At 67.6% G+C, this 114,980-nt stretch carries 98 protein-coding genes and 2 tRNA genes (2 of these 100 only partly in view); 38 read left to right on the top strand and 62 right to left on the bottom strand.

Going from position 1 to position 114,980, the window contains the following annotated elements; all coding sequences use genetic code 11:
* The 4 genes from hemL to recC all read right to left on the bottom strand — a co-directional run.
* Nucleotides 1-643 carry the 5' portion of a glutamate-1-semialdehyde 2,1-aminomutase gene (gene hemL / locus MLG_RS04170; RefSeq protein ID WP_011628555.1) on the bottom strand. It extends 647 nt beyond the left edge of the window, so 643 of the gene's 1,290 nt are visible here — the first part of the coding sequence; its start codon is at nt 641-643; its stop codon lies beyond the left edge, outside the window.
* Between the two features lie 113 nt (nt 644-756).
* Nucleotides 757-2,868: an exodeoxyribonuclease V subunit alpha gene (gene recD / locus MLG_RS04165; protein WP_011628554.1), complete on the bottom strand. Its 2,112-nt coding sequence runs from the start codon at nt 2,866-2,868 to the stop codon at nt 757-759.
* Nucleotides 2,861-6,589, bottom strand: coding sequence for an exodeoxyribonuclease V subunit beta (recB, locus tag MLG_RS04160; RefSeq protein WP_011628553.1), 3,729 nt, complete (start codon nt 6,587-6,589; stop codon nt 2,861-2,863). The genes recD and recB overlap by 8 nt, the downstream gene beginning before the upstream one ends.
* On the bottom strand, nt 6,586-10,110 hold the full coding sequence (gene recC, locus MLG_RS04155) for an exodeoxyribonuclease V subunit gamma (RefSeq protein ID WP_041718271.1): 3,525 nt from the start codon (nt 10,108-10,110) through the stop codon (nt 6,586-6,588). The genes recB and recC overlap by 4 nt, the downstream gene beginning before the upstream one ends.
* Before the next feature lie 279 nt (nt 10,111-10,389).
* On the opposite strand from recC, the gene MLG_RS04150 reads away from it, so the two are divergent.
* On the top strand, nt 10,390-12,420 hold the full coding sequence (locus MLG_RS04150; RefSeq protein WP_011628551.1) for a polysaccharide biosynthesis protein: 2,031 nt from the start codon (nt 10,390-10,392) through the stop codon (nt 12,418-12,420).
* Between the two features lie 603 nt (nt 12,421-13,023).
* Entirely contained in the window at nt 13,024-15,030 is a 2,007-nt protein-coding gene (locus MLG_RS04145) for a nucleoside-diphosphate sugar epimerase/dehydratase (protein ID WP_011628550.1), read from the top strand.
* On the opposite strand, the gene MLG_RS04140 is transcribed toward MLG_RS04145, so the two are convergent.
* The 5 genes from MLG_RS04140 to tviB form a co-directional block, all read right to left on the bottom strand.
* Nucleotides 14,954-17,119 (bottom strand): polysaccharide biosynthesis tyrosine autokinase, encoded by a 2,166-nt coding sequence (locus MLG_RS04140; RefSeq protein ID WP_011628549.1) that lies wholly within the window; start codon nt 17,117-17,119, stop codon nt 14,954-14,956. The genes MLG_RS04145 and MLG_RS04140 overlap by 77 nt on opposite strands.
* Before the next feature lie 27 nt (nt 17,120-17,146).
* Entirely contained in the window at nt 17,147-18,328 is a 1,182-nt protein-coding gene (locus MLG_RS04135) for a polysaccharide biosynthesis/export family protein (protein ID WP_011628548.1), read from the bottom strand.
* Nucleotides 18,329-18,402: 74 nt separating this feature from the next.
* Complete coding sequence (locus MLG_RS04130; protein WP_011628547.1) at nt 18,403-18,855, bottom strand: low molecular weight protein-tyrosine-phosphatase; 453 nt, start codon at nt 18,853-18,855, stop codon at nt 18,403-18,405.
* A 69-nt stretch (nt 18,856-18,924) separates the two neighbouring features.
* Entirely contained in the window at nt 18,925-20,406 is a 1,482-nt protein-coding gene (locus MLG_RS04125) for a capsule assembly Wzi family protein (protein WP_011628546.1), read from the bottom strand.
* Between the two features lie 39 nt (nt 20,407-20,445).
* Entirely contained in the window at nt 20,446-21,744 is a 1,299-nt protein-coding gene (tviB, locus tag MLG_RS04120; protein WP_408626108.1) for a Vi polysaccharide biosynthesis UDP-N-acetylglucosamine C-6 dehydrogenase TviB, read from the bottom strand.
* Between the two features lie 727 nt (nt 21,745-22,471).
* Here tviB and MLG_RS04115 point away from each other — a divergent pair.
* A tRNA-Val gene (locus MLG_RS04115) sits at nt 22,472-22,548 on the top strand.
* A gap of 512 nt (nt 22,549-23,060) precedes the next feature.
* On the opposite strand, the gene MLG_RS04105 is transcribed toward MLG_RS04115, so the two are convergent.
* The 10 genes from MLG_RS04105 to MLG_RS04060 all read right to left on the bottom strand — a co-directional run bounded on the left by MLG_RS04105 (nt 23,061) and on the right by MLG_RS04060 (nt 31,357).
* Nucleotides 23,061-24,200: a phage major capsid protein gene (locus tag MLG_RS04105; RefSeq protein ID WP_011628544.1), complete on the bottom strand. Its 1,140-nt coding sequence runs from the start codon at nt 24,198-24,200 to the stop codon at nt 23,061-23,063.
* 41 nt (nt 24,201-24,241) lie between these two features.
* Nucleotides 24,242-25,771, bottom strand: a complete 1,530-nt coding sequence (locus MLG_RS04100) for a hypothetical protein (RefSeq protein ID WP_011628543.1) — start codon at nt 25,769-25,771, stop codon at nt 24,242-24,244.
* Nucleotides 25,768-26,004, bottom strand: coding sequence for a hypothetical protein (locus tag MLG_RS04095; protein WP_011628542.1), 237 nt, complete (start codon nt 26,002-26,004; stop codon nt 25,768-25,770). The genes MLG_RS04100 and MLG_RS04095 overlap by 4 nt, the downstream gene beginning before the upstream one ends.
* The gene (locus MLG_RS04090; RefSeq protein WP_011628541.1) at nt 26,004-26,375 is read right to left on the bottom strand and encodes a hypothetical protein; all 372 of its coding nucleotides are present in this window, start codon (nt 26,373-26,375) and stop codon (nt 26,004-26,006) included. The genes MLG_RS04095 and MLG_RS04090 overlap by 1 nt, the downstream gene beginning before the upstream one ends.
* Before the next feature lie 202 nt (nt 26,376-26,577).
* Entirely contained in the window at nt 26,578-26,772 is a 195-nt protein-coding gene (locus MLG_RS04085) for a hypothetical protein (RefSeq protein WP_041717901.1), read from the bottom strand.
* Nucleotides 26,773-27,055: 283 nt separating this feature from the next.
* Nucleotides 27,056-29,059, bottom strand: a complete 2,004-nt coding sequence (locus MLG_RS04080) for an AAA family ATPase (protein WP_011628540.1) — start codon at nt 29,057-29,059, stop codon at nt 27,056-27,058.
* Nucleotides 29,050-29,244, bottom strand: coding sequence for a hypothetical protein (locus tag MLG_RS04075; protein WP_041717900.1), 195 nt, complete (start codon nt 29,242-29,244; stop codon nt 29,050-29,052). The genes MLG_RS04080 and MLG_RS04075 overlap by 10 nt, the downstream gene beginning before the upstream one ends.
* Entirely contained in the window at nt 29,241-29,429 is a 189-nt protein-coding gene (locus tag MLG_RS04070) for a helix-turn-helix transcriptional regulator (protein ID WP_041717899.1), read from the bottom strand. The genes MLG_RS04075 and MLG_RS04070 overlap by 4 nt, the downstream gene beginning before the upstream one ends.
* Before the next feature lie 78 nt (nt 29,430-29,507).
* A complete protein-coding gene (locus MLG_RS04065; RefSeq protein WP_011628539.1) occupies nt 29,508-30,026 on the bottom strand; it encodes a hypothetical protein in 519 nt (172 codons plus the stop codon).
* Nucleotides 30,023-31,357, bottom strand: coding sequence for a tyrosine-type recombinase/integrase (locus MLG_RS04060; RefSeq protein WP_011628538.1), 1,335 nt, complete (start codon nt 31,355-31,357; stop codon nt 30,023-30,025). Before MLG_RS04060 ends, MLG_RS04065 begins: the two co-directional genes overlap by 4 nt.
* A 517-nt stretch (nt 31,358-31,874) precedes the next feature.
* Here MLG_RS04060 and MLG_RS04055 point away from each other — a divergent pair.
* Nucleotides 31,875-33,761, top strand: coding sequence for a 2-oxoacid:acceptor oxidoreductase subunit alpha (locus MLG_RS04055; protein WP_011628537.1), 1,887 nt, complete (start codon nt 31,875-31,877; stop codon nt 33,759-33,761).
* On the top strand, nt 33,758-34,771 hold the full coding sequence (locus MLG_RS04050; RefSeq protein WP_011628536.1) for a 2-oxoacid:ferredoxin oxidoreductase subunit beta: 1,014 nt from the start codon (nt 33,758-33,760) through the stop codon (nt 34,769-34,771). The genes MLG_RS04055 and MLG_RS04050 overlap by 4 nt, the downstream gene beginning before the upstream one ends.
* A 31-nt stretch (nt 34,772-34,802) precedes the next feature.
* Here MLG_RS04050 and MLG_RS04045 read toward each other — a convergent pair whose 3' ends face one another.
* From MLG_RS04045 to MLG_RS04020, 6 genes are read right to left on the bottom strand one after another with little or no spacing between them, the layout of a single operon-like run.
* Nucleotides 34,803-35,627 carry an acyl-CoA dehydratase activase gene (locus MLG_RS04045; RefSeq protein WP_011628535.1) on the bottom strand — a complete coding sequence of 275 codons (825 nt, stop codon included), beginning with the start codon at nt 35,625-35,627 and terminating at the stop codon, nt 34,803-34,805.
* Nucleotides 35,624-36,886, bottom strand: a complete 1,263-nt coding sequence (locus tag MLG_RS04040; protein WP_011628534.1) for a double-cubane-cluster-containing anaerobic reductase — start codon at nt 36,884-36,886, stop codon at nt 35,624-35,626. The genes MLG_RS04045 and MLG_RS04040 overlap by 4 nt, the downstream gene beginning before the upstream one ends.
* A complete protein-coding gene (locus tag MLG_RS04035) occupies nt 36,883-37,896 on the bottom strand; it encodes a 4Fe-4S binding protein (RefSeq protein ID WP_011628533.1) in 1,014 nt (337 codons plus the stop codon). The genes MLG_RS04040 and MLG_RS04035 overlap by 4 nt, the downstream gene beginning before the upstream one ends.
* On the bottom strand, nt 37,883-38,893 hold the full coding sequence (locus MLG_RS04030; RefSeq protein ID WP_011628532.1) for a polyferredoxin-like protein: 1,011 nt from the start codon (nt 38,891-38,893) through the stop codon (nt 37,883-37,885). Before MLG_RS04030 ends, MLG_RS04035 begins: the two co-directional genes overlap by 14 nt.
* Before the next feature lie 57 nt (nt 38,894-38,950).
* The gene (locus MLG_RS04025; RefSeq protein WP_011628531.1) at nt 38,951-39,628 is read right to left on the bottom strand and encodes an urease accessory protein UreH domain-containing protein; all 678 of its coding nucleotides are present in this window, start codon (nt 39,626-39,628) and stop codon (nt 38,951-38,953) included.
* The gene (locus MLG_RS04020; RefSeq protein ID WP_011628530.1) at nt 39,628-41,901 is read right to left on the bottom strand and encodes a TonB-dependent receptor; all 2,274 of its coding nucleotides are present in this window, start codon (nt 41,899-41,901) and stop codon (nt 39,628-39,630) included. The genes MLG_RS04025 and MLG_RS04020 overlap by 1 nt, the downstream gene beginning before the upstream one ends.
* 428 nt (nt 41,902-42,329) lie before the next feature.
* On the opposite strand from MLG_RS04020, the gene MLG_RS04015 reads away from it, so the two are divergent.
* From MLG_RS04015 to MLG_RS04000, 4 genes are all read left to right on the top strand, one after another.
* Nucleotides 42,330-42,821 carry a Csu type fimbrial protein gene (locus MLG_RS04015; protein WP_011628529.1) on the top strand — a complete coding sequence of 164 codons (492 nt, stop codon included), beginning with the start codon at nt 42,330-42,332 and terminating at the stop codon, nt 42,819-42,821.
* Between the two features lie 23 nt (nt 42,822-42,844).
* A complete protein-coding gene (locus MLG_RS14710) occupies nt 42,845-43,597 on the top strand; it encodes a fimbrial biogenesis chaperone (protein WP_011628528.1) in 753 nt (250 codons plus the stop codon).
* 99 nt (nt 43,598-43,696) lie between these two features.
* Nucleotides 43,697-45,985, top strand: coding sequence for a fimbria/pilus outer membrane usher protein (locus tag MLG_RS04005; protein ID WP_198003239.1), 2,289 nt, complete (start codon nt 43,697-43,699; stop codon nt 45,983-45,985).
* Nucleotides 45,982-46,452 carry a Csu type fimbrial protein gene (locus tag MLG_RS04000; RefSeq protein ID WP_011628526.1) on the top strand — a complete coding sequence of 157 codons (471 nt, stop codon included), beginning with the start codon at nt 45,982-45,984 and terminating at the stop codon, nt 46,450-46,452. Before MLG_RS04005 ends, MLG_RS04000 begins: the two co-directional genes overlap by 4 nt.
* 2 nt (nt 46,453-46,454) lie before the next feature.
* On the opposite strand, the gene MLG_RS03995 is transcribed toward MLG_RS04000, so the two are convergent.
* Nucleotides 46,455-47,255: a transglutaminase domain-containing protein gene (locus MLG_RS03995; RefSeq protein WP_011628525.1), complete on the bottom strand. Its 801-nt coding sequence runs from the start codon at nt 47,253-47,255 to the stop codon at nt 46,455-46,457.
* Between the two features lie 199 nt (nt 47,256-47,454).
* On the opposite strand from MLG_RS03995, the gene MLG_RS03990 reads away from it, so the two are divergent.
* The 3 genes from MLG_RS03990 to MLG_RS03980 are packed head-to-tail and all read left to right on the top strand — an operon-like array spanning nt 47,455 to nt 50,914.
* Complete coding sequence (locus MLG_RS03990) at nt 47,455-48,924, top strand: circularly permuted type 2 ATP-grasp protein (protein WP_011628524.1); 1,470 nt, start codon at nt 47,455-47,457, stop codon at nt 48,922-48,924.
* Nucleotides 48,924-49,859, top strand: coding sequence for an alpha-E domain-containing protein (locus tag MLG_RS03985; protein ID WP_011628523.1), 936 nt, complete (start codon nt 48,924-48,926; stop codon nt 49,857-49,859). Before MLG_RS03990 ends, MLG_RS03985 begins: the two co-directional genes overlap by 1 nt.
* Nucleotides 49,856-50,914 (top strand): zinc-binding metallopeptidase family protein, encoded by a 1,059-nt coding sequence (locus MLG_RS03980; RefSeq protein WP_011628522.1) that lies wholly within the window; start codon nt 49,856-49,858, stop codon nt 50,912-50,914. The genes MLG_RS03985 and MLG_RS03980 overlap by 4 nt, the downstream gene beginning before the upstream one ends.
* A 16-nt stretch (nt 50,915-50,930) precedes the next feature.
* Here the strand turns inward: MLG_RS03980 and MLG_RS03975 are convergent, their stop codons facing one another.
* Entirely contained in the window at nt 50,931-51,656 is a 726-nt protein-coding gene (locus tag MLG_RS03975) for a proteasome-type protease (RefSeq protein WP_011628521.1), read from the bottom strand.
* A gap of 216 nt (nt 51,657-51,872) precedes the next feature.
* On the opposite strand from MLG_RS03975, the gene MLG_RS03970 reads away from it, so the two are divergent.
* The 15 genes from MLG_RS03970 to MLG_RS03900 all read left to right on the top strand — a co-directional run bounded on the left by MLG_RS03970 (nt 51,873) and on the right by MLG_RS03900 (nt 67,944).
* The gene (locus MLG_RS03970) at nt 51,873-52,673 is read left to right on the top strand and encodes an ATP-dependent zinc protease family protein (RefSeq protein WP_011628520.1); all 801 of its coding nucleotides are present in this window, start codon (nt 51,873-51,875) and stop codon (nt 52,671-52,673) included.
* A 10-nt stretch (nt 52,674-52,683) separates the two neighbouring features.
* Nucleotides 52,684-54,204, top strand: coding sequence for an inactive transglutaminase family protein (locus MLG_RS03965; RefSeq protein WP_011628519.1), 1,521 nt, complete (start codon nt 52,684-52,686; stop codon nt 54,202-54,204).
* Nucleotides 54,204-55,196, top strand: coding sequence for an alpha-L-glutamate ligase-like protein (locus MLG_RS03960; RefSeq protein WP_011628518.1), 993 nt, complete (start codon nt 54,204-54,206; stop codon nt 55,194-55,196). Before MLG_RS03965 ends, MLG_RS03960 begins: the two co-directional genes overlap by 1 nt.
* 112 nt (nt 55,197-55,308) lie before the next feature.
* Nucleotides 55,309-57,234, top strand: coding sequence for a threonine--tRNA ligase (gene thrS / locus MLG_RS03955; RefSeq protein ID WP_011628517.1), 1,926 nt, complete (start codon nt 55,309-55,311; stop codon nt 57,232-57,234).
* Nucleotides 57,235-57,237: 3 nt separating this feature from the next.
* Nucleotides 57,238-57,792, top strand: coding sequence for a translation initiation factor IF-3 (gene infC, locus MLG_RS03950; protein ID WP_083761823.1), 555 nt, complete (start codon nt 57,238-57,240; stop codon nt 57,790-57,792).
* 78 nt (nt 57,793-57,870) lie between these two features.
* Entirely contained in the window at nt 57,871-58,068 is a 198-nt protein-coding gene (gene rpmI / locus MLG_RS03945) for a 50S ribosomal protein L35 (RefSeq protein WP_011628515.1), read from the top strand.
* Between the two features lie 30 nt (nt 58,069-58,098).
* The gene (gene rplT, locus MLG_RS03940) at nt 58,099-58,458 is read left to right on the top strand and encodes a 50S ribosomal protein L20 (RefSeq protein ID WP_011628514.1); all 360 of its coding nucleotides are present in this window, start codon (nt 58,099-58,101) and stop codon (nt 58,456-58,458) included.
* Nucleotides 58,459-58,644: 186 nt separating this feature from the next.
* Nucleotides 58,645-59,676, top strand: a complete 1,032-nt coding sequence (gene pheS, locus MLG_RS03935; RefSeq protein ID WP_011628513.1) for a phenylalanine--tRNA ligase subunit alpha — start codon at nt 58,645-58,647, stop codon at nt 59,674-59,676.
* A gap of 54 nt (nt 59,677-59,730) precedes the next feature.
* Nucleotides 59,731-62,124 carry a phenylalanine--tRNA ligase subunit beta gene (gene pheT / locus MLG_RS03930; protein ID WP_011628512.1) on the top strand — a complete coding sequence of 798 codons (2,394 nt, stop codon included), beginning with the start codon at nt 59,731-59,733 and terminating at the stop codon, nt 62,122-62,124.
* A gap of 4 nt (nt 62,125-62,128) precedes the next feature.
* On the top strand, nt 62,129-62,434 hold the full coding sequence (gene ihfA, locus MLG_RS03925) for an integration host factor subunit alpha (RefSeq protein ID WP_011628511.1): 306 nt from the start codon (nt 62,129-62,131) through the stop codon (nt 62,432-62,434).
* Entirely contained in the window at nt 62,409-62,765 is a 357-nt protein-coding gene (locus MLG_RS03920; protein WP_011628510.1) for a MerR family transcriptional regulator, read from the top strand. The genes ihfA and MLG_RS03920 overlap by 26 nt, the downstream gene beginning before the upstream one ends.
* A gap of 55 nt (nt 62,766-62,820) precedes the next feature.
* A tRNA-Pro gene (locus MLG_RS03915) sits at nt 62,821-62,897 on the top strand.
* A 199-nt stretch (nt 62,898-63,096) separates the two neighbouring features.
* Nucleotides 63,097-64,584, top strand: coding sequence for a GGDEF domain-containing protein (locus MLG_RS03910; protein WP_011628509.1), 1,488 nt, complete (start codon nt 63,097-63,099; stop codon nt 64,582-64,584).
* Between the two features lie 119 nt (nt 64,585-64,703).
* Nucleotides 64,704-66,860 carry a diguanylate cyclase domain-containing protein gene (locus MLG_RS03905; protein ID WP_011628508.1) on the top strand — a complete coding sequence of 719 codons (2,157 nt, stop codon included), beginning with the start codon at nt 64,704-64,706 and terminating at the stop codon, nt 66,858-66,860.
* 97 nt (nt 66,861-66,957) lie between these two features.
* On the top strand, nt 66,958-67,944 hold the full coding sequence (locus MLG_RS03900) for a hypothetical protein (protein WP_011628507.1): 987 nt from the start codon (nt 66,958-66,960) through the stop codon (nt 67,942-67,944).
* Here the strand turns inward: MLG_RS03900 and MLG_RS03895 are convergent.
* A complete protein-coding gene (locus MLG_RS03895) occupies nt 67,914-69,323 on the bottom strand; it encodes an FAD-dependent oxidoreductase (RefSeq protein ID WP_011628506.1) in 1,410 nt (469 codons plus the stop codon). The genes MLG_RS03900 and MLG_RS03895 overlap by 31 nt on opposite strands.
* A 257-nt stretch (nt 69,324-69,580) precedes the next feature.
* Here MLG_RS03895 and MLG_RS03890 point away from each other — a divergent pair, with 257 nt between their 5' ends.
* The 7 genes from MLG_RS03890 to arsS all read left to right on the top strand — a co-directional run bounded on the left by MLG_RS03890 (nt 69,581) and on the right by arsS (nt 76,174).
* Complete coding sequence (locus tag MLG_RS03890) at nt 69,581-70,246, top strand: ArsR/SmtB family transcription factor (protein ID WP_011628505.1); 666 nt, start codon at nt 69,581-69,583, stop codon at nt 70,244-70,246.
* Nucleotides 70,247-70,322: 76 nt separating this feature from the next.
* On the top strand, nt 70,323-71,027 hold the full coding sequence (locus MLG_RS03885; RefSeq protein ID WP_011628504.1) for a TIGR04283 family arsenosugar biosynthesis glycosyltransferase: 705 nt from the start codon (nt 70,323-70,325) through the stop codon (nt 71,025-71,027).
* Complete coding sequence (locus tag MLG_RS03880) at nt 71,024-71,644, top strand: TIGR04282 family arsenosugar biosynthesis glycosyltransferase (protein ID WP_011628503.1); 621 nt, start codon at nt 71,024-71,026, stop codon at nt 71,642-71,644. The genes MLG_RS03885 and MLG_RS03880 overlap by 4 nt, the downstream gene beginning before the upstream one ends.
* A 127-nt stretch (nt 71,645-71,771) precedes the next feature.
* Nucleotides 71,772-72,983 carry a TsoY family (seleno)protein gene (locus MLG_RS03875; protein WP_011628502.1) on the top strand — a complete coding sequence of 404 codons (1,212 nt, stop codon included), beginning with the start codon at nt 71,772-71,774 and terminating at the stop codon, nt 72,981-72,983.
* A gap of 93 nt (nt 72,984-73,076) precedes the next feature.
* Nucleotides 73,077-73,766: a TVP38/TMEM64 family protein gene (locus MLG_RS03870; protein ID WP_011628501.1), complete on the top strand. Its 690-nt coding sequence runs from the start codon at nt 73,077-73,079 to the stop codon at nt 73,764-73,766.
* Nucleotides 73,763-75,184, top strand: a complete 1,422-nt coding sequence (locus MLG_RS03865; RefSeq protein WP_011628500.1) for a dihydrolipoyl dehydrogenase family protein — start codon at nt 73,763-73,765, stop codon at nt 75,182-75,184. The genes MLG_RS03870 and MLG_RS03865 overlap by 4 nt, the downstream gene beginning before the upstream one ends.
* A gap of 30 nt (nt 75,185-75,214) precedes the next feature.
* A complete protein-coding gene (gene arsS / locus MLG_RS03860; protein WP_011628499.1) occupies nt 75,215-76,174 on the top strand; it encodes an arsenosugar biosynthesis radical SAM (seleno)protein ArsS in 960 nt (319 codons plus the stop codon).
* 129 nt (nt 76,175-76,303) lie between these two features.
* On the opposite strand, the gene MLG_RS03855 is transcribed toward arsS, so the two are convergent.
* The 13 genes from MLG_RS03855 to hemH all read right to left on the bottom strand — a co-directional run bounded on the left by MLG_RS03855 (nt 76,304) and on the right by hemH (nt 88,468).
* Nucleotides 76,304-77,194, bottom strand: a complete 891-nt coding sequence (locus tag MLG_RS03855) for an NAD-dependent protein deacetylase (RefSeq protein WP_011628498.1) — start codon at nt 77,192-77,194, stop codon at nt 76,304-76,306.
* A 41-nt stretch (nt 77,195-77,235) separates the two neighbouring features.
* The gene (locus MLG_RS03850) at nt 77,236-78,927 is read right to left on the bottom strand and encodes a PHA/PHB synthase family protein (RefSeq protein WP_011628497.1); all 1,692 of its coding nucleotides are present in this window, start codon (nt 78,925-78,927) and stop codon (nt 77,236-77,238) included.
* Nucleotides 78,928-79,024: 97 nt separating this feature from the next.
* A complete protein-coding gene (locus MLG_RS03845) occupies nt 79,025-80,176 on the bottom strand; it encodes an MFS transporter (protein WP_011628496.1) in 1,152 nt (383 codons plus the stop codon).
* A 15-nt stretch (nt 80,177-80,191) separates the two neighbouring features.
* Nucleotides 80,192-81,262, bottom strand: a complete 1,071-nt coding sequence (gene nadA / locus MLG_RS03840) for a quinolinate synthase NadA (RefSeq protein ID WP_011628495.1) — start codon at nt 81,260-81,262, stop codon at nt 80,192-80,194.
* Between the two features lie 30 nt (nt 81,263-81,292).
* Nucleotides 81,293-81,952, bottom strand: coding sequence for an NUDIX hydrolase (locus tag MLG_RS03835; protein WP_011628494.1), 660 nt, complete (start codon nt 81,950-81,952; stop codon nt 81,293-81,295).
* Nucleotides 81,953-82,091: 139 nt separating this feature from the next.
* Entirely contained in the window at nt 82,092-83,585 is a 1,494-nt protein-coding gene (locus MLG_RS03830) for a proton-conducting transporter transmembrane domain-containing protein (RefSeq protein WP_041718253.1), read from the bottom strand.
* Between the two features lie 17 nt (nt 83,586-83,602).
* Complete coding sequence (locus MLG_RS03825; protein ID WP_011628492.1) at nt 83,603-85,030, bottom strand: complex I subunit 5 family protein; 1,428 nt, start codon at nt 85,028-85,030, stop codon at nt 83,603-83,605.
* Nucleotides 85,027-85,338 (bottom strand): sodium:proton antiporter, encoded by a 312-nt coding sequence (locus MLG_RS03820; protein ID WP_011628491.1) that lies wholly within the window; start codon nt 85,336-85,338, stop codon nt 85,027-85,029. Before MLG_RS03820 ends, MLG_RS03825 begins: the two co-directional genes overlap by 4 nt.
* Nucleotides 85,338-86,291 carry a hydrogenase subunit MbhD domain-containing protein gene (locus tag MLG_RS03815; protein ID WP_011628490.1) on the bottom strand — a complete coding sequence of 318 codons (954 nt, stop codon included), beginning with the start codon at nt 86,289-86,291 and terminating at the stop codon, nt 85,338-85,340. Before MLG_RS03815 ends, MLG_RS03820 begins: the two co-directional genes overlap by 1 nt.
* Entirely contained in the window at nt 86,288-86,587 is a 300-nt protein-coding gene (gene mnhG, locus MLG_RS15365) for a monovalent cation/H(+) antiporter subunit G (protein ID WP_011628489.1), read from the bottom strand. The genes MLG_RS03815 and mnhG overlap by 4 nt, the downstream gene beginning before the upstream one ends.
* A 2-nt stretch (nt 86,588-86,589) precedes the next feature.
* On the bottom strand, nt 86,590-86,856 hold the full coding sequence (locus MLG_RS15360; RefSeq protein ID WP_011628488.1) for a monovalent cation/H+ antiporter complex subunit F: 267 nt from the start codon (nt 86,854-86,856) through the stop codon (nt 86,590-86,592).
* A 3-nt stretch (nt 86,857-86,859) separates the two neighbouring features.
* Nucleotides 86,860-87,339 (bottom strand): Na+/H+ antiporter subunit E, encoded by a 480-nt coding sequence (locus MLG_RS03800; protein WP_041717896.1) that lies wholly within the window; start codon nt 87,337-87,339, stop codon nt 86,860-86,862.
* Between the two features lie 7 nt (nt 87,340-87,346).
* A complete protein-coding gene (gene hemH, locus MLG_RS03795) occupies nt 87,347-88,468 on the bottom strand; it encodes a ferrochelatase (protein WP_011628486.1) in 1,122 nt (373 codons plus the stop codon).
* 246 nt (nt 88,469-88,714) lie between these two features.
* On the opposite strand from hemH, the gene MLG_RS03790 reads away from it, so the two are divergent.
* Nucleotides 88,715-89,728: a DUF4382 domain-containing protein gene (locus tag MLG_RS03790; protein WP_011628485.1), complete on the top strand. Its 1,014-nt coding sequence runs from the start codon at nt 88,715-88,717 to the stop codon at nt 89,726-89,728.
* Between the two features lie 309 nt (nt 89,729-90,037).
* Here the strand turns inward: MLG_RS03790 and MLG_RS03785 are convergent, their stop codons facing one another.
* The 12 genes from MLG_RS03785 to MLG_RS03730 form a co-directional block, all read right to left on the bottom strand.
* Entirely contained in the window at nt 90,038-90,469 is a 432-nt protein-coding gene (locus MLG_RS03785; protein WP_011628484.1) for a hypothetical protein, read from the bottom strand.
* 236 nt (nt 90,470-90,705) lie between these two features.
* A complete protein-coding gene (locus MLG_RS03780) occupies nt 90,706-91,554 on the bottom strand; it encodes a glycine betaine ABC transporter substrate-binding protein (protein WP_011628483.1) in 849 nt (282 codons plus the stop codon).
* A 26-nt stretch (nt 91,555-91,580) separates the two neighbouring features.
* The gene (locus tag MLG_RS03775; RefSeq protein ID WP_011628482.1) at nt 91,581-92,429 is read right to left on the bottom strand and encodes an ABC transporter permease; all 849 of its coding nucleotides are present in this window, start codon (nt 92,427-92,429) and stop codon (nt 91,581-91,583) included.
* The gene (locus tag MLG_RS03770) at nt 92,426-93,733 is read right to left on the bottom strand and encodes a quaternary amine ABC transporter ATP-binding protein (protein WP_011628481.1); all 1,308 of its coding nucleotides are present in this window, start codon (nt 93,731-93,733) and stop codon (nt 92,426-92,428) included. The genes MLG_RS03775 and MLG_RS03770 overlap by 4 nt, the downstream gene beginning before the upstream one ends.
* Nucleotides 93,734-93,867: 134 nt before the next feature.
* The gene (locus MLG_RS03765) at nt 93,868-96,909 is read right to left on the bottom strand and encodes an efflux RND transporter permease subunit (RefSeq protein WP_011628480.1); all 3,042 of its coding nucleotides are present in this window, start codon (nt 96,907-96,909) and stop codon (nt 93,868-93,870) included.
* Nucleotides 96,906-98,012, bottom strand: coding sequence for an efflux RND transporter periplasmic adaptor subunit (locus tag MLG_RS03760; protein WP_041717895.1), 1,107 nt, complete (start codon nt 98,010-98,012; stop codon nt 96,906-96,908). The genes MLG_RS03765 and MLG_RS03760 overlap by 4 nt, the downstream gene beginning before the upstream one ends.
* Before the next feature lie 58 nt (nt 98,013-98,070).
* Nucleotides 98,071-98,517, bottom strand: a complete 447-nt coding sequence (sufU, locus tag MLG_RS03755) for a Fe-S cluster assembly sulfur transfer protein SufU (protein WP_041717894.1) — start codon at nt 98,515-98,517, stop codon at nt 98,071-98,073.
* A 167-nt stretch (nt 98,518-98,684) separates the two neighbouring features.
* Nucleotides 98,685-99,950 carry a cysteine desulfurase gene (locus tag MLG_RS03750; protein ID WP_011628477.1) on the bottom strand — a complete coding sequence of 422 codons (1,266 nt, stop codon included), beginning with the start codon at nt 99,948-99,950 and terminating at the stop codon, nt 98,685-98,687.
* Nucleotides 99,947-101,272 carry a Fe-S cluster assembly protein SufD gene (gene sufD / locus MLG_RS03745; RefSeq protein ID WP_011628476.1) on the bottom strand — a complete coding sequence of 442 codons (1,326 nt, stop codon included), beginning with the start codon at nt 101,270-101,272 and terminating at the stop codon, nt 99,947-99,949. The genes MLG_RS03750 and sufD overlap by 4 nt, the downstream gene beginning before the upstream one ends.
* Nucleotides 101,273-101,282: 10 nt before the next feature.
* Nucleotides 101,283-102,032: a Fe-S cluster assembly ATPase SufC gene (gene sufC, locus MLG_RS03740; protein WP_011628475.1), complete on the bottom strand. Its 750-nt coding sequence runs from the start codon at nt 102,030-102,032 to the stop codon at nt 101,283-101,285.
* 57 nt (nt 102,033-102,089) lie between these two features.
* A complete protein-coding gene (sufB, locus tag MLG_RS03735; RefSeq protein ID WP_011628474.1) occupies nt 102,090-103,538 on the bottom strand; it encodes a Fe-S cluster assembly protein SufB in 1,449 nt (482 codons plus the stop codon).
* A gap of 75 nt (nt 103,539-103,613) precedes the next feature.
* A complete protein-coding gene (locus MLG_RS03730; RefSeq protein WP_011628473.1) occupies nt 103,614-104,075 on the bottom strand; it encodes an SUF system Fe-S cluster assembly regulator in 462 nt (153 codons plus the stop codon).
* An 88-nt stretch (nt 104,076-104,163) separates the two neighbouring features.
* Between MLG_RS03730 and MLG_RS03725 the strand changes: the two genes are divergently transcribed.
* On the top strand, nt 104,164-104,391 hold the full coding sequence (locus tag MLG_RS03725; RefSeq protein ID WP_011628472.1) for a hypothetical protein: 228 nt from the start codon (nt 104,164-104,166) through the stop codon (nt 104,389-104,391).
* Nucleotides 104,392-104,965: 574 nt separating this feature from the next.
* On the opposite strand, the gene scpB is transcribed toward MLG_RS03725, so the two are convergent.
* The 4 genes from scpB to MLG_RS03705 all read right to left on the bottom strand — a co-directional run bounded on the left by scpB (nt 104,966) and on the right by MLG_RS03705 (nt 108,526).
* A complete protein-coding gene (gene scpB / locus MLG_RS03720) occupies nt 104,966-105,550 on the bottom strand; it encodes an SMC-Scp complex subunit ScpB (protein ID WP_011628471.1) in 585 nt (194 codons plus the stop codon).
* 3 nt (nt 105,551-105,553) lie between these two features.
* Nucleotides 105,554-106,384 carry a segregation and condensation protein A gene (locus tag MLG_RS03715; RefSeq protein WP_011628470.1) on the bottom strand — a complete coding sequence of 277 codons (831 nt, stop codon included), beginning with the start codon at nt 106,382-106,384 and terminating at the stop codon, nt 105,554-105,556.
* Entirely contained in the window at nt 106,381-107,595 is a 1,215-nt protein-coding gene (locus MLG_RS03710; RefSeq protein ID WP_011628469.1) for a tryptophan--tRNA ligase, read from the bottom strand. Before MLG_RS03710 ends, MLG_RS03715 begins: the two co-directional genes overlap by 4 nt.
* A 307-nt stretch (nt 107,596-107,902) precedes the next feature.
* The gene (locus MLG_RS03705; RefSeq protein ID WP_011628468.1) at nt 107,903-108,526 is read right to left on the bottom strand and encodes an L-threonylcarbamoyladenylate synthase; all 624 of its coding nucleotides are present in this window, start codon (nt 108,524-108,526) and stop codon (nt 107,903-107,905) included.
* Nucleotides 108,527-108,720: 194 nt separating this feature from the next.
* Here MLG_RS03705 and MLG_RS03700 point away from each other — a divergent pair, with 194 nt between their 5' ends.
* Complete coding sequence (locus MLG_RS03700) at nt 108,721-109,020, top strand: YciI family protein (RefSeq protein WP_011628467.1); 300 nt, start codon at nt 108,721-108,723, stop codon at nt 109,018-109,020.
* Nucleotides 109,017-109,295, top strand: coding sequence for a BolA family protein (locus MLG_RS03695; RefSeq protein ID WP_011628466.1), 279 nt, complete (start codon nt 109,017-109,019; stop codon nt 109,293-109,295). The genes MLG_RS03700 and MLG_RS03695 overlap by 4 nt, the downstream gene beginning before the upstream one ends.
* A gap of 54 nt (nt 109,296-109,349) precedes the next feature.
* Here the strand turns inward: MLG_RS03695 and MLG_RS03690 are convergent, their stop codons facing one another.
* From MLG_RS03690 to fliI, 5 genes are all read right to left on the bottom strand, one after another.
* Nucleotides 109,350-110,291: a DMT family transporter gene (locus MLG_RS03690; protein WP_011628465.1), complete on the bottom strand. Its 942-nt coding sequence runs from the start codon at nt 110,289-110,291 to the stop codon at nt 109,350-109,352.
* A gap of 112 nt (nt 110,292-110,403) precedes the next feature.
* Nucleotides 110,404-111,309, bottom strand: a complete 906-nt coding sequence (htpX, locus tag MLG_RS03685) for a protease HtpX (RefSeq protein ID WP_011628464.1) — start codon at nt 111,307-111,309, stop codon at nt 110,404-110,406.
* Nucleotides 111,310-111,673: 364 nt separating this feature from the next.
* Nucleotides 111,674-112,801, bottom strand: a complete 1,128-nt coding sequence (locus MLG_RS14705; protein WP_156774630.1) for a flagellar hook-length control protein FliK — start codon at nt 112,799-112,801, stop codon at nt 111,674-111,676.
* Between the two features lie 584 nt (nt 112,802-113,385).
* A complete protein-coding gene (fliJ, locus tag MLG_RS03675) occupies nt 113,386-113,832 on the bottom strand; it encodes a flagellar export protein FliJ (protein WP_011628462.1) in 447 nt (148 codons plus the stop codon).
* A gap of 61 nt (nt 113,833-113,893) precedes the next feature.
* Nucleotides 113,894-114,980, bottom strand: the 3' portion of a protein-coding gene (fliI, locus tag MLG_RS03670) for a flagellar protein export ATPase FliI (protein ID WP_011628461.1). The gene runs 290 nt beyond the window's last position; the window shows 1,087 of its 1,377 coding nt (coding positions 291-1,377); its start codon lies off the right edge, out of view; it ends in the stop codon at nt 113,894-113,896.

Raw genomic sequence — 114,980 nt, 5'->3', positions numbered from 1 at the left:
GGGGCACGCAGTTCATGTTACCGGCCACCGGCTCGACAATGACCGCGGCGATCTCGTCCCCCATCCGCTGGAAGCACTCGCGCACGGCCTCGGCGTCGTTGTACGGCAGGGTGATTGTCTGCTCCACCACCGCGGCCGGCACCCCGGGGGAGCCGGGTATACCCAGGGTGAGTGCCCCGGAGCCGGCCTGCACCAGCAGGGCATCCACGTGGCCGTGGTAGCAGCCCCGGAACTTGATGATCTTCTCCCGACCGGTGTGGCCGCGCGCCAGGCGCAGCGCGCTCATGGTGGCTTCGGTACCGGAGTTGACCATGCGCACCCGCTCCAGGCTCGGCAGCATGGCCTTCAGCTTCTCGGCCATGCGGATCTCCACCTCAGTGGGGGCGCCGAAGGACAGGCCGTCCGCGGCCGCGGCCTGCACGGCGCGGACCACCTTGGGATGGGCGTGACCGGCCACCATCGGGCCCCAGGAGCAGACGTAGTCCACGTAGCGGTTGCCGTCCTCGTCGTAGAGGTAGGGGCCTTCCGCCCGGGCGATGAAGGGCGGCTCGCCGCCGACGCCGGTGAAGGCGCGCACCGGCGAGTTGACCCCACCGACGATGTGCTGGCGGGCGCGTTCGAAGAGCTCGTGGGAGCGCTGCATGGGGGTCTCCTCAGGTGTTTCCGTGAGTGAATGCGCGGTTTCGACCGATTGTATCAGGGTGTCGGAGCCACGGTAGCACCGCCCCGCTCCGGGCGGCCGCCGCCGCGCGCCGGTCACACCAGCCGCGTGCGCAGCCCGCCGCTGCGCAGGGTGCGCTGGCGGATGGCGCGCACCAGCACCCCGCCCGGCGGCTCCAACAGGCTGAACCAGTCGCTGGCACGGGTGATACCGGTGTACAACAGCTCGCGGGTGAGCACCGGCGCCACCCGGTCCGGCAGCACCAGCGCGGCGTGCCGAAACTCCGAACCCTGGGCCTTGTGCACGGTGAGGGCGTAGGCGGTCTCCACCTGCTCCAGCCGGCTGGGCAGCACCCAGCGGATCCGCCCGCTGCCGTCGCTGGCCAGAAAGGCCACCCGCAGCACCGTCCGCGCACCGTCCCGCCGCCCGGCGTCATCACTTGGTGCGCCCCCGGCCAGCCCCTCCGGTACCGCCAGGGCCACCCCCATATCGCCGTTGATCAGGCCCAGGTCGTAATCGTTGCGGGTGACAATCACCGGACGCCCCGCATACCAGGCCGAGGTGGCGCGGACCAGGCCGGCATCCCGCAGGGCGGCGGCGATCCGCTGGTTCAGGGCCTCCACCCCCCAGGGCCCGCGGCGGACGGCGCCCAGCAACTGGAACGCGCCCTGGGCCTGCAGCACGGACCGGGCCCAGTCGTCCCAGGCGCTGCGCGGGGCATCATCGCGCGGGCGCCCGTCGTGCATGGCCTCGAGGTAGTAGCGATAGCCCCGCGGCCCCTCGCCTGAAGCGCCGGCGGCGAAGTGGTCTGCCCCGCCGGCCACGGCAAGCGCCTCCAGGGCCGGATCCTCCGGCCCCGCGAGGTGGAGGCGTGCGATGTCCGGATGGGAAGCGCCAGCGGCCCAGAGCGCCTCCACCGCCGCCGCGTCACCGCCGTTGACGGCCCGCGCCAGCGCGCCGATGCCGCTGTCGGCGCCGAAACGGTGGCTGTGGCGCAGCATGACGATGTGCTGGTCCAGCGGCCGCCCCGCGGGATCCCGGTAGTCCGCCGGGACGCTCTCACCGCTGACCTCGGAGAGCCAGGCGGTGGTGGCCGGGGTGTAATGCCCCCCGTCGGCCCGATGGCAGAGTTCGCCCATCACGGCGCCGGCCTCCACGGAGGCGAGCTGGTCCTTGTCCCCGAGCAGGATCAAGCGGGCCTCCGGCGGAAGGGCGTCCAGCAGACTGGCCATGAGCTCCAGGTCGATCATGGACGCCTCGTCCACCACTAGCACGTCCAGCGGCAGCGGCTCGCCGGCGCGGTGGCGGAAATGGCGGCTGTCGGGCCGCGCCCCCAGGAGCCGGTGCACGGTGACCACCTCGGTGGGAATCGCCGCTCGCAGGGCCTCGGCATCCGCCACGCCGTCGAGCGGCAGGCGCGCGAGCGCCCCGGCCACCGAGGCGTTCAGCCGGGCGGCGGCCTTGCCGGTGGGGGCGGCCATGCGGATGCGCAACGGCGCATCGGCAGCCGCCTGCTGCAAGGCCTGGAGCAGCACCAGCAGCCGCAGCACGGTGGTGGTCTTGCCGGTCCCGGGGCCGCCGGTGATCACGGTGAAGCCCCGCCCGGCGGCCAAGGCGCAGGCCAGCCGCTGCCAGTCGGTGGCCGCCCCGCCCCCAGCCGGAAACAGTCGCTCCAGCCAGCGCCGGGTGGCCTCGCCATCCAGCCCCTGTTGCCAGTCCGCGGCCGCGGCCATGCGCCGGTGCAGTGCCTGGCCGATCCGCACCTCGCAGTCCCAGTAGCGGCGCAGGTAGAGCCGCTGCTCCTGTCGCACCAGGGGGCTACTGCCCGGCCCGTCCTGCACCAGCTCCGGGCAGTCCAGCGCTGCGGCCAGCGCCGCCTCATCGAGCCCCTGCAGCCAGCGGGAGGGGCGCGCGGCCCCCTCCGCGCCGCCCTCCGGCGGCAGCGAAAGGGTGCCGTCCGGGTCGGCCTGCAGCGCGGGCAGTTCCAGGCAAACGTGGCCGCGGCCGACCTGGTGGCTGGTGAGCGCGGCCAGGAGAAGCAGCAACGGCGGCGCCTGGGGCACGTGCTGGTGCAGGAAGACGGCCAGGGCGCGGTCCAGCGGGCGCAGCCAGCCGCCGTCCACCCACGCCTCGAGCAGGGCCAGGGTCCCGGCCGCACTCTGCAACGGGTCCGGTGCGGATGACGGATGGGTGGCTGTCTCAGGCATCATCACTCCCCGTGGCCTGCACATCGGGCCGGTCGGGGCCCTGCTGCAGCCAGTCGTCCAGTTGTTCGATCAGCGCCCGCGGTGGCCGGCAGTGGAACAGACCCCGACCCGGGGCATCCAGGCCGCGCAGGAAGAGGTACACCGCCCCGCCCACGTGGCGCTCGTAGTCGTAGCCGGGCAGTCGCGCCCGTAGCAGCCGGTGCAGCGCCAGGGTATAGAGCACCAGTTGCAGGTCGTAGCGGCGGGCGAGCACGGCCGCCCGCAGGGCCTCCGGCGCATAGTCCTCCAGCCCCTGGCCCAGCCAGTTGGACTTGTAATCGGCCACGTAGTAGCGCCCGTCCTGCTCGCAGACCAGGTCGATAAAGCCCTTGAGCATCCCGTTCAGCAGCGCCGCCCGGGCCGGTGGCCGCGGCGCCGCGTCCAGGGTCGCGGCGGTCACCGCCCGGTCCAGGCGGGCGGCATTCAACCAGCGGGTCTGGAACAGGAATTCCAGCTCCGGCTGATAGCTGGGCAGGGCCGTGAGGCGCAGCGCCCCACCCTCCGGCAGGGGGTAGTCGGCCTGCAGCAGACGCAGCAGCCAGTCGGCCACCGGCCCGGCCCACTCGGACCAGCCGCGCCGGCGACAGCGGCGGGCCACTTCCCGCTGTAACAGGGCGGGCTGTTCGGCCAGGCCGGCAAACCCCTGGTCCGCGGCCCATTCCAGCAGGCCGTGGAGGAAGGTCCCCGGCCCCGGGCCGCGCGGGAAGCGGTGCAATGCGAGGGCCGCGCTGTCGGGCCCGGCGCTCTCTCCGGCCTCGGCGACCGTCTCGCGGATGATCTCCTGGCCCACGCTCTCCGGCGCCGTCGATGCACTCGCCCGGGCCGGCTCCCCCACCGCCTCACCGGCCGCGGGTTCCGCGTGCAGGGACAGGGCGCTGTAACTGGCGATCCACCAGTGCTCGTAGGCCGGCCGCCGCGGCACCCGGGCCGGACCGAGGGCCGGGCGGTGCTCCGGACCGCGATAGCCCTCGTCGCTGGCCGCCGGCAGCGGGGTGACCGCAATCGCCGACTCCTCGCCGCGCGCCCGCAGCAGGGCGGCCTCCAGCCCCCCGTCCACCACTCCCTCCGGGCCAGCCAGCAGGTAGCCCACCGCGCTCTGGTGCAGTTGGTTGGACTTGCGGGTGCCCCGCTTGACGGGGGCCAGGCCCAGCCAGCAGGCGTGGCGGGCCCGGGTCATGGCCACGTAGAGCAGGCGCAGGTCCTCGGCCAGGCGGGCGCGGTCGGCGCGCGCGCGGGTCTCCTCGTCCATCTCGAACAACCAGCGCGGGGCACCGCCGGTGGTGCGGTCGAGGTAGGGAAGGCGCTTCCCGTCCACCGGTTTGAAGGTGCAGATGAACGGGAGGAAGACCAGCGGGTACTCCAGGCCCTTGGCTTTGTGCACAGTGACCACCTTGACCAGGTCCTCGTCGCTCTCCAGGCGCAGGATCTGCTCATCCCCTCCCTCGCCGTTGCCGCTGCGATGCTCCACCAAGTGGCGGATCAGGGCCTGCTCGCCGTCCAGTTCGGCGGCCGCCTGCTGCAGCAGCTCGCTGAGATGCAGCAGGTTGGTCAGCACCCGTTCGCCGTCCGCTCGCGCCACCAGCCGCGCCGGCACCGCGAAATCGTGCAGCAGCCGGCGCAGCATGGGCAGGACCCCCTGCCCCTGCCAGAGCCGGCGGTATCCGCGGAACTGCTCGACCCGGCGCTCCCAAAGCAGCTCGTCGGCGGTCAGGCGGTGCAGCTCGGCCACCGGCAGGCCCAGGGTGGGCGTGGCCAGGGCGGCCCGTAACAGCCGCTCCACGGTGGGCTCGGCGCAGGCGCGCAGCCAGCGCAGCAGGTCCCCGGCCGCATCGGTGCGGTAGACGGACTCCCGGTCGGACAGGTAAACGCTGCGCACCCGGCGCCGGGCCAGGGCCTGCTGGATGGCGCGCGCCTCGTTGTAGTCGCGCACCAGCACCGCCATGTCCCGGGGCCGCAGCGACACCAACCCTCCATCCGGGTCGCGGAACCCGGCCTGGCGCGCAGCACCGGCGTTCAGCAACGCCACGATGTGGCTGGCACAGGCCGCCGCCTGGCGCGGCAGGTAGTGCTTCCCGGCCACCGGCTCGCCCTCGTCCTCCCACCAGAGAGTGAGGGCCGGCTGGGCGGCGCCGTGCACCTCCAGCGCCTCCGCGCGGCCCTGGGCCGCCACCGGCAGGAAGGGCACGGGGTTTTCCTCCGCCACCCGGAACAGGAAGGCGCCCTCGGGCCAGGCCTGCTCGGCATGCTGGAACAGCCGGTTGACCCCGCGCACCATGGCCCCGGTGGAGCGGAAGTTGCGCGGCAGGGTGTAGTGGCGGCCAGCAGTGGCCCGCCGCGCCTGCAGGTAACTGTGGATGTCGGCGCCGCGGAAGCTGTAGATGGCCTGTTTGGGGTCGCCGATGAGCAGCAGGGCCTGTTCCCGGGGGTTGTCCGCCACCCGGTAGACCCGCTGGAAGATGCGGTACTGCACCGGGTCGGTGTCCTGGAACTCATCGATCAGGGCCACCGGGAACTGCCGGCGCAGGGTGGCGGCCAGACGCTCACCCGCCTCGCCCTGGGTCAGCGCCTGGTCCAGCCGGGTGAGCAGGTCATCGAAGCCCATCTGCGCCCGTCGCCGCTGGGCCTGGTGGAAGCGTTGACCGATCCAGTTGGCCGCGGCATTGAGCAGGTCCGCCTCCGGCAGTTGGCAGAGGTGCTCGTAGTCATCCAACGCCGTGAAGCCGGGGTGCAGGTCCTCCGGCAGCGTCTGTCCCTTCCGGCAACCGGCGGCGAGCCCCCGGGCGCAGAGCCGCCCCAGCACACTGGTGCTGCCCACCGGCTCCGGCTGCAGGGCCGCGGGGTCCTCCGCCCAGGCCCGCATGGCGGCCATCAGGGCCTCGGGCTTTTGGTACTTCCGGCCGTTGAGCACCGCCTTGCGCAGGGCATGGAACTGCGCCTCCAGGGCCTCGAACTGCTCGCGCCAGGGCCGTTTGAGGCGCTCCAGGGCCTGCAACCGGTCGTCGAGCACCCCGGCAAAGCCCTCCGGCGAGTCCAGTCCGGGCGCCACCGGGGCCGCCTGGCCGATCAGCGGCCGGACCTTCTGCCGCTGGGCCTCGGGGTCGTCACCCAGCGCACGGCGCGCCAGGACCAGGGCCTCCGGCGCCAATGGATAGAGGAAGCTGCGCCAGTAATCGCGCACGGCCTCGGCCAGGAGCGCGGTCTGATCTGCCTCCAGGTCCTGGGTGAAGAGGCTACCGCTGTCGAAGGCGTGCTCGCGCAGCATGCGGTAGCACCAGCTGTGGATGGTGGAGACCGCCGACTCGTCCATCCACTCAGCGGCCAACTCCAGTCGGCGCGCCATGGCGGGCCGCTCGTGCTCGTCATATTCAGCGCGCAGTGCCGGCAGCACCGGATCGTCCGGGTACCGGGCCGGATCGCGGAAGGCCGCTGCAGCCTGGCTGAGCCGTTCGCGGATGCGGTCGCGCAACTCCCGGGTGGCCGCCTCGGTAAAGGTGACCACCAGGATCTGCGGTGGCACCAGCGGCCCGCCGCCCGCGCGCTGCTCGCCGTGCCCAAGGACCAGGCGCAGGTAGAGGGCGGCGATGGTGAAGGTCTTACCGGTGCCGGCGCTGGCCTCGATCAGGCGGCTGCCGTGCAGCGGCAGGCGCAGCAACTCCAGCGGTCGGGGCGCACTCTGGCTCATACGCGGCCTCCTGCCTTTTCGGCCTCATCCTGTGCCTTGACCGCTTGCCACAGCGGGCCGTAGAGCCGCTCGGCCCAGTGGGCGAAGGCCGGGTCGGCCAGCAGCCACTCGGCATGCGGGTAGGCGCGGCGCAGGTAGGGATCGTAGCCCACCTCACCGGGCTGGTGGTCGTCACCCGCGTAGGCGGAGCTGGCGATCTCCAGCGGGTCCGATTTGTCCTCGGCCACGGCCTGCAACCAGGCGAAGGCGGTCTGGCAGGCCAAAGGCAGCGGTCGGCGCTGGCCCTCGTCCCAGGCGGCCAGGATCCGCTGCAGGTGGTCGATGGCCCCCGCCCGGTCGATGGGCGGCAGGGTCAACGAGGCGTCGAGCCCAATCCACTCGGTGGTCACGCCGCCCGCGGCGGCGTTCGCGATCAGGTGATCAACCCAGGCCGGCAGCAGCTTGCTGGGGTACCACGCCTTGCCCTTGCTGTCTTTGAGACGGCTGACGGTATAGCCCAACTGCCGGCGTGACCGGCCGTCGCTTCGCAGGCCCTCCACCTGGGCCTCCAGGGTCCAGGTGGCGTGGCTCAGCGGGGCCAGGACGGCGGGAGGAAGGGTCTCGGGGCAGGCCTGGAGGCGTTCATGGTAGCGAGTCAGCAGCCCGGTGGCCTCGCCGACCAACCGCTCACCCTCCAGGGTGCCGGCGGCCCCCACCGGCAACACCCCGCTGCGCTGCAGCCGGGCGGTCTCCGAGGCCATCAGCACGGGCCACTGCTCCGGTCCCTCGGCCCGGGTGAGTCCAGCCTGGACCAGCCGCTCGCGCAGCTGCCAGCGGGTCAGGCCGTCCACGGTGAAGGGTTCCAGGTCCTCGCTGGCCGCCTCGTCCTCGTCGAAGTGGACCGACAGCCGGCGTTCAAAGAAGGCCCGCACCGGCCGCTGGAGAAACCGGGCCAGGGTCCCCGGGGCCAACACCCCGGCCTGGTCCGGATCCGGGGGCGGCAGCGGCTCGTTGTCCGGCCGGTCGATGCCGGGCCGCACCTCGCCCTCCTCGGCGCCGGCCGCCGCGGCCTGCACCGCCCGCCACTCCCGGGCATAGGTGAAGTGCCTTGCACCCGGCCCGCCGGCCACCGGAAAGTGGACGGGGCTGAAGGGCTGCAGGGGGTGCGCCAGGGTCAGGTGCTCGAGCAGCGCCGCCGTCTCCGGCGTCGACGGCTCATCCACCGGCCCTGCCAACCGCCAACCGGCGGCCAGGTGATCACGTAGCTGGCCCACCAGCACGGAGGGCGGTTGGGGTTCGTTATCGCGCACACTGCGCCCCACCCAACTGATATAGAGCTGCTCGCGGGCCGAGAGCAGGGCCTCCAGGAACAGATAGCGGTCATCCTCCCGCCGGGAACGGTCGCCCGGGCGGTAGTCGTCCGCCATCAGGTCAAAGTCCAGCGGTGTGGGGCTGCGCGGGTAGTCACCGTCGTTCATTCCCAGCAGGCAGATCAGGCGGAAGGGAATGGCGCGCATGGGCATCAGGGTGCAGAAGTTGACGGCTCCGGCGAGGAAGCGCTGGCTCAACCCGCCCTCGTCCATGCCGGCCAGCCAGTGCTCGCGCACCACGTTCAGCGGTAGCGGCTCGTCCAGGGCGGCCGCCTCGCAATCCGCCGTCCATTGCTCCAGGGTCTGTTGCAATCGCTCCAGGGTGAGGGCCTCCTCCTCGTTTCCGGGCTCGAAACAGGCCGCCAGCAGCCAACGCAGATGCTCGCCCCAGACCGCCGGGGCATGCGCTTCACGCAGCCGCGCCCAGGCGGCCTCCAGAGTGGCGAGCAACTGCTCCAGCGGTCCCAGCAGGGCGGCGTCCAGGCCGCCCACCTCGTCGTAGGGCTCCACCCCGTGCCAGGCCTCGCCGCTGCCGACGGCGTAGCCGAGCAGCATCCGGCGCAGGCCAAAGCGCCAGGTATGCAGCGTAAGCCCGGCGGGCAGGTCCAGGTGCGCCCGCTGCTCGGCATCCAGGCCCCAGCGCACTCCGGCCCCTTCGGCCCAGCGGTGGAGCCGCTGCAGGTCTCCCTCCTCCAGACCAAAGCGGCGCCGAAGGGCGGGTACGTCCAGCAGGTCCAGCAGCTCGCTGACCGCGCAGCGGCTCTCCGGCAGATGCAGCAGTTGCTCCAGGGCGATAAGAACGGTGTCGCGACCGCGTCGGCCCTGGTCGGAGAGGGTATAGGGGATATGGCGCGGGTCGCCCGGCTCGGTCTGGCCGAAGACCGCCTGAATGTGGGGGGCGTAGCGGTCGATGTCCGGGACCATCACGATGACATCGCGCGGCCGGAGGGTGGGGCGTGAGGCGTCATTGAACCGCCCCAGCAGCCGGTCGTGGAGGATCTCCACCTCGCGCTGGGGGCTGTGGGCGATGTGGAACTGGATCGAGGCGTCATCGGCGGCCACCGGCGGCCAGGCGGCCCGGGTCTCGGCCAGCGGGCGGAGCTCGCGGATATCGTCCTGCAGTTGGTGCAGCAGGCAGTCGCCCCCGTGGGGTCGGAAGAGGTCGATGCGCTGCCAGGAGAGGGATTCAATCAGGTGGCGATAGTGCGCCGGATCATCATGTTCGTCCAGCAGGCGGATGTAGTCCCGGCCCTGCTTGCCCCAGGCCGCCAGCAGCGGTTGAGCGTGATTGTGCAGCTCGCTATCGTCCAGCCGTTCGGGCATGCCCGGCTTGGGCGACTGCCGGCGGCGACGGGCGCGCAGCAGGTCCTTGTCGGCAACGATGTCCGCCCAGTAGTGCTCGCAGGGGTTGTGAACGCAGACCAGGATCTGGGTGAAGTCGGCCAGGGCCTCCAGCGCCTCAAGCACCTGGTGGGGCAATGAAGAGATGCCGAAGACGATGAGCCGGCGCGGGAGTCCCGCCGGCCGCCGGTCCAGTTCGCGCACCGCCTCCCGGTAGCGGGCGTGGATGGCGGCCCGGCTCAACCCCCGCTCCGCCTCGTCCATGTCCGCCAGCAGGGCGCGCCAGAGCCGGGGTTGCCATCGCTCGCGCGCATCCAGGGGGCGCGGCGCCCGGCCCGGGCCGGCGCATTGATCGTGCCCCTGCGCCCAGTCCACCAGCCAGTCGGCCCGGTAGACCTGGTACTGGTCCAGCAGGTCGGCCAGGCGCTCGGCCAGTTGGTGGCGCTTACGCCGGTCATCGTCCCGGGCCAGGAAGCCCCGCAGCGGCTCGAACCCGGGCTCATCGATGAGCTCCGGCAGCAGGCGCATCAGCCGCCAGGTGAGCGGCCGCTTGTCGAAGGGAGACTCCGGGGGCACCGCCTCGTGCCCCAGCACCTCGCGGTAGGCGGTCCAGGTGAAACGGGCCGGGAGCTGCATGGACAGACCGGCGGCGATCCCGCAACCCGGCTCCTCCGACTCCGGGTGAGCCGCGAGGGCATGGCTGAGCCACTGGGCCATGCCGTTGCTCTGCACCAAGACGGTTTCGGTCTCCAACGGTGCCGGTGGATAGGCCTGCATCCACTCCACGATCAGAGCGCGGAGGTCCTCCAGGCGGTTGCCGTGGACCACCATGAAACCGGGCTGCAGCGCTGGGGTCGCCAATTCACCCTCCTAAGGCAACAATAACGTCAAATAATGGATCAGATAGCAGGATACACGCCACCATGCGACAGGTAGTGTCGTGTTGTCGCGACACCACATCCGCCACGCCCCCGCGCCCGGACCCCGCCACCCCTGCCTTTCTGCCGGACAGGGGTTGTCGCGTCTAGGCAAACGCCGGCAATCGGCCTAAGATGGCGGTATTCTGCTGCACTGCACGAATCGCAGCATCATTCCGTCTTTTTATTAATAATGAATAAAGCGTTCCTCATCGATCTGCCACGCCCGGTGAAGCGGTTCGTCATGATCATGGCGGACACGCTCATGCTGCCCGTGGCCCTGTGGGCGGCCTTCAGCCTGCGCCTGGGGACCCCCGTCCCCGGTGTGCTGCTGGACTACGGGTGGCTGCTGCTGCTCGTGCCGGCGGTCAGCCTGCCGGTTTTCGCCCTGTTCGGCCTTTACCGCGCGGTGGTCCGTTACATGGGGCTGCAGGCGATCATTGCGGTGGTGCAGGGGGTGACCCTGTCCGCACTGGTCTTCGGCGCCCTGGTTATGCTGGGCCGGCTGGAGGGTATTCCCCGCTCCGCTCTGCTGATCTACTGGCTGCTGGCGCTGTTCATGGTGGGCGGGTCGCGCCTGGTGGTGCGCGCTTGGTTCCAGGCGGCGATCAAACGCCGGGGGACCGAGAAGCCGGTGGTCATCTACGGCGCGGGGACCGGGGGGATTGGCCTGGCCACCAGCCTGTTCAATGGCCGGCAGTACCGCCCGGTGGCCTTCGTGGATGACAACCCGGCAAAACAGGGCACGGTGATCGCCGGGCTGCCCGTGCGCAAACCGGCCGAGCTGGCAGAACTGATCGACCGCAACCGGCTGGAGTATATCCTGCTGGCCATGCCGCGGCTGTCGCGGACCCGCCGCCGGGAGATCGTCGCCCAGTTGGAGCCGCTGCCCGCCCACATCCTCACCATCCCCAGCCTGGCGGACATCGTGGCCAACCGGGCCAGTCCCGACGAGGTGCGGGAGGTGGAGGTGGAGGACCTGCTCGGGCGTGATGCCGTGGGCCCGCGGCGGGAGCTGCTCGCCCGCTGCATCCGCGGTAAGACGGTCATGGTCACCGGCGCCGGGGGCTCCATCGGCTCCGAGCTTTGCCGGCAGATCCTGCGCGAGCAGCCCACTCAGCTGGTGTTGGTCGAGCGCTCCGAGTTCGCCCTCTACGCCATCGAGCGCGAGCTCCAGGCTCAGTTGCAGGGGGAGGCCCGGCGCCCCGCCGTCCAGGCCGTCCTGGCCAATGTCACCGACCTGGCGCGCATGGAAATGCTGATGCACGCCTTCCGCGTCGACACGGTCTATCACGCCGCTGCCTACAAGCACGTCCCGCTGGTGGAGACCAACGTGCTGGAGGGCATCGATAACAACGTCTTCGGCACCCTGCACACGGCCCTGGCGGCGGTGGAGGCCGGGGTCCGGTACTTCGTGCTAGTGAGCACCGACAAGGCCGTCCGCCCCACCAATGTCATGGGGGCGAGCAAGCGCCTGGCCGAACTGGTGCTGCAGGGGTTGGCCCGTCAGCCCGATATCCGCACCCGCTTCTCCATGGTCCGCTTCGGTAATGTGCTCGGCTCCTCCGGCTCGGTGGTGCCGCTGTTCCGCGAGCAGATCCGCAACGGCGGCCCGATCACGGTCACCCACCCCGAGGTCACCCGCTATTTCATGACCATCCCCGAGGCCGCCTCGCTGGTCCTGCAGGCGGGATCCATGGCCCACGGCGGCGAGGTCTTCGTGCTGGACATGGGCGAGCCGGTGCGCATCGTCGACCTGGCCCGGCGCATGATCCGTCTGTCCGGTCTCGAGGAGCGAAACGCGGAACACCCCGATGGCGACATCGAGATCCATTTCACCGGCCTGCGCCCCGGCGAGAAGTTGTATGAGGAGCTGCTGCTGGGTGAGGCGGTCACCGAGACCAGCCACCCCATGATCATGCGCGCCCGCGAGGGGCACTTGCCCACCGATACCCTGCAAAGCCTGCTAAGCGAGCTGCGCGCGGCCTGCCGGCGCTACAACACCCAGGACGCCCGCAAGCTGATGGCCCAGGTGGTGGAGGGTTACGAGGCCGCCGGACCCAACTGCGACGTGCTCGGGCGGCAGCTGAACGAGTCGGCCGACGCCGTCGCCCGAGGCCTGTTCAGGGACGGCGAAGGCCCCTGCCCCATCCGCCGGGCCTACCAGCGTGGCACCACGCCAATAAGCGCCCCCCAATCAGAAGCCCCATTGGCTAAACGCTGACTCCCCCGTCACGGCGGACGCAGGCCTGCCCCCACCCTCACTGCCAGCGCAGCCCCCCACCCTTATTGCCAGCGCAGCCCCCCACCATCACTGCGAGCGTGGACCCGCCCCCACCGTCACTGCGAGGAGCGAAGCGACGTGGCAGTCTACCGCCCTGGATCGCCACGGGCCTTCGGCCCTCGCGATGACGGTGGGGTGGCCTTCGGCCCTCTTGATGAACATGGCCAGACGCTGCGGGCGCCCCCTACCCTCACTGCGAGCGCGGCCCCGCCCCCACCGTCACTGCGAGGAGGCGAAGCCGACGTGGCAGTCTACCGCCCTGGATCGCCACGGGCCTGCGGCCCTCGCGATGAGGGGGGAGAGGGTTGGCGGCCCTCGTGATTACAGAGGAAGGTTTCAGCTCTGGCGCTGACGGGGAAAGCGTTCGGCCGTCATAATAAAAGCGGCTCACCCTTTCCTTAAGGCTTCCCATTACTGATAACCGAATAGACCTATTTAACTATTGCGGTGCGGCAAGCTGTCAGCTTGACTACATAATAGCGCCCGCCCAGGCCCGAATTACCGGCCTGATTGAAAAATATAAAATGGATTTTTCAGGCTATTATGCACCATTATCTTGCAGGTCTTCCGCGCCCCGTAAAGCAGGGGCTGATGGTCCTGGCCGACGCTGCTGTAGTGGTCCTGGCCCTTTGGGCCGCTCTGGTCCTTCACGCGGGGGTCGGCCCGGCCAGTTTTGATCCCACCCTGTGGGCGTTGTATGCGCTGGTGCCCATCGTGGCCATCCCCCTGTTCGCACTCTTCGGTCTTTATCGCGCCGTGGTCCGATGGATGGGTGCCCACGCCCTGGCCACCATCACCAAGGGGGTGATGGCCTCCACCCTCGCCCTGACCGTAATCATTTCGGTAATGCCGCAATGGACACTCAGCCTTCCGGTTGTCCTCAATTTCGCCCTGCTCAGCCTGTGTGCCGTTGGCGGCCTGCGCATCGTGGTGCGAGGCTGGTTCCGGCGCGCGGCCAACGGAGAGGGAGATCGCCACCGGCAGCCGGTGGTGATCTACGGGGCCGGCAACTGCGGCATCGAGCTGGCGAGCAGCCTGATCGGCAATACCCATTACCGCCCGGTGGCCTTTGTCGACGATGACCCGCGCAAGCAGGGCACCATCATCCAGGGAGTCAGCGTGCATCCTCCGCAACGCCTGCCGGCATTGATCGACCGTGAGCGGGTTGCCTACGTGCTGCTGGCCATGGCCCGACTGGCCCGGCCGGAGCGACGCCGCATCGTCGAGCGGCTGGAGCCCCTCAACGTGCACATCCTCACCATCCCGCCGCTGTCCGATCTGGTCACCCGACGCGCCGGCATGGAGGACGTGCGCGAGGTGGAGGTGGAGGACCTGCTGGGCCGGGATGCGGTGGCCCCGCGGCCGGAACTGCTGCGGCGCTGTATCGCCGGTCATGCAGTCATGGTGACCGGGGCCGGCGGCTCCATTGGCTCTGAGCTCTGCCGGCAGATCCTCCGCCTGCGGCCACGGCGACTGGTCCTGGTGGAGCGCAGTGAGTTCGCGCTCTACGCCATTGAGAAGGAGCTCCGCTACCAGATGGAGGGTCAGGCGCACCAACCGGAGCTGCACCCGGTGCTCGGGGATGTGACCGACGGCGAGCGCATGCAGGCGCTGATGAGCGCCTTCGCCATCCACAGCGTCTACCACGCCGCCGCCTACAAGCACGTACCACTGGTCGAGGCGAACAGCCTGCAGGGCATCCATAACAACGTCTTCGGCACCCTGCGCACGGCGGAGGCCGCGGCCGCCGCCGGCGTCCCCCACTTCGTGCTGATCAGTACCGACAAGGCGGTGCGCCCCACCAATGTCATGGGCGCGAGCAAGCGGATGGCGGAACAGGTGGTTCAGGACCTGGCCCGCCGGCAAGGTGTCCCCACGGTGTTCTCCATGGTCCGCTTCGGCAATGTCCTCGGCTCGTCCGGCTCAGTCGTGCCGCTGTTCCGCGAACAGATTCGCAAGGGCGGTCCGGTCACGGTCACCCATCCCGAGGTCACCCGCTACTTCATGACCATCCCCGAGGCCGCCTCCCTGGTGATCCAGGCCGGCGCCATGGCGCGGGGCGGCGAGGTGTTTGTGCTGGACATGGGCGAGCCGGTCCGGATCGACGACCTCGCCCGGCGGATGATCCGGCTGTCCGGGCTGACGGTGCGCGACGAGGCGCGCCCGGCGGGCGATATCGAGATCCGTTACACCGGCCTGCGCCCGGGCGAGAAGCTCTATGAGGAATTGCTGCTGGGCGAGGCGGTGACCGGCACCGACCACCCCATGATCTGCCGGGCCAGCGAGGCGCGGCTACCCGCGGATGGCCTGCAGCGCCTGCTGGAGGATCTGCGCCGGGCCGCAGCCCGGTTCGATTGTGAGGCCGCCCGCCAGTTGCTGGCCGGGGCGGTGGAGGGCTATGAGGCCCCCGGCCCGTGCAACGACGTGCTGGGCCGGCGATTGGCAGTGGCGGCGGCCAAGCCGTCGCCGGCGATCAGTCCTTGGCCCGCGCCTTGTACTGGTACTGATAATAGTAGTAATCGCTCGAGCGCCCACTCCGTTTCGGGTTGAGGTCGTTGACCACGAGCCCGGTGGTGTCGATCTGGTTCTTCTCCAGCCGCCAGATGGTGCTTTGCACCGCGCGGGTGGTCACATAGCCCGCCCGGGCCACCAGGAACACCGGCCCGGCGTGGGCGGCCGCCAGGACGCCGTCGGTGACCGGCATCACTGGCGCGGTGTCCAGGATCACCAGGTCATAGCGCTGGCGCTGCTCCTCGATCAGCCGGCCGAATCCCTCCTGCATCAGCAGCTCCGAGGGGTTCGGCGGGAAGGTGCCGGCGGGCAGCACGTCGAGATTCTCCCTGATGCGTGAGACCGCCTCCTCCAGTGTGGCCTGCCCGGCCAGCACCCCGGACAGGCCCGGCTCGCGCCGCCGGTTCTGCAGAAAGATATGCAGATGGCCCCGGCGCATGTCGGTATCGATGAGCAGCACCCGCTGGCCGCTCTGGGCCAGGACCGCCGCCAAGTTGACGGACAGGGTGGTCTTGCCCTCCCCCGGGCCGGTACTGGTCAGGGCCAGGACGTTACGGGCGTTGTTAAGCAGAGCGAAGTTCAGGCTGGTGCGCAGACTGCGCAGGCTCTCCACCAGCGGGTCCTGGCTGTTTTTCTCCGCCAGCAGCGGCACCTGGGTCCGCTGTCGACGGCCCTTCTTCTCGAGCTGCAGGGCCGCCGGGCTGTGGGGCGCCACGGCGTAGACCGGGATGCCCACCTCCAGTTCCAGGGCGTCCGGGTCTTCGACCCCGCGACGGAGCATCTCGCGGCCGAACACGGTGCCCACCCCCAGCATGCCGCCCAGGAGCAGGCTCAGCGCCATAATCAGGGTGGTCTGCGGCGCCACTGGATTGAAGCCCACGGCCGCGTCATCCACCACGCGGGCATTGCCAACCGTGCCGGCCTGGGAGATCCGCAACTCCTGGGCGGTGTTGAGCAGGTTGGTGTAGAGCTGGGTGTTCACCTCCACCTCGCGGCGCAGGCGCACCAACTGCTGCTGGCGCTCCGGCAGTTCCCCCAGCTCCTCCTCCAGCTCGGCACGCAGGGTCTCCAGCGATTGGCGCCGTTGGCGCAGCGACTGCATTTGCGGGTGCTCGCGACCAAAGCGCAGGCTCTTCTCGCTCTCCTCCAGGCGCAAGGCCTGGAGTTCGCTCTCCACCTCGACCAACTGGCTGAGCATCACCCGGGTGTTCTCATCCATATCCACCGCCTGGTGCTCGCGGCGGAAGGCGTTGAAGGCATCCTCGGCCTGCTGCAGTCGGTCCTGCAACTGTGGCAGCTGCTCCTCCAGGAACTCCAGGCTGCGGGCCGCCTCCTCGGTCCGACGCTCCACGTTCTGGCGCACGTAGACCATACCCAGGGTGTTGAGGACCTCCTCGATAAGCTGGCGGTCCGGGTGCTCGTAAGTGACCTCCAGGATCCCCGACTCACCGCGCTGACTGACGTTCAAGCCGTTGCGCAGGTTCTGAATGGCGCGCAGCCGCGGCTGGCGCACCAGCTCGAAGGTGTCGCCCGGCTCGCCGGTGAGCACGTGGACAAAGAGCTGAAGCGAGCTGCCGTCCGGGTTGTCCAGCACCAGGGTCTCGTCCACCCGCCCGCGCGCCAGTTCCGCCCCGCCGTCGTCCTCAAGCAGGGCGAACTGCCCCTCGCCCAGCACACGGACGATGAACGTCTGGCCCTCCAGGGCCGGCGAGACCTCGAAGCGGCCCACCTCAATGTGGCGCCGGGGGTTGCTCACACCCAGCACCGCCTCGCGCCAGTCCGTCGGCAAGGGCCGAGCCTGCACGGCCAGGTCCAGTTGGTCCACCACCGAACCCACCACCATGCGCGATCGCAGCAGCTCCACCTCCGCACTGGTGGGCACCTGCTGTTCGCCGCCCAGCATCTCCGACAGCCCCGGTAGCGTCGCCTGCTTACTCTCCACCTGCAGCAGCATGTCGCCGCTGTAGACCGGTGTGCTGGTGTAGGCATAGAACCCGCCCAGGGCCAGCCCCAATGCACTGAGACCGGCAATGATCCATTTGCCGTTCAGCAGGATCTCGACCAGACGGCCGATCTCGATCTCGTCATCACGGTCCGAAGACGTCGGGCGGTGTTCGTATTGGGACATGGCTATTGGCTTATCCGGGCTCAGGCTTTAGTCAGTGATGATCCGTTGGGTCTGCCAGACGGTCTGTACCGTGGGCAGGATTTGGCTGATGACGCGGTTAAAGCGCACCACGCCGGAGCTGGCGGCGTAGACGATGTCGCGCGGTTGCAACTCGAAGCCCTCGGCCAGCACCAGTGCCAGGCCGGAGCGCGCATCCAGATGGTAGGCCTCCGGGCGCACGCCGCGGATCTCACCCTCGTCGTCAAAGACAGGCTGGCCCCGCAGCACGAAGATATTGCTGGTGTCGGCGGTGTTCAGGTCGAGCCCTTCGGCCTCGCTAATGGCCTCGGCCAGGGTCATCCGGCCATTCTCCCGCATGGGAAGGGCCGTCTGCCGGGTGATCTCACCCATGACGAACACCCGGTTGAATTGATTGTCCGGCACGTGGACCACATCGCGGTCCCGGAGCAGCAGATCGCCCTTGCCGCTGGAGTAGAGGGTCTGCAGGTCGATGCTGCGCTGCTCGCCGTCGCGGGTCAGTACCGCCCGGCGCCGGTCCGCCAGTTCGTTAAAGCCACCGGCCTGGTTGATGGCGTCCAGCAGGGTCATGGGCTCGTCGGTGAGCGTCAGCGTCCCGGGCTGGGTGACCTCGCCGGTGACGTACACCTTCTGGCTGCGGTACTCCACCACCCGCACGTCCACCTGCGGGTCGGTGACGTAGGGCTCCAGCAGTTCGGCCAACTGCTCGCGGATCTCGTCCACCGTCTTTCCGGCCACCGGCAGCAGCCCCACGTGGGGGTAGAAGATGGTGCCGTTACGGCTGACCAGCCGCGCCTGCTGCTCGATGTCCTGGGTGAGCCCAAGGGGGTTGCTGAGTTCGGGGTGCCCCCAGACCACGATATTGATCACATCCGAGGCACCGATGCGGTACTCGTAATCCGCCACCAGCTCGGTCCGCGCGGCGTGCTCCACCGCCGCCCTCGCCTCGCGCCGGGCTTGGCGCTGTGCCACCAGCACGTCGGCGTTGATGGCCTTGATCTCGGGGAGAAAATCCGCCTCATCCTCGCCGCTGGGCGTCCACACCGCCGGGTCGGGATCGGTGTCCATATCGATACCGGGTGCGATGGTGCATCCGGCCAGCGCCGCTGTCGCCAACAACGCAAGGAACACACGCACCGGGCCGCGCACCGGGGCCTGGGGTTCAAGGACTTTTGCTTGGGCCAGTGACACGAGGTCTTCTCCTTCCTTTGATCACCCAGATGGGGAAGCGATCGCTTGCTTTATCGGTTGTTGGCGTCAGGCAATCAATGTGACAGCAGACGTTGCGCCCAGGCGTCCGCCGACCGCTCGATCAGGTCCCGGGCCTCCCTGAAGGCCTCCAGGGGCTGGCCGACCGGGTCCACCACCTCGGCATCCAGCCAGTGCCCGAAACGATAGAGCCGACCCCGAAGGACCGGATGGTTCTTTTCTATCCACTCCCGGTGGCCATCGTCCATGACCAGGAGCAAATCGTAGTTACGCGCCAACGCTAGGGTGAGCTGTTGCGCCCGGTGCGCGCTGATATCCAGGCCCTTCTCCTGCATGGCGGTGATGGCGTGGTCGTCGGCCGGATAACCCACCAGGGCACCCGTGCCGGCGGAGCCGATCAGAAACTCCCCGCCCGCGCCCAGCCGATCGCGCAGGTAAGCCTCGCCCATGGGACTGCGGCAGATATTGCCGGTACAGACCACCAAGAAGCGGGTAAAAGGCAACCTCATCGTCCACCATCCTGTCGCAAGCGGGGAAGGATACCCAGTAACCGGTGGCAATTAAACCGGTCCCACCCCCTAGAATTGGTACTCATACTTCAGCCAGGCACGCCCCTCCCAGTCCGCCCCACCCTCACGGGCTTCGTCGATCCGGGCCATCCCCGCGCCCAGGCCCGCCTCGCCGTGACGCAACGGCCAGCGGTAGCCCCCCTCCAAATCCACCAGTCGGAGTTTGTGCGGCGCAATCACGTTGCCTCCGGCACCGGCCCGCTGACTGTCATCGCGGTTCAAAGTGCCCACCTGGAGCTTCACCGTGGCGGCGTGATCGTTCGCTGCCCGATACAGCGCGCCCAGGGTCAACAGGCGGCTGTCGTTGTCGGTGGCGTAGCCCAATGGCCGGTCCCGGTGCCGGTGCCCGCTGGGCAGCCCACCGCTCTCGTAGGCCGAGTTGAACAGCTTGCGGCTGGAATAGAAGCGGGCCGTGGTATCGGCGTACTCCAGGAACACCCGGTAGCTGGCATCATTGGCCAGCGTCCCCCAACTCTCCAGGCCGAACAGACCGATATGCTGGGTGGGCAACCGGCCGGACTCACTGTCGCCGATGTGCTGCAGATACGCGGCCCACGGCCACAGATGCTCAGGAAAGGCCAGACGCAGATCAAGACCGGCCATCTGTTCGGCGGTGGTGCGGCGCTGGGCCCTGTCCCGATCTGCGATGGCCAGGTCCAGAAGCCCGCGGGCAGTGTGGGGCGAGTCCCAGATAGCGGTGCGACTCAACCCCAGCTCCAACCGGGGGCTCGGCTGGAATGCGAACCGTGCGCCCAGGAAGTGGGGCCTGGGCACTGCCCGATCCGACCCCAGCTGCCCCCAGAAGGCATGCAGGGTCCAGGGGCCCAAGCGCTCGAGCACCGGCAACCGGAACGCCTTCGGTTCCGCCCGCTGCACCGTGAGACCCGGCACCGGGCGGGCGGCGTTACCCAGAATCAGGCTGCCAGACCAACCCGGCCCCCAATAGGTGGGCACCGCACCCGCCGACACAATCCAGTTGCCCAGCTGCGCCGCCAGGTAGCTGCCGTCGGCGCGGAACTCGCGGCCATCCGCCGGGTCGTCCACCCAACTGCCGGTCAGGCGGAAACTCAGGCCTTCGCCTTGGTAGGCGGCACTCGCACTGGTCTCACTGCCCTCCGGATTGGCATTGCCGAACCAAGCCAACCCGGCGGGGGGCTCGGCCTCGCCGGCAACGCCCTTCACCCGCAGGTTGCCGTACCAGCCCCGCTCTGCACGCAACAACCGCCGCACGCGGAACCAGGCCGCAACCTCACGCGCATCCAGCGATTCGACCGGCAACGGCCGGTGGAGGATGGGGAGCAGGGCTTCGCGCGGCACGGGCCATGTGCCCATCGCACCGGTGATCACCCCGGCATCCGCCAGGATTTGGATATCGTGGCGCAGGTGGGCGTCATTCTGCGGGAGCCAGTGCGCCGACGTAGTCGCCGGCAGCAGGCCGAAGCCGGCAAGCAACAACAGGAGGCCCCGGATTGTCCGGGACGCCGCCGTCATCGCACCACACCCACTGTCCGCACCAGGGTCACACGCCGCTCAAAGCCGGGCATCGACCGCTTCCCGGGGCAGGGCGCTCTTGAGGTCGTAGAGCACGCCCCCGGACCTCAACCAGCCGCGCAGGATTTCAGCGCCCAGCTCAACGAACTCGCGGTGGGCAACGGCCAGGAGGACGGCGTCGTACTGCGCCGAACCGGGCTCTCCGATCGGCTCGATTGCATACTCGTCCCGGGCCTCACCGCTGTCCACCCAGGGATCGAAGACATCGACCTGTGCCTGGTAGTCCTCAAGGCAGCGCACAATGTCCACCACCCGGGTGTTGCGCAGATCCGGGCAGTTCTCCTTGAACGTCAACCCCAACACCAGAATGCGCGCCCCGGGCACCGGGATATGGCGCTGTGCCATCAGCCGCAGTAACTGATCCGCCACGTAGGCGCCCATTCCGTCGTTGATCCGGCGCCCGGCCAGGATCATCTCCGGATGATGGCCCAGCGCCTGGGCCTTATGGGTGAGGTAATAGGGGTCCACCCCGATGCAGTGTCCCCCCACCAAGCCGGGACGGAACGGCAGGAAGTTCCACTTGGTGCCGGCTGCCCGCAACACCTCCTCGGTATCCAGGCCCATGCGGTTAAACAGCATCGCCAGCTCGTTGATCAGGGCGATGTTGACGTCGCGCTGGGTGTTCTCGATGACCTTGGCGGCCTCCGCCTCGCGGATGCTGCCCGCCTTGTGGGTCCCGGCGGTGATCACGCTGGCGTAGAGCTGATCCAGGTACTCCGCCACCTCGGGGGTGGAGCCGGCGGTCACCTTGACGATATCGCGCACCGTGTGGGCCTTGTCCCCGGGGTTGATCCGCTCCGGGCTGTAGCCGACGTAGAAGTCCTGGTTGAAGCGCAGGCCGGAGGCCCGCTCGAGCACCGGCACGCACTCCTCCTCGGTGGCCCCGGGATAGACCGTGGACTCGTACACCACCACATCACCGCGGCCCAGCACGCGCCCCACGGTCTGGCTGGCGGACCGCAACGGCTGAAGATCGGGCCGGCGGTGGGCATCGATCGGTGTGGGGACGGTCACGATGTAGACATTGCACCCCAGCAATGACTCGATGTCGTCGGAGTAGCTGAGTTGCTCAGCCGCCTGCAGGGCCTCCGGCGCCACCTCGCGGGTATGGTCCTGCCCCTGGCGGAGTTCGATCACCCGCCGGGTATCGATATCGAAGCCCACCACCGGGTAGCGTTCGGCCAGGGCCACCGCCAACGGCAGGCCCACGTAGCCCAAGCCGATCACGGCAATACGTGTCTCATTCAGGGCGGGGAAACTGGGGGTATCGTCCATCATCCTGTTGTTCGCCTTCCTCATACCGGGAAACCCCCGGATGTTTCGTGTTGGTGCCCCGGCGCGCGGCCGCACCACGGGTGCGGCAGTCTACCGCACAAACGGCGTGCGGTCCCACCCTGCTCCGGCCCCGGTGAGCGCCCCTCTGGCCCCGAGCATGACTCGCCGCAACGGAGATGAGCCAATGCGTTACGGACCAACCGGAACCCATAAAAGATGGGCATTTTATTCAACTCAAACGCCGCCCGATAATCATTAAATTATTATGATAATGCCTACAAACAAACCACTAACACCGACTAGCACTAAAACAATATTCCGCAACGAAACAACATACCGTACGCTTTCAGTGCCTGCATAATAATAGATGTGCGGGCCTTTTCCACCCATACGGGAAACAAGGAGTAACGTCATGGAATTGGTCAATGATCTGCTTGGAGTGCTGCTGGGGATCCTGAACCCGGTCTTGGAACTGGTGAACGGCCTGCTGGGCAGCACCGGCCTGCTGGGCGGCCTGCTCTAAGGGCAGGTGAAGCATTCGTTTGCGGGGGCCCGCCTCCGCAAACGGGTTTTCAGAACGGGTCAGGCGCCTGGCCGCGCTGAAAACCACAGCACCGACCCACCCCTCGCAGTTCGACCGCGTTCGTCCCCTCCCGGCCAGCCCCAGCCCAATCCCGCGTCCTTTGACAACCACCGACAACACGGTACAATACCGCTCGTCGAACACGACAGGCGCGTAGCTCAGCTGGTTAGAGCACCACCTTGACATGGTGGGGGTCGGTGGTTCGAGTCCACTCGCGCCTACCAGACAAAGCAAAGAAAAACAGCCGCTTACCGGGTTACCGGGGCGGCTTTTTTCTTGTCTGGTCACACGCTCAGGGCTTCGTGTGACCAATCTGTGACCATCGGGGTAACACAACACCTCCCGCCTCACCGCCACCACCGTGGCCTCGGGGTCATAGCCCGCCAGCTCCGCCAGGCGGCGCAGTATCACGGCATCGCCCTCCAGGTCCGCCAGCGCCTCGCCCTCGTCACCGTAGGCACTGGGCGCACGGGCGTCCTGTACATACCGGGCCAGTGCGGCCACCCATAGACGTTCCTCGGCTGTCAGCATGGTTGCACCTCCATACAAAAAGATGCCCCCGCAGCCTCTCGCTCGGGGGCGTGGGTCCGTCTCTTCGCAGCGGTGGAACCATACCGCCCGCCCTTGTTCTGAGACACGGCCAGGGCGTTGCCGCGTCCACCCTGTCGGCTTGCGCCGCCGCGGTGGCTGCGGGGAACTCTCCCGATATTGCCGCCTCGGGAGCGGGCGGTGTTCATCAGCTCGGCTCGCTGCCGAACACCACGGCCTTCAGGGCTTCGGGGTTGGTCAGCGCCCCGCCGATACGCTTGCGGACGTACCAGCGGACCCAGCCGGGCAGGGTGTAGGGATCACGCAGCACGCTTACCCCGATCCGGTCAACGATGGTGTACGCCTGGCCGAAGTCACCGAACAGGATCGACTCGGAATCCGCCGCCGGGTCCGGCATATCCTCGGCAATCACCACCGGGAACCCCAGCAGGGTATTGGGCCGACCTTCCGCCAGGCTCATCTGGAGCAAGGCACGGTCGTCACCATCCCGCAGCTTCCGAATTTTGTTCATCGTGGCGCGGCTCATCATGAACCGTGCATTGCCCAGGTAATCCGACTTGAGCGCGTCCACAACATCGTAGAGCACGTTATCGGGATTGTTGCTCGGGAAGTCACCCGATTCGCCGGTATAGATCGCCCCGATGGTGTAATCGGCAGGATCAGCGCCCCACTCGAAATCACCATCCGGCACGGTGTCGTAATCCAGAATGCCGCGAGGCTTGCCGTTGCCGTCACCCTTGATAAAGGATTCGGCTTCCTGCCGACCGAAACGGGTGCCGATTTTATCCTGCAACCACTGCTCCAGGTCGAGCCGGCTATCCTCCAGGAATTGCTGGGTTACGCTCGGATACGAGTAGTGCTCATGCACGGCGATCTTATGCCGAGACATGAAACTAGCGGCAGTCGGATCGCGGTCGCCCTTTTCAGCCACCCACGCTGAGTCCGGTTCACCACGGTCAACCAGAACCTCCAATTCGTTGGAATTGGTGGACAGGTTATTAGCCACCTGGCGGACGGGGCTGGATTCGCGAATCTTCTTAAAGATTTGATCCGCCCAATCGCTGCGCACGGTCACGCCTTGGCCGTCATCCTCGATGCTCAGGGCCTTGCGGTCGAAGTCGCCACCACGCAGCCACTCGCGTACCGCCTTGGTCTCCGGCCCCATGCCTGCGCCGCTGTCCACGGTCATGCCCACCTTGCGGGCGGCCAGGGTCTCGGCACGCTTCACGCGCTCGTCCAGGTCGGACAGGGCTTGATCCTGGCGGGACTTAAACCCCTCGAAGTCTCGGGCCACGCCCTCGACCATTTCCTTCACTTGATGCGTCATAACTCGTTACCTCGGTTGAAGTGAAAACCCGCTTTCATCAATCAACCGAAACCGTCTGCATCTCGCAGAAAACTTCGGCGCGTACTCGCCAACCTCCCGCTGGCTTTCTGACCTTGCGCGATTCGATCCAGAACGCTGGAACCAGAATTGGAACCGGAACTGATCGAATCACCCATCCGCCGCACGCGGGGAACGGCTTTGGGTTTTGCTGCCTCAATTATACACCCGGCCACCGCGTTAACCACATCGTCGGTGCCATTTGGCGGGTGGTCTATTGAGTCTTTCCCGGCGCGGCTGGTGCGCCGCTCCAGGCTCGTCAATTCGTTTTGCAATCGGCCATTGTCCGGCAACTCCACGCGCCCAGAATTGAGCAACGGGAGCATGTCGCGATACAGGTCAGACTTAGGCCGATCAGATAGCTTGTAGGCAATGCCCTGTTTTCGGAACAGCTCGCGAGGAAACTCACCGCCGTAACGATCGCCCACCACCTTGCTGATCTTGTATTCCTTCAGCAGACCGGCGAACTCTTTAACCACCGCCTCCGGGCTGAACGGCGGTTTCTGAGCGCGGATAGCGTCCACCACGGTCAGCCCATCAGACTGGTGGGCGATCGCCAGCGTGAACGCATCCTTGGAGCCACCAGACGGGTCCACGAAGGCCGTGTACCGCTCGCCAGCCACCGGCGGTAGCTCAATGCGGCCCGGTGCGGTGCAGGCGTCTACGGCCTCGCGTGTTACAAAACCCTCAACATCAGCACGGAATTGCCCATGCCATTCGGCTTTGGCCGCCTCGGGATCATCCTGCTCCGCCTCCGCGATAACGCGGGGATCAAGGGTGGGGTTGAAGTCCAGTGTTCCGCCCTGCACCACCAGCACATCACCGGGCTTGCCGTAGTGCTTGCGCCACTTGCTGTAGAGCAGCCCCCGGCGGGCGTAGGGGCTGGAGATACCGACAAGCATGCCCCCGGTGGTCGCCAGAGAAGGCACCAGGGCGCGGTAAACCTCTACATCGGGGGTTGCGGTCGCCTCATCCTTGAAGAAGGCGCATTCGTCCAGAATGGCCGCCAACAGAGTGCGCCCACGCACGGCCCGGTGACTGTTGGTGGCCACCTCAATAGATACGCCGTTGCGGAGCAAAACGCCCTCGGTGTTCTCCTTCTCCACCAGGCTGGACATGACCGGGCTATCAGCGAACAGGCCGCGAACGTACCCAAGCGCAACCTTGGCCTGTTGGCGATCCACCGCAAGCAACTGAACCACACCACGCTCGCCAGCGGTCAGGCGGGCCAGGGTGCCGTCCAGCTCCGCCCCGATGGTCGCCAGGTATACGGCAATACCGGCTGCGGTATGGGTCTTATCGCTCCGCCTACCCGCGATTGCCCATAGCTCCCGCGCCTGCCGCTGAGGCGGCTCACGGTCGCCTGACAGCCGCTTAAACAGGGCAAGGCGGTCATCATCCATCGGCAGGGCGAACGCGCCTGACAGGACAGCACGCCAAGCCTCGCGGGTATCCTCGCCAAACGACTGGCCTAGCAACTGCGGGTCGGTGAAGGCTTCGACAATGTTGGTCATCGCCTCACCTCTTCCGCCAGACGGTGGGCATCGCGCAATACCCGCTGGTAACTGGCCGGGGTCAGGTGGCGGCGGGCGAACGTGGCGAGGGAACGGGCTTGCAGCACCGCGAAGCTCAGGCGGTGGCCGGTGAATTTGTCACACTTGCGCGGGTGGTGCGTGGCGTGGCGCTTGGCCTTCGGACACAGTTGGCCGTTGCCGGGGAAGTGCTTACAGGCAGCGCACATGACCATTAGCCCGCCTCCTTGCTGGCCAGGTATTGCGCAAGGTCGGGCACATCTTTCGAGCGGCGCTCCAGGCCCACCGCCTTCAGCAACCCGGTAAGCGTGTTGATGTTGGCAACGTGGCGGGCCTCGTCTACATCCTCACCCTTCGCTAGCGCCACCTCCCGGCTTTCTATCTGCGCCTCCAGCCAGACAATGCGGCGGCAGATACTTTGCTCCTGGTAGCTGAGGGCGTCGGGGCCTCCAAGGTCACGCACCAAATGATGAAGGCGATCATTCACCGCCTTGGCAATCGCCGTGCGCCCGTCCAGGCGCTCCAACCAATCGTTGGAGTATTGCCGGGGTATCTGGCGCGGTTTGCCTTGTGTGGTGGTGCCCATTGCCGTGATAGTTTCCGCTGGTGGTCACATATTGGTCACAGCATACCACGGTGGCGGCATTATTGCATTCACAAACAGGTACTTACAATTCCCTAACCCTACCCCATTAGGGTACGGGTCTTTCGTTCTGTGGGGGTCTAGGGCCTCCCTGCCCCGCCACCGGCGGCTGATTCGAGCGCAAGCGTTACCTTTCGTAACACCTTCACCGCCTCACCAGTGCATCCGCCGTTGCCCGCAGCACCGATGCCACCCGGTCCTCGTCTCCCTTCGCCGTTGTCTCCATCAGCGTGGCGGACAGTGCCCGCGTCACGTCATGGGGGTGAACGCCTGCTAACTGCGCCTGCTCGATCTGCACAAGGATCTGCGCGGCCAGGGTGGTGCCTTCGTCGTTTCGCATGGGGTGTTCCTCATCAGTTGATCCATGAACCACCGGGGGTATTGCGGCGCTTTCAGGCCGCAACCCGTTGGGGCGGGCAATTACTGCCCCGCCCCCGTAGGGGGTTGCCCGTTGCCCGCTGCCCGCCCTTGTGTGGCGCGGGTTTCCCGATAGGCGCGGGCAAAGTAGGGTTTTGCCCGTTGCCCGCTGGAAACCCGCGTGGTTGTGCGCTCTAAGGCGGGCAGGCACTTCCGGCGGGCAATTTGCCCGCTTGCCCGTTGCCCGTTGCTTGCCCGCTGCCCGCTCATTGCCCGGCCCTCTCTAACCAGGCGTCGGGGACACCAATAACCTCCTTGCCCTCGCCGGTGGTCTGCACCACGAGATGCCCCTCGTCTAGCGCCCGGTGGATGGTGTCGCGCACGCGCTTTTGCCCGGCCTTCAAGACGTTGGTTGTCCCGCCCCATTCGTCCTCAATCCGGCGCTTGGGCATCGCCCCCTTGTCCTGCAACAGCTTGGTGATACGGCGCACCACCTCCTGATATTCCGCATCGGCCTTGCGCTCCTTGTTGGCCAGTTTTTGCGGCTTCAGGTGCGTGGCCGCCAACACCCCACCCTTGCGCCGCTCCAGCCACAGACCGGGCCACGGGGCGGAATAGTTGGCTTTCGGGGTGTTGAAGCGCACATAGCGCCCGGCATCGTCCTCGCTGATCCCGTGCTCCTTCGCGTCCTCGTCATTCATCCCGCGCATCAGGCCCACCCACCGGGCACCATCCACCAGGCCCGACGCACCGCGCACGGCCTCCTGTCCGGCGCTGGAATCCTTCATGCTGGACTTGGCGACGTGGTGGGGTAGCAGCACGGTTGCCCGCGTGGCCTTGCGGATATGCTCGGCGGCCTCGATCAAGCGGGTTCCGTCGCTGTTGTCGTTCGGGTCGCCACCATCGAACCGGCTCAGGGGATCAAGCACGATCATCACGGGCGGCTCGGGCATCGCCTCGGCGGTGGCAATCACCCGATTGGCAAACCCCGTGCGCAACGTCTCCCGGTCGATCTTGGCGGTTAGGCGGTTGTCCTCGCCCACCCTGTCCAGAATGAACAGGCGGCGCTCTAGCTGGTCGTGGTACTCGCTGAACGCGTCAACGGCGAACGGGTCGGCATCGTCGGCGTAATGCTCCAGCACCACGGACAGGCGGCGGTGGATTTCGTCGCGGTCATCCTCTGCCGACACCATCAGCACCGCCCCCGGCTCGCTGATCTCCATATCGAACCAAGGCCAGCCGGTGGCGGTGCTCACCGCGAGCTGCAAGGTGGCCATGCTCTTACCCGTACCGCCAGCAGCCGCCAGCAGGGCCACCACGTCCAGCGGCAGGCGCTCATGCACCAGCCAACGGCGGGGCGGCGGTGGCGTGCGTATCAGATCGCCCACACTGGCCGCCACAAGGTCGAACGGCTCAGGGCTGGCCGGTTCATCGCTGTCTGGCGTGAACTCATGCGCCGGATCGTATCGGCCAACGCTTCGGGCAATCTTCTCCACTTGATCGGCGTCTAGCGGCGGCTGGCAACGGTGGGAGTTGATCGCGTGCAACGCGGCCAGCATTTCCGATTCGCTGTAGCCATACCGGCGCAGTCGCCCGGCCTCCCGTGTCAAGGTGCTATCCCGTTGGCCCTCGGGAATCACGGCCCCATCGGCAGCAACAGGAGCGCTGTCACGCTCTGTGCTGCTCCGCACGCCACGCATCAGATCGGCAAGGGCTTCGGGTGCGTCGGATACGTCTGCAAGCTCTCCATGCGCTTCTAGGCCCTTTGCAGGCCACCAGACGATCCACCCGCCTTCCCCGCGCACATCGATACCGGCGCTAATCTTCCCGTTGGAATTGCGCACGCCATCGGTGTGTCGAAACAGGTAATGCTTTCCGCGCTCAGTGTGGTGAATGCGCTGGGCCATCATCAGTGAATCGGAATGCTCGGCGGCCCATTCGTAACCGTCGGGGTCTACGTCCAGGGCATCAATGCCGGATGCCTTCCCAGTCGGAACAGCGGGTATAGCTTTCGGCCAACGCCGCCACCATTGCCGCACCGTTTCGGCGTCTGTTGTGGCGTCGAGATGGCCATGCTTTGTTAACGGGGTCTTTTCCCGTTTCCCGTCTGCATTCGGCTCGGACAGGTTTACCGGGAATACCGGAATACCGTTTTCGGCAAGATGCGCGGCGGTGTCGGTGCTGCTATAATTCCCATTGAGCCGCCCGCTCACATTTGCGCCCTTCGCCGGTTGCCCGCCGGCGGGGGCGTTTTCATTTACTAGTCGCATCCGTCGCACGCCTCCCGGCGTTCGCTCATCATTTTCAATCGAAGCGCTTCCACCTCGGCGCGGCCAATCACCCGCGCACCGCACGCCACCCGAACGGCTATTTCACCGGCCAGAATGGCGGCCTCGATACGCTCCAAGGGGATGCCGTATTCGGACACGGCAGCGTGGGGGGTGATCCAGGTCATTCCGCCTCCTTGGCGGCTAGCCATTCGTCGATGGCTTCCCGGCGCCACCCTACGCAGCGGGTAGAAAATACAATCTTGCGGGGAAACTCGGGGTCACGCTCCGCGATGTTGTACAGGTGGCGGCGCGTAATGCCCAGGTAATCGGCGGCCTGTTGTGGCCGCATAAAGGCGGGTTGTGCTGACATGAATATGGCCCTCGCGTTTGTGAACGTAGGGCCATTGAACTAAGGGGCGGAAAAACGGGCGTCACCGGAAAAAATTATTTATTTGGTCCCCTGGCCGATATAAGCCTTAGCGCCGTTTCCGGTCGGCAGATCGGCGTAATTTCGTGCATTGATCCACAGCACCACGCGCATGAAGGGGGCGGTGGGCTTGGCACTTGGCCAGCGCCCGAACGCAAAGCGCCATACCTGCGCCAGCTCGGCTAGGGTCTGGTGGTCTTTCTTGCTGGCTCCCCGCCGCTCCATCGTGCCCGCCTCGGCTGTGGCCTCCGCCACCTTAGCCACCAGCGCACGCAACTGGTCGGCTTCCTCGTCGGTAAGGTCAGCCGCTTCGGCGTTGAGCGATTCTAGTACCGTGGCTGCCCCCTGGTGCATGCCCTTGGCCTGGCCTGCCAGGTCGGGCATAAACAGCCGCGTTTGGCCGCGCTTCAGCACTGCTCCCACTGCGCGGGCGAACTGCTCCCGCTGCTCCTGCGTGCCCGTGCGCTCGCCAACCTCCGCCACCACTTCGCGGGCCTGCTCATCCGTCCAGTTAAACGGGGTTGCCCATCCTGCCGTCATACCGCCTCCTGCTTCGGTGTCACAGACTTGGAAAACACGGCCAACGCATCAGCCGCTACGGTGGGGCACAGGTCGCCGTAATGTTGTTCGATCATCCCCGCCGATTTGTGGCCCACCAGTTGCGCCACTGTCAGCAGGGGCACGCCAGCGGCCACCAGCTTGGAAATAAAGTTGTGCCGCAAGGTGTAGAAGTCCAGATCGTCGGGCAGCCCACCAAGGCGCTTCACACGTCGCCAGGCTTTCAGGTGGGCTTTCTTGTCCATCCGCAAGCCGGTAACGGGTGAGGGGAACACTAGCCCGGTGTCAGGCTTGCCCTGCTGCGCCCACCAGGCCCGCACCACCTCCAGCAACTCCGGCACTAAATCCATTGTCACGCGGGCGGGGTTGCGGTGGTGACGGGTTTTCTGAGGAATCACGTTCAGCCGCCCGAACGTGGGGTTCAGCTCCGCCCAGGTGAGCGCGTACAAGTCACCCGGTCGCAGTCCGGTATAAAGGGCAACGTGGCAGAAAGGAATAAACCAATGCGGGTAGTCCACCGCGTCCAGGTCGGGCAGATCCGGCTTGCCATGCGCTCGGCTGTTACGGCGCTGGCGGCGCAACTCATCCGCAAAGGCTCGCAAGCCCTCATGCAGCCCGGTCACTTCCTCGTCACTCAGCAGGCGGCGGGCGGTCTGCTCCGCTTTTACCTGCTTGTCCACCTCGTCAAACCGTGGGGCCTCAAGGTGAACATCTCGCAGGGGGTTCGCGTCTAGCAGGTCGTCATGTTTCGCGGCGCGGTTCAGGGCCGTTTTCAGCGCACCATAGGCGCGTTGCAGCGTGGAGTATGCCCGGCCCTCGGCTTCACGCTTGGCCTGCCACGCCTTCACGTCTGCGCTGTCCAACGTGGCCATGTCCCGGTCTAGCCAGTCGGTGAAGTTGTGCCGAATGAGGCGCAGGGTTTCCGCGCCGCTGCGCTTGCGCTCCTGGTACCTAGCGTACGGCCCTTCGAGATAGGCCCGCAGCGTGCGTTGCTCGGCCTTCTGCGCTTCGGTCAAGGCATTGCGGGTGCGTTTGGCCTTTACTGCCAGCGCGTCCACGTTCTCATTGCGCCAGGCTAGTGCCTTCTCGGCGGCCTGCTGCGGTTTCATGGCCGGATAGCGCCCGATGGTGGCCACGCGGCGCTTACCGTCTGCGGTCTGATACCGATACCGCCAACTGCCCCCGGTCTTTACCTTGAGTATGTGAAACCCGGTAATCCGCTCACACCATAAGGTTGCCCGCTCCGGCTCATTCTTCAGGAAGCGCCGGGTGGCGGCATCAGTAATGCTGGTGTCCAGTGTTTTGGCGGGCATGGCGACAGGCTCCCGTGTGACCAATCTGTGACCATCATGGTACCACAATCTTTCACAACAGAACCCTACCATTCCTTGGTAACACGCCTATCTTTCTGTTTTTATTACTGTGACCCGCATGGCACGGGGGTTCTATGAAACCTTGACATGGTGGGGGTCGGTGGTTCGGGTCCACTCGCGCCTACCAGACAAAGCAAAGAAAAACAGCCGCTTACGGGGTTACCGGGGCGGCTTTTTTCTTGTCTGACGCCCGCTCGCAGCGCTCGGCTATCGTTGCTGGTCGGCGTACCCCTGGAGGCCCGGACCTCCACCACCCCGTCACCCGTCCCGTCGGTCATCCGCCTGGGCACCACCGCGGCCGCCCCCAGCCTGCGCCGGGCCCATCCTAACCCGGAGAGATAAAAATACGTCTTTATAGTCTTTGTCGGAGCAAGCCTCTCCGAGTAGGCTGGCCTTCTCGAATCCGGGAGCCTGCATCGGATTCGAGTGAGTCGTCACTATGCCCGGAGGAGATGTCATGCCCCAGCAGGAGCAGGACCACACCAGCGCCACCCTCACCACCGCAGCGTCCACCGACCGCGCGGTGGTGGTGCGATTCGCCGGCGACTCCGGCGATGGCATGCAGCTCACCGGCAGCCAATTCACCCGAACCACGGCCATGGCCGGTCATGATCTCGCCACCCTGCCCAGTTTTCCAGCGGAGATCCGGGCACCGGCGGGGACCCCCTTCGGCGTGTCGTCCTTTCAGATCCAGTTTGGGGCTGATCGCGTGGCCACCCCGGGCGATGCCCCGGAGGTCCTGGTGGCCATGAACCCGGCCGCACTGGCAGTCAATCTGCCGGACTTGGCAGCGGCGGGTACGGTCATTCTGAACAGCGGTGGCTTCTCCAAGCGCAACCTGGCCAAGGCCGGCTACGCACAGGACCCGCGGGATGACGGCACCCTCGATGGCTTCCAGGTGATTGAACTGGATATCGCCCGGTTGACCAAGGAGGCGGTCAAGCCCTTCGGTCTCTCCCAGGCCGAGGCCCTGCGTTGCAAGAACCTCTGGGCACTGGGCCTGACCTATTGGATGTACGGCCACGACCCGGCGGCCACGCTGACCTGGATCGACGAGAAGTTCGCAGCCCGTGACCGCCTGCGCGAGGCCAACCGCGCGGCGCTGCTGGCGGGCCACGCCTACGGCGAGACGGCGGAACTCGGCGCCACGCTGCCCCGGCGAGCGGTGGCACCCCGGCAGCGCGCCCCCGGTCTCTACCGGACCGTGACCGGTGCCGAGGGGCTGACCTGGGGGCTGCTGGCGGGCTCGGCCCGGGCGGACCTGCCCATGGTTTTCGCCTCCTACCCCATCACCCCCGCGTCCAACCTGTTGCATTTGATGGCCGATATCGAATGCGAGGGCTTGCGGACGTTGCAGGCCGAAGATGAGATCGCCGCCGCCTGTGCCGCGATCGGTGCCTCCTACAGCGGTGCCCTGGGGGTCACGGCCAGCTCCGGCCCCGGCATCGCCCTGAAGACCGAGGCCCTCGGGCTGGCGGTCAGCGCCGAGCTGCCGCTGGTCGTGGTCAACTGCCAGCGTGGCGGACCCTCGACCGGCCTGCCCACCAAGACCGAGCAGTCCGACCTCTACCAGGCGCTTTACGGGCGGCACGGCGATGCCCCGCTCGCAGTGCTGGCGGCCGCCACCCCCGGGGACTGCTTTGAGGTGGCGGTGGAGGCCGTGCGCCTGGCGACCCGCTATATGGTCCCGGTCATGGTGCTGGCGGATGGTTATCTGGTCAACGCCGCAGAGCCCTGGCGGGTGCCCGATGTGAACGGCCTGGCGCACTTTCCGGTCCATTTCCGCACCGACGACCCCGAAGGCTTCCAACCCTACCAACGGGACCCGGCCACCGGTGCCCGACCCTGGGTACGGCCCGGAACACCCGACCTCGAGCACCGCATCGGCGGGTTGGAGAAGGCGGAGGGCAGTGGCCACATCGCCTATGAACCGGAAAACCACCAGCGCATGACGGATGCCCGCGCGGCCAAGGTCGCCGGCATCGCCCGGGACATCCCGGCACAGACCGTGGCCGCGGGCGACGGTGACGGTCGCCTCGCCGTGGTGGGCTGGGGCTCCACCTACGGTGCGCTCAACCAGGCCGTTCACCGCGCGCGTGCGCAAGGCAGCGCAGTGGACCATATCCACCTGCGTTACCTGAGCCCCTTCCCGGCCAACCTCGGCGAACTGCTCGGACGCTACGACCACGTCCTGGTCCCGGAGCTGAACAATGGCCAACTGGTCAACGTCCTGCGGGCCCGTTTCGGGATCGACGCCCGCAGCCTGGGGCAGGTCACGGGCCAACCCTTCAAGGTGGGCCGAATCGAAGACGCCATCACATCGATCCTGGAGGCAACCGCATGAGTACGGCCGTCTCAGTCCTGCAGCAACGCAAGCCCGCGGACTTCGCATCGGATCAGCAGGTGCGCTGGTGCCCGGGCTGCGGGGACTACGCCATCCTCAAGGGCATCCAGAAAACGCTGGCCGGGCTGGACGCCCCGCGGGAGCAACAGGTGTTCATATCGGGCATCGGTTGCTCGTCGCGCCTGCCCTACTACCTGGAGACCTACGGCTTCCATACCATTCACGGCCGCGCACCGGCGGTGGCGACGGGGGTGAAACTGGGCAACCCGACGCTGGATGTCTGGGTGGTCACCGGTGACGGCGATGGCCTGAGCATTGGCGGCAACCACTTGCTGCATGCCCTGCGGCGCAATACCGACCTGCAGATCCTGTTGTTCAACAATGAGATCTACGGGCTGACCAAGGGGCAGTCATCGCCCACGTCACGGCCCGGCACCCGCTCGCCCACCAGTGCCGCGGGTTCCACCGACGATCCGGTGGTGCCCGCCCGATTCGCCCTGGGGGCCGGCGCACGGTTCGTCGCACGGGCGGTGGACACGGACCAGAAGACCCTGCCGGAGGTGCTGGAGCGGGCTTACCGGCATCGTGGTGCCTCACTGGTGGAGCTGTATCAGAATTGCATTGTCTACAACGACCGGGTTTTCGCCGAGATCACCGATAAGGACCGCGCCCCCGACAACACCCTGCGGCTGGTCCACGGGGCGCCCATGCGCTACGGCCGCGACGGTGAAAAGGGGCTTCGTCTCAACCCGCGCACCCTGACCCTGGAGGTGGTCCGCGTGGGCACCGACGACGGCGTGCCCGAGGACGAGCTGCTGGTGCACGATGAGCGCAACCCTCTGCTGGCGGGCCTGCTGGCGCAACTGCAGCCGCCGGAGTTCCCGGTCGCGCTGGGTGTCCTCTATTGCGACCCCGAGCCACAGGCGGCGGCGCACGCGGAACCGCCCCCGGTGCCCGCGGGCGACGTGCAGCGGCTGCTGGAGGCGGGGGCCGCCTGGCAGGTGGCGTGATGCCGGGCGCGGGCGTGGGCCTGCCGTGGCGTCAGGGCAACTCCTCCTCCGCCAGCGCCCGCTCGGAGCGGTCGATATCGCGCCCCAGCAGCGCGGCACCGTAGGCGGTCACCGTCTGCGGCTCGGGCGGGATGATCAACTCACGCATCAGCGCCTCCTCCAAGGCGGCCACCAGGCCGGTGTTCAGCGCCGGCCCGCCGTCAAAGAGCACCCGCTCGCCCAGACCCACCCGGCGGGCCAGGCGTGCGGTGCGCTTGGCGATGGCGGCGTGGATGCCGGCGACGATCTCCGGCTTGCCGTGGCCGGTGGCCAACAGGCCGATGATCTCCGATTCGGCAAAGACCGCACAGGTGCTGTTCAGGGTGGCGGGCATGCCCTGCACCCGGTGGTGGTAGTCGCCCAGTTCCTTCAGGCCGATCTCCAGGTTGCGCGCGGCCACATCCAGAAAGCGTCCGGTGCCGGCGGCGCACTTGTCGTTCATGGCGAATTTGTTCACATGGCCGTCGTCATCCAGACCGATGGCCTTGGTGTCCTGACCGCCGATATTGATCACGGTGGCCACCCCGCCGTAGGCCTGCCCCACCCGGTGGGCGCCCACGGCGTTGGCGGTGATCTCGCTCATGGAGTCGTCCGCCTCGCGGAACAGCCGGCGGCCGTAGCCGGTGGCCAGGATGTAACGGACCTCCCGGCGGCGGACGCCGTTGTCCGTCATCAACCGCTCGAAGCTGCGCACGGCATTGGCCCGGAAGTCGGCCCCGGTAGGGTCCACCCGGCTGGCCACCTTCTCACCGTCCGCATCCGCCAGGGCCACCTTGATGGCCGTGGACCCGATGTCAATGCCAATGTAAAAGCTCATGCCGTTCGCCGCCTCCGTTTCGCCTTGAGTGATTCCACGAATGCCTCCACGCGGGTGGAGAGTTGCCCCATGTCGTCCGGGCTGTAGTCGGTCTCGATGTACATCACCGGCAGTTGCTCCGCCTGCAGGGCCTGGGCGATGGCGCGGTGCTCCATCTCGTAGACCTGGCAGCCGGCGAAGGCCTGGTAGACCACGCCGTCCACATGGTGGCTACGGGCCAGTTCCAGCAGCCGGCGGCGGCGGTCCTCGCTGGTGTCGAAGATGGGACAGGTGCAGGGCTTGAGGTAGCGGTCGGCGATGGCATCCACCATGTCGTAGAGAAACCACTCGTCCACCGCGACCCGGTCGTGCAGCATCCGGTTGGCGGAGCAGACCTCGTCGGCCACCACGATGGCCCCCGACTGCTCAATGAGCATGGGCAGCTTGAGGTTGGGGAAGATCGGCGGGGACCCGGTAAAGAGGATGCGCGGGGCGCGCGACTGGGCGGCGGCGAAGCCGTCGGCCACCCGCTGCTCCAGCTCGTCGTTGAGCGCCCGCAGGGCCTCGGTCCAGCGCCCGAGGTCATCGAAGAAGTACGCCCCCGTCACCAGGAAGGCATCCTTCCCGAAGAGCGGGGTCGGCCGGGCCTGGCGCAGCCGCTGCAGCCGCCGGTACTCCGCCTGGGCCCGGTCCACCTCGTGCAGCGCACGGCGAAGCCGGCGGCGGGTGAGCTTGCGCCCGGTGTAGCGCGGCAGGCTGTGGGCGAACCGGCGCACGGAACTGCGCCAGTATTCCCGGGCCTGCTCGCTGTGCTTCACCGGCGGGAACTCCAGGCTGTACACCTCATACCCCAGGCTGGCGATGTGCTCGGCGGCCTTTTTCTTCTGATCGCAGGTGGTGGGGTTGATCACCAGGCTCAACTGATCCATGGGCGCCACCGCCCGGCTCTCGAACGCCCCCAGGGTGGCCCGCACCAGCGGGCAACTGCGCGCCGGCAGGTGCTCCGCCCCCACCTGGTCCAGGGCGTAGGCCCCGTTGCACAGCCGGACCGGCACCCCCCCACAGGCCCGGACCAATTCATCCGGGGCCTGCACGCAGAGGGTACCCACCACCGGCCTGCCCTCGTGGAGCGGTTCGCCATCGCAGTAGGCCCGCTCGAAAAGGGCGTAGAAGTAGTCCATCCCGGCGGGGTTGTCGGGGAACTCGTGCACCAGCTTGCGCAAGGTCTCCTTGGACTCCATGCCGTGGCGTTTGTGGATGATCTCGCGGGTGCGGCTCATCGCTGATCCTCGTGCTCTTGGCGGGTGGCGCGGGCAAAGCGCCGCTCGAACCCCTCCTCCGTGGAGCGGTAGATGGGAATGCCCATGAAGCGGGCCTGCAGGGCATCGCGCTCCGGGCAGGCGGCGACGCACTTCAGGCACATCATGCAGTCGTCGGTCATGATGTGCCGGCGCTCGACGTCGTCGGCGATGGCCTTGATCTGCATATCGCAGACCCGGTAGCAGTTGCCGCAGCGGGTGCACTTGTCACCGGTCTTGCGCAGGCGCAGCAGCCCGATGGGCTTGAACAGATAGTGCAGCGCGCTCATGGGGCAGAAGAGGCAGAAAAAACGCGGCCGCATGAAGGCCCCGACAAAAAACAAACCGGTGATGGCCATGCCCACCGCCGTAAAGGCCATGGCGGTGACCGTGGAGAAGTCCACGCTGAGCTGCGAGACATCGCCGGTGAACAGCGGCATCACCATGCGTGCCGGGCAGATCTTGCAGAAGGGCACGCTGGCATCATCGGGCAGGGTCGCCCCGACGATCGGGTTGACGATGAACAGCGGCAGCGCGATGAGCAGCGCCAGCAGGACGAACTTTACCGGCCGGATCCGGCGCAGGGTGGTCTCGCTGAGCGCGGTGTAGCGGATGCCCAGGGCCTGGCGCAGCCGGGTCAGCCAGTCCTGGATCGTGCCCAGGGGGCAGACATAGCCACACCAGGCTTTGTTCAGGAAGATCAGCCAGGCGACGAAGGTGACCAGGCCAGTGACCAGGATCACGCCCCGCCAGCCGAAGACGGTATCCCAGCTGATCTGGGTGTGGTGCTGCAGCGGGAACAGGTAGCAGACGCCGGCCCGCCCCTCCTGATTGAACACGCAGGAGAAGGTCGGCAGGCTGCTGCCGAAGTCGATGGCAAGATAACCGCCATAGGTCAGCAGCACAAAGGCGGCCAGTTGCACCCAGAAGCGAAAGCGGCGGATGTCCGCCCCATCCAGAAAGCGCCGGATACGGTGCCTAATCGCGTTCATCGAAGGCCTCCTCCCGGGGTGGGTTCCAGCGCCGGCGCCGATAGCCATACGTGAACACGGCCACCACCAGCGCCGCCGTGCCGGCAACGCTCAACCCGTAGGCATAACTGCGGTACTCCCGGGACGGCGGGGTGTAGAAGCCCGGCTGCGTCACGGTGTAGCGCGCGGCCTGGTAGGCGTCACCGGCGTGGGAGCCCTCGCGCGCCTCCTGGTGCTCGGCGATGACCAGGAAACGGTCACGGTGGCGACGGCGGAACTCCGGCCAGTCGGGGTAGTAGTCACGGATCAGCTCAAAGGCCACCTCCCCGTCCGCGTCGGTGACCGCACGGTTGCGCCAGCCCCGTTGGCTCACCAGCCGGACGGTCGCCCCGGCGAGGGGTTGCCCGTGGCGCAGGACCCGAAAGCGCAGGGTGTCACCGGAGTGGAGCCGGGTATGGAAATCCTCATCCGGCTGGCGCAGCCGGATGATCTCCAGCGGGAGCTCCGGCAGGTGGCGCGGCGCCACCAGCGTCATGGGATAGTCGTGGCCCTCGGAGCAAAGGTGGCGCAGCAACTCATGCTTGACCACCTCCACCGCCAGCACCCCGTCCCGGACCTGTCGGCGGGTGGCGTAGACGTTATAGAAGCCCTCCTCCGGTATCGGAAAGTGCAGCCCCACCCCGGCCTCGTCGACAAAGGGGCGCAGCCGCTCGGCCTCCCCCGCCGGGGTGGTCACCCGGAAATCGAACCCCTCCGCGGCCGCCTCGTCCGTGTAGCCGGCGGTTTCCGGCACCGCGCCATGGCGCAGCCAGAGCCGCTTGGCGGTGCTGCCGCCCCGGCCCATCTCCACCGCACCGCCGTGGCTGCGGCGCAGCCGCTGCGCATAGGCCTCATTGGGCGGGGCATCCGACAACCAGAGTGGACCGGCCTCCTCCACCGGCTGGGCCGCGCCCCACGGGCCCAACAGCGCCAGTAACACCAGCGCCCCCCACAGACGGGTAGGCCAAGAGACAGACATCGCAAGCAATCCCCCCATTTCAATGTGTGTTGGGTGATGGGGCCTAGCCCCACGCCCCTATAACCAGACGGTGGCCGCACCGAAACTCCCCAGGAGCAGCGCGGCACCGCGACGCAGCGCCACGCGCCAGCGCCAGAGCCATTGATGAACCGCCGCGCCGAGCTGGGCGAAGACCACACCGAAGACCAGAAAGGGCCCCACCGAGACGCCCAGCCCGAAAGTCAGGCCCAATAACACCCCCTCGCTGACCGACCCCATGGCGGCGGCGGAGAGCAACACCAGCAGCAGGGACGCGCAGGCCGGATTGAGGGCCATACCCAGGCCCAGCACGAAGAGCCCGCCGGTCATCGGTACGGCGCCGGCACCGCCGCGCCGGGCACAACCCCGATCACTGGCGCCGCCCCCGCCCCAGGCCAGGTAACCGGCCAGCACCAGTGCGGCACCGCCCAGCAGCCAGGCGGGCCACCGGCCGAGCCCCTCCAGCAGCACCGCCCCGACCAGTGCCGAGAGGCCGGCCATCCCGGCGTAACCGGCGATCCGGCCCAGCGAGAAGGGCAGCAGCCGGCGCCAGGCGCGCCCCGGCCCCTCACCGGTGGCGAACAGCACCGGCCCGAGAAAGGGCAGGCAGACCACGGCGCAGGCGCTGACCCCGTAGACCAGTCCGAGCGCCAGCGCAGCCGGCAGCGTCATGCCGGTGAGCCCCTCGGCCACCAGCCCGCCAACCCCGCCTGCCATCAGAAGCGCGCCTCCAGACCGGCGGTCCAGGTGCGCCCGGGGTTCACCAGGAAGGTGACGTCCTCCCAGTCGTACTCGCCGTCCTGGTTGTTGTCGTAGAAGGCCGAGGCGCGCTCGTAGTGCCACTGGTCGAAGACGTTGTCCACGCGCAGGAACGCGCGCAGATCCACCCGGCCCAGGCGCTGGCGGTAGTTGCCCACCAGGTTGAAGACGGTGTGACCGGAGAGTTCGAACTCGTTGAGTTCATCTGCGAACCAGGAGGAGACCGTGTGGCTCTCCGTGGTCAGGGTGAAGGCCGGGGTCAGGTGGAAATCCACCAGCAGGTTGAGGGTGTGGCGCGGTACCCGCGGGATGCGGTTGCCGCTGTTGTCGTGGCGTTCCACGCAGTACTGGCTGCGCGGGTCGTCCAGGGTGACCTGGTCGCACTCGCCCAGGAACTCCCCGCGGGCGTTCCCCAGCGCCAGGTTGAAATTGTCGTAATCGGTGAACCGGGCATCGAGCAGGGTGTAGGCCGCCCCCCAGCTCACCCGCTGCCCCGCCTCGCCGCTCAGGGCCAGTTCAAGACCGCGGTGGCGGGCACCGCCGATGTTCTCGTATCGGGCCTCCTGTTCCTCGGCGGTGGTGGCGTATTGCCCGGCCTGGCGGAGGATGAAGTCGTCCCGGTCCATCTGAAACAGGGTCAGCTCGGCGCGCACCGGCTGCCCCAGCCAGCGGGTCCGGGCACGCAGCCCCAGCTCGAGGTTGATCACCTCCTCCGGGTCCAGGTCGGGGTTGCCGGCGGTGTCGTCCTCAAAGCCACCAGCGAACAACTGGCCCACGGTGGGGTTGCGGAACCCGGTGGAGGCGTTGGCAAAGAAGGTCAGCCGGTCACTGGCCTGAAAGGCGCTGCCCGCCCGCCAGGACCAGACGTTGAAGCTGCGGTCCAGCGACCGGCCCTCCATGTGGTCGCTGTGCTCCAGGCGGGTGTGATCGAAGCGGGCGTTTCCGGTCAGGGTCCAGCGCGGGGCCAGCCGCCACTTCAACTCGCCATAGGCGGCGCGGATGGTCTCATCGGTCTCGTGGTCCGCGCTCCGCGTCCCCGCCTCCCGCACCGGCGCAAAGGGCGACGGACTCGGCTTGTTGTCATTGATGTAATGGTTCTCCTGCTCGTAGGTGTTCTCGCGCAGGTCCAGCCCCAACAGCCCGGCGAACCGCTGGCCGTCGTTGCGCCACTCGGCCTTGAGCCCGCGTTGCACCTGCTCCTTGTCGCTGCGGCTCTCGTAGAGATCGGCGTCGTTCACCGCGTTGCCGTCGCCGTCGTAGCGCATGGGCGCGTACCAGTTCCAGGTCTCGTCGGTGAAGCGGTAACCGCTCAGGGTCAGTTCGCCGGCGGCGCGCAGGTCGCGCATGTAGGTGACCGAGTAGCGCGCCAGGTCCAGGTGGAAGTTACGGGTGTAGGAGCCGCGCTGCGCCTCCCGGTTACGCGGATCGCGCTCCGCCTGGCTGCGGCCACGGACCGTGCCGGTTTCATCGCGAAACCGGTCCGTGTGCTCAAAGTTGAAGGTGATATCGCTGTAGTCGTCGAGGTAGTACTGCAGCTTGCCGTTCAGGTAGTCGGCCTCGTAGCCGGCGCGGGCATGCCAGCCGTCCGACTCCCGGTGCGAGGCCTGCAGGTAAGCATTGAACCGCTCGTCCGCATACCCCGCCCGGCCCAACCAGCGCTGCGTCCCGTGGCTGCCCAGGGCCCCCTCGGTCCGAAAGCCGGCCATGTCGGCCCCGCGCTTGGTGGTGATCACCACGGCACCGGCCAGGGCGTCTTCACCGTAGAGGTAAGAGGCGCTGCCCCGGATCACCCGGATGGACTCGATGTTATCCATATCGATATTGACCCGGCCGGTGTCCTCCTTCACCGGCACGCCATCGATGATGATGGCCACCCCCGGGTCCTCGCCCATGTAGCGCTGGCCCTCGACGCCCCGCAGCTTGATCTTGACCGCGTCATCGGAGCCGGTGCGGGTGTCGGCGGTCAGCCCCGGGATACGGCGCAGGACCTGCTCGATATGCTCGGCGGCGGCGGCGTCCACCTCGTCACCGCGGACGAAGGAGGTGGCGGTGGGATTGGTCTCGTCACCGGCGAAGCGGTCGTCGATGGTGGTGGACTCGACCCGTATGGGCGGCAATTCCGGCGGCTCACCGGCGTCGGTGGTGGCAAGGGGCTGAATAGTGAGCAGCGCAGCGGTTGCGCCAAGGGCAGGAAGGGGTGGCCGGATCCGCCTGTGTGCAGCATTGATCATGGTCTGCTTTCTCTCTCTGTTATCGCGGGTCGTCGATCAGAGAGGTTGGCAATGACCATGCCAACAGAGAAAAACCTGGAGGAAGAACTAGATGCAATCCAAAACTATATAAAACATGCTGTTTTATATAGTCTCATCGTGGCACCTCCATTGCCAGGCGAACCCCGATGGCGCCTGGCAGTGGTGCAACGCGGCCCAGGTAAGCCGGGAGAACCCAGGCATATCCCACGGCGTCATGGGATATGCCGCAGCCGCCTGGTCCGCGCCGACCCGGCAAGGCGGCCTGGCTGGCGCAAACACACGAAGCGGCCCGCACGTTGACCCAGTCGACGCCCTACCTCTGTGCTATTCTTGGCATAAGGCACTGATAATCGAGAAACGGTTATCAAATACCGACCTTGATTCAGCCGAAGAGGGATCCACCCGTCATGAAATTCCGCCTGCTGCTCGCCCTCGCGGCGCTGTACCCCGCCTCCATGACCGCCGTGGCCCAAACCGACACCGCCACCTTCGACGTCACTGCTACGGTGGACCCAACCTGTACGGTGGATGCCGACAACCTGGTGTTCGGCACCTACGACCCCTTCTCGGATACCCCTCTCGACGAGAACAGCGAGATCCGCGTGCAATGCACCAGCGACACGCCCTACGACATCGGGCTGGATGACGGGGATAATACCGGCGCGGAGGGCGAACGCCGCATGGCCCTTGCGGACGAGTCCGATTTCCTGGAATACGACCTCTACCATGACAACCACGGAGGGACCAGCTGGGGCGACATCGACTCCGGCGCCGAGCTCACCGGCCTGTCCGGCACTGGCTCTGAACAATCCTACGTTGTCTATGGGCGCATCTTCGCCGAACAGAGCGTAGCGGTCGGTAACTACGTAGACACGATCGAAGTCACGGTTAAATGGTAAGCGGACCCCGAAGGGAGGCACACATGCGCAAAGGGAACCCCGTACTCTGGACGGCCGCCCTTCTGGCCGGCCTGCTGTTGTCCCTGCCCGCCCTGTCGGCGGCCTCCGGGCTGCAGGTGACGCCGTTGCGCGTGCATCTGGACGAAGACACGCCGGCCGCCGCGCTGACCCTGCGCAATCACGGCGACCGGTCCCGGGTGATCCAGACGGAGGTGGTGCACTGGACCCAGGAGGAGGGCGAGGACATCCACGCGCCCACAGATGAGGTACTGGTGACCCCGCCCATCTTCACCGTGGAGCCCGGTGAGAGCCAGGTGGTGCGGGTGGCCCACGCCGGCCGGAATGCCGATTCCACCAGAGCGGTCGAACAGGCCTACCGCATCTATTTGCAGGAGAGCCCCCCACCGACCGAGGGTGACGGTGCGCGGCTGCAGGTGATCCTGCGCCTGGGGGTGCCGCTGTTCGTGGCGCCGGAGGGCGGTGAAAGGCCCGACCTGCGCTGGACGGTCCACGCCCTTGAGTCGGGCGGTCTGGAGATCCGGGCCGAGAACCTGGGCAACATCCACGCCCATGTACAGGAATTGCGGGTCGCCACCCGCGATCCCGAAACCGGGGAACAACAGGTGGCCACGCTGGGCACCCACCGCTACCTGCTCCCCGGCCAGTCCTCCCACTGGCACCTCGGTCAGGAGGCCGACTGGGGCGACGCCGCCAGGCTGGACCTGTCCGCCATCACCCCGCGAGGGGCCCTGAATGCGGAAATCGAAATGGAGTGAGGGCAGACCGGATACCTGAGCGGTACGGTTGAGCGCCCCGATCTCACCCCCATGGGCCTGCCCCGGTGCGCGATCCCACTTTTCCACCTCCTGATACTGATGGCGGCACTGATGGCCGCCGCACCGGCACGGGCGGAGACGCTGCCCGATTGCCCGGTCGCTGCGGATGCCGAACTGGTGCTGCTGGTACCCCGGGTCAATGGCCAGTTGGCGCCATTCTGCGCCTTCGCGCTGAAGCTGGATGGACTGGTCTATCTACCGCGCGATGACATTGAGCGACTGGGGCTGCGCCTGCCCGACAGCGCCCCGCTCATCCGCGGCGGGAGCCCCCACTACCCCCTGGACGCGATCGCGGAACTGGAATACCGCATCGACGAGCCGCAACAGGAACTGCACATCAGCGGGCCGGCCTCGATATTCCGCCCCCACCGGATCAGCCCCACCCCCCGGCGGCATCCGCCCTCGCCCGGCCCCGGCGGCGCCTTTCTCAACTACGACCTGCACGCCCAGCAGCGCGGTTCCGGGCACGTGGATACCAGTGGCTTGTTCGAAACCCGGCTGTTCGGGGCCGGTGGCAGTGGCGGCGGGACATGGCTGCTGCAGGATTTTGGCGATGATCGGGAGTGGGTCCGCCTGGAGACGGAGTGGACGGTGGACCAACCGGAACAGCGCCGGCGCCTGCGCATCGGGGACGGCACCACCCGGCCCGGGGCCTGGGGCTCGCCCATGCGCTTCGGCGGCATCCAATGGGGCACGGATTTCTCCCTGGACCCCTACTTCAGCACCACGGCGGCGCCCACCGTGGCCGGCGAGACCCCCCTGCCCTCCACACTGGAACTCTACGTGGACAACCGGCTTGCCCTCCGGCGGGACGTCCCGCCCGGCCCCTTCGAGATCCGTGACCCACCGGTGGTCACCGGGGAAGGCGAGATGCAGTTGGTGATCCGCGACCTGCTGGGCCGGGAACAGGTGGTGACCCAGCCCTATCACGCCAACCCACGGCTGCTGAAACCGGGGCTGACGGATTATCACCTGGCGTTGGGCCAACTGCGCCGCGATTTCGGCCGGGAAAGCCACCGCTACGGTACCGGTTTCGGTGCCGGGCTGATTCGCCATGGGCTCAGCCCCACGCTGACCGGCGAGGGCCGCCTGGAGATCGCCGAGGATCAACAGACCGGCGGGTTCTCACTGAGTCACCTGCTCTTGGACTGGGCCGTTGCAGATCTCACCCTGGCCGTCAGCCAGTCCGACGCGGGCGAGGGCCAGCTTGCCCGCGCCGGACTGCTACGCCAGGCCCGGCCTTACAGCTTCGGGCTGCGCCTGAGCCACGCCAGCCGCCACTACACCCAACTGGGTGCGCCGCCCGGGGCCCTGCCGCGCTACCAGGCCCAAGCCCACGTCAGCCGCTCCTTCGGCCGCCACGGCTCCTGGGCCGCCTCCACCCTCTACCGGGAGCCGCGTGAGAGCCGCACCTTTCGCTCCTACACCCTCAGCCACCGGCGCCGACTGGGTGAACACACGGCCCTGTCCATCTCCCTGACCCGGACGGAGCTGGGGGACCGCGATCACAGCATCCGCATCACCCTGACCCGCCGGCTGGGCACACGGACCTCCGGAAGCGCCTACCACTCCCGCGACGGCGACAGCCGCCGCCAGGGCGTGAGCCTGCAACGCAGCCCACCGCCCGGCCCGGGTATCGGCTGGCGGGTTCTGGCCGAGGACGGGCCGAATGAACGCCTGGAGGCCCGCCTGCGGGGCAATACCGCGGTAACCAGCTTCGACGTGGCGGCCGCCCAACGCGCCGGGGTAACCGCCTACCGCGCCGGACTGCGCGGCGGCTTTGCCTATATGGATGGCGGCCTGTTCGCCTCGCGCCGTATCGACGACGGCTTCGCAGTGGTGCGCACCGGCGAGTACCCGGGGGTGGGGATCTACCGCAACAACCACCTGGTGGCCCGCAGCAACCAGCGCGCCATGGCCCTGGTGCCCCGGCTGCGTGCCTACGAGGCGCAACGGCTCGCCATTGAACTGGACGACATCCCCCTGGAGGCCCGCATCGACAGCCCGGAACTGGTGGTGGTTCCCCGGCGCCGCAGCGGCGTGCTGGCCCATTTCGACATCGCCCCCGCCTACGGCGCCCTGGTGCAACTGGTGGATGAGCAGGGGGACCCCCTACCGGCCGGCAGTACGGTGCGCCTGGCGGAGCATGACGAACGCTTCCCGGTGGCGCACCATGGCTGGGTGTACGTGACCGGCCTCCGGGACACCGCCCGGCTCACCGCCCGCTGGGACGGGCGCGCGTGCACCGCGCAGATCACCCGTCCCGCCGATGCCGGGCCGCAGCCGCGCATCGGTCCCGTCACCTGCAAGGAGGTACCGCCGGAATGAAGCGAGCTATCGGGCTTTCCCTGTTCCTCGTCGCCGCCGGGTCCGGATCGGCCCAGGCCTATACTTGCTCTATCAGCGCCGACCCGCTGGCCTTCGGCCAATACGACCCGATCACCGGGGCCCAGGTGGATGGGGCCAGCGAGGTCAGCGTCAGTTGCAGTCTGCTGGGGTTGGTGAGCCTGCTGGTGTCATACGAGATCAGCCTGGATCCCGGCACCGGGGGCAGCTACCACCCCCGCGCGCTGAGCAGCGCGACCGACACCCTGGACTACAACCTCTATGTAGATACTGCCCGCACCGAGATCTGGGGCGACGGCACCGACGATACGGCGACGGTGACCGATAGTTATACGCTGGGGGTGCTGACCGTGACCCGGTATTACCCGGTCTACGGACGGGTGTTCGCCGACCAGAATGTGGCAGCCGGTGTCTACGACGACACCATCACGGCCACCGTCGAGTTTTAGAATCACACCGCAGGCGGCCCCTCCAGGCGATCCACCGTGACGCTGATCCGCGTCGGGTACATCGGCGGGCCGAACTGGTTGTAGATGGCGACATCGGCCGCATCCCGCCCGTAGGCCACGGTCACCCGGCCACGACGCCCCGGGGGCTGGGTGGCGTCGAACACGCACCAGCGGCCGCCGACATAGGCCTCGAACCAGGCGTGAAAATCCATGGGCTGGAGCCCGTGCAGGTAACCCACCGCCATCCGCGCGGGGACGCACAGCGCCCGGCAGAGCGCGATGCCCAGGTGGGCGAATTCCCGGCATACGCCCTCCCGCGCCTGGTTCAGCTCCACGGCGGACAACTGAAAGTGGGGTGAGTCCGGGTTGAAGTGGACATGCTCGCGGATCCACGCCTCTATCCGCGCCACCTGGTCGTAGCCGGGGTGCGCGTCACCCACGATGGACCAGGCCATGTCCAGAAAACGGTCCGACTCGCAGTAACGGCTGGGCAAGAGGTAGGTCAGCGCGTCATCGGGCAGGTCCTGCACCTCGACGAAGGGCGCCCCCGTGGCATCAGCACCCTGGTCGGGCACATAGACATCCGCCGAGGTGCGGATCAGGAACGCCCCGGGCGGGGAGACCAGCCGCTGGCAGAGATTGCCGTAGGCATCCGTGTACTCCACCGCCGGCACGTTGGGCTGCAGCACATAGGTCTCACGCCCGACCCATTGATGCTTGCCGCTTCGCGGGCGGAGCATCAGGACGAAGGGAGCGGGCACGCTCTCGTGAAACTGGATCTCGCAAGCCGTGCGTAGCCACATTCTCGAATCTCCTGGTTCGTAGGCGCGGGGCTGCGCGCAATGCGCGTGCCAGCCGGGGAGTTGCAAAGCCCGCCACCCTGTGTTGCACTGCAAAACACAAGACTGGCCTATACTCAGGCCGATGGCAACAGGGCCTGCAGCCCCGGCAACGCGCGTTGGCGTCCTGTTCGGGGCACCGGCCCCCTGGAGGCGCCCGCACATGCAGCGATGGAACGGCTACCGGCCCGGCAACGGATACTACGACGAACTGGTGGATGCCAGTGGTCAGCCCCGGCCCGGCTGCGGGCACCTGCTCGAGTACCTCAAGTCACTGTCGGTGGAGGAACTGGCGGACCGCCACCAGGCCGCGGATGCCACCATCCGGGCGATGGGTATCACCTTCACTGTCTACTCTGACGGCCAGAACATCGACCGCTCCTGGCCGTTCGATTTCGTACCGCGGATCATCGAACGCCAGGAGTGGGCGACCATCCAGGCCGGGCTCTTCCAACGTTTGCGCGCCCTGAATCTATTCATCAACGACATCTACAACGACCAGCGGGCGTTGCGCGACGGCGTGGTGCCCGAGTCCGTGGTGCTTCAGTCCCGCGACTTCCGGCCGCAATGCCGGGGCATCTCGCCGCCGCACGGGGTATGGGCCCACGTCTGCGGCACCGACCTAGTGCGCGACAAGGACGGCACCCTCTACGTTCTGGAGGACAACCTGCGCGTGCCCTCGGGGGTGTCCTACATGCTGGAGAACCGGCATGTCATGAAACGCATATTCCCCGAACTGTTCGAGCACAACCGGATCATGCCGGTGGATGCCTACCCGGGCCAGTTGCTCGACACCCTCGCCTCGCTGGCACCGGACACCCCCAACCCGGAAATCGTGGTCCTGACCCCGGGCATCTATAACTCCGCCTACTTTGAGCATAGCTACCTGGCGCAGCAGATGGGGGCGGAGCTGGTGGAGGGGCGCGACCTGGTGGTCAGTGATGACGACCACGTCTACATGCGCACCATCCACGGGCTGGAGCGGGTGGACGTCATCTACCGCCGGATCGATGACGACTTCCTCGACCCGGAGGCCTTCCGCGCCGACTCCACGCTGGGTGTGCCGGGGCTGCTGCGCGCCTGGCGCAAGGGGCACGTGGCCATCGCCAACGCCCCCGGCGCCGGCGTGGCCGACGACAAGGTGGTCTACGCCCATGTACCCGACCTGATCCGCTACTTTCTCGGCGAGGAACCGATACTGCCGAACGTCCCAACCTGGCAGTGCGTCGACCCCGAGGCCCGCGCCTACGTGCTCGACCACCTGCACGAACTGGTCATCAAACCGGCCAATGAATCGGGCGGTTACGGCATGCTCATCGGCCCCAACGCCTCCGACGACGAACGGGCCCAGTTCGCCGAACTCATCCGGGCCAACCCCCGCAATTACATCGCCCAACCCACCCTGAGCCTCTCCACCTGCCCCACCCTCTGCGCCGGGGAGATCGAACCACGTCACGTGGACCTGCGCCCGTTCGTGCTCCAGGGCAAGGGCTTCAACGTGACCACCGGCGGGCTCAGCCGGGTGGCGCTGCGCAAGGGCTCACTGATTGTCAATTCCTCCCAGGGGGGTGGTAGCAAGGACACCTGGGTGGTGGATACCGGGGAGGATACGGCCAACGGGGTGGCGGGCTGATGCTGTCGAGACTGGCCGAGAACATCTATTGGCTGGCGCGCTACCTGGAGCGTACCGAGGACACCGCGCGACTGCTGCTGGCCTCGGCGCAGATCCAGATGGATCTGCCCGCCGGCATGCCCATGAGCTGGCAGTCGCTATTGGAGATCCTCGGCGCCAGCGAGCCGTACCGGGCAGAGCATGGCTCGGAGAACGAGCCCACCGTCATGCGCTTTCTGATCAGCGACACCGGCTACCCCGGCTCCATCGCCTCGAGCGCCCACAGCGCCCGGGAGAACGCCCGGGTCACCCGCGATCTTCTGCCCCGCGAGGCCTGGGAGGCCATCAACGGGCTTCATCACCTGGTCCAGGCCCATGAGGCCGGCATCGCCAGCCGGCGCCGGCGCTATGATCTGCTGGCCGCCGTCGTGGCCCAGTGCCAGCAGATACAGGGCGTGCTGCATGGCTCTGTCAGCCGGGGGCCGCGGTATCAGTTCATCGCCCTCGGCCGTTACCTGGAGCGGGCCGACATGACGACGCGGATACTGGACGTCCGCTATGCCAGCCTCTTCCCGGTGGATGGCGACGACGGCGATGCCTACTACTCCTCGGTCTGTTGGATCAGCGTCCTGCGCTCGCTCAGCGCCTACGAGATGTATCGCCAAGACCTCCACGGGCTGGTCCGCGGTCGCGACGTGGTGCACTACCTGTTACAGGGCGAACGCTTCCCGCGCGCCGTGGGCTTCGCCCTGTCGCGAATACGCCAGTGCCTGGGGGAGCTCCCTGCCCGGGAGGGCCCCATCGCCCGTCTGACCGAGCTGCAGTCGGTACTGGCGGACGCCAACCTGTCCGGGTTGTCCCCGCAGGAGATGCACGATTTCATCGACAGTCTGCAGCAGGGGTTCGCGAACCTGCACGGCGAAGTGGTGCACGCCTACTTCCGGTTCACACCATGAGACGCTTCCAGTGCCAGTGCGGCAACCACCTGTACTTTGACAACACCTACTGCCTCAACTGCCACCATCAGTTGGGTTTCCTGCCCGATCGGCTCACCGTCTCCGCACTGCGCCAGGACCGGGACGGCCTCTGGACGGCGCTGAATCCCGAGGCCGGCCAGCGCCGCTACCGCCAGTGCGCGCACTACGAGCACTCGGGGGTGTGCAACTGGATGGTGCCGGCGGAGGACCCCAACCCGCACTGCCTGGCCTGCCGGCTGAACCATGTCATCCCGGACCTCTCGGTGCCCGTAAACTGGCAACGCTGGGGCAAGCTGGAGGCGGCCAAACGCCGCCTGATCTACCAGTTGCTGCACATCGGCCTGCCGATCCACGGCCGAACCCCTCGAGACCCCTCCGGCCTGGCCTTCGCCTTTCTCGCCGATCCGATCGAGGGACAGTCCGTCTCCACCGGTCACACCAACGGGCTGATCACCATCAATATCGGCGAGGCCGACCCGGTACGGCGGGAGGCGGTGCGGGAGAAGCTGGGCGAGCCCTACCGGACCCTGCTCGGTCACTTCCGCCATGAGAGCGGGCACTATTTCTGGGAGCGGTTCTTTGCCGACACCGGTCGGCAACCCACCTTCCGCGCCGTGTTCGGCGACGAGCGCCAGGACTACGGACAGGCGCTGAGGCAGCATTACAACCAGCCGAACCGGTACTGGCAGGAACAGCACATCAGCCGGTACGCCAGCAGCCACCCCTGGGAGGACTGGGCAGAGACCTGGGCCCACTACCTGCACATGCGGGACGCGCTGGAGACCGCCGAAGGGCTCGGACTGGTCCTGGAGGACGAGGGCAAGGCCGTCAGTTTCGCCGACCGGGATGACTTCCAGTATCTGCTCAACGCCTGGGTCAAACTGACCATGGCAATGAACAGCATGAGCCGGAGCATGGGGTCACCGGACATGTATCCCTTCACGATCACACCCACCGTCGCCGAGAAACTCGAGGCCGTGCACCGGGAGGTTCACGCGGTGGTCACCGGCGAACGGCGCCCCCCGGGGGGCTGACCCGCGCCCGACCCGGTCAGCCCTCCCAATCGAACCGCGGCAGGTCGTCAAAGAGACGGCGCAGCCCCTCGCCCCAGTGCTTGCGGACGGAGGCAAAATAGGGCGAGTTGTGCTTGTAGCGCAGCATACGGGGGCGCTGGAGCGCGCCCGCCGGATAGATGGCCAGATCGACGGGTGGGCCCACCGACAGGTTGGAGCGCATGGTCGAGTCGATAGAGACCAGGGCGCAGCGCGCGGCATCCTCCAGGCTCAACCCCGGCTCGATAATACGGTCCAGGATTGGTTTGCCGTACTTGGTCTCGCCGATCTGCAGGAAGGGCTGCTCCTCGGAGCAGGTGATGAAATTGCCCTGCGGATAGATGAGGAACGCCCCCGTGGGCTCGTCACCGATCTGCCCGCCCAGGATAAAGGTAGCCTCCAGCGATACGGCACTCATATCCTCGGCAGCGCGGTATTTACGCTGGACCTGCAAACTGACCTGGCCCACGTGATCGGCGGCGTCACTCAGGTGCCGGACCTCACTCAACGGCCCCCCGCTCTCGGCCTCGCGCTGCAGGTGGGTTACCACAGCCTGCGTGGTCGCCAGGTTGCCAGCGCTGAGCAACACCAGTACCCGGTCCCCTTCCCAGACAAGGCTGTGCATCTTACGGAAGCTATTCACATGATCCAGGCCGGCGTTGGTGCGGGTATCGGCGGCGAAGACCAGGCCCGCCTTGAGGGATGCAGCGAGGCAATAGGTCATTGATGATCTCCCGGGCAATATAATGGCGGCGCGATGCCCCCGCGAGCAGCCGGCGTGGGCTCAGGCGCCACTTTAACAGCCCGGAGGCGAAACACGCCCCTCGCGGACCTCTCTGTTTCATGGGGGAGTGAGTGCAGACGGGTCAACGCCGGGCGAAAACCACGTACAATCCACCGCATGATACTTCGAACGCGAACAAAGCAACGGAGTGCGACTATGACCCCAAGACCCGAGCGCAGACAGGGAACCGTCCCGCGCCGGCCCGCGCTGGCCATGCTGGCCGTACTGGGCCTGCTGGCGGGGTGCCAGACCCTCCCCCAGGAGGAGCAACTCTCCGTCTCGGCCTTCGAGCAGCAGCAAACCGCCCAGACCGAGGCACTGCTGGAGGCCCTGGACACCCTGGGCGCCAGCCTGAACCGCCAGCAACAGCAGTTGAGCGCCCTCGGCGAAGGCCTCGGCAGCATTGACCAGCGCCTGACCGACCTGGAGGCCCGAGGCACGGGAACCCCCTCCCCCCTGCCGCTGGCCCAGACCCAACCCTCTGGCGACCGCGAGGACGACCTGGAGGGCAAGGTGGTCCTGGGCGCCGTCGAGTGGCTCGCCTTCCCCGAGCACGGCATGGTGATCGCCGCCCGGGTGGATTCCGGGGCCGCCAGCTCGTCGCTCAACGCCACCGGTATCAGCGAGTTCGAGCGCGACGGTGAGACCTGGGTGCGCTTCACCGTGAGCTACCCGCCGGGCCGGCCCGGCGACGATGACGAGGAGGACAACCGCGAGGTTGAACTCGAGGCCCCCTTGGACAGTCGTATCACCATACGGCAGGCCGCTGGCCGGGAGGAACGCCTGGTGGTGCGCCTGCCGGTGCGGCTGGGCCCCATTGAGGATGAGGCTCGCTTCACGCTGTCCGACCGCGGGCACCTGACCTACGCCACCCTGGTGGGCCGGGACCTGCTGATGGACATCGCCGTGATCGACGTGGCGGAGACCTACCTCCACCCACGCCCCGAGGACGACTGACCCCCGGCCCATGAAACTAGCCCGAAGTTCGCTGTTCTGGATCGCCGCGGTGCTGATCCTGGTGGGCATCGCCCACAGTGTCCACCGCCACCTGGAACACGGCGTCCCCTGGTTCCCCGGCGCCACTGACACGCTCTGGGATATCGAGGCCACCGTGCGGCTGGACGCCAGCGGCGACCCCGTACGCGTCCGGCTGGCCGTGCCCGGCGATGCGCCGGGTTTCAAGCGCGTCGCCGAGCACACGGCCTCCCCCGGCTACGGCCTGAGCTTCGTCGATAATGGCCACCGGCACGCCGAGTGGACCACCCGCGAGGCGGTCGGGCCGCAGGTGCTGTACTACCGGGCGCAGTTCCAGGTCGACCCGACCCTGGGCTCGCGCCACGTGGGCCACCCACCGGAGATCCGGCGCATCGCTTGGAGCCCGTCTCTGCAGGTGGCCTCCGCTCAGGTCCTGCGGAATGCCTACCTGCAGTCCGCCGACGGCTTCAGCCTGGCCCGGGCCCTCGTCCGCCGCCTGGCCGATGCCGACAATCAGAATGCCCAGCTGCTACTCAGTGAATACCCCCCCAGCACCACCCTGGTCCGCCTGCTCAATCAGGCGGAGGTGCCGGCCCGCACCGTCCACGGCCTGGTCCTGGAGGACGGTCGCCGCCGGCAGTCGCTGCAACCCTTTGTCCAGGTCTTCGAGGGCGACGCCTGGCGGCTGTTTGACCCCAAGGGGGGCACGGAGGTGCAGGACGAGGAAGTACTGCTCTGGGAGCAGGCGGGGGGCCCGGTGCTGGTGGTGGAGGGCGGGCGCAACTCGCGGGTGACCTTCTCCATGCTGGAGACCCGGCAGTCCGCCGCCGGTCTGGGGGAGCAGGGTACGGTAACCGATGCGGTGTTCAACCTCTCCATCCACAGCCTGCCGCTGTCCGAGCAGGCCATCTTTCAAAGCATCCTGCTGCTGCCGCTGGGTGCGCTGGTGGTGGTCTTCTTCCGCGTCGTGGTGGGGCTGGAGACCTCCGGCACCTTCATGCCAGTGCTCATCGCCCTCGCCTTTCTGGAGATGAACCTGCTGCCGGGTCTGATCACCTTCCTGTTGGTGGTGGGGGGCGGCCTGCTGATGCGCCAAGCGATGGCCCACCTCAACCTGCTGCTGGTGGCCCGCGTCTCCGTGGTCATTGTCTGCGTCATCGGGTTGATCTCACTGCTCTCGGTGCTGAGCTTCCACCTGGGCTTCACCTCGGGGCTCAAGGTGGCCCTGTTTCCGATGATCATCCTGGCCTGGACCATTGAGCGCATGTCCATCCTCTGGGAGGAGGAGGGCCCGCGGGATGTCTTCAAGCAGGGGGCAGGCAGTCTGATCACCGCGATCGCCGCCTTCTGGCTGATGCAGCTGGGCTGGGTTCAGCACCTGATGTTCAACTTCCTTGGGCTGCAGCTGGTGGTGCTGGCCGGCATCGTACTGCTGGGCAGCTACACCGGGTACCGGCTGCTGGAGCTGTGGCGTTTCCGCCCCTTCCTGACACCGGCCGGGGGCCGCACCTGATGCTGCTGCGCTGGGCCAGGCGCCTGCGCGAGCAGGGTATCGTGGGGCTGAACGAGCGCAATCTCAGCCTCATCAACCGGCACAATCCCCGCGAGCGATTCCCGCTGGTGGATGACAAGCTGAAGACCAAGCTGCTGGCGCGCAAGTACGGTATCGCCAGTCCCGAACTGCTGGGGGTGATCCACAGCCAGGGTGAGATTCGCCGGCTGGAGTCCATCATCCAGCCTGGCCGGGGCTTCGCCATCAAGCCCTCCCGGGGCAGCGGCGGCAAGGGCATCCTGGTCATCCTGGAACACAAGGACGGCTGGTTCCGCAAGGGCAGCGGGCTCTGGGTGAGCCGGCGCGATGTGGTGCGCTACCTCTCCAATCTGCTCTCGGGGCTTTACACCCTGGGCGGCAGCCCGGACGTGGCGATGATCGAGGCGCTGATCGAGTTCGATGAACACTTCGAGTCCTTCACCTTCGAGGGGGTGCCGGACATCCGGGTGGTGGTCTACCGGGGCTATCCGCTGATGGCCATGATGCGGCTGTCCACCCACGCCTCCGACGGCAAGGCCAACCTGCACCAGGGGGCCATCGGCGTCGGCCTGGACCTGGCCAGCGGCCGGGCCACCCAGGCGGTGCAATACGACCGACCGGTGCACCACCATCCCGACACCGGCCGCCGCCTCAACGAGCTCCAGATCCCTGACTGGACCCGCCTGTTGGAGCTGGCCGCCGGCTGCTACGAGATGAGTGGCCTGGGCTACCTGGGCACCGACATGGTGCTGGACCGCCACCGCGGGCCGCTGCTGCTGGAGCTGAACGCCCGGCCCGGACTGGCCATCCAGATGGCCAACCGGTGCGGGCTCGCGCCCCGGGTGGCGCACATCGACGCCCATGAGCGCGAGCGCATCCGCCAGCAGGACGACACGCTCTACCCGCCCGCAGCTCGGGTCGCCTTCGCCCAACGCATCTTTGGTGCCGCGCAAAAACCCGAGCCCGGGGCTTGAGAAAAATCAGCAGCTTTGCAAGAATGCCCGGCTGAAATCGCCGGCACCTCTTCTTCCGAGTGCCCACATACACGTGGCCCCTCGTATAGGCCACCACTGTCAGGAGTGATCCATGCCTGCAATCACCCTCCCCGACGGCTCCCGCCGCGAGTTTGATCATCCCGTCACGGTACGTGACGTCGCCGAGTCCATCGGCAAGGGCCTGGCGCGTGCCGCGCTGGCCGGCCGGGTGGACGGCAGACTGGTCGATCTCAGCCATCGCATCGACGACGACGTGCAACTGGAGATCGTCACCGACCGCGATCCGGACGGCGTGGACATGATCCGCCACTCCACCGCCCACCTGATGGCGCAGGCGGTCAAGGAGTTGTTTCCGGAGGCCCAGGTCACCATCGGCCCGGTGATCGAGAACGGTTTCTACTACGACTTTGCCTACAAGCGCCCCTTCACCGAGGACGATCTCAAGGCCATCGAGAAAAAGATGGAGGAGCTGGCCCGACAGGACTTCGAGGTCCACCGCGAGGTCTGGGACCGCGATGAGGCAATCCGGTTCTTCCTGGAACAGGGTGAGCAGTACAAGGCCGAGATCATCGAGGACCTGCCCGAGCACGAGACCATCTCGGTCTATAAGCAGGGGGACTTCCTCGATCTGTGCCGCGGCCCGCACGTGCCCAACACCGGCAAGCTCAAGGCCTTCAAGCTGCAGAAGGTGGCGGGGGCCTATTGGCGCGGCAAGTCCGACAACGAGATGCTCCAGCGCATCTACGGTACCGCCTGGCCGGACAAGAAGCAGCTCAAGGCCTATCTCCACCGCCTGGCCGAGGCCGAGAAGCGCGATCACCGCCGCATCGGCCGTGCGCAGAACCTGTTCCACCTCCAGGAGGAGGCCCCGGGCATGGCCTTCTGGCACCCGAAAGGCTGGCAGATCTACCTGGAGGTGCAGGAGTACATCCGCCGGCTCACCCGCGGCCACGGCTACCAGGAGATCCACACCCCGCAGTTGGTGGACCGCAGCCTCTGGGAGAAATCCGGGCACTGGGACAAATTCCAGGACAACATGTTCATCACCGAGTCCGAGTCCCGGGACTACGCGGTCAAGCCCATGAACTGCCCCTGCCACGTGCAGGTGTACAACCAGGGCCTGAAGAGTTACCGTGACCTGCCCCTGCGCCTGGCCGAATTCGGCTCCTGCCACCGCAACGAGCCCTCGGGCACGCTGCACGGGCTGATGCGGGTGCGCAACTTTGTGCAGGACGATGCCCACATCTTCTGCACCGAGGACCAGATCCAGCAGGAGGTTGCCGACTTCATCGACCTGGTCTTCAAGGCCTACAACGATTTCGGCTTCGACGACGTCATCATCGCCCTGTCCACCCGCCCCGATGAACGGGTGGGCGAGGACGCCCTCTGGGACAAGGCGGAACACGCGCTGGAGGAGGCGCTGAACCGCGCCGGCCTGGAGTGGCAACTGCAGCCGGGTGAGGGGGCCTTCTACGGCCCGAAGATCGAGTTCACCCTGAAGGACTGCCTGGGCCGCACCTGGCAACTGGGCACCATTCAGGTGGACTTCTCCATGCCCGGGCGCCTGGGCGCCACCTATGTGGCGGAGGACGGCAGCAAGAAGGTGCCGGTGATGCTCCACCGGGCGATCCTCGGTTCGTTGGAACGCTTCATCGGGATTCTCATCGAACACTACGCCGGCGCCCTGCCTCCATGGCTTGCACCGGTGCAGGCAGTCGTGCTTAATATCACGGATCGGCAGGGCGAATACGCCCGTCGGATCGAAAAGCGCTTCCGTGAGCGGGGCTTGCGGGTCGACGCCGACTTGAGAAACGAGAAGATCGGCTTTAAAATCCGCGAGCACACGCTTCAAAAGGTCCCTTACATGCTGGTCGTGGGGGACAAGGAAGTGGAAAACAACACGGTGGCCGTGCGCACCCGAGAGGGTCAGGACCTGGGCTCCATGGCAGTCGACGACTTCCTGCAGCGCCTGGAGTCCGAGATCGCGCGGCTGGGACGCAGCAACTCGGAGGATTAAAGGATCGCTGTCAGACCAAAAAGAGGAGGTGGGCGCAACGCCCCCTCGGACGATCGCAGGCTCAACCGCGCCATCCGGGTTCCGGAGGTTCGGCTGATAGACCAGACGGGCGATCAGGTGGGCATCGTCCCCACCGAAGAGGCTCTTGAACGGGCCGAAGAGGCCGGGATGGACCTGGTCGAGCTGGATGCCAATGCAAAGCCGCCGGTTTGCCGGATCATGGATTACGGCAAGTTCAAGTTTGAGCAGAGCAAGAAGGCTCAAGCGGCGCGCAAAAAGCAGAAGCAGATCCAGGTCAAAGAGGTCAAATTCCGGCCCGGCACCGACGAGGGCGACTACAAGGTCAAGCTGCGAAACCTCCGCCGCTTCCTGGAGGATGGGGACAAGGCCAAGGTCACCCTACGCTTCCGGGGGCGCGAGATGGCCCACCAGGACTTGGGGCTGAAGCTGCTTAACCGGGTCGAGCAAGACCTGGAGGACATAGCCACCGTAGACCAGCGGCCCAAGATGGAAGGCCGGCTGATGGTCATGATGATGAGCCCTCGCAAGGGCAAATAGTTGCCACCCGATCCCCTGGCGCCACCCCGGGGTCAGTACCGGGGGTGGCGTCTTTGTTTGTTATTTAGGGAGTCTGGAATGCCCAAGATCAAGACCAACCGTGGGGCGGCCAAGCGCTTCAAGGCCACTGCCAGCGGCCGCTACAAGCGCGCCCATGCCTTCCACAACCACATCCTGACCAAGAAGGACAGCAAACGGAAGCGCAAGCTGCGCGCCGATGCGCTGGTCGCCGAGGCGGACACCCCCATGATCCGCCGCATGATGCCTTACAGCTAAGCGTTACCGTTCGCCGGGAGTTATCAAGTCATGTCCAGAGTCAAGCGAGGAGTCACTGCCCGCGCCAAGCACAACAAGGTGCTGAAGAAGGCGAAGGGTTACTACGGCGCCCGCCGCAAATCGTTCCGCATTGCGCGCCAGGCCGTCATCAAGTCCGGCCAGTACGCCTATCGCGACCGCCGGCAGCGCAAGCGCCAGTTCCGGGCCCTGTGGATCCAGCGGATCAACGCCGGTGCCCGCCAGCACGGCCTGTCCTACAGCCGGTTCATCAACGGCCTGCAGCAGGCTGGGGTCGATCTGGACCGCAAGGTGCTGGCCGACCTGGCCGTCAACGACAAGGCGGCCTTCGGCGCGCTGGCCGAGAAGGCCCGCGAGGCCCTCGCCGCCTGAGACGCGTCCACCAGCCGTAGGCCGCCAACCGCCCCGCCAATGCCGGGCGGTGATCGGCGGTACGCCGGAACAGGCGAGTCGTCCCGCACCGCGCGGGGCCGAACGGGGGAATGGCCCAGGCCTTCCCCCGTTTTCGGTTCTGACCGCCGGCAATGCTCGCCCTCCGTCCACCGTAACGGGATCAGCATGAGCAGCGATCACGCAAGTCAACTGGAAGCGATGCTGGCCGAGGCCGAACAGGCCGTGGACCAGGCAGAGAACCCGACCGCTCTCGACGCGGTACGGGTCGCTTACCTGGGCAAGAAGGGCCGGCTCACCGAGGCACTCAAGGGGCTGGGCAAGCTGCCCGCCGAGGAGCGTCCGCAGGCCGGCCAGGCCATCAACGCCGCCAAGAAGCAACTGCAGACCCGACTGGAGGCGCGCAAGGCCATCCTGGAGGCCCGTGCCATGGAGCAGGCCCTGGAGGCGGAGCGGCTTGATGTCACCCTGCCCGGCCGCGGCCAGCATCCGGGCGGTCTGCACCCGGTCACCCGCACCCTGGAACGCATCGAACAGCTCTTCGCCGCCGCGGGTTTCCAGGTGGCCGAGGGTCCGGAGGTGGAGGACGATTACCACAACTTTGAGGCCCTCAACATCCCGGAGCACCACCCGGCGCGGGCCATGCACGACACCTTCTACTTCGATGCCCACCACCTGCTGCGCACCCACACCTCGCCGGTGCAGGTGCGGGTCATGGAGAAGGAAGGCGCGCCGCTGCGGGTCATCGCCCCCGGCCGGGTCTACCGCTGCGACTCGGACCTGACTCACACCCCCATGTTCCACCAAGTGGAGGGGCTGCTGGTGGACGAGGGCGTGGGCTTCGCTGATCTCAAGGGGGTGCTCTACGACTTCCTGCAGGCCTTCTTTGAGCGCGACCTGGAGGTGCGCTTCCGGCCCTCCTACTTCCCCTTCACCGAACCCTCCGCCGAGGTGGACGTGCAGTGCGTGAACTGCGGCGGCACCGGCTGCCGGGTCTGCGGTGGTACCGGCTGGCTGGAGGTGCTCGGCTGCGGCGTGGTCCATCCCCGGGTCTTCGAACACAGCCACATCGACCCGGAGCACTGGACCGGCTATGCCTTCGGCATGGGCGTGGAGCGGCTGGCCATGCTCCGCTACGGCGTCAACGACCTGCGCCTTTTCTTCGAGAACGACCTGCGCTTCCTGGCGCAGTTCCGCTGAGCCGGCCGACGCCGGCCCGGCGACCCCTGCCCCGGACAAGGACGGGACTGATCCATGCGAATCAGCGAACACTGGCTGCGTGAATGGGTGGCCGACACCGGCCCCACGGAACAACTGGCCCACCAACTGACCATGGCCGGCCTGGAAGTGGACGGCGTGGAACCCGCCGCCCCGCCCTTTACCGGCGTGGTGGTGGCCCGCATCGTCCGCTGCGAGCCGCACCCCGATGCCGACAAGCTGCGCCTCTGCCAGGTGGACGCGGGCCAGGGCGAACCGCTGCAGGTGGTCTGCGGCGCCCCCAATGCCCGCGAGGGGCTGATGGCCCCGCTGGCCACCGTCGGTGGCGAGCTGCCGGGGGGCCTGACGATCAAGCGCGCCAAGCTGCGCGGCCAGGCCTCGTTCGGCATGCTCTGCTCGGCCCGGGAACTGGGCCTCAGCGAGGACGCCGAGGGCCTGATGGAGCTGCCGGCCGACGCCCCGGTGGGCCGGGACTTGCGTGACTACCTCACCCTGGATGACACCGTCATCGAGGTGGACCTGACCCCAAACCGGGCGGACTGCCTGGGCATGATGGGCGTGGCCCGCGAGGTGGGCGCCCTGTTGGCGCAGCCGGTGCACACCCCGGACATGCCGGCGGAGCGCGCCCGGATCAGCGATGCGGTCCGGGTGACCCTCGATGCCCCGGACGGTTGCGCCCGCTACCTGGGCCGGGTCGTACGCGGCCTGGACCCCCGCGCGGAAACCCCCGTGTGGATGCGCGAGCGGCTGCGCCGGGCCGGCCTCCGCAGCCTCGGGCCGCTGGTGGACGTCACCAACTACGTGCTGATGGAACTGGGTCAGCCCATGCACGCCTTCGACCTGAGCCAGGTCCGGGGCGGCATCCATGCCCGCTGGGGGCGACCGGGTGAGACCCTCACGCTGATCGGGGGCGAGACCATCGAACTCCGCGCCGACCAGCTGGTTATCGCCGATGACGAGCGCCCCCTGGCCCTGGCCGGGATCATGGGCGGAGAGGCGTCCAGCGTCGGCGACGACACCACCGACATCCTGCTGGAGTGCGCCTGGTTCGCTCCCACCGCCATCGCCGGCCGCGCCCGCGCCCATGGTCTGCACACCGACTCCTCCCACCGCTTCGAACGCGGTGTCGACCCGGCCGGCCAGCATCGCGCCATGGAGCGCGCCACCCACCTGCTGCTCTCCATCTGCGGGGGTGAGGCCGGACCGGTGCAGGAGGCGGTCGCCGAGGAGCACCTGCCCCGGCGCCATCCAGTCCGACTGCGGCGCCAACGCATCCGCCTGGTGCTGGGCACGGAGATCGCCGGGGACACCCTTATTGGCATGCTGGAACGGCTGGGCATGCGCGTCGAGACCGGAGGGGAAGGAGTCTGGTGGGTCACCCCACCGAGCTGGCGCTTCGACATCGAACGCGAAGAGGACCTGATCGAGGAAGTGGCCCGCCTCTACGGCTACGATCGGCTGCCCACCCGGCGCCCGCCCATCCCGCTCACCGTGGGTCAGGCCCCCGAGACGCTCACCGGCCTGCCGCGGCTGCGTCAGGCGCTGGTCCAGCGCGGTTACCACGAGGCCATCAGCTACTCCTTCGTGGCGGCGGAGGCACAGCAGGCGCTGGATCCGGAGCACCAGGCCCTGGCGCTGGCCAACCCCATCTCCGCCGATCTGGCGGTCATGCGGACCAGCCTCTGGCCCGGCCTGGTCCAGGCCGCCCGTCACAACCAGAACCGACAGGTGCAGCGTATCCGGCTGTTCGAGACCGGACTGCGGTTCATTGGCGAGGCCGGCGACCTGCGCCAGGAACCGCGCATCGCCGGGCTGGCCCTCGGGCCGGTCCACCCTGAGCAATGGGCGGAGCCCGGGCGCACCCTGGACTTCTACGACGTCAAGGGCGATGTGGAGGCCCTGCTGGCCGCCGGGGGGCGGGCCGGCGCCTTCCGGTTCCAGGCCGACCATCACCCGGCGCTGCATCCGGGCCAGACGGCGCGCATCCTGGACAGCGACCACGACCACCGCCCGGTCGGCTGGCTGGGCGCCCTGCACCCCGCCCGGGCTCGCGAGTTGGACATCCAGGGACCGGTATTCCTGTTCGAACTGGACCTCAGCGCCGTGCAGGCCGGGCATCTGCCCGCCTTCCGCCCGTTGTCGCGTTATCCGGCCAACCGGCGGGACCTGGCGCTGCTGGTCGCGGATGAGGTCCCGGCGCAGACGCTGGTGGACGTAGCCCGTGCCGCCGGGGGGGAGCAACTGGTCGACATCCGGCTATTCGACGTCTACGCCGGGAAGGGTGTGCCGGAAGGCCGGAAAAGCGTTGCCATGGGCTTGATTTTACAGGATTCTTCGCGCACGCTTACTGATGAGGACATGGACCGCGTGTTGGGGCGCGTGGTCGAGCGTCTGGCTCAGGAAGCCGGTGCAGTACTGAGGGGGGAGTAACGGCATGGCGCTGACCAAGGCCGACATGGCCGAACGTCTTTTCGAGGAGGTAGGCCTGAACAAACGAGAGGCCAAGGAGCTGGTCGAGTCGTTCTTTGAGGAGATCCGCCAGGCGCTGGAGGATGGCGTGCCGGTGAAACTCTCGGGGTTCGGCAACTTCGACCTGCGCGACAAGAACGAGCGCCCGGGCCGCAACCCAAAGACCGGCGAGGAGATACCCATCTCCGCCCGGCGGGTGGTGACCTTCCGTCCCGGGCAAAAGCTCAAGAGCCGGGTAGAGGCCTATGCTGGAAACGTCAAACAATCTTGAGCTGCCGCCGATACCGGCCAAGCGCTACTTCACGATCGGTGAGGTCAGCGAGCTGTGTGCGGTCAAACCCCACGTGCTGCGGTACTGGGAGCAGGAGTTCCCGCAGCTCAAGCCGGTGAAACGCCGGGGCAACCGCCGCTACTATCAGCGCCAGGACGTGATTGTCATCCGCCAGATCCGCGCCCTGCTCTACGAGGAGGGCTTCACCATCGGCGGTGCACGGCAGAAGCTCTCCGGCGAGGGGGCCAAGGAGGACGTGAGCCAGACCCAGCAGGTCATTCGCCAGATCCGGGTGGAGCTGGAGGGCGTGCTCCACATCCTCAAGCGCTGAGCCCAACGGCAATTGCAAGGACGGGGTGACTGTTGTAGTATCTCGGCTCTCGCAACGGGGTGTAGCGCAGCCTGGTAGCGCACCTGCATGGGGTGCAGGTGGTCGCAGGTTCGAATCCTGCCACCCCGACCAGACCCCGAAAACGGGCCAGTCACCGATCTCCTGGTGACTGGCCCGTTTTCTTTTTAGTGGCCCTGCCCGCCGCGGGCAAGGCCATTCTTTCCTGCTAGTATGTTCGCCAACATCCGTTCCATTCGGGGTGCGATCCCGCCCCCGCCTGAGGGACCGGTTCGCCGTTCCCCCAGCGAATGCCGGAGGTGGACGCCACAACATGGAAGTACACAACCCCTCTCAGGGATACCCCAACTGGCTGACGCGGCAGCCGCGGTGGCGGGTAGCGGGGGTGGTGGCCCTCAGCTACGGCCTGGCAGTGGCCGCCGGCCTGCTCATCGCCGAACTCTCCCTGCAGATCAGCACCATCTGGCTTGCCAGCGGGATCGGCCTGGTCGCCGTCCTGGTCTGGGGCTACTGGCTGGTACCGGTCCTGCTCGCCACCCACTGGCTGGTCAGTCCGTCCCTGGGAGAGGCCCCCGCCCTGGTTAGCGCCGGCCTTGGGCTGATTGCGGTCGCCGAGATCACCGCCGCCGCCCGGCTGCTGGCCGGCCCGGGACGCCGGCGCCTCCTGGTCTTCGACATCGCCGGCACCGCCCGCTTCGCCCTGATCTGCCTGCTGCTGGTGCCGGGCGGGGGCGCCCTGCTGGCCGCCACCTGGCTGTGGCTGACCGGCACCACACCGGCGGAGCAGTACCTGCTGATGGCCCGCAACTGGTGGTTGAGCGTGGTGTTCGGCATCGTTTGCGTGGTGCCCCTGGCCCACAGCTGGCTGACCCACGGCCTGCCCCGCTTTCACGGCCAGCGGCGGGAGGCCCTGATGGTCCTCGGCGCCCTATTGCTGCCGGTGGGCCTCATCCTGGGTTATCAGCTCAGCCGCGGCAGCCCGGTGGAGGCCCTGTTCTACGGTGCCCTCCCGCTACTCCTCTGGGCCAGCGTCTTCCTGCGCGAGACCGGTGCCAGCACGGCCCTGTCGCTACTGACCCTAAGCGCATTGACCATTAACCAGCTCATGCCCGAGCACGCGGTGCCGGTCTGGAACACCGGCGCGCACATCCTCGCCTTCGGTCTGATGGCCCTGCTGATCGCCAACGCCCAGCGCAACCTGGAGGAGGCGGTGGCCTACCGGGCCCATCGCGTCAACCTGGAGCGGCTGGCCTACCGCGACATGCTCACCGGCCTGAGCAACCGCCACCACCTGTTTCAGGCCCTGCGTGAAGCGATGGTGCGTTGGCAGCGCCAAGGCGCGCCCTTCGCCGTCCTGCTCATGGATCTCGATGCCTTCAAACCGGTCAACGACCGCCATGGCCACCACGCTGGGGATGAAGTACTGCGCGTGATCGCCGCCCGGCTGCGCCACAGCCTCAAGGAGGGGGACCTTGCCGCCCGCTACGGTGGCGATGAATTCGTCCTGCTGCTGAAGGACTGTGAGGATCTGGACGCCGCGCACGCCGTGGGCCGGCGTCTGATGCGGGAGGTGGATGCCCCGATCACTGTGCTCGGGGAGGAAGGCCGCTCGGTGACCGTCGATGTGGGCATGAGCGTGGGCTGCGCCCATATCCGCCAAGGGGCACGGACGGTGGACGGTCTGCTCCAACAGGCCGATCAGGCCCTGTATCAGGCCAAGCGGGCTGGGAAGCACCAGGTGGCCTGCTATGACGCAACCGGCTCAGGGGCGCTGCGCCCGGCCTACGACACGGGGCGCTGACCCCGCGGGTACCACCCGCCTTGGCTATAACCCTACCCCTTATGACGTTAACATACGCCGTTATAACGCCCTGACCGGATAATGGCATCCGCTCCGCCGCCTCAGGAACCACCCGGCCCATGACCAACCTGCCCGTGAGAAAGCTGCTGCCCTGGACCGCCGCCCTGCTGGCTGGTGGGGTAGTGGCTGCCGGTGGTGCGTGGGTGGAGCGCCTGGCCGAGCAGCGGAGCTTGGAGCGCGTCCGTGCCCAGGTCACCGCCGAGGTCTCGGCGCTGCGGGCCCGGCTCGAGGGGGAGCTCAATGCCAACGCCTACCTGGTCACCGGCCTGGCCCACTACGTGGCTGCCCACCCCGAGATCGACGAGGCCAGCTTCCGGACGATGGCCCGCAAGGCCCTGGAACCGGACAGCGCCCTGCGCCACATTACCCTGGCGCCAGACAATGTCATCACCCACGCCTACCCGCTCGAAGGCAACGAAGCCGCCCTGGGCACCGACCTGGCGGCCCATCCGGAGCAAGGCCCCTCGGTGCGGCGGGTGATGGCCGAGAAACGCACGATCGTTGGCGGACCGGTGGAGCTGGTCCAGGGCGGCACCGCCCTGATTGTACGGACGCCGGTCTATACCAATGGTGACTACTGGGGCCTGGCCAGCGTGCCCGTCAACCTGGAGGACCTTTACCGACGGGCCGGGGTGGATACGGCCCGCGAACGCCTGGAGCTGGCCATCCGGGGCTATGACGGCCTCGGTGCGGAGGGCGCCACCTTTCTCGGCGACGAGCGGCTCTTCTATGACGACACCGTGGTTCAAACGGTCTCCTTCGTCGGCAATCAATGGCAGATCGCCGCCACGCCCGAGGGGGGCTGGGCCGTAGCGAGTGCCTTGCCCGCCTGGCGCTCGATCACCTGGGCGGCGGCAGCACTCGGGGCCGCAATGATCACCTGGCTACTCACTCGCCAGTCACTGACCCTGCGGGCATCGGAACAGCATTTCCGCGAACTGGTTCAGGGGGTGAATGGCGTGGTCCTGCGCTGGGGGGCCGACGGCCGCATCCGTTTTATCAACGCCCACGGCGAGCGGCTGTTCGGCTACCGCAACGGCGAGCTGATCGGGCGCAACGTCATCGGCACCGTGGTGCCCCCCGAGGACACCAGCGGCCAGGACCTGGCCGCCCTGATGCAAGCCATTCAGCGCGATCCCGAGGCCCATGCCCTGAACGAGAACGAGGTCATGCGCAAGGACGGCTCCCGCCTCTGGATGATGTGGTCCAACCACGCCCTGCGTGGTGCCGATGGCCGGGTGCGGGAGATTCTCAGCGTGGGCCAGGACCAGACCCGCCGCCGCCAGGCCGAGCTGGACCTGCGCCGGGTCTCCCGTCAGCTCGAAGCCATCATCCACGCCATCCCCGATATCGGCTTCGTATTGGACGAACATGGCCTCTACGTGGACGTCTTCGGAGGCCAGGAGAGTGCGCTGTACCATAAGGGACCGCACCTGTGCGGCCGCACCCTGCACGAGGTCCTGCCACCAGAACAGGCCGACGGCTTCCTGCAACAGATCCACCGTGCGATCGCCGAGAACCGGCAGATCACCTACGAGTACACCCTTGCCCCCCAGAACGTGGAGGGCATCGACGCCGACCAGGGCCCGGAGGGACCCCAGTGGTTCGAGGCGCGCATTTATCCGCTGCCCGCCGATGTGCATGAACACCCGGCGGTGGTCTGGCTGGCCTACAACATCACCGAGCGCAAGCAGGCCGAAGAGCGCATCCGCCACTTGGCGCTGCATGACAACCTCACCGGACTGGCCAATCGGCGGCTGCTGCAGGACCGCCTGCACCAGGCCATCGAGCTCGCCCGCCGTCAACAGCAGCGGGTGGCCCTGCTGTTCGTCGACCTGGACCACTTCAAGCCGGTCAACGACCGTCACGGCCACGCCTTTGGCGACCAAGTGCTCTGTGAAATGGCGCGACGATTGGAGCGCCTGGTGCGGGGCTCCGATACCGTGGCGCGCCTGGGGGGTGATGAGTTCGTGCTGCTGTTACAGCACATCACCACCGCCCGGGACGCCGAGGCCGTGGCCCATAAGGTGGTGGCGACGGCCTCCCAGCCGGTGGTGGTGGATGGCATTGAGTGCCGGTTGAGCGCCAGTGTGGGCATTAGCCTCTACCCCGATCACGGCACGGAGCCCGACACCCTGCTGCGCCTGGCCGACCAGTCCATGTACGTCGTTAAACAAGGCGAGCGGGGCGAGTTCCGACTGGCAGCGCCGATGTAGGGCGCGATTGCCCCACGACCGGACTATTCCTTTAGACTGGTCTAAAGTCCATGGGGTGGCCCACGGGAGCTGCCCGCGCCGATGAAGGGAACCGCCTATGGCCAGTGCCGCCCTGGAGATCACCGCCCCGCCGGAGCCCTATCGCTTCGAGCAGATCCACATCGACGTGGCGCGCAACGCCAGCGATGACTTCAACCCGTTCCACGACAGCCGCAAATGGCGCCTGATCCGCGGCAACCCCTTCGCGGGCCCCATCGCCCTGGGCTTCCAGATGGAGTGCCTGATGGAGTACCGGGTCACGCGACTGCGCGCGGAGGAGGGGTACCCCACCCCCACGTCCGGCTTTCGCAATTATCAGTTCACGTTCGCCGACGTGCTCCGTCCGGGCGAGGCCTTCACCCCGGAGGTGAAACCCACCCGGGAGAGCCAGGATGAGGCGGGCCGGCCCATCCGGACCAACCGGGTGCTCCTCCGCAAAAGTGGGGGCCTGGCCCTGATGGGCACCATCCGCGACAGCGCCACGCCACAATGCTCGGTGGCCCGGAGCGGGCTCGACCTGGTGGGCGCCAGCCCCGGGCAATTGAACCACGCCCCCGACCGCCGCCCGCTGGCCGACAGCGGCTGGTTTCTCAAGCGCAAGTACCTGATGAACGGTAACGCCAAGAACCTGATCTCCGCCTCACTGGGGGATCAGGCCTGGTACTTTGACGAGATCGAACACCGGATCAACTTCCCGGACATGGTGCCCGCCTCGCTGATCTCCTGTGCGCTGCTGGAACGGGCCGACAGCATCGGCTTCAACTTCTACGCCGACCCCATGGTCTACACCGCCCACCACATCAGTGTCGACCAGGCCCTGGCGCGGGTGCTGCGCAGCAACGACCGGCTGCACATCCTGGTGGATGAGCCGGAGGTGCTTACCCCGGGCGGGGGGCTGCACGGGCGTGCGCCGGAGCAGCACCGCCATCGCTGCCTGGGCCTGCTCCGCGACGGCCGGGTGCTGTTCGGGGCCGAGGTCCTGCTGGCTCCGCTGCAGGCCATCGTCGGCCGGGATCAGGCCACACCCCGGTCGCGGCCGGCCTGAACCTGTCGCTCGAGCTTCGGGGCCTGGCGCACATGGCGGCCGGACAAGGCAAAGCCGGTGACGGCCTCGCCGCTGTAGTGCACCAGGGTGCGGCCCTGCTCATCGTGCGCCTCCTCGCGCCAGACGCCCTCCTGCCACGGCGTCCAGACCGCCAACCGGCAGGAGGGCGTCTTGATGCGCACCGTGCCGGGCTCCGGGGTGTAGTGGTCGCGCTCGCCTGCCAGGCAGGCGGCGATCACCTGCGCCTGGGCCTTCAGCGGCTGCACATAGGGCAGCAGGTGGCCGGTGTGCTCGCTGCAGTCACCCAGCGCCCGTATCCCCGGGTCGCTGGTCCGTAATTGACCGTCCACTTGGATCCCCTGCCCCACCGACAGCCCGGCCCGGGTCGCCAGATAGGTGTTTGGGATCAGGCCCAGGGCACTGACCACCACGTCCGCGGCCACGACCCCACCATCGTCCAGCATCACCCGATAGCCCCCATCCGCGGCCCGGTCCACCGCGTCCACGGTCCGGCCCATGTGCAGCGCCACGCCCTTGTCATCCAGCGCCAATGCCAGGTCCGCGCTCAGGGGCACGGGCAGCAGCCGCGCCAGCGGCCGCTCGGCGATGTCCACCAGAGTCACCGCATGGCCGGCGCCGGAGAGGTCCTCTGCGAACTCGCAGCCAATCAGCCCGGCACCGAGGATAAAGACCCGTGCCGAGTCGTGGACATCCACCCGTTCACGGAGCCGCCGGTAATCGGCCAGGTCGTTCACCTGCAGCACGTCGCCGGCCGCGTCCCCCGCCAGCCTCGGGCGGGGCTGGCGGGCGCCGCAGGCCAGGACCAGGTCACCGAAGGGGATACCGCCACGCGGCGTGATCAGGCGGCGCCGGTCGGTGTCGATGCGCAACGCCCGGGTACGGGCCAGCAGATTCACCCCCAGGGCCCGGGCCTTGTCCTCGCCGGTCGCCTGAATGAGCTCATCCGGGCCCCGCCCACGCGCGGCCGCCGCCGACAGCTGGGGCTTGTAATAGACGTCCCCGTTACATTGGGTCACGAGGGTGATGGCGCGGCCCTCGTCCTGGGCCCGCACCCCCTCCGCCACCGCCCAACCAGCCATACCGGCCCCGACAATAACCACCGGGTGCGGGTCCTGACCCGGCCCCGGATCCTGTGGGCGCGCCGACCCCGTGCGGATCTTGGGGCTGCCCCCGCCGTCGTCGCCCTCCTCAAGGAGATCCAACTCGACCTTGCGCATCCCGCAGTCGGGGCATTCCCAGTCATCCGGGATGTCCTCGAAGCGGGTGCCGGGAGGCAGACTCCCGTCAGGATCGCCCTTGGCCTCGTCGTAGATATAACCGCAGACGCGGCACAGGTAGCGTCGGTAGGGTCTGCCCATGGCTCCTCCCTCGGTCAGGTGGCCCCGAGGCGCTCCAGCTCCTCACCCAGCGGCCCAAAATGCTTGCCCAAATAGCGGTTGACGCGCCCCTGAGTCTCACGCATCGCGCGCATGATGTCGATGCGGTGCTGATGAGCCGACCCCGTTAATGACGGGCAAGCGGCGCCGCCGGCATCTGTATTTCATATTCTGGAATGTATTATAATAATGCCAGCGTATGCGATCCCACACGCCGAACACCACCCGTGAGAGCCCCCATGTCCCGTATCCGCCCAGAAAAGCGCGACCTCCTCGAACAGCTGGCCACCCTGGGCAAGGCCCTGGGGCACCCCTACCGCCTGGAGCTGCTGGAGTACGTGGCCCAGGGCGAACGCACCGTGGAGGCACTGACCGAGCTCACCCGGCTGCCGGTGGCCACGGTGTCGCAACACCTCCAACATCTGCGCCGGGCCGGCCTGGTCCGGCCACGGCGGGAGGGAAAGTACGTCCACTACCGCATCACCGACGACAACGTGGTCGGCCTGCTGGCGGCATTACGTGGGGTGGCGGAACACAATATCGTGGAGATGCAGCAGTTGCTCGAGAGCTACTTCGAGGGGTCACAGACGTTGGAGGCGATCCACGCCGACGACCTCACCGCGCGCCTTCGTGACGGCCTGGTAACCCTGCTCGACGTCAGGCCCGAGCAGGAGTACCGGACCGGGCACCTGCCGGGGGCCATCAACATCCCCGCCGCGGAGCTGGAGCGCCGGTTGCGCGACCTCCCGCCGGATCGCGAGGTCGTCGCCTACTGTCGCGGCCCCTACTGCGCCCTCGCCCACAAGGCGGTGCGGGTGCTGCGCGAACACGGGCTGCAGGCCCGGCGCCTGGCCGACGGCTACCCGGAATGGCGGGCGGCGGGCCTGCCGGTGGAGGAGCACTGATCGCACCACCGGCAAGGCCGGACCGGCCACCACCCGATATGGATGATCACCGGCGCGGTGATGCCATACTGACAGCGTGAACACGCAAAGCCCGCACACAACGCCGCCGCTCTCGGTGATCGTGCCGGTATTGAACGAGGCCGGCCAGATCCCCGCCCTGGCCCGCAACCTGCGTAGTACTGCGCTGGCCCCGGGGCATGAGATCTTGCTGGTGGACGGCGGCAGTCACGATGACACGCCGGCGGCAGCGCAGGCCCACGGGCTGCGGATGATCACGGCCACGGCGGGCCGTGCCCGCCAGCTCAACGCGGGCGCCCGGGCCACCCGCCACCCGCTGCTGCTGTTTCTGCATGCCGATACCCGGCTGCCCGCCGGTGCCGACCGCCTGGTGCAACAGGCATTGGGCGCTCCGGCCCCGGTCTGGGGCCGCTTTGATGTCACCATCAGCGGTCGACACCCGCTGCTCCCCGTGGTTGCCGCACTGATGAACCGGCGCTCACGGCTCACCGGCATCGCCACCGGCGATCAGGCGCTGTTCATGCGCCGTGAGGCCTTCGACGCGGTCGGCGGTTTCCCCGACCAACCGCTGATGGAGGACATCGAGATGAGCCGACGCCTGAAGCGGCTTGGCCCCCCCGCCTGCCTGCCCGAGCAGGTGCTCACCTCGGGCCGGCGCTGGGAGCGCCACGGCGTCGCTGCGACCATTCTGCTTATGTGGCGCCTGCGTTTCGATTACTGGCGGGGGGTGCCGGCCGACCGGCTGGCACAGCGTTATCGATGACCCCGACCGTGCACACGGTGGTCTTTGCCAAGGCCCCGCGCCCCGGCCGGGTGAAGACGCGCCTGATCCCAGCCCTCGGCCCGGCGGGCGCCGCCGAACTCGCCGCCCGGCTGTTGGCCCACGCGCTGGCTCAGGCCCTCCGGGCGGACCTGGGACCGGTGGAGCTCTGTCGCAGCCCGGATGACGACAGGGCCTGGGGGGCAGTGGAACTGCCCCCGGGGCTGATCCTCAGCGGCCAAGGCGACGGCGATCTGGGTGCCCGGCTAGCCCGTGCCGCCGGACGGGTGATCGCCGGCGGCCGACCGGCACTGTTGATGGGCACCGATTGCCCCGCTCTGACCGCCGACCGATTGCACGCCATGGCGCGCGCGCTGGGCGATGCCGATGCGGCGATCACACCGGTGGCGGACGGCGGCTACGCCGCCCTTGGCTTCAACCACTGCCACCCGGACCTCTTTCGGGATGTGCCCTGGAGCACCCCCACGGTCTGCCAGGTGACCGCCGCCCGCCTCAGTGCCCTGGGGTGGTCCCTGCACCACTGCCCCACCCTGCACGATATCGACGAGCCCGGCGATCTACGCCACCTGCCGCCCGATTGGCCCGAATACCGGCCGTGACCCCCTGCGGCAACCCGCCACAGGGCGGGCATTTGACCGCGCCCCAGTCACATATTATCTTTCATGAATATATTGATTCACTGAGCGATTGGATGCCGCTCCAACGCAAGAATACGGAGGAGCCCTCATGCTGCAACGCCTGCCCCACACCCCACCGGAGCAGTACTCACCGCTCTATTTCCTGGCGGCCCTGGGCGCCGGGGGATTGGGTGTTGCCTTCTTCATGTGGCTGATGCACTGGATGCCCTACAGCGAAACCCCCATGCCGGTATTCGACGAACTGATCGGCGTCCTGGGCCAGGGTCCGCTCTACCAGCAGCTGGCCCTAATCGGGGCGTGGCTCGGCATCGCCTATTTCTCGGTCCTGCACTTTCGGTTGCTGGCCTGGAACCTAAAGAGCTTCCAGGCCTTTCGACGCACCGCCGCCTACCGGGCGCTGCGCGAGAGCAACGCGGAGACCCAATTGCTCGCCGGACCGCTGACGCTCGCCATGAGCATCAACGTCGGCTTCGTGCTGGGCATGGCCTTCGTCCCCGGCCTTTGGCAGATTGTCGAGTGGCTGTTCCCGATGGCCCTGCTGGCCTTCCTGGCGGTCGGCGTCTGGGCGCTGATGCTGCTGCGCGATTTCTGGGGGCGAGTGCTCACCGAGGGCAATTTTGATTGCACCAAGAACAATAGCTTCGCCCAACTGCTGCCGGCGTTCGCCTTGTCCATGATCGGGGTCGGGCTGGCCGCCCCCGCGGCCATGAGCGAGAACAGCCTGACCGTCCTGGTCAGCCTGGTGCTCTCGAGCTTTTTCATCGTCACCGCCATCATCAGCGGCACCGTGCAACTCATCCTGGGAATAAGGGGCATGCTCGACCAGGGGGCCAACCCAGAGACCGCACCCAGCCTCTGGATCGTGGTGCCCATCCTGACGGTCCTGAGCATCGCCCTGCTGCGCCAGGGTCACGGTATCGAGGTGCTCGGTGACGGGGTCGGTGGGGTACAAGGGTTTGGCCTGCTGACGACGCTACTGATGGCCCAGGTCGCATTCGGGCTGCTGGGTTGGGTGGTCCTGCGCCGGTATGGCTATTTCCGACGGTTTGTCACCGGGTCGGAGCGCTCACCCGGCAGCTACACGCTGGTCTGCCCCGGTGTCGCCATCACCGTCATGCTGCACTTCTGGGTCAATGTCGCACTGGCCGACAGTGGTGCCATCGCGGCGTACGGCGGTCTCTACTGGACGATCACCGGGGTCGCCCTGGCCTTCCACGCCGCCACCATCTGGCTAGTGATGCAACTGAACCGAAAGCATTTTGGCAACGCCGCCAGCCGCCCGAGCCCCGCGCGGGCCTGACCCCACCCGGTGCGCGGGTTCGGGTATTACGGATACTCCCCGGTGTAGGATTCCAGGATACTGACAGTCAAATCCTACGCACCGGGGGAACCCATGCCGCGCCGGCTCATCCGCAAAGCACTCATCGTCCTCGGGCTGACCCTGGTCATCGCCCTGGCCTGGGCCTTGCGCGACCACCTGCAGGTGGACGTGTTGCGGGCCACACTGGATGACCTGGGGCCCTGGGCGCCCCTGGCCTTTATGGGGGCCTACGCGATCGCGGCGGTGGGCTTCGTCCCCGGTTCGGTCTTCACCCTCGCCGGGGGTGTGCTCTTCGGCCCGCTCTGGGGCACGCTCTACAGCCTGATCGGGGCCACCGTGGGTGCCGGACTGGCCTTCCTGGTGGCCCGCCATCTGGCCGCTGACTGGGTGGCACGCAAGGCCGGTGGCCAGCTCGGCCGCGTCATCGCCGGGGTGGAGCGCGAGGGCTGGCGTTTCGTCGCCCTGACCCGGCTGGTGCCACTGTTCCCCTTCAACCTGCTCAACTACGCCCTGGGGCTGACCCGCATCCCGCTCGCCCACTACCTGATCGCGACGTTCGTCTGCATGGCCCCCGGGGCACTGGCCTACACCTGGCTCGGCTACGCGGGCGCCGAGGCCATCGCTGGGGGCGAGCGCGCCATCCAGGCGGTGCTGATCGCCCTGGCCCTGCTGGCGGTGGTGCTGTTTCTGCCCCGTCTGATCCGCCGCATCCGCCGGCAGCCGTTGCCCGATGAGAAACCGGCCACCGGGGGGGATGCATGAAACAGGATCTGATCATTATCGGTGGCGGCGTGGGGGGGCTGGTGACCGCCAGTGTCGCCGGTCAGCTCGGGGTGAAGACCGTGCTCATCGACGCCGGTGCCAATCTGGGCGGCGACTGCCTGCACTACGGCTGTGTGCCTAGCAAGACGCTGATCCGCTCGGCCGAGGTGGCAGCCCTGACCCGCCGCGCCGGGGAGTTCGGCCTGCAGGCCGAACTGGGCCCGGTGGACCTGGGCGCGGTCATGGACCGGGTCCGGCAGGTGATCGACCAGATCCAGGTCCACGATGACCCGGACCGCTTCCGCGGTTACGGGGTGGACGTCCGGTTCGGCCACGCCCGCTTCCTCGACCGCGACACCGTCAGCGTCGACGGTGAGCGGCTCCAGGCCCGCCGCTTCGTGATCGCCACCGGATCCGCGCCGGCCGTCCCCCCGGTGCCGGGGCTGGCCGAGGCGGGGTTCCACACCAACGAGACCATCTTCCAACTGCGCACCCTGCCGCGCCGGCTGGCGGTTATGGGCGGCGGTCCGATCGGTATTGAGCTGGCCCAGGCCTTCAGCCGGCTCGGCAGCCAGGTCACGGTGGTGGAGATGGCCGCACAGATCCTGCCCCGGGACGACGCGGAGCAGGCCGCGGAACTGCGCTCGGTGCTGGACGCCGAGGGCATCACCGTGCACACCGCCACCACCGTGGAACGGGTGGAGCAATCGGAAGGGATCACCCGGCTGGCCTGTCGCAACGGCGAGAGCCACTGGACGGTGACGGCCGACGCCCTGCTGCTGGCGGCCGGGCGCAAGCCCAACCTGGATCTCGGCCTGGAGGCGGCCGGGGTGGCCTACGGCCCGCGCGGCATCCGGGTGGACCGGCGCCAGCGCAGCAGCGTCCGCCACATCTACGCCGTGGGGGACTGCTGCGGGCCTTACCCCTTTACCCACATGGCCGAGTACCAGGCCGGAATTGTCATTGCCAACGCCCTGTTCCGCATCCCGAAAAAGGTGGATTACCGGGTCGTGCCCTGGGTGACCTACACGGCCCCTGAACTGGCCACCGTCGGGCTGACCGAGGACGAGGCCCGGGCCCGCAATCTCAAGGTAGAGGTGCTGCGCTTCCCCTTCCGTGAGGTCGACCGGGCCCTGGCCGAGGGCGAGACCGCCGGACAGGCGAAACTGATCGTGCGCCGGGGCCGCCTGGTGGGGGCCAGCGTGTTAGGTCCGCACGCCGGCGAACTGATCCACGAGGCGGTGCTGGCCATCCAGGCCCGGCTGCGGGTGGGCACCCTGGCGGCGGCCATACACGCCTACCCCACCCTGGCTCAGGTCTTTCGGCGGGCGGTGAACACCCGCTACACCGAGCAACTCTACAGTGACAGAACGCGAAAACTGGTTGCCTTCCTGCAGCGCTGGCTGCCGGGGCGCTAGCCGCGCCCGCCACCATCAGACGGAGGTTTCATGAGCGCCACCTTTCCGCAACTGCAACCGACCACCTTCCCGGCCATCCGTCGCCGGCGGCTGGAGACCCTGCAGGTGAACGTCGGCTACGTGTGCAACCAGACCTGCTTCCACTGCCACGTCAATGCCGGCCCCAACCGCAAGGAGAAGATGGACCGCGCCACCGCCGACCTGGTGCTAGCCTATCTGCGCCATTCCGGGGCGCGCACCCTGGATCTCACCGGCGGGGCGCCGGAGCTCAACCCGCAGTTCCACTACCTGGTGGAGCAGGCCCACGGGCTCGGCGTGCAGGTGATGGACCGCTGCAACCTCACCGTGCTGGAGCAGCCTGGACAGGAGGGTCTGGCCAACTTCCTCGCCGCCCACCGGGTGGAGGTGGTGGCCTCGCTGCCCTGTTATTCGGCAGACAACGTCGACAGCCAGCGCGGCGAGGGGGTCTTCGAGCAGAGCATCCGCGGCCTGCGGCAGCTCAACGCGGTGGGCTACGGCCAACCCGGCAGCGGACTACCCCTGAACCTGGTCTACAATCCCTTGGGCGCCACGCTGCCGCCACCCCAGGACCAACTGGAGGCGGACTACAAACAGCACCTGGCGGACGAGTTCGGCATTGTCTTCAACGGCCTGTTCACCATCACCAACATGCCCATCCACCGCTTCGCCAAACAGCTCTACAAATCAGGACAGTACGAGGCCTACATGGCCTTGCTCAAGTCCGCCTACCGGCCGGAGAACCTCGCCAACGTCATGTGCCGTAGCCTGCTCAGCGTGGACTGGCGCGGCTACGTCTACGATTGCGACTTCAACCAGATGCTGGCCATTCCCCTGGGCGCTGGCCACAGGCCGCGCAGCCACCTTCGGGATCTGATCGGGCGTGATCTGAGCGGCGAGCCGATTGCCGTCGCCGATCACTGCTACGGTTGTACCGCTGGCCAGGGGTCCAGCTGCGGCGGGGCGCTCTGAGCCGCCCGCCTCCTGCTAGACGGCCCCCTGGCCGAGAGCCTGACCACACGCCGGTCCCGGCGGCCACGCACATCGCACGGATCACCTGACCGACCTGATGACCCCCTTTCCCCGCCGCTCCTGATCCGGTCAGGCCCCGCTCAGTTGCTGCGCCACCGCCGGTAGCACCGCATCGCAGGGGGCCTCGACCTTGAACCGAAGCAGCCCGTCAGCGCGGGTGCGGCCCTGGTTGATGGCGACCACCGGCTTGCCCTGGGCCGCCGCCTCGCGTGCGAAGCGGTAGCCTGACCAGACCACCAGTGACGAACCCACCACCAACACGGCGTCGCTGATGGCCAGCGCCGCACGCACCGCGGTCACTCGGGCGGAGGGCACGCTCTCACCGAAGAAGACCACATCCGGTTTCAGCACCCCGCCGCAACCGTGGCAATGGGCGATCCGGAAGTCGTCGTAAACGTCCTCATCCAGCTCCGCATCGCCATCCGGGTTGAGCCCATGGACCGCCGCGACCCAGCCGGGATTGAGCGCGCTCAGCTCCGCCTGCAGCGACTCACGCGGCTCCCGTCGTCCACAATCCTGGCAGACCACCTCGGAAAGGGTGCCGTGCAGCTCAGTTACCGATGGGCTGCCCGCCTTGTGGTGCAGCCGGTCCACGTTCTGGGTCACCAGGCCGCCGAGGTGGCCGGCCTGCTGCAGCGAGGCGAGAGCGCTGTGGGCGGGGTTGGGCCGGGCCTGCTGCATGCGCGGCCAGCCCAGATAACTGCGAGCCCAGTAACGGCGCCGGAGCCGGTCGCTGCCCATGAAGGCCTGGTACTGCATCGGCTGGCGATGCACCCAGCGACCCTCGCGGTCCCGGTAGGCCGGGATGCCAGAACCGGTGCTGATGCCGGCGCCGGTCAGCACCAGGGTCCGGGGATGGCGCAGCAGGAACGCGGCCAGCGCCCCGGCGTCCGCCACAGGGACATCCACCTCCGGCCAGCGGCGCACATCGGGCATGCGGATCGGTACTGCAGCACTCATTCACCGACCTCCGGTCAGACGGTTCCCTGAGCCCTGTGGACTCAGGACTCCAGTACGTAGTGGCCCGGCGCATCAGCCAGCGGCGGATACCCCGCGTTACCCATCGATGGCGGCGCGACCCGGTCACCGCTGCGGGCGGACAACCAGGCGTGCCAGTCCTCCCACCAAGACCCGGGGGTCTTTGCCTGGTCCGCCTTCCAGGCATCGGGGTCGGTGACACCCGTGGCGTCCCCCGCCCAGTAGCTGCGCTTGGGCGGATCCACCGGCGGATTGACGATACCGAAGATGTGCCCGGAGGTGCTCAAGACCCCGCGCGTCGCGCCGCGCACCCGCCCGGGCAGCCGGAAGACCTGGCGCCAGGGAGCGATATGGTCGTCCACCGTCGCCACACAGTATAGCGGTTGGTCGATACGGCCCAGGTCAATGGGCCGCCCGGCGAGCACAACGCCGTCCGGCTCGCGCAGGCGGTTGTGCAGATAGCACTGGCGCAGGTACCAACTGTGCATGGCCTTGGGCAACCGGGTGTTATCCGTATTCCAGTACAGCACATCGAAGGGGGCCGGATCCCGCCCGTGCAGGTAATTATTGATGTAGTACTGCCAGATCAAGGTATTGGGCCGGAGCATGCGGAAGGAGAAGGCGAGGGCCTCCCCCGGCAAATAGCCGTGACCGTCCATCAGCCGGTCCAGCGCCTCCAGCGACTCCTCGCTGATAAAGGCACCGATCTCACCCGGGTCTTCGAAGTCCACGAGCGTGGTGAAGGTGGTCCAATGGGCGATGGGGTTGCCGGCCGCCCCCTCCGGCCCCCGGTTGGACCAAGCCATATAGCAGCTCAACAGGGTCCCGCCGATGCAGTAGCCGGCCGCATGCAGGGCCGGTGCGCGGGTGATCTCCCGCACCGCCTGCACCGCCGGGTCGAGCCCTTCGGTGAGGTAGTCCTCGAAGTGCAGGTCGCGCATCTCGGCGCCCGGGTTCTTCCAACTGATGAGAAAGACCGTGTAGCCCTGCGCCACCAGCCAGCGCACCATGCTCTTGCGCCGGTTGAGGTCGAGGATATAGAACCTGTTGATCCACGGCGGCACGAAGAGCAGCGGAGTCGCATAGACCGTGTCGGTGGCCGGCCGGTACTGGATGACCTCCACCAGCCGGTTGCGGTAGACCACCTGCCCCGGGGTCTCGGCGATATTGCCCCCGACCCGGAAGGCCTCCCGATCGGTCATCGGCAGTTCACCGGTCAGCAGATCGCTCAGAAACCGCTGCAGACCCTGGCCAAGACTCTCACCGCCGGTCTCAATGACCCGTTGCAGCGCCTCCGGATTGCTCAGGAAGCAGTTGCCGGGCGCCACCGCATCCACCCACTGACGGGTCCAGAAGGCCGCGCGCTGCAACGCACGAGGATCCATGTCGGGCGTTTCATAGAGCGCGTCCATCAGCCAGCGCGTATGGACCAGGTAGGCCTGCATCATCCGGTTGAGCAGCGCATTACCCTCCCAGGCCGGATCGCTGAACCGGATATCCTCCGGGTGCGGCGTCTCCACGGCCTGCCGGGGCAACCCGAGCGCCTGGCGCCAGAACGTCTCGGTGAGCGCCGCCCCATTGGCGGCGCAGCGCAGCGCCATGCTCTGCACATGGTCGGGCTGGCGCAGCCAGCGGCGACCCAGCTCCGCGTAGGCCCCCGTCACCCCCCAGGGGTCCAGGATCCGCCGGTGCCCCGGTTTGTCGTCCCCTGCCATTACACCCCCTGCTTTAGGCCTAATCCTGGTCCACTCCAGGGTATTCGCACCGGGCACCGAGGTCCAGCGGCAAGGCGCCCGCCAACCTTGCGCACGGTCAGTTCGCCGGCACCGTCTGTCGGCGCAATCCTGTCAGCCAATAGCCCGCCAGGGCCAGTACCGCCGCCAGCGATGCCAGGTAGGCCGCCCAGCCGAGGCTGTGGTAAATGAAGCCGGGTATGAAGGAGCCCACTGTGCCACCCGCATAATAGAAGGCGATATAGAGGCCATTCACCACGCCCCGCTGTTCCCCAGCCCGCTGGTTGAGAAAACCGGGGGCCAGCGAATGGATGAGAAACATGCCTCCGCAGAAGACAAACATGCCGGCGAAGATCAGCCACAGCGAATGCCCCAGGAAGAAGAGCAGGGAGCCGGCGAAGATCACTGTCCCCAGCAGCATGGTGTTGACCGGCCCGCCGATGCGCCCCGCGATCCGCAGGGAGAGCAGCGAGGTGACCACGCCCATGAGGTAGCCGGAGTACATCAGGGCGATCCCGGTCTCGTTCATGCCACTGCCCAGCTCCACCAGGCGGAAGGGCAGGAAGTTCAGCAATGAGGCGAAGACGTAGAAGGCGCAGAAGATCACCCCGTACAGCCGCAGGAAACTGGGCTGACGCAATACCGCCACCACCGTCCCCGCACGCAGCTTCTGAAAACTGACCGGCGGGTCGGCGTCCAGCCGTCGCAGCAGCAGCACGCAGACGGTCAGGGCGAGCCCCAGGAATAGGAACGACCAGCGCCAGCCAAAGCCGGTGGAGATCAGACCGGACAGCGCCCGGCCGAGGAACCCGCCCAGCACCGTCGCCGCCACGTAAAAGGCCATCACCCGGGCGATGCGACCCGGTCCGGCGCTGGCCGAGAGATAGGTCATGAGCGCGGTGAGGATGGCCGGGATCAGCAGGCCCTGCAGCAGCCGCAGGAACAGGAACAGCTCGAAGTGGGTGACGAAGAAGATCAGGTACTCGGTGACCGCCAGCAGGGCGGTGGCGCCGATCAGCAGGCGCTTGGCCGAGAACCGCTGGAGGACGAAGCCGTAGGCCACCGGGGCGATGGCCAGGGGCAGCAGGGTCACGGTAATGAGCAGCGAGGCCCGGGTCTCACTGACGTCAAACGCCCCCTGCAGCACCGGCAGCAGCGGCTGCGGGGCGTAAATGGCGGAGAAGGCCAGCAGGGTACAATAGACAGCAATCAGTAACTGGGGGATACGCAAGGGTACCGCGGCTCCTCACGCATCACCGGCCACGGCCCGCTTGTGCGCGCGGGCGAAGTCCATCATCCGGCCCAGCGAGACACGGGCCTTCTCGGCCACCGCCTCGTCCACCTGGATCTCGTTGTCGCCCCGCTCCAGCACCCGGAGCAGGCTGTGCAGGCCGTTCAGGGCCATCCAGGGGCAGTGGGCGCAGCTTGAGCAGGTGGCCCCACGGCCGGCCGTGGGGGCCTTGAGCAGCACCTTGTCCGGGGCCGACTCCAGCATCTTGTGGAAGATGCCGGCGTCGGTGGCGACGATAAACTCGCGGGCATCCATGGTGGTCACCGCCTCCAGCAGCTTGGAGGTGGACCCCACCACATCGGCCTGCTCGACCACCGCGCGGGGTGATTCCGGGTGGACCAGCACCTTGGCCTCGGGGTGTTCCCCTCGCAGTTTCTCCAGTTCCAGCCCCTTGAACTCCTCGTGGACGATACAGCTGCCATCCCACAGCAGCATGTCGGCCCCGGTCTCCCGCTGCAGGTAGTCGCCCAGGTGTTTGTCCGGACCCCAGAGGATCTTCTCGCCCCGCGCCTTCAGATGGTTGATGATGTCCAGGGCGATGCTGGAGGTCACGACCCAGTCGGCACGCGCCTTCACCGCCGCCGAGGTGTTGGCGTAGACCACCACGGTGCGGTCGGGGTGCCGATCACACCAGGCGGAGAACGCGTCCGGCGGGCAGCCCTCGTCCAGCGAGCAGGTGGCCTCCAGGTCGGGCATGAGCACGCGCTTCTCGGGGGTGAGGATCTTGGCCGTCTCGCCCATGAATCGCACCCCCGCCACCACCAGGGTGGAGGCCTCGTGCTCGGCGCCGAAGCGAGCCATATCCAGGGAATCGGAGACATAGCCGCCGGTCCGGTCCGCCAGGATCTGCAGGTCCGGATCGGTGTAGTAGTGGGCCACCAGCACGGCGTCACGTTCGCGCAACAGGTCGCTGATACGCTCCATCAAGCGGTCGCGCTCACTACCGCTCACCCGTTCCGCCGCCTGCTGCGGCTGCTCACGAAAATACCGAGGGCGTTCCATGCGGATGGCCTGCGCCTTGCTCATAATCAACCTCCGGCCCCGGGGCCGCCGTTGCTACCTGATGATCCGCACCTCACCCGGGCTTTTCGCCCGGTACAGGCGCGCGGGGCGATGATTGCCGCCGTTATACCGTTTTCCGGTGTCCTCCAGGCAGTCCAGGGCCTGCAGGCGTTTGCGGAAGTTCCGCTTGTCCAGGCGCTCGCCCAGAAGGGTCTCATACACACCCTGCAACTCCGACAGGGTAAACGCCTCTGGCATGAACTGCAGGGCGATGGTGGAGTAGTGGAGCTTGCCGGACAGCCGGCGCCGCGCCATCCCTACGATCTGCCGGTGGTCGAAGGCCAGCGGGGGCAATTCATCCTCCGGGAACCAGTCCAGCCGCTCCACCCCGCCGCGCACGTGCAGCCGGTCGTAAGGGACCAACGCATAGTAGGCCACCGTCAGGACCCGCCCCCGCGGGTCGCGCCCCGGCTGGCCAAAGGTGTAGAGCTGCTCCAGATACACCCCCTGGACCCCGGTCTTCTCCAGCAGGATGCGCAGCGCGCTGTCCTCCAGGGCCTCGCCCTCGCCCACCAGACCACCGGGCAATGACCAGAGCCCGGCGTAGGGCGCATTCTGCCGCCGCACCAGTAGTACGCTCAGCCGCCCGGCCCGGATGGTGAAGATCACCACGTCGGTGCTGACGGCGGCGTTGGTTTTCGGAGCAATCTGCATGTTCTTGACTGCCGTGGCAAGGAATGAAACTTAGTGTCTGTATGACACTATGTCAATCGGTTCGTTCCCCGCCGCCGGGAGGCCCACCCGGTGCGTCACCGCCACGACCGCGGCGCTCCCCGGAACAGCACCGGCCCTGCTAGGGCTGTGGCACCAGGCCGTAATCGCGCTCGATAATCAGGCTCACCCAGTCCAGTGGGCTGAAGGGCATACCGGCCAACAGGCCCGCCCCCAGGGCCATGGCCGCCGTGGTCAGGGTCGGCCACAGGAGCCAGCCGTGGGTCTCCCCTGGCCCCAGATCGCGCTCGTTCGGCCACTGGTCCGGGGGCGGGCGAAACCAGATGCGGTGCAGGACCGGCAGGAAGTAGGCCGCATTGAGCAGCGTGCTGGCCACCAGCACCGCGATGAACGCCGGCATGCCCGCCTCCACCATGCCGATGCCCAGGTGCCACTTGCTGATGAAACCGGCCAGCGGCGGTGCACCGATCATGCCGAAGGCCCCCAGGGTGAAGGCCGCCATGGTGAGCGGCATGCGCCGACCGGTGCCGTCCAGGTCGCGGATGCTGTGTACGCCCAGGGTCTCGGCCACATTGCCGGCACAGAAAAACAATGTGATCTTCATCAGCCCCTGGTGGACCAGATGCACCAGCCCTCCCACCGCCGCTACCGGGCCAGCCACCGCCACCCCCAGGGTGATGTAGGCCACCTGGCTGACCGTGGAGAAGGCAAGCCGGCGCTTGATGTCGTCCTGGGCCAGCGCCCGCCAGGAGCCGTAGAGGATGGTGAACGAGGCCAGCAGCGCCAGCGGCACACCGACCCCCAATTCCGCCACCACCGAGATACCGTAGAGGTCCTGCACCAGGCGCACGATGCCAAAGGCCCCCGCCTTCACCACCGCCACCGCGTGCAGCAGGGCCGAGACTGGCGCCGGCGCCACCATGGCCGTGGGCAACCAGCCGTGGAGCGGCACCAGCGCCGCCTTCACCCCGATGCCCAAGGCCATCATCCAGAAGAAGACCGTCAGCGCCAGGGCCTGCTCCGGCACCACCTCGCCGACGACGCCGCCGGGCTGGAAGCTCTGCAGCCCGGTGAGCAGGTAGAACCCGATGATGCCGGGCAACAGCAGCAGGCCGGCGCCCAGGGTGTAGCGCAGGTAGACCGCCCCCCCGCGCAGGGCGGCATGGGTCCCCTTGTGCACCACCAGCGGCCAGGTGGAGAGCGTGAGCAGTTCGTAGAAGATGAAAAAGGTGAACAGGTTGCCGGCAGTGGCAATGCCCATGGTGGCCGCCACACAGAGGCTGAAAAAGCCGAAGAAGCGGCAGCGATGGGGCTGGCCCTCCAGATAGCCGATGGCATAGACCGTTGTCAGCAGCCAGAGGAGCGCCGAGAGGGAGATGAACAGCATGGCCAGGGCATCGGCGTGCAGCACGATATCCGGTCCGCCCGGGATCACCGCCCAGCGGAAGTGAAAGTCGTGCCCGGCCCAGACCCCGAACAGCATCACCGCCACCAGTGCCAGCTTGGCCAGGGCCCCGCCCAGGTTCATGGCCGTGCGCGCCCGCTGGCGCCGCTCGCCCAACAGGAAGATGACCACCGCCGTGACCAGCGAGGTCATCAGCACCCACAGCGGCATGGCGGTGTACAGCGCGCTCACGGCCCCCCCTCGGCGATCGCCAGCAACGCCAGCAGCGGTTCCGCCCCCAGCCCCAGGGCCTGGGCCGCCAGCGCCAGCGCCATGGGTGGCCCGTTCAATGCCCACCCCAGCGGCGGGTGGTGACTCACCCCCGGGGTGCCGGCGTGGCGCACAAAGAGCCGCATGACCCGGAACAGGTAGGCGGCCGCCAGTAGCCCGCCGGCCACCACCAGCAGGGCCCAGCCCCATTGGCCCTCCGCCAGTGCCCCCTCAACCAGCAGCCACTTGGCGACGAACCCGCCGGCCGGGGGCAGCCCCATCAGGCTCACCGAGGCCAGGGCGAAGGCAAACAGGCTGGGGGACAGGGTGCTGGGGAAGTTCCGCATGTCGCGCAGGCGGTCGTGCCCTATCACGATCATGATATTGCCCGCGGCCAGGAACAGCGCGGCCTTGGCCAGGCCATGGGCAAGCCCGTGGTACACCACGCCCTGCCAGGCGGCGGCGCTGGCCAGGAGCGGGAAAATCAGCAACAGGTAGCCCAGTTGCGCCACCGTGGAGTAGGCGATCACCTGCTTCAATTGCGCCTGACGGAAGGCCCACACGGACCCGAGGATCATCGCCGCCGCCCCCAGCAGGCCCAACAACTGCCCGGCCAGGGGCGTGATCAAGTCCGGAAAGCCCCAAAGCCAGATCCGCAACACCAGGTACACCGCCGCCTTCACCACCAGCGCCGAGAGGATGGCCGAGACCGGGGCTGGGGCGTGCCCATGGGCCGGGGGCAGCCAGGCGTGGAGGGGGAAGAGTGCCGCCTTGGCAAACAGGCCTGCGGTGATCAGCCCGGCCGCCAAGGCCCCGTAGGGCGCACCGGCCAGCTCGGGCACCCCGTGCAGATGCAGGGTGCCGGCCCCGGCATAGATCACCGCCACCCCCAGCAGCCAGGCCAACGAGCCGAGCAACGCGAACAACAGGTAACGCAGGGCCGCGGCCAGGGCCTCCGGCTTAGCCGCCAACGCCACCAGGGGCACGGCGGCCAGGGTGAGCAACTCCAGCATGACGTAGAGGTTGAACAGATCCGCCGACAGAAACAGCCCGTTCAACGCGGACCAGAGCACCCACCAGAGCGGCCAGTAATGCCGGGCCCGGGCCTGGTCGCCGAACCAGGCGCCGGCATAGGGCACGCTCACCGCCATCACCACAGCAGACAGCCAGAGCATGAGCACCGCCAGGCCATCGGCGTAAAGCTCGATACCGAGCGGGGCAGGCCAGCCGCCCAGGGCGTGAACCCCCACCCCGTCGACCACCACCATCCGGGTGAGCAGGGCCAGCGCCCACACGGTGCCGGCCACCCCCGCCAGTCGCAGCGGCCAGCGCGCCCGCCCCTGCAGCAGGTACTCGGCCAACGCCACCAATAGCGGCCAGAAGATGGCCCAGACCGCGCCGCTCATCCGGGCCCGTCCTCTCGGTCCTCCAGGCTGACGCGGCCGGTATCCCGGTAGTACCGGCGCAACAGGGCCAGGGCGAAGGCAGTGGCGCTCACCGCGATCACGATGCCGGTCAGGACCATGGCGTGGGGAACCGGGTCCGGCGGTCGGCCATCGCGCACCGCCCAGGCCACCAGCAGCAGAAAAACGGCGTTGCCGATCACGTTCACCGCCAGGATTCGCCGCAGCAGGTGCGTCTGGACCAGCAGGCCGTAGACACCGATGGCAAACAACCCGGCAGCCGTCAGGACGTAGAGGGGCACCTGTTCCATCACCGCGCTCCCCGGAAGCCGTTGGAGCCGCTGAACAACAGCGCCAGGGTCAGGGCGATAGAGAGCATCAGCGTGGTCTCAACCACCAGAATCAGCGGGTAGGACCACCCCGCCGGATAGCTGAGCATATAGCCCTCGGTCCCGAGACCAAGGGCGCCGGCGGCGGTGAATACCGCCAGCCCGAGCACCAGGACCGCCCGTTCGTACAGGCTATTGGTGAGCGTGGGCCGGAGACGGCCGGTGAGCCGCAGCAACACCCCCAGGGCGGCGAGCACCGCACCGGCTTGGAAGGCGCCACCCGGCGCGGTGGTGCCGGCCCACAGCAGATAACCCGCCACCAGGACGATCAGGGGCACCAGCAGCGCCACCAGCGGGGCGACCAGGACCGGTTCGCTGAGGCCGGGACGGCGCCAGGGCCCCGGGCCGGCAGCGCGCAACGGCTCGGCCACCACCCGCGCGCCCAGCAGTGCCAGCAGCAGCACCCCCATCTCCATCAGCGTGTCGTAGGCGCGGAAAACCAGCAGGACACCGGTCACCGGATTGTCCAGGGCCAACTCCTCCATGCGCGCCAGCGCCTCCCGGCCGGCCGGCGCCTCCGCCCCGGGCAGGGTCAACAGGATGCCGGCAAGGACCGCGAACAGCACCCCGGAGCCGACGGCGATCGCCCGTGCCAGTGCCGGCGCGATACCGGGCGCCTCCTCCCGGCCGGCACCGTGGCGTACCAGCAGCGCCCGATAGGCGGAGAGCAACAGGGCCCCGGTCAGGCCCGCACCGATGGCGGCCTCGGCGAGCGCCAGGTCGGGCGCCGCCAGCCGCGCCCAGCACAGGCTCATGAACAACCCGAAGACAATGAACATCACCACCGAGCGGAACAGCCGCGGCGCGGTCACCGCCTGCCAGGCCAGCCAGAGCAGGCCCAGTGCCAGCAGGCCGTCCAGCCACCAGACCATCATGGCCGGGCCTGCTCCCGGCCCCCCTGCTCACGCAATGCGTAGCGGGCGATAAGGTGGCAGGAGACCGTACCGGCCAACAGGGCCAGCAGCCAGATCAGGGCCAGTTTCAACGCCACCCACGGGCTGCCCGCCAGGATCGCCAGCCCCAACGCCAGCAGTCCCAGGCCCACGTTGTCGGCCTTGGTGAGCGCGTGCAGGCGGGAGAAGACATTGGGGAAGCGCAGCAGGCCGATGGTTCCGGCCAGGAAAAAGCCGGCCCCCATCAGGATCAACCCCCAGGCGAGCACCAGGGCCATGGTCACTCCCGCTCCTCCGCCCGGCTCGGGAGGCGCACGAAGGCCACACTCACCAGGGTGGCGAGGAGCACGAAGAGCAGCGCCACGTCACGCAGGGCGGCCAGCTCCATGGCCTGGGCAAGGATCAGCAACACCGCCACCGTGGTGGTCCCGAACAACTGGGCGGCGAGCATCCGGTCGGCGGGCGTAGGGCCGCGCCAGACGCGAACCAACCCGGCCAGCAGGTTGAGTAAGAGAAAGACCGCCACCAGCAGCAGAGCCGTGTCCATGAACTACTCCAGTGCGTACAACCGGGCGATGCGTCGCTCCAGTTCGTCCAGCTCGCCGTCCAGTCCCTGGGCCAGGGCATGGACCACCAATTCGTCGTCCACCAGCTCGGCGCACAGGGTGCCGGGCATGAGGCTGATCACACTGACCAGCAGACTCCGGGGCCCGCCGGCGGGCAGGCGCAGGGGGCGCACCCGCCATTGCGGCTGCAGCGGCATCGTGGGCTGCAACGCCCGCCAGGCCACATCGACGCCGCCCCGCACCGAGCGGTCGACAAAATAGAGCCCGAAACCGGGCAGCGCGTGCCAGCGCACCGGGCGTAACCACAGCGGGGTCCACCACGCCCCCGCCAGGGTTGCTGCGGTGACCACCAACAGCCCCAGCGGGTCCCAACCCTGCCCGGCGGTGAACAGGGTCCAGAGTAGCACGGCCCCGGTGAGCGCCCAGAAGAGGCGCCGCGAGGTCAGGCGCCGGGGCTCAGACATATCGGGCTCAGACATCGGACCCCAGTGCCCTGGCCCGCTCTTGGGTGGCCTGCGGGTCGCGCAGGGTGCGCGCCGGCCCCCCAGCCTCCGGCCAGCCCTGGCTATGCTCATGCACCAGGCCGGCCAGCATCTCCAAGTGGTCGTCCCGGTCGTTCAACGCCTTGATGTAGCGCAGCTTATCGCCGCCGTGCTCCTGGAAGATCTCGGCATTCTCGCCCTCGATCTCCTCTAGGGTCTCCAGGCAGTCCGCCGAGAAACCCGGGCAGATCACGTCCAGGGTCTTCAGCCCCGAGCGGGCCAGCTGCTCCACGGTGGCATCGGTGTAGGGCTGCAGCCAGACCTCCTTGCCAAAGAGCGACTGGAAGGTGACTTGCCAGGCCTCGTCGGACAGCTCCAGGCGCTCGGCCACCAGGCGGGCCGTCTTCTGACACTGGCAGTGATAGGGGTCGCCGTCGAGCAGGTAGCGGCGCGGGGTCCCGTGGAAGGAAAACAGCAGCTTCTCGCCGCGGCCGTGCTCGGCCCAGTGCTCGCGGATGCTGGCGGCCAGGGCCTCGATGTAACGCTCATCGTCGTGGTACTGGCCGATGAAGCGGAACTCCGGCACCCACCGCCAGCGCTTGAGCTCGTCCGCAACGGCATCGAAGGTGGACCCGGTCGTGGAGCCGGAATACTGGGGATAGAGCGGCAGCACCACGATGCGCTCTGCTCCCTGATCGCGCAGCCTGCGCAGTCCGGAGGCGATGGAAGGGTTGCCGTAGCGCATGGCCAGCTCCGCCACCACGGGCCCCTGCAGGCGCGACTGCAACCGCTCGAGGATGCCCCGGGTCTGTTTCCGGCCGATGATCAGCAGCGGCGAGCCCTCTTCGGTCCAGACCTCACGGTAGGCCGCGGCGGATTTCTTCGGGCGGGTACGCAACACAATGCCGTTGAGGATCAGCCACCAGATCCAACGGGGCGCCTCCACCACCCGGGGGTCCCACAGGAACTCGTGCAGGTAGCGGCGCAGGGCCGGCGTGGTAGGGGCGTCAGGGGTACCCAGGTTGGTTACCAGCACCCCGAGCCGGGGCTGATCGTCGTGCCGGAACCCCTTCCGGCCTTCGAACAACGACTTCACGGTCAACTGCGACATGCAGACAGGCTCCCTAAAGAGGTGGCGTGGCGCCCCATGATAGCAACACACTATCTGTTTCCCGCTTTCGATTCGCGATGCCCCCGATAGGCACCGTCAGGGCCGGGCCAGAGCGAACACCAAGGATAACAGCCCGGCCGGGGCCGACCAGCCACCCGATGTAAAACCCCTTGATACGCTGGGCTGACCCGCTCACCCATAAGGGTTACCTTTAAGGATGTAGCCCAGCACAACGGAGAAGAGCCCATGAGCCAACACAAGACCCGTCATTGGTCCGCCCTGGCCGCCATCCTGGCCAGCGGCGCCCTGGTAGCGGCCTGCAACAGCGGGAGCAGTAGTAGCACGGACGACGAGGAGGCGACCTTCTCCCTGGCGGTCACCGACGCACCGGTGGACGAAGTCCAGGAGGTCTGGGTGCGGTTCCATTCCCTTGAGTTCAATCCCCAGGACGGTGAACCCTTCGAGATACTCGTCGATGAGGCGCCTGACGCCGTTGACCTGCTCTCGCTCCAAGGCAGTGAGAGTGCGGATCTGGTCACTGAAGAGACCATTCCGGCGGGGACCTACAACTGGATCCGCCTGAAACTGGATGCGGATGAGGCGAATGACCCCCTCCCGCACTCCGGGGCGTCCTGGCTCGTACTTAAGGACGGGAGCGAGGAACCGCTCCGCATTCCGTCTGGCGGCACCCGGGGCTTTCAGTTGAATATGCCCGGTGGCGAAACGATCGAAGACGGACAGGCGTTGCGGCTTGTGGTGGATGTGGATCTGCGCAAATCCCTGGTGAAAACCGGTAACGAGCAATACCTCTTCCGTCCCGTTCTACGCGTGATCTCCCTGGACAACGTCGGTCACTTGGATGTCTTCGCCCCGCCAGCCGCCTGCGAAACGGAGTCACCCGTGCCCGCCGTCTACGTCTACGAAGGCGAGACCGACACCTTCGACGATATTGCAGAGGACCAGGGGCCACTGACCACCGCAACCCACGAGGGGGAGGACGCCGATGACGTCAACGAAGACGGCAACTGGACCTTCCGCTTTGGGTTCCTGGAACCTGAAACCTATACCCTGGCGCTAGTGTGCAACGCTGACGAGGATGACCCGGACGCCGCTGGAGATGACTTGGTGATCGGAACCTCCAAGGTCATCACGCTGGACGCCGAACCAGGTGAGACCACCGAGGTCTTCCTGGATATCGACGACGGAGAGGAGGAAGAGAACGGCGAGGACGAGGAAAACGGCGTGAACGGGGACGCCTGAGCACCCATCCCGTCGCTGCGAAGAGCCCCCCATACCGTCATTGCGAGGAGCGCAGCGACGTGGCAATCCACACCCCGCCTGGATCGCCGCGGGCCTGCGGCCCTCGCGATGACGGGGGTGGGGCGCCCCCCACCGTCACTGCGAGGAGGCGAAGCCGACGTGGCAGTCTACCGCTCTGGATCGCCACGGGCCTTCGGCCCTCGCGATGACGGGGGGTAGGGGCGCCCCCCTCGCGATGACGGGAAGGCCTCCGGGGGTCGCGGGGGCGGGGTGGGGCCTATACGGCGTGCCGGGTGCGGTGGGTCCCCATCACCCCAAGCCCTCCGGCTTCTGCCGGTCGGCGCGTTCGCGCATGGTCTGCACCAGTTCCTTGGCATCGGCGCGCCGCAGCAGGCTGGTGCGCAGGTGGGCCAGGCTGCCGTCGGTGAAGCCGAACATGGTGCCGGAGAGGGAGCGGCGGACGATGAACAGCTTGTCCAGGTCATAGCAGCGCCAGCCGCCCCCGGGGGTGAAGGCGCGCAGCACCTCGAAGCGCTCGCCGTCCTGGCGGGCCAGCGGGCAGTGGCTGCCGTTCCAGATCAGCATGCCCACCAAGTAGACCACCAGCACCCCTAGGAACAGGTTCATGTAGAACGCCCCGGGCTCGGCCGGGGTCAACCGGCCCTGACTGATCCCGGCGATCAGCATCGCCGGGATGATGACCAGTACGGCGATACCCACCCACCGGGTGACCGGGCTCATCCAATATTCACGCACACTGCCCCCTGTCCATAGTCCGCATTGGTGTGCCGATGATACCGCAGTGCGGGCGGCCATGCCGCCCGAGGCCTGCGAACAGAAAAAGGCCACCCCGCAGGCTGCGCCGGTGATAGACCCGGCCGACCCGCGGGGTGGCCCCTCCGGCCCGGACCCGGGCCGTCACGATTGTGACAGGGGCGGCCGGTCAGCAGATGCCGGCCGCCCGGCGCCTGCCCTGATCAGGGCAGCCACTGCTCCACGAGGTCGCGGTTCTCCTCGACCCACTTTTTAGCGTTCTCGTAGGGGTCGCCGCCCTCCTCGTTCATGACCATAACCTCGGCCATGTGCTCGGGGGTCCATTGGAAGTTGTCGAGGATGGCGTAGGCCGTCGGGTGGTCCTCCTCAAGCCCCTGGCGCACGATGGTGTGGATCTCCTCCTCACCCCCGTAGATACCCTTCGGGTCCTCCAGGTACTTGAGGTCCCAACGGCCCTCCTTCCAGTGGGGCGTCCAGCCGGTCACCACCACCCAGTCCTCGTTACGGATGGCATCCCGGAGGGCCGCGGCCATGGTGGCGCTGGAGCCGTCCACCAGCCGGAGGTTGGTCAGCCCGTACTCCTCAATGGCCGTCTCGGTGGTGCTCATGATGCCGGCGCCCGGGTCGATGCCGACGATGCGGCCATCGAAGCGGTCGGCGTGGTCGTTGAGCTCCTCAATGGAGTCGATCTCCACGTAGGCCGGCACCACCAGGCCGATGCGGGTGCCCTCCAGGTTCGGCCCCAGGTCCACCACCCGGTCCCGGGTCTGTTCCAGATAGCTGGCGTGGGTGGTGGGCAGCCAGGCCGCCACCATGGCGTCCTGGTCACCGCTGGCCACGGCCTGCCACATGGCCGCCGCGCTCACGGAGGTAGTGCGGACATCGTAACCCGCCTCCTCGAGCACCACCCGGACCACGTTGGTGCTGGCCACTTCGCTGTCCCACTCCACGTAGGGCATGTTGATGCGGCCCTCGGCGGCCGCGGACAGGGAGGTGACCATCAACGTGCCCGCGGCGGCCGCTACGATCAGACTGCTCAGTGATTTATGCATGACACACTACTCCTTGCGGCTTGAACTCAGGATTGCTTTCCCTTTCCGATCTTTTGCGTCACCCGATCCAGGATCATCGCCAGGATCACGATGGCGATGCCCGCTTCGAAGCCGTTCCCGGACTGGAGGCGCTGTATGGCGCGCCACACCTCGCTACCCAGCCCACCGGCGCCAATCATGGCGGCGATGACCACCATGGACAGGGCGAGCATAATGGTCTGGTTGATGCCGGCCATGATGGTGGGTACGGCCAGCGGCAGCTGCACCTTGAACAGCTTCTGCCGCCGGGTGGCACCGAAGGCATCGGCGGCCTCCACCAGTTCGGCAGGCACCTGACGTATTCCCAGTGTAGTCAGTCGGATCGCCGGCGGCATGGAGAAGATCACCGTGGCGAACATGGCCGCCACCGGTCCCAGCCCAAAAAAGGGCACGGCGGGAATCAGGTAGACGAACGCCGGCATGGTCTGCATGAAGTCCAGTACCGGCGTCATCACCCGGTGGGCCCGCCCGGACAAGCCGCCCCAGATGCCGATGGGCAGGGCGATAGTGACCGCCACCGCGGTGGCGAACAGGACCAGGGTGAGCGTCTCCATGGTCGCCACCCAGAGCTGCAGGTTCCACAGCAGCGCCAGGCCCAGGCCGGTGCCGATGGCCACCCGCCGCCCGGCTAGCCACCACGCCAGCGCCATGAAGCCGAGGATGACCACCCAGGGCGGGGGGTAGGTGAGCGCACCGACCACCAGCTCCACGCCATCGCCCATGAAGCGACTGATGGCACGGGTGACCAGGGCGAACTTGTCGGTCAACCAGTCCAGACCGCTGTCGATCCAATCGGCCAGCGGGATCTTGCCGATGAAGGGAAACTCCTGACTCACGATGCCTGCCCCCCTTGCCGGTCGCCGTCGGTCGCCACCGTCTCACCGTCATCCGCCGCGGCGGTGGCCGGCGGCGCATCCTCCTTATCGTCATGGCCCGGATGGTCGGGCAGCACGTCGCTCTCCTGGGTCTCGGCCAGCGCCGAGAGCACGTTGCTCTTGACCACGGTGCCCAACAGCTTGTCGCGCTCGTCCACCACCGCCAGCGGGATACGGCTCTCCGCCAGCAGGGTGATGAGCTCGGCCAGGGGTGTGTCCTCACGCACCTTATGGAAATCGGTGTCGAGAATGCGCGAAAGGTCCTTGTCGCCCCGCTTGATGGCGGCGCCGCAGTCATCGGCCCAGACCACGCCCTTGACCCGGAAGTCGCGGGAGGTGACGAAGAGGCTGTAGTAGCTCTCCTCCTCCATCTTGTGCAACGCCGTGCGCGGTCCGTCAGACTCAAAGGCCACCACCCGGGCCTTGCCCATGATGCTGCCGGCGGTGAGCACCTGGGACTTGTCCACGTCCTCGACGAAGCGCTGCACGTAGCGGGTGGCGGGGTTGCTGAGGATCTCCTCGGGGGTGCCGATCTGCACCACGCCGCCGGATTTCATCAGCACGATCCGATCGCCGAGCTTGAGGGCCTCGTCCAGGTCGTGGGTGATGAACAGGATGGTCTTGTGCATCCGCGACTGCAGGTCGATCAGCTCGTTCTGCATGTCGCGGCGGATCAGCGGATCCAGCGCGCTGAAGGCCTCGTCCATCAGCAGGATGTCCGGGTCCACGGCCAGCGCCCGGGCCAGGCCCACGCGCTGCTGCATGCCCCCCGAGAGCTGACTGGGGTAAGCCTCCTCCCAGCCCTTCAGGCCCACCAGCTCCAGCGACCGGCGGGCGCTCTCCTCGCGCTCCGCGCGCTCGACGCCCTGGATCTCCAGACCGAAGGCAACGTTGTCGACAATGGTCCGGTTGGGCAGCAGCGCGAAGTTCTGAAAGACCATCCCGAACTTGCGCCGGCGCAGGTCGAAGAGCTTATCCGCGCTGTATTGGAGGATGTCCTCGCCATCCACCTCGACGCTGCCCGCGGTGGGTTCGATGAGCCGGTTGACGCAGCGGATGAGCGTGGATTTGCCACTGCCAGAGAGCCCCATGACCACGAGGATCTCGCCCTCGTCCACATCGAAGGAGACGTCATTGAGCCCCACGGTGAGCCCGGTCTGTTCGTGGATCTTGTCGGGTGCGACCCCCTCTTTGAGTAGCTTCAGGCCCTCCTCGGGCTGATCGCCGAAGATCTTGGTGAGATTGCGGACGCGTATTCTCTGCAAGTCGTCTCTACCCTATTGCCCCAAGATTGAACGTCATGACCGGTCGTGTTTTGTCAGACTCTTTATTCTAGGTCATGCATTCAAGCCTAGCAGAACAAGGGGTTTTGACGCGAACGACGGCGCCATCGCGCCGCTCACTCCGCGGGCTCTGGCGGACGCACCCGAAACAGCCAGGTGTAGAGCGCCGGCACCAGGAAAAGGGTCAGCAGCGTGGCGAACAGCAGCCCCCCGATCATGCTCACCGCCATCACCCGGAACAGGGTGTCGGTGAGCATGGGGGTCATCCCCAGGGCGGTGGTCAGCGCCGTCATGGAGATGGGCGAGAGGCGCCCCACCGAGGCCTCCACCACCGCCTGGTAGCGGTCCATGCCGCTGGCGATGTACTGCTCGATCTGATCCAGCAGCACCACCCCGTTCTTGATCAACATCCCCGACAGGGAGATCAGCCCCAGCAGGGCCATGAAGCCGAAGGGCAGTCCGGTCACCAGCAGGCCGGCGGCGACCCCGACGATGCCCAGCGGGATGGTCATGAAGATGATCAGCGGCTGGCGCAAGCCGTTGAACAGGGCCACCGTGATCAGCACCATCAGCGCCAGACTCACCGGGACCTTGGACAACACCTCGGCCTCACTGCGCTGGGCCGCCTCGTGCTCCCCGCCCCATTCGAAGTGGTAGCCGGGCGGCAACTCGATGGCCTCGATGGCGTCGCGCACCCGGCCGTGGAGCTCGTGGGCCTCAATATTCACCGGATCCGCCTGCACGGTGAGGGTGGGCTGCCGGTCCCGCCGCCAGCGCAGGCTGTCCTCCCGGTCCACCCGCAGCGTCTCCAGCAACTGGTCCAGCGGCACGGACCAGGGGCGATCCGCGGGCCAGACCTGGATATGGCGCAGGTCCGAGAGCCGCTCGCGCTCATCCGGCGGGCGGCGCAGGCGGATGGGCAGCCGGTCGTCGCCCTCCCGGTACATCCCCATGTCCAGGCCGTGCTCAGCGCGCAGGAAGGCCTGACCGATGGCCTCACGGGTGACCCCGGCGCGGCGGGCGGCAGCCTGGTCGATGACCGGCTCCAGGGTCTTCACCGGCTGGCGCCAGTCGTTGCGCACGTATTTGGCCTCGGGATCGGCGCGCAGGATCGCCTCCGCCTGAGCGGCCAACGCCCGGAGGACCGCCGGGTCGGGGCCGCGGAACCGGCCCTCGACCTTGAACTTCTCCACCGAGGCCAGGCTGAAGGGGCGCATCCGGGGCTCCGCCTGGGGGAAATGCTGTGCCAGGTAGGCATCGCCACGGCGAACGATCTCCGACACCTGGCCGGCGTCCTGCAGGCGGATGAGTAGCTGGCCGTAGCTCTGGTTGTGCAGCTCCGGTTCCATGGCCAGTACAATGCGCGGGGCGCCCTCACCGATGAAGCTGGTCACCCGCTCCACCTCGGGCATGGCCAGGAAGTGGTCCTCGATCTCGCGCAGGTCCGCCGCCACCTGCTCGATGCGCCCGCCTTCCGGCAGCCAGTAGTCGAGCATCACCTCGTTACGATCGGCGTTGGGAAAGAAGCTCTGGTCGACAAAGCGGAAGCCGATGACGGCCAGGGCCACGGTGGCGATCACCGTGATGACCACCAGCGGTCGGTGGCGCAGCACGCCGTGCAGCAGCCGCCGGTAGGCCCCGTAAAAGCGGGTCTGATAGGGCTCGGTGGTCTGCTGCCCGGGTTTGAACAGCAGGAAGCCCAGCAGCGGGACGATGGTCATGGCCGCCACCCAGCTCACCAGCAGGGAGATGCCCACCACCTGAAAGAGGCTGGCGACATACTCGCCGGTGTCGTCCTCGGCCAGGAAGATCGCCAGAAAGCCGAAGATCCCCACCAGGGTGGCACCGAGCAGCGGCAGGCCGCTCTCGCGCACCGCCTCGCGGGCCGCCTGCAGGCGCTCCACCCCGCGCCGGATCTTTACCTGCATGAGATCCGCGGTGACGATGGCATTGTCCACCATCATCCCCAGGGAGATGATCATCGCCCCCACCGAGGCCCGGTGCAGGTCGATACCGAACACCCGCATGAACACCAGGGTGGTGGCCACCGTGAGCAGCAGCGCCACCCCCACCATCAGGCCGCTGCGCAGGCCGGTGAACAGGCACAGCACCCCGAGGACAATCACCAGCGCAATCAGAACGTTGCGAACGAAGCCGCTGACCGCATCGTCCACGATCTGCGGCTGCCAGGCGACCACCCCCAGCTCGATTCCCGCCGGAGTGAAGGGCGCCAGCTCGTCCAGTCGCTGCTGCACGGCGCGCCCCATGGCCACCACATTGCTGCCCTCCTCGTGGGCCAGGGCGATGCCCACCGCCGGTTCGCCGTTGAAGCGCATCAGCGGCCGGAGCGGGGTCAGCGGCCCGCGGCTGATCTCGGCGATGTCCCCCAGGCGCACCAACTCGCCCGACTCGCCGCCGGGAATCAAGAAGTCGCGCAACTCGTCCAGGGTATTGAAGGTGCCACTGGGGATGACCCGCAGCCGGCGGTCGCCCAGCTCCGCCCAGCCAGCGTCCTGGACCTTGGTTTGGTCGAACAGCAACGGCACCACCTGACCGGCAGCCAAGCCCATCATGGCGATGCGCGACTCGGACAGGTCCACGTAGACCGCCTCGGGCTGCGCCCCCCAGAGACTGCCGCGGGCGACGCCGTCCACGCCCAGCAGGTCGCGCTTGAGTTCGTCGGCATAGTCCTCCAGGCGGGCGCGCTCCACCCCCGCGCCGTGGACGGCAAGCACGATGCTGTGGACATCACCGAAATCGTCGATCACCCGCGATGGGTGGGCGCCGCTGGGCAGCTGCGCCTGGGCGTCGCCGACCTTTTGCCGCAGGCGGTCCCAGATCTGCGGCAGGTCGTCGGCCCGGTAGCGCTGCTGGATCTCGGCATAGATGACGGACTCACCGGCGCGGGAGAGGCTGCGCACATGGTCCAGCTCATCCAGGTCCTGGATGGCCCGTTCCAGGGGGTCGGTGACCTGCAGCTCCACCTCTTCCGGTGAGGCACCCGGGTACTGGGTGACCACCAGCGCCAGCTTGATGCTGAACTCCGGGTCCTCCAACCAGCCGACGTTGTGGTAGGCCTGCCAGCCCATGACCACCAGCAGCAGGACGGCCACCAGGGTGGTGATGCGGTGGCGTATGGCCAGCGCGGCCAGGTTCATCGCGAGGCCTCCACCTCCAGCGGGGTGACCCGCTGTCCATCCCGGAGAAGGACGGCCCCCACGGTGACCACCCGATCGCCCGCCGCCAATTCATCGCTGGCCAGTCGCAGCCGGTTGCCCTGGAGCCCCAGCACCGTGACCGGCACCGGCTCCAGGGTGTCGTCATCGCCCAGGCGCCACACCCGCGGCTGTTCGCGGTCGTCCAGCGCCCCCATGGGCAGCAGCCAGGTGGGCTCGCCGTGGGTCTCCGGCAGCAGCCGCACCTGCGCCCGCATGCCGGGCCGGGCCTCGGCGGGCGGCTCATCCAAGCGCAGGCGGGCACGCCAGGTGCCGGTCCCGGGGCTGGGCGTGCCGGCACGGTGCACCAGACGGGCCCGGTGCCAGCTATCGTCGATGGCGGGCAGCCGCACCTGCAACATCCCGGTCAGCGCACCACCGAGCAACAGCCGCTCCGGCAGGTCGACGGTGACATCCAGACGGTCAACATCCTGAAAGACCACCACCGGCTGACCGGCCTGAGCCATCTCTCCCGGCTCCACCAGTCGGCGGGCGAGGACCCCGTCCGCCGGCGCCACCAGGCGGGTATCGGCCAGGGCGTCGCGAGCACCCTCCAGCTCTTCCCGGGTACGTTCCACCCGGGCGGTGGCCTGGGCCAGGGCAGCGCGGGCCTGATCCAGCCGCAGCTCGGCAACCCCGGGCCCCTCCGCCGCCCGCTGCAGCCGGCGCAACTCGGTGGCAGCCAGCTCACGGGCGGCCTGGGCCTCGCTCAGCGCCGCCTGCAGGCCATTCACCCGGCGGTGATAATCACGCGGATCCATGCGCGCCAGCACCGTGCCGGATGCCACCCGCTCCCCCTCCGCCACCGGCAGGGCCGCCACCGGGCCCGAGACCCGGAAGGAAAGCGTGCTCTCGTCGCGGGCACGGAGCTGGCCCGGCAGGGTGACCTGCTCGTGGGCGGGTTCCATCCGGACCGGCTCGACATAGACGGGGCGCGGCAGATCGGCGTGATCCGCCTCCGGCGGGCCCTCACAGCCGGCCAGCAGCAGCACCAGCAGCCAAGGCAGGACCAGAACGGCACGAGAAAACGGGTATTGGTGGTGCAATCGGCCCCTCCCTCTTCCCTGGGCCCCAACGGCACGGCGAGACGGACGCCGCCAACGACTATTCGGTACTGGCGGCGCGCTCGCCCTCCAGGGCCGCCAGCAGGGTATGCCAGGACAAGGTGGCACACTTGGTACGGCCGGGGAAGTGGCGCACGCCGGCCAGCACCGGCAGCTCACCGGGCAGCGACTCACCCTGCGCGGGGTCCTCGGTGAGCATGGCCTCGAAGCGGCGAAACAGTGCCGCCACCTCGCTGGCATCCAGACCGGCCACCACTTCGGTCATCATGGAACTGGACGCCGTGCAGATGGCGCAGGCCTCACCGGTAAAGCTCGCCGCCGCCACCCGTCCGGCCTCGTCCAGCCGCAGATACACCTGGATATGATCGCCGCACACCGGGTTGTACCCCTCCGCATGGTGGCTGCAGGGCTCCAGCGGGTGATGATTGCGGGGCTGACGGTTGTGGGCGAGGACGATCTTGCGGTAGAGGTCGCTGAGCTTGGACATGGTCTCCCCGGTGATAAATGCGGTGAGTATACCAAGCCGGCGGCGGCCAGCGGCCACCTGGCGGGGCACACCGCGGACAGGAAAGCGGCCCGGGAAGACAGTCCATGGCCGCCGGCTGCCTGAGAAGGGCGCCGGCGACGGACACCGCCGGCAAATGGCGCGGCGGCTCAGCCGCCGAACAGTTCGCGCACCTTCTCAACGCCCTCCACCAGCGCATCCACCTCGGCCTCGGTGTTGTAGGCCGCGAAGGAGGCGCGGGCGGTGGCCGGCACGTTGAAGCGTTTCATCACCGGCTCGGCACAGTGGTGCCCGGTGCGGATGGCGACCCCCTGTTGGTCGAGGATGGTGCCGATATCGTGGGGGTGGGCCTCGTCCATCACGAAGGAGAGCACCGCCGCCTTGTCCGGGGCCGTGCCCAGTAGCCGCACCCCCTCCAACGCACCCAGCCGCTCGGTGGCGTAATCCAACAGGCGGGCCTCATGGGCGGCGATGGCCTCCAGGCCCACCGCCTGCACCCAGTCCACCGCCGCGCCCAGGGCGATGGCGCCGGCGATGTTGGGCGTACCTGCCTCGAAGCGGGCAGGCGGTTCGGCGTAGAGGGTCTTCTCGAAGCTGACGGTGCGGATCATGTCGCCACCGCCCTGCCAGGGCCGCATGCCCTTGAGCAGGTCGTGGCGCCCGTAGAGCACCCCCACCCCGGTCGGCCCATAGAGCTTGTGCCCGGAGAAGGCGTAGAAGTCGCAGTCCAGCTCGCGCACATCCACCGGGCCATGAGGCACCGCCTGGGCGCCGTCCAGCAGCACGGGGATGTCCCGGGCGTGGGCCTGCTCAATCATCCAGCGCACCGGGTTCACCGTGCCCAGGGCATTGGAGACGTGCCCCACGGAGAGGAAGCGGGTCCGATCACTGAGCAGGGCCTGGAAGGCCTCCAGGTCCAGTTCGCCGTTATCCTGTACCGGGATGACCCGCAGCTCCGCCCCGGTGCGCTCGCAGACCATCTGCCAGGGGACGATGTTGGAGTGGTGCTCCAGGTAGCTGATGAGGATCTCATCGCCTGGCTGCAACAGGGGCTCCACGTAGCTGTGGGCCACCAAATTGATGGCCTCGGTGGTGCCGCGCAGGAAGACGATCTCCCCGTCGCGCTCGGCGTTCAGGAACCGCTGCACCTTCTCGCGGGCCCCCTCGAAGGCGGTGGTGCAGCGCTGGGAGAGGGCGTGCACCCCACGGTGGATGTTGGCGTAGTACTCGCGATAACACGCCGCCTCGGCCTCGATCACCGCCTCCGGCTTCTGGCAGCTGGCGGCATTGTCCAGGTAGACCAGCGGGTAGCCGTTCACCTGTTGGTGCAGGACGGGGAACTGGGCGCGCAGGGCCGCCACGTCCAGCGGCGGCCCGGCCCGTTCCCGGTCGCGAACCGGTTCAACCGTGCTCATACAAGCCCCTCGAAGTCGGCCTGCCCCGGCAGGAAGCCGCCCAGCAGGCGTTGCTGATAGGTCTTCAGGCTATCAAGCCTGACCTCGCTGAGCACCTCATTGGCAAAGGCCCAAGTGAGCAGGGCCTGAGCGCTGTCCTGGTCCATGCCGCGGCTGCGCAGGTAGAAGACCGCCTCCTTGTCCAGCTCGCCCACGGTGGAGCCGTGGGAGCACTTGACGTCGTCGGCGTAGATCTCCAGGCGCGGGTTGGAGTGGGCCAGCGCCATCGGGCTCAGGATCAGGTTGCGATTCTCCTGGAAGCCGTCGGTCTTCTGGGCGCCCTCCTCCACCTTGAGCAGGCCGTCGAACACCGCCTCGGCCTTATCCTTGAGGATGCCCTTGAACAGCTGGCTGCTGTGACCATGTTCGCAGTCGTGGGTCATCCAGGTGTGCTGATCGGTGAAGCGCTTGCGGTCGCCCAGGTAGAGACCGTTGATGATCACCTCGGCGGCGGTGCCCTTGAGCAGGCCGTAGTAGTCCACCCGGCTGATCCGGCCGCCGAAATTGAAGTTCTGCACATGCACCCGGGCATCGCGATCCGCCTCGGCATGGACCGCCCCCAGGTGGAAGGCATCGGCGCCCTCCCGCTGCAGCCGGTCCAGCCGCACGTTAGCGTTGGCCTCGGCGATGATCTCGGTGACCGGGCTGGCCAGGTAGGCACTGCCGTCCGGACCACCGTGCCACTCGATCAGGCGGCACTCGGCGCTCTCCTCGGCGTGCACCAACACCCGTGGCCAGGAGGCCCGATCGGCACCGGCGTCCGAGCAGGCAAAGATGAACAGCACCTCCTGCTCCACCGCCTGGCCCCGCGGGACGTGCACATAGACCCCCTGCCGGGCGAAGGCGGTGTTGAGGGCGATGAACGGATGCTGCTCATAGTCCGCGTGGGCGGCCAGGTGCTGCTGTACATCGGCCTCGTCCAAGGCCTCGGACAGCGGCTTGACGGTCAGGCCCTCGGGCAGCGCGTCCGGGGTGGAGTGCTGCGGGCTGAACACGCCGTCGATGAACACCAGGCGCGGCGCATCGGGGGCCACAGAGATGGCCTCCTGCAACACCTGCGGCGCCACACCCAGGGTCTCGGCCGGACGGTAGTGGTGCTGCAGCAGCGCGTCCAGCTTGATGTTCCGCCACGCCTCCCAGCGCCGGGTGGGGAACCCCATACGCTCGAAGGCCTCGATGGCCGCCTGGCGGCGGGCCTCCAGCCAGTCCGGACCCTGCTGATCGGCGGGCCGCTGGCGGAAGTCCTCCAGGTAGATGCTGTGTTTCTCTGCCAAGGCTTCCATTCGCTCCTCCTCAGGCCGCGTTTTCACCGAACAGGGCGTAGCCGGACTCCTCCAGCTCCAGGGCCAGGGTGTAATCGCCGGACTTAACGATCTTGCCGTCCAGCATCACATGCACATGGTCGGGCTTGATGTAGTTCAGCAGCCGCTGATAGTGGGTGATCAGCAGGAAGGAGCGGTGCGGATGGCGCATGCTATTGACGCCCTCCGAGACGATGCGCAGGGCGTCGATATCCAGCCCGGAATCGGTCTCGTCCAGGATCGCCATGTGCGGGGCCAGAGCGGCCATCTGGAAGATCTCGTTGCGCTTTTTCTCACCGCCGGAGAAGCCTTCGTTGACCGGGCGGTTCACCAGCTCATCGCCCATCTTCACCATCTTGGCAGCGTCCTTGATGTGACGCAGCACCTCGATGGCGGACAGCTCCGGCTCGCCACGGTACTTGCGCACGGAGTTGATGGCGGTCTTGAGGAAGTAGACGTTGGAGACGCCAGGCACTTCCACCGGGTACTGGAAGCCGAGGAAGACACCCTCGCCGGCGCGCTCTTCCGGCTCCAGCTCCAGCAGGTCCTTGCCGCGGAACAGAACCTCGCCGGCGGTGACCTCGTAGTTCTCGTCACCGGCCAGGACCTTGGACAGGGTGCTCTTGCCCGAGCCGTTCGGGCCCATGATGGCGTGCACCTCGCCCTCGCCGATCTCCAGGTTCACGCCCTTGAGGATCTCGGTGTCTTCCACCCGGGCATGCAGGTTTCTGATCTTCAGCATCTCGTACTCCGTTTCGTATCTCTTGAGTGTTCGTCCAACTGATCGCCAAAGGCGCGTTTAACCCACGCTGTCTTCCAGGGTGACCGCCAACAGGGCCTGGGCCTCCACCGCGAACTCCATCGGCAGCTCCTTGAAGACCTCCTTGCAAAAGCCGTTCACCACCAGGTTGACCGCGTCCTCCTCGCTCAGTCCGCGCTGGCGCAGGTAGAAGATCTGGTCCTCGCTGATCTTCGAGGTGGTGGCCTCGTGCTCGAGCTGGGCACCCGGGTGCTGCACATCGATATAGGGGAAGGTGTGCGCCCCGCAGGTATCGCTCATCAGCATGGAGTCGCACTGCGAGTAGTTGCGCGCGCCGCTGGCGGTGGGGGCGATGCGCACCAGGCCGCGGTAGCTTTGCTGGCCGTGGTCGGCACTGATCCCCTTGGAGATGATGGTGCTCTTGGTGTTCTTGCCCAGGTGGATCATCTTGGTGCCGGTGTCGGCCTGCTGCCGGCCCCGGGTCACGGCCACCGAGTAGAACTCCCCGGTGGAGTCGTCGCCCTTGAGCACGCAGCTGGGGTACTTCCAGGTGATCGCCGAGCCGGTCTCCACCTGGGTCCAACTGATCTTGGAGCGGGCGCCCTCGCACAGGCCGCGCTTGGTGACGAAGTTGTAGATGCCGCCCTTGCCGTTTTCGTCGCCGGGGTACCAGTTCTGCACCGTGGAGTACTTGATGCTGGCGTCTTGGTGTGCCACCAGCTCGACCACCGCGGCGTGGAGCTGGTTATCGTCGCGCATGGGCGCGGTGCAACCCTCCAGGTAGGAGACCTCGGCGCCCTCTTCGGCGATGATCAGGGTGCGCTCGAACTGCCCGGTATTGGAGGCGTTCATCCGGAAGTAGGTGGACAACTCCATCGGGCAGCGCACGCCCTTGGGGATATAGACGAAGCTGCCGTCCGAGAAGACCGCCGAGTTCAGCGCCGCGAAGAAGTTGTCGCCCTTGGGCACCACCGAGCCGATGTACTTCTTCACCAGATCCGGGTGCTCGCGGACGGCCTCGGACATGGAGCAGAAGATGATGCCCTGTTCGGCGAGCTTCTCCCGGTAGGTGGTGCCGATGGAGACAGAGTCGAACACCGCGTCCACCGCCACGCCGGCCAGTTGCTCGCGCTCGTGCATGGGCACGCCCAGCTTCTCGTAGGTCTCAAGCAGCTTCGGGTCCACGTCCTCCAGGCTCTTGGGCCGGTCGTCATCCGACTTGGGCGCGGCGAAATAGCTGATCGCCTGGAAGTCGATCTGGGGATAGTCCACGTGGGCCCACCTGGGGTGGGGCATCTTCAGCCAGTTGCGATAGGCCTCCAGCCGCCACTCCAGCATCCATTCCGGCTCGCCCTTCTTGGCGGAGATGAAGCGGACGGTGTCCTCACTCAGGCCGGGCGGCAGGTGCTCCTGCTCGATATCCGTGGTGAAGCCGGCCTCGTAGCCCTTCTTCGTGTGCTGCTCGATAATGTCTTTGCTCGCCGACATGGCTGCTGCTCCGTTCAGTTGATGAACGATTGGTTTTCTGGGGACATGCTTGGTGAGCGGGCGCCGGGCACCGGCTCACGAAGCATCCCCCTTGAGGGAGCCGGCCCGGGGCGCCATCATGCGCAACGGCACCACCGGCTCGCTCATGTCCTTCAGGCTGATGCTGCCCAGGGCATGCTGCACCACCTGGCTGATCCGCCACCAGTTGGCACTGGTGGTGCAGGCATCGCCGTACTGGCAGGCATCCACGCCCTCCTCCACACACTCGGTGAAGGCAATGGGCCCCTCAAGGGCGGTAATGATCTCGGCCACCGAGATCTGACGGGCGGGACGCGCCAGCCCATAGCCGCCCTTGGCGCCACGGTAGGAGACGAGAATCCCCGCGCGGGCCAGATTCTTGAGGATCTTGGCCACCATAGGCTGCGGCAGGCCCTGCTGATCAGCGAGGCGGACGGTGCTGAAACGCTGCTCCGGCGCCCGCGCCATGGCCGTCAGGATGCCTATGCCGTAGTCGGTTTCTCTGTTAATCCGTACCATGATGGTCTGGATTGTAACGGATACCGGACCAGATTGGTACTCTTTGAGTTATTCCAATTCCTATCCAGGCGATAGAGGAGATCACACCTTGCAGGCCCGTCGCAGACCCTTTCCCTGTCCCGTGATCGAACTGGTGCAGCACCGCATGGGCTGGGAAATCAGTTATTACGACGCCCACGGGCATGTGAAGCACCTGGCCAGCGCGAAGTCCGAGCCCGGCGCACTGCGGGTGGCACGCCAGGTTGCGGAGCTGTACGGCTACCAAGGCGAAGTGATCATCCGCAGCGCCACCGGTACCTACAAGATCCGGATTTAAATCCTCACCGGCATCGCGGGGGTGGTGCCGTCCCTACCGCCACTACGAGCGCGGCCCAACCCCACCTTCACGGCGACCCCCCGGCGGGGGCGTGGCAGTCCAGGCGGGCGTCTGGATCGCCGCGTCGCTGCGCTCCTCGCGATGACGGGGGTGGTGCCGTCCCCACCGTCACTGCGGGAAGGGGCACCCCCACCGTAACTGCGGGAAGGGGCACCCCCCACCGTCACTGCGAGGAGGCCCACCCCCACCGTCACTGCGAGGAGGCGAAGCCGACGTGGCAGTCTACCCCTCTGGATCGCCACGGGCCTTCGGCCCTCGCGATGACGGGGAGGAGGCGGCGGCCCTCTTGAAGAACTGGACTGTACCGGAAGCGGCAAGTCGCCCCCACCGTCACTGCGGACCCACCTCCATCGTCACTGCGAGGAGCGAAGCGACGTGGCAGTCTACCCCTCTGGATCGCCACGGGCCTTCGGCCCTCGCGATGACGGGGGGAAAGCCTTCGGCCCTCGCGATGACGGGGGAAAGCCTTTGGCCCTCGCGATGACGGGGGAAAGCCTTTGGCCCTCGCAATGGTTTACGGGGCGTCCGGGTCGTCCGGGTCCGGCAGGGGCAGTTCCATTTCCGGGTTGTCGGGGTCGTTCAGACTGGTCAGGTCGGGCAGTTCGCTCAGGCTACTGAGGTTGAAGTAATCCAGGAAGGCGGGGGTGGTGGCGTAGAGCCCCGGACGGCCGGGGACATCCTTGTGGCCAACGATACGCACCCAGCCGCGATCGGTGAGGGTGCGCATGATGGAGCTGCTCACCGTCACCCCGCGGATGTCCTCTATCTCGCCGCGGGTCACCGGCTGGCGGTAGGCGATGATGGCGAGGGTCTCCAGCAGGGCCCGGGAGTAGCGCCCGGGCTTCTCCTCCCACAGCCTTGAAACCCAGGGGGCGTAGGCCTCCCGGACCTGGATACGCCAGCCGCTGGCCACCTGTTTCACCTCCAGCCCGCGGCCCTCGTAGTCCTGGCGCAGCTCGGCCAGGGCCTGGCGCAGGGTCTGGCGGTCGGGGGCCAGCGCCGGGTCGAACAGGCCCTGCATCTGGTCCAGATCGAGGGTCCCCTCCGCGGCCATCAGTGCGGCCTCCAGGACATATTTGACAGGCGGGTTGGCGGGCATGGCTCAGCGGGCGCGGACGTAGATGGGCGCGTACGGTTCGTTCTGGGTCAGCTCGATGAGGGCCTCCTTGACCAATTCCAGCACCGCCAGAAAGCTCACCACCAGGCCCATGCGACCCTCCCGCCGGGGAAAGAGCTGGGTGAAACAGCAGTAGTGCTCGGTATCCAGCCGGCCCAGCACCTCGGTCATGCGCTCGCGCACAGACAGGGCCTCCTTCTGCACCTGGTGGTGTTCGTAATGGCTGGAGCGGCGCAGCACTTCGGCGAAGGCCAACAGCAGCTCCTGCATACTCACCTCGGGCTCGCGCTGGCGCGGCTGGCAGCCCTCGGCGGCCACCCGCACCGGGAAGACGTCGCGAGCCAGGCGCGGTAACTGGTCCAGGTCCTCGGCGGCCTGCTTGTAGCGCTCGTACTCCTGCAGCCGGCGCACCAGCTCGGCGCGGGGGTCGGCCTCTTCCTCCTCACTGGCCGGCGGGCGCGGCAGCAGCATGCGTGACTTGATCTCGGCCAGCATGGCGGCCATCACCAGATACTCGGCGGCCAGCTCCAGACGCAGTTCGTGCATCAGCTCCACGTAACGCATGTACTGGCGGGTGATCTCGGCGATGGGGATATCGCGCACGTCGAGGTTCTGGCGCCGAATCAGGTAGAGCAGCAGGTCGAGCGGCCCTTCAAAGGTCTCCAGGAAGACCTCCAGCGCATCCGGCGGGATGTAGAGGTCCTCAGGCAGGTCGGTGACCGGCTCCCCGGCGACCCGCGCCAGGGCCTGGCCACCGGCCCCGGCCAGCGCCTCCGCCGGCCCGGGGGCCGCGCTGTCGGAGGTAATCACGCTCACCGATAGGTCAGCCCCATGGCATCGCGCACTTCGTCCAGGGTCTCGCGGGCCTCGCTGCGAGCGGCCTCGCACCCTTCGTTGACGATACTGCGCACGGTGTCCATGTCGTTCTCGAACTCATGGCCCCGCTCGCGGATGGGCCCCAGTTCCTTTTCCATACCCTCGAGCATGCACATCTTGCAGTCGATGCAGCCGATACCCGCGGTGGTGCAGCCCTTCCAGACCCAGTCTCGATCAGCCTCACCGGAGTAGAGCTTGTGAAAGTCCCAAACCGGGCATTTTTCCGGATTGCCCGGGTCGGTCCGACGGACCCGGGCCGGGTCGGTCTGCATGGTGCGGACCTTCTTGCGGACCGATTCCGCATCCTCACGCAGGCCGATGAAATTGTTGTAGGACTTGGACATCTTGCGTCCGTCCAGGCCCGGCATCTTGGCGTGCGGGGTGAGCAGGGCCTGGGGCTCGGGCAGGACGTTGCGGCCGGTACCGTCCAGGTAGCCGTGCAGGCGCTCGCGGTCCGCCAGGGTGATGTTCTGCTGGTTGTCGAGCAGGGCACGGGCCACGTCCAGGGCCTCGTGCTCGCCCTGCTCCTGGTAGCGCCGGCGCAGGTCGCGGTAGACCCGGGCGTTCTTCTTGCCCATCTTCTTGATGGCCTCTTCGGCCCGCTCGATGAAGTCGGGCTCCACACCGTAGAAGTGGTTGAACCGGCGCGCCACCTCGCGGGTGATCTCCACGTGGGCCACCTGGTCCTCGCCCACGGGCACGGCGGTGGCCTTGTAGACCAGGATGTCGGCGCTCTGCAGCAGCGGGTAGCCCAGAAAGCCGTAGGTGGCCAGGTCCTTCTCGCGCAGCTGTTCCTGCTGGTCCTTGTAGGTGGGCACGCGCTCCAGCCAGCCCAGGGGGGTGATCATGGAGAGCAGCAGGTGCAGTTCGGCGTGCTCGGGCACCTTGGACTGAATGAACAGCCGAGCCATATTGGGGTTCACCCCGCAGGCGAGCCAGTCGATGACCATGTCCCAGCCGGATTGGGCAATGCCGCGGGTGTCGTCGTACTGGGTGGTGAGTGCGTGCCAGTCGGCCACGAAGAAGAAGCACTCGTGTTCCTGCTGCAGGCGCACCCAGTTCTTGAGGACCCCGTGGTAGTGCCCCAGGTGCAGGCGGCCGGTGGGCCGCATGCCGGACAGGACTCGGCTTTGGGCATTAAGATTGGCCAAAGATTGCCTCCAGTGTGGATCAGGCCGATTCGGGTTCTGTGGCTTTGCGTGCCGGGCTCAGCGGTCTGCAGTGGCCGGGGCGTATGGCCGGCAGGCCTCCAATTGCGCACCCCTTCGGGGTGCCCTGCGCTACTCGCAAAGGAGCGGCGGCGCGAACTCGCTTCGCTCGAACAGGCGCGCCTTGTTTCCGCTCATTTGCTGCGTTGCTCGGTGCGCAAAAGTCGGCCTGCCGGCCATACGCCCCGGCCACTGCAGCCCGCTGAACGTGCCACTCGGAGGGCGATGATAACCGAATCCGCTCTCCGCCTCAGCCCTCGAAGACCGACGGATCGCCGGCACCCTCGCGCAGGACCCGCGGGGCCTCACCGGAGAGATCCACCACGGTGCTGGGCTCCAACCCGCCGGGACCGCCGTCGATGACGGCATCCACCTGGTGCTCCAGGGCCGCGCGAATGTCCACCGGGTCGGTGATAGGCATGTCGTCATCGGGCATGATGAGGCTGACCGTCATCAGCGGCTCGCCCAGCTCTTCCAGGATGGCCTGGGTGGTGGGGTGGTCGGGCACGCGGATGCCGATGGTCTTTTTCTTCGGGTGCTGGAGCAGACGGGGCACCTTGGAGGTGGCCTTCAGGATGAAGGTGTAGGGGCCCGGGGTGTGCGACTTGAGCAGGCGGTAGGCGTAGTTCTCCACCCGGGCGTAGGTGCCGATATCGGAGAGATCGCGGCAGGCCAGGGTGAAGTTGTGGTCCTCGCGCAGACGGCGGATCTGGCGGATGCGGTCCACGGCCTGCTTCTCCCCGATGCCGCAACCCAACGCGTAACTGGAGTCGGTGGGGTAGGCGATGACACCGCCCGCGCGGATGATCTCCACGGTCCGTTTCACCAGGCGAACCTGAGGGGTGACGGGGTGGATCTCAAAGTACTGGCTCATGGGCGCTCCTCCTGAGTGCTGCCGGTTCGCTGTTATTCTTGCGGGCACACCGATCAGCTCGGTATCCCGTAATCATGGCACTGTCACCCTATCATGCACGACGGTGGCCGGCGCCAGGCCCGGTCCGGGCTGCTACTCCGCGGCAGGGCGGTGTAGCATATCCGTCCAGTCATTCCTGTACCTGAGGGAGCGCCATGTATTACGCCATCATCAGCGAGGACGTGCCCAACAGCCTGCCCTTGCGCAAAGAGGCCCGGCCCGCCCACCTGGCACGGCTGGAGGCCCTAAGGGACGAGGGCCGGCTGCTGATCGCCGGCCCCCACCCGGCCATCGACGCCGAGGATCCGGGCGAGGCGGGTTTCTCCGGCAGCCTGGTGGTCGCGGAGTTTCCCAGCCTGGAGGCGGCAAAGGCGTGGGCCAATGCCGACCCCTACCTGGATGTGGGTGCCTACGAAAGGGTCACCGTCAAGCCGTTCAAGAAGGTGTTGCCGTGAGTGGAAACGAACGCGTTGAGATGATCCGCCAGCGCCTGGAGCAGGCATTGGATGTCCACAGCCTGGAGATCCAGGACGACAGCCACAAGCACGCCGGTCACGCCGGGGCCCAAGCCGGGGGCGGGCACTACCAGGTGCGGGTGGTCAGCCCGGACTTTGCGGGGCTGAACACCCTACAGCGCCATCGCAAGGTCTACGGCGCCATGGGTGATGCCATGCGCAACGACATCATCCACGCCCTGGGGATCAAGGCCCTTACCCCCGACGAGGCGTGAGGCGCCGCGTCGCGGCAGCCCGCCGGGCCGGCCACAGAAGGCCCCGGGCTGCCGTCAAGGGTGCTCCTCTTCGACCGGCCGGCGGCCCGGCAAACCCCGGGTGGCCACGTAAAGCCCGGCCAGGATGGCCGCCGCCCCCACCCCGTGGTAGGGCTCCAGGCGCTCACCCAGAAAGAGGATGGCCAGCGCCGAGCCGAACACCGGCACCAGATAGATGAACAGCGCCGTGCGCGCGGGCCCCAGCACGTGTACCCCGTTGTTCCAGAAAAGATAGGCCAGCAGCGAGGGGAAGATGCCCACGTAGATCAGCGGCGGCAGCATCTCCATGACGGTGCCCTGCACCGGCCCCACCATGATCAACTCCCAGACCAGGAAGGGCACGATCACCGGGATGCCCATGGCGACCATCACCGCCAGCATCGGGACCGCCGGGATATCCGGCCCGTAGCGTTTGAGCAGCAACGAATAGAGCCCCCAGCAGCAGACCGCCAGCAGCATCACCAGATCGCCCGGATTGAGCTCCAGGTTGAGCAACACCTCGCGGTCACCCTGACTGACAATGGCCAGGACGCCAAGAAAGGCCAGTACGATGCCCAGCAACTCATGGCTGCGCGGGCGCTGGCCGAAGAAGAGCAGCGCCATCAGCCCGATGACCACCGGCATGGTGGAGTTGACCAGGGTGATGTTGGTGGCCGTGGTGAACTGGGCAGCCAGGTACAGCAGGGTGTTGAACAGGCCCACGCTGAGCGCGGCCAGCACCCAGAGGATGCGCCAGTGGCGGCGGATGGTCTCGCGGTAGGCGCGGATCTGGCCCCAGGCGAAGGGCAGGATAATGAGCAGCGCCAGCACCCAGCGCAGGAAGGACAGAGTGAAGGGCGGGAACCACTCGGAGGTGGCGCGGGCCACCACCGCGTTGCCCCCCCAAAACAGGGTGGTCGCCACCAGACCCAGCACCGCCAGGACCACCGGATTGCGCAGGCTCAGGCTGACAGGCATCTACCCCCCCTTGACCGACCCCCCGACGAAAACAAGGGTGCCGCCCCACCTCGCCGGCAGGACGGCACCCCGAGTCTACTTGGTTTGCACGCCGCCGTGGCGCGACTCGCCGTCATCCGCGCAGGTGACGGCCCTCCTTCAGCGCGGCGATGCGGTCGTCCAGCGGCGGGTGGGACATGAACCACTCCTTCATGCCGCCACCGCGGTTGCCGTTGATGCCGAAGGCCTCCAGCTGGTCCGGCAGGTGCTCCTGGTCCACCGAGCGCTTTAGCCGCTCCAGCGCGGCTATCATCTTGTCGCGCCCGGCCAGCTTGGCGCCACCGGCATCGGCCCGGTACTCCCGCTGACGGGAGAACCACATGACGATCACCGAGGCGAGGATGCCCAGCACGATCTGGGCGAAGATGGAGGTGATGAAATAGGCCGGGCCGTGCCCTTGCTCGGTCTTGAATACCACGCGGTCGACGAAATGGCCGATGATGCGCGAGAAGAAGACCACAAAGGTGTTCACCACCCCCTGGATCAGGGTCAGGGTGACCATATCGCCGTTGCTGATGTGGGCGATCTCGTGGCCGATCACCGCCTCGGCCTCGTCCCGGGTCATGCTCTGCAGCAGGCCGGTGCTCACCGCCACCAGGGAGTTATTGCGCCGGGCCCCGGTGGCAAAGGCGTTCATGTCCGGGGCGTCGTAGATCGCCACCTCCGGCATACCGATGCCCTCCTGGCGGGCAAAGCGGCGCACGGTATCCACCAGCCACTGCTCGGCCTCGCTGCGCGGCTTTTCGATAACGCGGGCCCCGGTCATCCGCTTGGCGATGAACTTGGACATGGCCAGGGAGATGAACGAGCCGCCGAAACCGATCACCGCGGCGATGATGAGCAACCCCGTATAGTCCAGACCCACACCGGCCTCATCCAGGGTCCGCACCCCGAACACGGCCTGCAGGATGAACAACACCACACCCAGGACCACCAGGATCGCCAGGTTAGTGAGCAGAAAGAGCCCTATGCGCTTCATCGTCGCTTGATCTCCCGGTTATGTAAGCAGCCCAAACCGCACTCCGGCGAGGGGGGTGCCGGAGCGGCCGTTCAAATTATCCTAGGGCTTAGATTGGGGCAAGGCGCGGGAGTTCAAGCGGCGCAGGACAGGGGCCGAAGGCTTCCCCCCATCATCGCGAGGGCCGCAGGCCCGTGGCGATCCAGAGCGGTAGACTGCCGCGTCGGCTTCGCCTCCTCGCAGTGACGGTGGGGGAGGGGAGGCACCACGCCGACGGCGGGGGAGACACCACCCCCGTCATCGCGAGGAGCGCAGCGACGCGGCGATCCACACCCCGGCTTGGACTGCCGCGCCCCTTCGCTCCTCGCAGTGACGGCGGGGCGCGTCAGGCGTAATGGTCGACGAGGCCCTGTGGTTGCAGCCGTTGCGCCGGGGCGTCGGCCGCTGCCCCGTCACCGGCCTCGGGGTCACCCGGGCCGCCGGCATTTAACAGCCCGGCCGCCTGGCCCTGCGCCCAGAAGCCCTCGTCCTGACGCTCCGAGACATCCACGTCCACCTCGCCCTGCCCCTGCTCGGCGAGCATCTGGCGCAGCCGCGGCAGTTCGGACTCGACTGCCTCGCGGGCACTAGCCTGCTGGGCGGTTATCTGGATGGTGGTGCGCTCATCCTGGGTAGCGATATTGATGTCCAGCGGGCCCAGCCCCGGCGGATCCAGGCGAATACGCGCCTGCTGGATCTGCTGCTGGATCATCATCACCATGCGCTCACCCAGCGCCCGGCCAAAGCCCGGCTGATTGGCCGGGGTGGCGAGCTGGAAACCGGGCAGTGCCTGTTGAATCGGCTGGGCACCGGGCCGGGAGGTGCCGTTGGACTCACCCGCCGCCAGCAACCCGGAGAAACCGATGCCTGCATCGGCACGGGCCTGGGCCTGCGGCTGGGCCGGGTTTCGCCCTTCGCCTTCACGCTCGCCCTTCTCCTGGGCCAGGGTCTGCTGCAGCAGGGCCTCGGCCCGCTCGGTGCTGGTCGCCGTGCGCCCCTTCATGGCATCGGCCACCGCGTCGCGCAACCCCTCGCCGGCCCCCACCGGGTCCAGCATGCGCCCGGTGGTCTGCAGCAGGTTCAGCAACTCCGCCGGGTCCTCGTCCCGGGGGATCAGATCGTGCAGGGCCCAAAGCGGCAGTGCTGGTATCTCACCGGCCCGCCGTGCCTCGGCACCCCGACCGCTGCGCGCCTCCAGGGCCTCGCCATCGGCCTGCTTTTCCGCCAGGGCCGCCAACACCAGCGGCAGCAGTTTGCCACCCTCCGGCAACTCCTCGGCCCACCCGGCCAGCCGGTCCGGATCCTCCAACAGGGTCTTGGCCTCGGCCTTGTCCAGGTCACCAAAGGCGTCCGTTGCCAGCAGCGCGTCTATGAACTCGCCGTCGCCCTCGGCGGCCTGATCCAGCAGAATCTGCAGCAGATCAGGCGGGCCCGCCGCCGGTTCGGCCCGCGGCATGTCGACAGGTGTGGTCACGGTGGGTGCTCTCCAGTCTCAGTACCGTGGTGGACCGGCGTGGTTGCCGGTATTGTCCGTTACGGGAAGAAAAGCAATATCGGGGCCAATGCCGTCTACCCGGGGACGGCGCACGCGTCATCGTGAGCCCCACTCCTCGCTACGCGGGCCCGAATCAACGAGGAACGGGGCATCCCTGGCATCGCCAGGGCCGAAGGCTTTCCCCCGTCATCGCGAGGGCCGCCACCTCCTCCCCGTCATCGCGAGGGCCGAAGGCCCGTGGCGATCCAGAGGGGTAGACTGCCGCGTCGCTTCGCTCCTCGCAGTGACGGGGTGGCCCCTCCCCCCGTCATCGCGAGGGCCGAAGGCCCGTGGCGATCCAGGGCGGTAGACTGCCGCGTCGGCTTCGCCTCCTCGCAGTGACGGGGTGGCCCCTCCCCCCGTCATCGCGAGGGCCGAAGGCCCGTGGCGATCCAGGGCGGTAGACTGCCGCGTCGGCTTCGCCTCCTCGCAGTGACGGTGGGGGCGACCTTCCGCTGCCGGCACAGTCAAGTTCTTCAAGAGGAGCGCAGCGACGTGGCGATCCCTAAGGCCTTTGTTCCGGCTCAGGAGCCGAGTAGCGGGTTGCTGTAGGTGCGCCGGGCCAGTTCGTCCAGTTGCAACTGCTCGCGCCGCTCCTGCTCGCGGCGCTCCTCGTCGCGGAAGCGGTCCACCACCCGGCCCACCGCCCGGGAATGGCTGTAGGCCTCGAGCCAGTCCTGGCGCTGCGCGTTCACCCGGCGTTTGGCCTGAGCCACCACCTGGTGCTGCTGTTGGATGGCCTGATCGATGCGGGATATGAAGGCATTGTAGTCGCGCAGGCGCGCGGCGTTGATGCCCCCGCTCTGTCCCTGCAACTGCTCGGCGTACTCCTGGCGGAAGGTCAACAGTTGGCGCAGCTGCTGGCGCTGGCTGTCGAGATCCTGACGGGCCTCGGCCAGGCGCTGGCCGGCCTCGTCGGCCTTGTCGCCGGCCAGGCGTTGCACCGGTTGCAGGCGTGCGGAACGGTTCATCTCGCCTCCCCGTCGGCGGGCGCCGACTTAACCCTTATTATGACTCCGACAATTCACCCTGTCAGCCATTGCCGCCCCCGGTCTGGGCCTGATCGCTGAGCAATCCGAAGAGCTGCTCCAGGCTTTCGCCAAAGTTCACCGCCGTGGAGACATCCTGCTGCAGGAAGGCGCGCAGCCGCGGCATGATGGCAATGGCCTCGTCCACCCGCGGGTCGCTGCCCTTCTGGTAGGCCCCGACGCTGATCAGGTCCTGGTTCTCCCGGTAGGTGGACCAGAGCTGGCGGAAGCGCTGCGCCAGGCGCTGGTGGCCCCGCTCGGTGATGTTGATCATGGCCCGGCTCACCGAGGCCTCGATATCGATGGCCGGGTAGTGGCCGGCGTCGGCCAGCTGGCGCGACAGCACCAGGTGACCATCAAGGATGGCGCGGGCGGCATCGGCGATGGGGTCCTGCTGATCGTCGCCCTCGGTGAGCACGGTGTAGAAGGCGGTGATCGAGCCGCCGTCGTCCGGCCCGTTGCCGGCCCGCTCCACCAACCGCGGCAGCAGCGCGAACACGGACGGCGGATAGCCCTTGGTGGTGGGCGGCTCACCGATGGCCAGGCCGATCTCGCGCTGGGCCTGGGCGTAGCGGGTGAGCGAGTCCATCAGCAGCAACACATTCAGGCCCTGGTCGCGGAAGTACTCGGCGATACTGGTGGCCAACATGGCCCCGTGCAGGCGCATGAGCGGGGATTTGTCCGCCGGTGAGGCCACCACCACGGACCGGGCCAGCCCCTCGTCACCCAAAATGTCGGTGATGAACTCCTTGACCTCCCGGCCCCGCTCGCCGATCAGCCCCACTACCACCACATCGGCGTTGGTGTAGCGGGTCATCATGCCCAGCAGCACGCTCTTGCCCACGCCGGAGCCGGCGAACAGTCCCATGCGCTGGCCGCGCCCCACGGTGAACAGGCTGTTGATGGCGCGCACGCCCACGTCCAGCGGCGCCTTGATGGGGGCGCGGGCCAGGGGGTTGATGCCCTCGCCCACCAGGCTGCGGTATTCGCTGTGATCCAGCAGGCCCTTACCATCCAGCGGGCGACCACCGCCATCCAGCACCCGGCCCAGCAGCCCCGGGCCCATACCGGCCTCGGCGGTGCCGCCCCGG

It is taken from the genome of Alkalilimnicola ehrlichii MLHE-1, from assembly GCF_000014785.1.
Lineage (GTDB): Bacteria > Pseudomonadota > Gammaproteobacteria > Nitrococcales > Halorhodospiraceae > Alkalilimnicola > Alkalilimnicola ehrlichii.
Note: the sequence above shows the minus strand (reverse complement) of the source record. Positions and strands in the feature narration are given on the sequence as shown.

Coding starts and splice junctions, on each gene's coding strand:
- recD (WP_011628554.1), bottom strand. CDS start 2,868: ATGCCTGAGACAGCCACCCATCCGTCATCCGCACCGGACCCGTTGCAG.
- recB (WP_011628553.1), bottom strand. CDS start 6,589: ATGAGCCAGAGTGCGCCCCGACCGCTGGAGTTGCTGCGCCTGCCGCTG.
- recC (WP_041718271.1), bottom strand. CDS start 10,110: ATGGTGGTCCACGGCAACCGCCTGGAGGACCTCCGCGCTCTGATCGTG.
- MLG_RS04150 (WP_011628551.1), top strand. CDS start 10,390: ATGAATAAAGCGTTCCTCATCGATCTGCCACGCCCGGTGAAGCGGTTC.
- MLG_RS04145 (WP_011628550.1), top strand. CDS start 13,024: ATGCACCATTATCTTGCAGGTCTTCCGCGCCCCGTAAAGCAGGGGCTG.
- MLG_RS04140 (WP_011628549.1), bottom strand. CDS start 17,119: ATGTCCCAATACGAACACCGCCCGACGTCTTCGGACCGTGATGACGAG.
- MLG_RS04130 (WP_011628547.1), bottom strand. CDS start 18,855: ATGAGGTTGCCTTTTACCCGCTTCTTGGTGGTCTGTACCGGCAATATC.
- MLG_RS04125 (WP_011628546.1), bottom strand. CDS start 20,406: ATGACGGCGGCGTCCCGGACAATCCGGGGCCTCCTGTTGTTGCTTGCC.
- tviB (WP_408626108.1), bottom strand. CDS start 21,744: ATGATGGACGATACCCCCAGTTTCCCCGCCCTGAATGAGACACGTATT.
- MLG_RS04105 (WP_011628544.1), bottom strand. CDS start 24,200: ATGACGCATCAAGTGAAGGAAATGGTCGAGGGCGTGGCCCGAGACTTC.
- MLG_RS04100 (WP_011628543.1), bottom strand. CDS start 25,771: ATGACCAACATTGTCGAAGCCTTCACCGACCCGCAGTTGCTAGGCCAG.
- MLG_RS04095 (WP_011628542.1), bottom strand. CDS start 26,004: ATGGTCATGTGCGCTGCCTGTAAGCACTTCCCCGGCAACGGCCAACTG.
- MLG_RS04090 (WP_011628541.1), bottom strand. CDS start 26,375: ATGGGCACCACCACACAAGGCAAACCGCGCCAGATACCCCGGCAATAC.
- MLG_RS04085 (WP_041717901.1), bottom strand. CDS start 26,772: ATGCGAAACGACGAAGGCACCACCCTGGCCGCGCAGATCCTTGTGCAG.
- MLG_RS04080 (WP_011628540.1), bottom strand. CDS start 29,059: ATGCGACTAGTAAATGAAAACGCCCCCGCCGGCGGGCAACCGGCGAAG.
- MLG_RS04075 (WP_041717900.1), bottom strand. CDS start 29,244: ATGACCTGGATCACCCCCCACGCTGCCGTGTCCGAATACGGCATCCCC.
- MLG_RS04070 (WP_041717899.1), bottom strand. CDS start 29,429: ATGTCAGCACAACCCGCCTTTATGCGGCCACAACAGGCCGCCGATTAC.
- MLG_RS04065 (WP_011628539.1), bottom strand. CDS start 30,026: ATGACGGCAGGATGGGCAACCCCGTTTAACTGGACGGATGAGCAGGCC.
- MLG_RS04060 (WP_011628538.1), bottom strand. CDS start 31,357: ATGCCCGCCAAAACACTGGACACCAGCATTACTGATGCCGCCACCCGG.
- MLG_RS04055 (WP_011628537.1), top strand. CDS start 31,875: ATGCCCCAGCAGGAGCAGGACCACACCAGCGCCACCCTCACCACCGCA.
- MLG_RS04050 (WP_011628536.1), top strand. CDS start 33,758: ATGAGTACGGCCGTCTCAGTCCTGCAGCAACGCAAGCCCGCGGACTTC.
- MLG_RS04045 (WP_011628535.1), bottom strand. CDS start 35,627: ATGAGCTTTTACATTGGCATTGACATCGGGTCCACGGCCATCAAGGTG.
- MLG_RS04040 (WP_011628534.1), bottom strand. CDS start 36,886: ATGAGCCGCACCCGCGAGATCATCCACAAACGCCACGGCATGGAGTCC.
- MLG_RS04035 (WP_011628533.1), bottom strand. CDS start 37,896: ATGAACGCGATTAGGCACCGTATCCGGCGCTTTCTGGATGGGGCGGAC.
- MLG_RS04030 (WP_011628532.1), bottom strand. CDS start 38,893: ATGTCTGTCTCTTGGCCTACCCGTCTGTGGGGGGCGCTGGTGTTACTG.
- MLG_RS04025 (WP_011628531.1), bottom strand. CDS start 39,628: ATGGCAGGCGGGGTTGGCGGGCTGGTGGCCGAGGGGCTCACCGGCATG.
- MLG_RS04020 (WP_011628530.1), bottom strand. CDS start 41,901: ATGATCAATGCTGCACACAGGCGGATCCGGCCACCCCTTCCTGCCCTT.
- MLG_RS04015 (WP_011628529.1), top strand. CDS start 42,330: ATGAAATTCCGCCTGCTGCTCGCCCTCGCGGCGCTGTACCCCGCCTCC.
- MLG_RS14710 (WP_011628528.1), top strand. CDS start 42,845: ATGCGCAAAGGGAACCCCGTACTCTGGACGGCCGCCCTTCTGGCCGGC.
- MLG_RS04005 (WP_198003239.1), top strand. CDS start 43,697: ATGGCGGCACTGATGGCCGCCGCACCGGCACGGGCGGAGACGCTGCCC.
- MLG_RS04000 (WP_011628526.1), top strand. CDS start 45,982: ATGAAGCGAGCTATCGGGCTTTCCCTGTTCCTCGTCGCCGCCGGGTCC.
- MLG_RS03995 (WP_011628525.1), bottom strand. CDS start 47,255: ATGTGGCTACGCACGGCTTGCGAGATCCAGTTTCACGAGAGCGTGCCC.
- MLG_RS03990 (WP_011628524.1), top strand. CDS start 47,455: ATGCAGCGATGGAACGGCTACCGGCCCGGCAACGGATACTACGACGAA.
- MLG_RS03985 (WP_011628523.1), top strand. CDS start 48,924: ATGCTGTCGAGACTGGCCGAGAACATCTATTGGCTGGCGCGCTACCTG.
- MLG_RS03980 (WP_011628522.1), top strand. CDS start 49,856: ATGAGACGCTTCCAGTGCCAGTGCGGCAACCACCTGTACTTTGACAAC.
- MLG_RS03975 (WP_011628521.1), bottom strand. CDS start 51,656: ATGACCTATTGCCTCGCTGCATCCCTCAAGGCGGGCCTGGTCTTCGCC.
- MLG_RS03970 (WP_011628520.1), top strand. CDS start 51,873: ATGACCCCAAGACCCGAGCGCAGACAGGGAACCGTCCCGCGCCGGCCC.
- MLG_RS03965 (WP_011628519.1), top strand. CDS start 52,684: ATGAAACTAGCCCGAAGTTCGCTGTTCTGGATCGCCGCGGTGCTGATC.
- MLG_RS03960 (WP_011628518.1), top strand. CDS start 54,204: ATGCTGCTGCGCTGGGCCAGGCGCCTGCGCGAGCAGGGTATCGTGGGG.
- thrS (WP_011628517.1), top strand. CDS start 55,309: ATGCCTGCAATCACCCTCCCCGACGGCTCCCGCCGCGAGTTTGATCAT.
- rpmI (WP_011628515.1), top strand. CDS start 57,871: ATGCCCAAGATCAAGACCAACCGTGGGGCGGCCAAGCGCTTCAAGGCC.
- rplT (WP_011628514.1), top strand. CDS start 58,099: ATGTCCAGAGTCAAGCGAGGAGTCACTGCCCGCGCCAAGCACAACAAG.
- pheS (WP_011628513.1), top strand. CDS start 58,645: ATGAGCAGCGATCACGCAAGTCAACTGGAAGCGATGCTGGCCGAGGCC.
- pheT (WP_011628512.1), top strand. CDS start 59,731: ATGCGAATCAGCGAACACTGGCTGCGTGAATGGGTGGCCGACACCGGC.
- ihfA (WP_011628511.1), top strand. CDS start 62,129: ATGGCGCTGACCAAGGCCGACATGGCCGAACGTCTTTTCGAGGAGGTA.
- MLG_RS03920 (WP_011628510.1), top strand. CDS start 62,409: ATGCTGGAAACGTCAAACAATCTTGAGCTGCCGCCGATACCGGCCAAG.
- MLG_RS03910 (WP_011628509.1), top strand. CDS start 63,097: ATGGAAGTACACAACCCCTCTCAGGGATACCCCAACTGGCTGACGCGG.
- MLG_RS03905 (WP_011628508.1), top strand. CDS start 64,704: ATGACCAACCTGCCCGTGAGAAAGCTGCTGCCCTGGACCGCCGCCCTG.
- MLG_RS03900 (WP_011628507.1), top strand. CDS start 66,958: ATGGCCAGTGCCGCCCTGGAGATCACCGCCCCGCCGGAGCCCTATCGC.
- MLG_RS03895 (WP_011628506.1), bottom strand. CDS start 69,323: ATGGGCAGACCCTACCGACGCTACCTGTGCCGCGTCTGCGGTTATATC.
- MLG_RS03890 (WP_011628505.1), top strand. CDS start 69,581: ATGTCCCGTATCCGCCCAGAAAAGCGCGACCTCCTCGAACAGCTGGCC.
- MLG_RS03880 (WP_011628503.1), top strand. CDS start 71,024: ATGACCCCGACCGTGCACACGGTGGTCTTTGCCAAGGCCCCGCGCCCC.
- MLG_RS03875 (WP_011628502.1), top strand. CDS start 71,772: ATGCTGCAACGCCTGCCCCACACCCCACCGGAGCAGTACTCACCGCTC.
- MLG_RS03870 (WP_011628501.1), top strand. CDS start 73,077: ATGCCGCGCCGGCTCATCCGCAAAGCACTCATCGTCCTCGGGCTGACC.
- MLG_RS03865 (WP_011628500.1), top strand. CDS start 73,763: ATGAAACAGGATCTGATCATTATCGGTGGCGGCGTGGGGGGGCTGGTG.
- arsS (WP_011628499.1), top strand. CDS start 75,215: ATGAGCGCCACCTTTCCGCAACTGCAACCGACCACCTTCCCGGCCATC.
- MLG_RS03855 (WP_011628498.1), bottom strand. CDS start 77,194: ATGAGTGCTGCAGTACCGATCCGCATGCCCGATGTGCGCCGCTGGCCG.
- MLG_RS03850 (WP_011628497.1), bottom strand. CDS start 78,927: ATGGCAGGGGACGACAAACCGGGGCACCGGCGGATCCTGGACCCCTGG.
- nadA (WP_011628495.1), bottom strand. CDS start 81,262: ATGAGCAAGGCGCAGGCCATCCGCATGGAACGCCCTCGGTATTTTCGT.
- MLG_RS03835 (WP_011628494.1), bottom strand. CDS start 81,952: ATGCAGATTGCTCCGAAAACCAACGCCGCCGTCAGCACCGACGTGGTG.
- MLG_RS03830 (WP_041718253.1), bottom strand. CDS start 83,585: ATGCCGCTGTGGGTGCTGATGACCTCGCTGGTCACGGCGGTGGTCATC.
- MLG_RS03825 (WP_011628492.1), bottom strand. CDS start 85,030: ATGAGCGGCGCGGTCTGGGCCATCTTCTGGCCGCTATTGGTGGCGTTG.
- MLG_RS03820 (WP_011628491.1), bottom strand. CDS start 85,338: ATGGAACAGGTGCCCCTCTACGTCCTGACGGCTGCCGGGTTGTTTGCC.
- MLG_RS03815 (WP_011628490.1), bottom strand. CDS start 86,291: ATGATGGTCTGGTGGCTGGACGGCCTGCTGGCACTGGGCCTGCTCTGG.
- mnhG (WP_011628489.1), bottom strand. CDS start 86,587: ATGGCCCTGGTGCTCGCCTGGGGGTTGATCCTGATGGGGGCCGGCTTT.
- MLG_RS15360 (WP_011628488.1), bottom strand. CDS start 86,856: ATGGACACGGCTCTGCTGCTGGTGGCGGTCTTTCTCTTACTCAACCTG.
- MLG_RS03800 (WP_041717896.1), bottom strand. CDS start 87,339: ATGTCTGAGCCCCGGCGCCTGACCTCGCGGCGCCTCTTCTGGGCGCTC.
- hemH (WP_011628486.1), bottom strand. CDS start 88,468: ATGTCGCAGTTGACCGTGAAGTCGTTGTTCGAAGGCCGGAAGGGGTTC.
- MLG_RS03790 (WP_011628485.1), top strand. CDS start 88,715: ATGAGCCAACACAAGACCCGTCATTGGTCCGCCCTGGCCGCCATCCTG.
- MLG_RS03785 (WP_011628484.1), bottom strand. CDS start 90,469: ATGAGCCCGGTCACCCGGTGGGTGGGTATCGCCGTACTGGTCATCATC.
- MLG_RS03780 (WP_011628483.1), bottom strand. CDS start 91,554: ATGCATAAATCACTGAGCAGTCTGATCGTAGCGGCCGCCGCGGGCACG.
- MLG_RS03765 (WP_011628480.1), bottom strand. CDS start 96,909: ATGAACCTGGCCGCGCTGGCCATACGCCACCGCATCACCACCCTGGTG.
- sufU (WP_041717894.1), bottom strand. CDS start 98,517: ATGTCCAAGCTCAGCGACCTCTACCGCAAGATCGTCCTCGCCCACAAC.
- MLG_RS03750 (WP_011628477.1), bottom strand. CDS start 99,950: ATGAGCACGGTTGAACCGGTTCGCGACCGGGAACGGGCCGGGCCGCCG.
- sufD (WP_011628476.1), bottom strand. CDS start 101,272: ATGGAAGCCTTGGCAGAGAAACACAGCATCTACCTGGAGGACTTCCGC.
- sufC (WP_011628475.1), bottom strand. CDS start 102,032: ATGCTGAAGATCAGAAACCTGCATGCCCGGGTGGAAGACACCGAGATC.
- sufB (WP_011628474.1), bottom strand. CDS start 103,538: ATGTCGGCGAGCAAAGACATTATCGAGCAGCACACGAAGAAGGGCTAC.
- MLG_RS03730 (WP_011628473.1), bottom strand. CDS start 104,075: ATGGTACGGATTAACAGAGAAACCGACTACGGCATAGGCATCCTGACG.
- scpB (WP_011628471.1), bottom strand. CDS start 105,550: ATGCCCGCCAACCCGCCTGTCAAATATGTCCTGGAGGCCGCACTGATG.
- MLG_RS03705 (WP_011628468.1), bottom strand. CDS start 108,526: ATGAGCCAGTACTTTGAGATCCACCCCGTCACCCCTCAGGTTCGCCTG.
- MLG_RS03700 (WP_011628467.1), top strand. CDS start 108,721: ATGTATTACGCCATCATCAGCGAGGACGTGCCCAACAGCCTGCCCTTG.
- MLG_RS03690 (WP_011628465.1), bottom strand. CDS start 110,291: ATGCCTGTCAGCCTGAGCCTGCGCAATCCGGTGGTCCTGGCGGTGCTG.
- htpX (WP_011628464.1), bottom strand. CDS start 111,309: ATGAAGCGCATAGGGCTCTTTCTGCTCACTAACCTGGCGATCCTGGTG.
- fliJ (WP_011628462.1), bottom strand. CDS start 113,832: ATGAACCGTTCCGCACGCCTGCAACCGGTGCAACGCCTGGCCGGCGAC.